Genomic DNA, 115,343 nt, shown 5'->3' with positions numbered 1-115,343 from the left:
TGAGTTTGCCGAGGGCGGCCACCGTGTCGTCGCTCACTCCGGCCGGACGTCGGTGTTGCTCGTCGGGTCCGTCGGTGGTGTCCATCCGTGCCTCCTGGTGCCGGTCGTGCCGCGGGGTCCGGTTCCCGCCGTCCGCCGCGCCCGACTCGATCCCCTCGGACACCCGGCGGACGCCGCCCGGTACTGCCGGAACCGTCCGAGCGGCCGAGGTCGCGGCCCCGCCGGTTGGCTACATTCGTTCCCCATGCGCGTGCCGTCGAACCGGGTCGTCTCCCCCACCGCCGTCGACTGGGCACGATCCAGCCTGGTCACTCTCGCCAACGCCGTGGGTCTCGACGGGCTCGCCGCAGCCACCGCCCGGCCGGGGTTGCTCGCCGCCGTTGACCAGCACGCCGCCGCGGTGCGCGACAGTCTGCACGGGGACCGGCGGCCGTTGACCGCCGCCGCCCTCGCCGGCTACGCCGACGGCATGTGCGCCGCCGCCGAGGAACACGGCTGGCAGCCGGCCGACGCCCCGATCGACTGGGCGCAGGCGGACTGGGTGATGGTGCGCCTGCTCGCCGTCTGCGCGCTGACGGCCGCGCTGGACACGCCGGCCCCGCAGCCGCCACCGCTGTGACGTGCGGACGGGTGCCCGCCATCCGGCGGACACCCGTCTCAACGCGACCGGCCGACCGTCACGGACGGAACTGCTGGGTCTCGTCGCCGGCGTTGCCGGACTGGTAGGTGCCCCGGCTGCCGGCCATCGAGGACTCCGATCCCCGCGAGGCCGGCTGGGCGGCGCCGCTCCGGTCGGCCATCTGCCGCTGCATGTCGCCACGCCCGGCCTCGGCGCCCTGCCGCTGCTCACGGATCGCCCGCGACTCCTCGGCCGCCCGGTTGAGCCAGCCCTCCCAACGGTTCTGCATCGGCCGCACCAGACCGCCACCGACACCGACGATCAGGATGCCGGCCACCGTGGCGAGCACCGCGATCAACACGGGCTGGGTGACGGTGGTGGCGATGCCCACCTGGTTGAGCGCCGCGATGACACCCAGGGCGATGATGAAGATCGCCGTCACGTCGGCCAGGAAACGGCCGTACGACAGCCCGCCGAGCGCCCCGGTGACGAGGTCCCGCACCGCGTTGGCGATCGCGGCGGCCACCACCACGATGACGATCGCGACGAACGCCCGGGGCAGCCAGGCCACCACGCCCGCGATCAGATCACTGATCGCGTTCGGCCCCCAGACGCCGAAGGCGAACTGAAGGGTGAACAGCAGCACCGCGTAGTACGCGAGCCTCGCCAGGATGTCGCTGGCGTCGTACCGCGTCCGCTCCAGTGCCCGCTTGATACCGCCCCGTTCGACCGCCCGGTCGAACCCCACCCGTTCCAGAGCCGCGTCCACGATCTTGAGCACGGCTCTGGCGATGAGCCATCCGACCACGAGGATCGCGATGAACGCGATGGCCCGGGGCACGAACAGCAGCACCGACCTCCACATGTCGGCCACGGCGTCACCGATGTCGACCTGCCTGGCCGCGAGGGTTTCCGGCATGATGTCCCTCCTGTCGCATGGTTGCCCGGCGCGCTTACCCCTTCCCCCGGCCAGCACGCCGTTCCGATCGCTCCCTTTTTCTGGACAGACCGCACCGAAGCGGCTCTGACCTGCACTGACGTCCCGGTCCGGCGCGCCCGGCCGATGATCGGGAACACGGGTCGAGCGGGCGGACTAGGCTGCGTTCATGCCAGGAACGGTCGGGCGAGTACCCACGCCAGCAGGCCCGCTGCCGGGCCCGGGGGTGCCGGGCACGGCGGCCGTCGCCGGCCACCCCCGGTGGGGTGACACCGCGCTCGGCCCGTACGAGTCCTGGGACTCCGCCGTCCGCGCGACGGTCGAGGTGGTGCTCGCCTCCCCGGCTCCGATGGCTCTGCACCTCGGCGCGGAACTGCTGCTGTTGTACAACGACGCGTACGCCGGCCTGATCGGCGACCGACATCCGGACGCCATGGGGCGGCCCCCCGCCGAGGTCTTCGCCGAGGTCTGGCAGCGCCCCGGTGTCGGTGACGTCGTCGAGCAGACCTACCGCACCGGGGTTCCCGTCCTGGACCGGGAGATCCCGCTCCCGCTGCATTCCGCCTCCGTCGCACTCGACCAGCCCGTCTACACCCGCGCGTGTTCGCCCGTGCGGGACAGCCACGGCCGGGTCGTCGGCGTGCTGTCCGTGGTCGCCGAGACCAGCCCGGCGACCCGGCAGCTGCAGGGCCTGAGCGATTTCGCCGCCGCCCTCTCCGGCACGCTCACCCTGGACGACGTGGCCCGGGTCGCACTGCGTCACGCGATCACCTCGTTCGACGCCGACCGGGTCTCCTTCGCGGTCGACGACGGCGGTGGCGGCACCGGATGGCGGATGGTCCGGCGGGTCCGGGGCGAGTTGGTGGACGAGGCGGACGAACGGCTGCCCCCACTGTGGCGACGCGGTCCCGCCGGCTGGTCGGCACCGGTGGTGGTAAGTGCCCGCACCGGCCAGGCCAGCTTCGTCGCCGACGGCCAGCCGCTGCACGAGATCGCGGCCGACCGCCACGACCAGAAGATCCGCGCCCTCGCGGCGGTACCGCTGCGGGCGTCGGTGGTTCGGGGGGCGCTGACGGTCGGCTACCGCTCGCCGCACCCGTGGTCGGCCGCGGAGCGGGCCCTGCTGGCGGCATCGGCCGAGTTGGTCGGGCAGGCCACCGAGCGGGCCCGCCGCTTCGAGACCCAGCACGGCACCGCCCAGCTGCTGCAACGGAGCATGCTGCCGGAGAACCTGCCGGTCCTGCCCCACCTACGGATCGCCGCGCGCTACGACCCGGGAGTGGACGGCAACGCCGCGGGCGGTGACTTCTACGACGCATTCGTGCTGCCCACCGGCGACCTGGGTGTGGTCCTCGGGGACGTCGCGGGCCACGACGTGCAGGCCGCCGCCCGGATGGGGCAGGTGCGCGCCGCGCTGCGGGCGCTGGCGCTCAACGATCCACGCCCGGACGAGGTGCTCGCCGGGCTCGACCGGCTGGTGGGCAGCCTGGGTGCCGAGGCCGGCACGTACGAGCTGTTCGTCACCGTGACGTTCGGCGTCATCGACGTCGGCCGCAAGGAGCTGACCCTGGCCAGTGCCGGTCATCCCGCGCCGCTGGTGCGTCGCTGTTCGCCGACGGGTGAGCCGGGGGCCGAGTACGTCGACGTGCCCTCGGGTGCTCCCTTGGGGGTCGGTTACCGGGCAGCGACGCGTACCGTCGCGTTCGTGCCCGGTGACACGCTGCTGCTGTTCAGCGACGGTGTGGTGGAACGACGCCGGCACGGCCTGTCGGACGGCCTGGCCCGCCTGGCGGAGTCGGTGGCCGGTGCGCCAAGTGGCGACCCGCGGGCGTTGTGCGCGGTGGCCTCCGCGGCCGTGCCCGGCGCGACCGAGGACGACGTGGCCGTGCTCGCCGTCGAGTACGCGGTGCGGCCGAGCCGGTCGGCGCGGATGGAGGTCCCCGCCGAGCCGACCGCACCGAGCCGGGTGCGGCACTGGATGACCGCCCAGCTGACCGAGTGGGAGGTCGCGGAGTCGGTGATCGGCGCGGCTGTGCTGTGCACCAGCGAGCTGACCACCAACGCGCTGCTGCACGCCGGCACGGCGGCCCGGGTGGAGGTCGACCTCAGCCCCGAGCGGCTGCTCGTCTCGGTGGCCGACTCGGGCTCCCGGGGCACGGTGACCCGGGCCCGCACGGAGACCCTGAGCAGCCGGGGGCGCGGATTGGGGCTGATCGAGGAGTTGAGCGACGCCTGGGGCACCGATCCCACCGTCCGCGGCTCGACGGTCTGGTTCGAGATCCTGCTCCCACCCGCCTGACCGCCGGACCAAGGGCGTCGGCACCTCGTCAGCCCGGGGAAGAATTCCGGATTACCGGAACGTCGGCCGGGGCACGTTGTGCGCCACTGTCCGCGTGCCGCGGGCGTGGCGAGAGGCGGTCCGGTGGAGACGATCGACGTTGCGTTCGCGGTGTTCGGTGTGGCGGCACTGCTCGCCGGCATCCTGCCGCGATTGCTGGAGCGGCGACCGCTGTCCATGCCGCTGGCCTTCCTCGGTCTGGGGATGCTGATCTACCTGCTGCCCACCGATCTGCCCGTGCCGGATCCCCTGACCCATCGGGACCTCGCCACCCATCTCACCGAGATCTGCGTGATCGTCGCGCTGATGGGCGCCGGGCTGAAGATCGACCGACCGTTGAGCTGGGCGCGTTGGTCGTCGACGTGGCGGCTGCTGGCCGTGGCCATGCCGCTGTGCATCGCCGCCGTCGCCCTGCTCGGCTGGTGGTGGGCGGGTCTGGTGCCGGCCAGCGCGTTGCTGCTGGCCGCGGCGCTCGCGCCGACCGACCCGGTGCTCGCCAGTGACGTCCAGGTCGGCGAGCCCAACGCTGATGAGGATGCCGAGGACGAGGTTCGGTTCGCGCTCACCTCGGAGGCCGGGCTGAACGACGGTCTGGCGTTCCCGTTCGTCTACGCGGCCATCGCGATCGCCGGCAGTGGCCTCGCCCCCGGCGACTGGCTGGCCCGTTGGATCACCGTCGACCTGCTCTACAAGATCGCGGTCGGGCTGGTCGGCGGGCTCCTGATCGGGTGGCTGCTCGGCAAGCTCTTCTTCCGGGCGCCCAGCGAGCTGCGGCTGGCCCGGCACGCCGAGGGGTTCCTGGCGCTGGCCGCCACCTTCCTGGCGTACGGGCTGGTGGAGGTGGCCGGCGGCTACGGCTTCCTGGCGGTCTTCGTGGCTGCCCGCGCGATCCGGGCGGCGGAGCGCAACCACAAGTACCACGCGGTGCTGCACGACTTCGCCGAGCAGGTGGAACGGCTGCTCACCGTGCTGATGTTGCTGCTGCTGGGCGGCGCGGTGATCAGCGGGCTGCTGGCCGCGTTGACCTGGCCCGCCGCACTTGTCGGCCTGGCCCTGGTGTTCCTGGTCCGACCGCTCGCCGGTTGGCTGGCGCTGCGCGGCGCCCCCGGACGGCCCGCGGAGCACCTGGTGATCGCGGCCTTCGGCATCCGGGGCATCGGCTCGTTCTACTACCTGGCGTACGCCACCACGAAGGCGGACTTCCCGCAGGCGGAGCTGGTCTGGGCCACCGTCGCCCTGGTGGTGATCGTCTCGGTGGTGGTGCACGGCATCGCGGCGACGCCAGTCATGCGGATGCTCGACACGTCGGGCGAGCGCACCGCAACAGCCTCTCCGCCGGAGCCCTCCCCCGCCGTCGCCGCCTGAGCTGTCCGCCGGACGGCGCGCGCAGGCGGCGCGTCAGGCCAGTCGGCGGGCCAGGGCGCGGCCGAGGTCGCGGCCGGAGCGCCAGGCGGTCTGCACCCGGGGCTTGCCGAAGGCGTCCCCGGCCAGCCCGATGCCGTCGTCGTCGAGGTGGAAGCCGGTGTCCGGGGCACCACCGGCGGCCGGCTTGGCGTAGGTCCACCGGTGCACGTGCACGTGCTCGGCGCGGTCGGGCAGGGCGAGCAGGTCGCGTACGGCCGCCTCGACCTGCGGCGCGGCTGCGGTGGGTTGGGCCAGGTGCCCGGCGGCGAATCCCTCGGTGGTGTGTGCGACCAGGACCGCGGAACCGTCACCGCGCCGGTCGCCGTCGTCGCAGACCAGACTGAGCAGTGGATGGTCGTTGACGAACGCGCCCCGGAAGTCGGTCCACCGCCGGTGCGGGAACCGCAGCATCGCCGCCAGGGTCGGCGACCACCGCTGCCGGGCCACGGTCTCGGTCGCCGCGACGAGTGCCGGATCGAGCAGCAGCGCGGCCTGCGGTCCGGGCATCGCCAGCACCACCGCCGCGCAGTCGGCGCCGTCCACCGTCGGTCCCGGCCCGACCCCGAGCACCAGCCGGTTCACCACCACGGGCAGGTCCCGGGCGAGATGTTCGACGAGCGAGCGCAGTCCGCGCGGTGCCGCCCACCGCATCGGCCCGGGAGCATCGCGCCGGCCACCACCGTCGTACGCCACGAAGGTGTCGGTCCACTCGCGGGCCAGGCCGGCCGCCTGCCAGCCGCGTACCACTGCGGCGAACTCGGGGTCGCTGACGGTGAAGTAGGCGGCACCGAGATCGGCGGGGCGGCCGTCGAAGCGCCGGCTGGCCATTCGACCGCCGGCCACCCGTCCTCGTTCCCGGATCTGCACCGGTACGCCGGCGTCGCGCAGTTCCCGGGCACAGGCCACACCGGCGATGCCGGCACCGATCACCACCACGCCCGACGGCTCAGCATGCATCCCATGATCGTAGGGCGGTCGTCGGTCGCGGTTCGACGCCCGTCGAAACGATAGTCGGTCGGTTTGTTCCGGAAACTCTTCACAAGCCGGCAATAGGCCCGTACCTTGTCGGACATGTGGGAGCGCTTCCACGCACTTTCTTCGATGGGTACGAGGAGCAGACCATGAGAAATCGAAGCACGTTCGCTCTGGTCGGCGTCGTGGCGACGGCACTGACCGTGGCCGGCAGCGTCGGCGTGGGCGCGCTGCGCCCCGCGCCCGCCGCGGCCGCCGACTCCGCCTTCTACGTCGACCCGCAGACCAGCGCCGCCCGCTGGGTGGCGGCCAACCCGAACGACTCGAAGGCCGCCGTGATCCGGGACCGGATCGCCAGCGTCCCGCAGCCGCGCTGGTACACCACCACCAACACCTCGACGGTACGCGCCGAGGTGGACTCCTTCGTCGGTGCCGCAGCCGCCACCGGCAAGATCCCGATCCTGGTGGTCTACAACATCCCCAACCGCGACTGCAGCAACCACAGCGCGGGTGGCGCCCCGAACCACACCGCCTACCGGCAGTGGGTGGACCAGGTCGCCGCCGGTCTCGGCGGGCGCCCGGCCAGCATCATCCTGGAGCCCGACGTGCTCCCCATCATGACCAGTTGCATGAACGAGAGCCAGCAGGCCGAGGTGCGGGCCTCGATGGCGTACGCCGGCAAGGCGCTCAAGCGGGGCTCGTCGGCGGCGAAGGTCTACTACGACATCGGCCACGGTGGCTGGCTGTCCGCCAGTGAGGCCGCGGCCCGGGTGAACGCCGCCGACATCGCCAACAGCGCCGACGGCATCTCGGTGAACGTGTCGAACTACCGCCGCACCGCCGACGAGGTCTCGTACGCCAAGCAGATCATCGCGGCCACCGGCAACTCCCGACTGAAGGCGGTCGTCGACACCAGCCGCAACGGCAACGGTCCGGCCGGCTCCGAGTGGTGCGACCCGCCGGGGCGGGCGATCGGCACCCCGAGCACCACCAACACCGGTGACTCCGCCATCGACGCGTTCCTCTGGGTGAAGCTGCCGGGCGAGGCCGACGGCTGCATCGCGGCAGCTGGTCAGTTCGTGCCGCAGCGGGCGTACGACCTGGCCATCGCCGCCGGTCCGGTACCGACCACGGCCCCGCCGACCACGACCCCCCCGACCAGCACGCCGCCCACCAGCACGCCGCCCACCAGCACGCCGCCGACCACCAACCCGCCCGCCGGTGGCTGCTCGGTGACGTTCACCCCGAACACGTGGACCGGTGGCTTCACCGCCGAGATCCGGGTGACCAACCGCGGCGCGGCGCTCAACGGCTGGAACCTGACGTTCAACGTCGCCTCCGGGGTACGGCTGAGCAACGGCTGGAACGGTGACTGGAGCCAGTCCGGCAACCAGATCACGGTCCGCAACGCCCCCTGGAACGGCAGCCTGCCCAGCGGCGGCACGCTCAGCGTCGGTTTCCAGGGCACGTACACCGGTAGCAGCCTGGCCACGCCGAGCGGTTACACGCTGAACGGCGCCGCCTGCGCCTGATCGCCCGACCCGTCCCGTCCCGTGGGCCCTCGGCCGCCGCCGCACCGGCGGTGCCGGGGGCCCACCCCCGTCTCCCCTCGGAGCTGTTCCGCCCGGTGGCGCCAGCCCGCGAGCCGGCCGCCGCCGGGGCGTTACCCCCGCGCCGACGTGGGGTAGGCGACCGGGTGACGAAGGAGGAGACCATGACCACACAGTCGAACCCCTCGGCCTGGCAGCCGGGCGTGACCGGCGGCGGCACCCTCCCGTCGGGCCCGGGCGGCCGTCCCGCCGCACCCGCTGGCGACGGCCACGGGCCACCTACCGGCCCGCCGACCGTGACGATCGGCGCGTTCGAGGACTATCCGACCGCCCAGCGGGTGGTGGACCACCTCGCCGACAACCGGTTCCCGGTGGAACGCACCGCCATCGTCGGCACCGACCTGACCCTGGTGGAGACCGTGCTGGGCCGGCTGACCACCGCCCGCGCGGGGCTTGTCGGTGCGGGTACGGGCGCCTGGTTCGGTCTGTTCATCGGCCTGCTGTTCGGCATCTTCACCGTCGGGAACTGGGTGGCGGTGATCCTCGCCGGCCTCGTCATCGGTGCGATCTGGGGTGCCGTCTTCGGTGCCGTCGCACACGCGATGACGGGCGGGCAGCGCGACTTCACCTCCGCCAGTTCACTGCGGGCCAACCGGTACGCGGTCACCGTGGAGGCCGACGTGGCCGACCAGGCGCGTCAGCTGCTGGCCCGGCTGCACCTGGGTGGATGGGCACCGCAGACGTCGACCTGACCGGTAACCGCTGACCGGGCCGTCCCGCCGTGGGTGGGGCCGCCCGGTCAGTCGGTGGCGAGGCGGGCGTGCAGGTGCCCGTCGGACACGTGGCCCCGCCCGACACACTCCTTCAAAGCTTCAACATCACCTCTTGGCACTCCCACCTGTACCCGCAACCACCACGATGGCGGCTTCTTGTTCAAATTTTTAATAAGTGCTATCTTGGCGGCGTGACCGAGAGCCTGGACCGCGACCGCCTGACCGCCTGGCGGACGTACATCGAGGCCAGCCAGCGGTTGTTCACCCGACTTGAGGACGACCTGCGCACCGCCAGCGGGCTCAGCTTCGCCGACTACCACGTGCTGGTGCTGCTCTCCGAGGTGCCCGGGCAACGGCTGCGGATGGGCGAGCTGGCCGACCGCCTGGTCTTCTCGCCCAGCCGGCTGACCTATCAGGTCTCCTCCATGCAACGACGGGGCCTGGTCGCCCGTCAGCCCTGTCCGCAGGACGGGCGGGGCAGCGAGGCGGTGCTGACCGCCGCCGGGCTGCTGGCGCTGCGGGAGGCCGCACCGCACCACCTGCGCTCCGTGCGTACCCACCTGATGGACGATCTCGACGACGCCGAGGTCGCCTTCCTGACCAGGATCTTCACCCGGCTCGGCCGACGACTGCGTGCGGTCGACGGCAGCGATGCCACCCTCGCCACCACCCCCGGCGACAACTGAAGGAGCCCCGATGCCCGCCATCACCGTCGACAACGTCCTCGTCCTGCCCCGGCTGCCCCGGCTCGACGAGTCCACCGCGTTCCGGCCGGTTCGCCGGCTCACCACCGCGCCCAGCGGCTTCGAGGGCGAGGGTTTCCCGGTGCGCAAGGCCTTCGCCGGGGTGCCGATGAGCGAGCTGGACCCGTTCATCATGCTGGACCAGATGGGCGAGGTGGACTACGCGCCCGGCGAGCCGAAGGGCACCTCCTGGCACCCGCACCGGGGCTTCGAGACCGTCACCTACATCATCGACGGCATCTTCGACCACCAGGACAGCCACGGCGGCGGCGGCACGATCACCAACGGCGACACCCAGTGGATGACCGCTGGCAGCGGCCTGCTGCACATCGAGGCCCCGCCGGAGCACCTGGTCGTCAGCGGTGGCCTGTTCCACGGCACCCAGCTGTGGGTCAACCTGCCCAGTGCGGCCAAGATGAGCCCGCCGAAGTACCAGGACATCCGGGGCAACGAGGCCGCGCTGCTCACCACCGGAGACGGTGGGGCGCTGATCCGGGTGATCGCCGGTGAGATCGCCGGCCACAAGGGGCCCGGCTCCACGTACACCCCGATCACCGTCGCCCACGTGACGGTCGAGCCGGGGGCGCAGGTGGATCTGCCCTGGCGGCCGGACTTCAACGCGCTGGTGTACGTGCTCGGCGGTCGCGGCACGGTCGGCGCCAACGGGCGCGGCGTACGCACCGGTCAGCTGGCCGTGCACGGGCCGGGTGACGCGCTGCGGTTCAAGGCCAACGCCCGCCAGGACAGCCGCAACCAGACCCTGGACCTCTACATCATGGGCGGCCAGCCCATCCGGGAGCCGGTGGCGCACTACGGGCCGTTCGTGATGAACACCCGCGACGAGCTGATCCAGGCGTTCGAGGACTTCCAGGCCGGGCGGCTCGGCGTCGTTCCGGCACAGCGGCTGGCGCACACCGAGGGGCAGGGCGAGCGCCCCTGAGCGACCACTGGACGCAGGGCGGCTCCGGTTTCCGGGGCCGCCCGTCCGGCTCAGGAGACGGCGAAGATGCCGGCCAGGCCGAGCAGGACCATCACCAGTACGGTCAACAGCGCCCCCCGCTCGCCCTCCACCGCCTGCTCACGGTGCTCGGTCGCGGAGTTCGTCGGCTCGCCGGACATGCTTCGACTCCTCACTGCTCGGATCGGGGGTCGGACGCCATCAGCCAGCAGCCCACCAGCGTGCGATCCCGACGACGGGTTCGTATGGTGAGGACGTGAACGACCTCTCCGAGGGCGGGAGCGTGCCGCTGCAGGACTGGTTCCTCACCGCACCGGAACGCGCCAACCCGGTCTCTGAGTTACCCGTCTGGACCAGTGGAAACCTCGCCGAGCCGCTAATTCACGGTGCCGCGTACTTCGACCGGCTGGTCGCCGAGGTCGACGGGCTGGGCGCCGGCGACCACCTGTTCTTCGCCGACTGGCGGGGCGACCCGGACCAGCGCCTCCGCCCGGACGGGCCGACGATCTCCCAGCTGTTCGCCCGCGCCGCCCAGCGCGGTGTGGTGGTCAAGGGACTGATCTGGCGGTCGCACCTCGACGTGCTGTCCTACAGCCACCAGGAGAACCGCAACCTCAGCGAGGCGATCTCGGCCGCCGGCGGCGAGGTGCTGCTCGACCAGCGGGTCCGGCGAGGCGGATCACACCACCAGAAGCTGGTGGTGCTGCGCCGCCCGGCCGCCCCCGACAGGGACATCGCCTTCGTCGGCGGCATCGACCTGTGCCACAGCCGCCGCGACGACGACGCGCACCACGGTGACCCGCAGGCGGTACGGATGGCCGCCGCGTACGGTGACCACCCGCCCTGGCACGACGTGCAGCTCGCGCTGCGCGGGCCGGTGGTGGGCGCGCTGGACACCACGTTCCGCGAGCGGTGGACCGACCCGATGCCACTGGACTCGGAGAACCCCCTGGCCTATCTGCGCGACCGGCTCCGCGGGGCGGACCTCACCGCCGGGCCGCTGCCGGACCAACCCGCCGATCCGCCGGCCTGCGGACCGCACCACGTCCAGGTGTTGCGCACCTATCCCGCGGTCCGGCCCCGGTACGCGTTCGCCCCGGACGGCGAACGCACGGTGGCCCGCGGCTACACCAAGGCGGTACGCCGCGCCCGTCGGCTGATCTACCTGGAGGACCAGTACCTCTGGTCCACCGAGGTGGCCGAGCTCTTCGCCACGGCGCTGCGCGACAATCCGGAGCTGCACCTGGTCGCGGTGGTACCACGCCATCCCGACGTGGACGGGCGGCTGGCCCTGCCACCGAACACGGTCGGTCGAGAGCAGGCGCTGGCCCTGTGCGAGCAGGCCGCGGCGGGGCGGGTGCACGTCTTCGACGTGGAGAACCACGCCGGCACCCCGGTCTACGTGCACGCCAAGGTGTGCGTGGTCGACGACGTGTGGGCCTGCGTCGGCAGCGACAACTTCAACCGGCGGTCCTGGACGCACGACAGCGAACTGTCCTGCGCGGTGCTTGACGACACTGCGGACGAGCGTTCCCCGCACGATCCGGCGGGTCAGGGTGACCGGGCCCGGCGGTTCGCCCGGGAGCTGCGGCTACGCCTGCTCCGCGAGCATCTGGACCGCGATCCGGCCGGCGGCGACGACGACGCCGACCTGACCGACCCGGACGACGCGGTCACCGCGATCACCACCGCCGCCGAGGCGTTACAGCGCTGGTACGACGGCGGCCAGGTGGGACCCCGCCCACCCGGCCGGCTCCGACCGCACCGTGCCCGGCGGCTGCCCTGGTGGACCCGGGCCTGGGCGCTGCCCGCGTACCGCCTGGTCTACGACCCCGACGGCAGGCCGCTGCGGGCCCGCCGGTCGGGCACCTGGTAGCTCGGCGCCACCTCACCGAGGACCGTCAGCCCACCCGGGTACGCGAACGAGGAGCGCGGCGAGTAGTAGCCCCAGGCGATGGTGAGCGGGTTCTCCGGGCGCAACGCGTACACCGGGTGGTCCGGGTCGAGAAACTCGACCGACTCGATCTCGAACGCCGTGGACGGTTCGGCGACCACCGGATAGATGCTGCTGACCAGTTGACCGTGCAACTCGGTCAGGTAGCGGTGGTGGCCGTTGTGCATGGTGTGTCCGGTGTCACCGACGCGCACCTGGGCTCGGATCACCGGCACGCCCTCGATGTCCGTCCCGGTGGCGATCGTGTCGCCCTGCTCGGTGATGGTGGTGCGACCGGGCACGGCCGGGGCGCCCCGGGCCAGCGCGTAGTTGCGCACCCGCTCGCTGGAGGTGACGTAGTGGGTCCACCAACCACCGGGGGTGATTCCGTCCGGGGCGTCCATCCCGACGAGCGTGACACCGAGGTAGGTGAGCGAGTAGGAACCGAAGCCGGAGGTCTGGCTCTCGTCGTCCACCACGTACTGGTTCATGAAGACCTCACGGTCCGGGTGGGGCCGCAGCCCTGCGGGGACCAGCGCCGCCACCGCGTCCGGGTCCGCCGGCAGCCAACTGAAGTACAGCGTGCGGCTGTTCACGACGAGGTGGGGAACGGCAGGATCGAGCACGGCACCTCCGGATCAGGGATGTACCCCGCGACGCTAAGCCCAGTCCCGTTGACGGGACAACGACGGATTGGTGACACTCCGCTTGCCATCCGAGCCGAGCATCGTCCGTTCGGCGGCCTGACCTGATCGTCCGGCCCGACGGCGGGGTGCGCATGGACATCCGCGACTGGCCCGATCGGGCGACTGGACATCACAGGCGCGCCCGCCCCTGCCTGCTCGACAAACCCCCTGTGGGAGTTTTCGCGGCTTTCATGCCCAGAATTCACTTAAGTACATCGTCCTTTCGGCTAGATTTCCAGGAGACGATCGGGCTAAGGTGACTCCCGAACGTACTAACAGCACTAACCAAAGCGTCACGTCTATATCCGCGGACGAGGTGCAGGGAGGACCACCATGACCGCGTCAACGATCACCGAATCGGCGACCACCCCGGCAACCCCGACCCCGAAGCTCGACCCGCGGGCGCTCACCGACAGCGCCGCCGAGCTGCTGAACGCCATGGCCGCGCTGCCGGCCGGACACCCCTCCCGAGCCGCGCTGCGCGACCGGGCGATCGAGGCCTGGTTGCCGCTGGCCAACCACCTCGCCCACCGCTACAGCGGTCGCGGCGAGCCCACCGACGATCTCGCGCAGACCGCCGCCGTCGGCCTCATCAAGGCCATCGACAAGTTCGACCCCTCCCGCGGCGTCGACTTCGCCGGCTACGCGATCCCCACCATCATCGGCGAGCTGAAGCGGCACTTCCGCGACCGGACGTGGGACATCCGGGTGCCCCGCCGCCTGCAGGAACTGCGGCTGGCCATCTCGGACGCCAACAGCTCCCTGTTGCAGTCCCTGGGCCGTTCCCCGACGGTGGCCGACATCGCCGCCCACCTCAAGCTCACCGAGGAAGAGGTGCTGGAGGGCCTGGAGGGTGCCCGCGCGTACAACGCGGTGTCGCTGTCCACGCCGACCGGTGACGGCGATCGCGCGACCGAGCTGGGCGACATGCTCGGCGGTGAGGACAGCGAGTTCGAGCTGGCCGAGCTGCGGGTGGCGCTGGGCCCGGCGCTGGCCACGCTCGACGAGCGCGAGCAGAAGATCCTGACGCTGCGGTTCTACGGCAACCTGACCCAGTCGCAGATCGCGGAGCAGATCGGCGTGTCGCAGATGCACGTGTCCCGGCTGCTGGCCCGGGCCCTGACGAAGCTGCGGGGGCAGCTCGACGGCACGTACTAGGAGGGGGTGGCGATGGTGGCCGGGTCCGTCGGACCCGGCCACCATCGTGTTCGCGCCACCTCAGCCGGCGACGGGCTCCCGCCACATCGGCCAGAACGGCGTGCCGTCGGGCAGCCGGAACGGCTCGGCGACCCGATAGCCGTGCCGCGCGTACAGGTCGCGGCTGGTCTCGCTGCTCGCCTCCAGGTACGCCGGCATGCCGTTGGCGTCCAGCCAGGCGTGATGGTGGCGTAGCAGGGCAGTGCCGACGCCCTGGCCCTGCCGGTCCGGACGCACGGCGAGCAGCGCCAGGTGGTGATGATCGGCGTGCGGATGGTTGGCCGCGAACAGCTCGTCCAGGTGCACGAAGTTCGGGGTCCACTCCCCGCACGCCAGGGCCAGCCGGGCGTCGTAGTCCTCCGGCGGCGGCAGTGGTTCACCGACCGACGGCAACCAGACGGCCACCCCGGCGCGATCCTCGGTGCCGAACACCAGTCCGTGCCGAGTGGCGTGCTCGACGATGATCTCGAAGCTGCCGGCCAGCACCGACTCCCGCTTGGCCTCGTCCGGCACCAGCCAGCGGGGCTGGTCCAGCACCATGAACGCCTCGGCTATCCGGGCGGCGACCCAGCGGGTGTCGTCCGCGCCGAGTTGCCCGATCTCCGGCCGGCTCATCGCCGCACCTCCGCCGCCGGCGCCGGCTCGGTGACCGACGGGGGAACCACCACAGCCGCCGCGCTCTCCGCGCCCAGGCCGATCCGGGCGTAGGTGTCGGGGCGCCGCCGCCGCAGCGACAGGCCCCACAACCCGCCCAGCAGCGCCGCCACCGGGTAGGCCGCCGGAATCGCCCAGCGCAGCGGCGAGTCCGGCTCGACCCCGAGCAGGTTGGCGAAGTTCTGCACCGCCAGCACGATGATCGCGACAAGTGCGATCGCGGCGAGGCCGGGCGCGACCAACCGCCGCCACAGCGTCTCCTGCTCACCGCTGCGGGCAAAGTACGCGATGATCGCTACCGCGGTGGTCGCGATCAGCAACAGCACGCCGAATCCGCCGCTGGTGCCCAGCCAGAAGAACAGCTGCAGGACCGGGTCCCAGCCGTTCACCGCGTACAGGATGATCACCAGCAGGCCCAGCACGCTCTGCGCGAGCGAGGCGGCCCGGGGCGCCCCGGTGCTCGGCGAGGTGCGCCCGAACACCGCCGGCAGCACCCGCTCCCGGCCCAGCGCGAAGGCGTAGCGCGCGGTGGTGTTGTGGAACGAGATCATGGCGGCCAGCACCGAGGTCAGGAAGAGTGCCTGCCCGATGGTCAGGACCGTGTCGCCCAGGTGTGCCCCGGCCAGGTTGAAGATCAGCTCGACGCTCTGGGTGCCCGCCTCCTCGACGATCCGGTCCGGCCCCACCGCCACCGTCATGCTCCACGAGGACAGCGCGTAGACCACCGCGATGATCGCCACGGACAGGTAGGTGGCCATCGGCACCGTACGCTTCGGGTCCTTGCTCTCCTCGCTGAAGACCACCGCCGCCTCGAAGCCGACGAAACCGAGGATCGCCAGCACCAGCACCGCGCCCAGCCCGGGCACGAAGAAGTTCTCCGGCGAGAACGCGGCGAAGCTCACGCTGCCACCGGCCGGGTTGCCCAGCTGGCCGAGGTCGAACACCACGATGATGGCGATCTCGGCGCAGAGCAGCGCCGCCAGCACCATGCCGTTGATGTCCACCCGGAGCAGGCCGAGCATCGCCACCAGCGCCCACGCCACCAGCGCCACGATCCACCACTGTGGCGTGATCCCGAACAGCCGGTCCAGCACCGGTGCCGCCGCCGCGCCGATGGTGCCGTAGAGCCCGACCTGGAGGGCGTTGTAGGCGATCAGCGCCACCCACGCCGTACCCACACCGGCCGGGCGGCCCAGCCCCCGGGCCACGTACGCGTAGAAGGCCCCGGCGTTGGCCATCCGCCGAGCCATCGCCACGTAGCCGACGGAGAAGACGGCGAGCACCACGGCCACCGCCAGGAAGGCCAGCGGAATACCGAGCACGCCGATGACCCCGTAGCCGGTGGTGACCACGCCGGCGACCACGGTCAGCGGAGCCGCCGCGGAGAGGACGAAGAAGATCACTGAGGGGACGCCGAGCCGGCCACGGGCCAGCGCCTCGGAGACGTTGCTCGGTCGTTCGGTTGTCGCTGTCGAGGACATGTACCGCTCCGGTCTGGGGGGAAGGGGTTTACCGGGTCAGGGGGCGCCGCGCAGCACCGCCGCACCAACGGCTGCCTCGGTGTGCGCCACGAGTTCCTTCAGCGGGTCCGGCAGAGCCGGGATGATCAGGTTGAGTCGGTGGTGTGCGCGCGGACCTGCGCTCCACAGCACCTCCCGGGTCAGGCCGGCCGCGGCGACCAGCCCGAGCAGCGTCGCGTCGGGGACGCTGGGCGGCTCGGCGCGCTCCAGCAGCGCCCGCAGCCGGGTCGCCGGCCAGGCCACGACGTTGAGGTCGATCGGCTGGTAGGTGACGGTGCTCCGGAGCAGTCGCCGGCTCTCCTGCCGGCGCAGCACGCCGGCCCGGGACAGCCGCTCCCCCACCGAGGTGACCGAGTTCTGGGCGAGAAAACTGAGCCAGGTACGCACCGACTGGTGCTGCGCCTCGCCGACCAGCTGGTCCAGCACGGTGTGCGCCAACGCGTCGGCCGGCGGCCGGCGGTCGATCACGCCGACCTGGCCGGCGACGACAGTGATGTGTCCATAGAGGATCAGCTCGCCGAGGAGCCCCCCGGCCAGACCGAGACCGGTCGCCGCCGGGTGCAGCTTCGCCTTGCCCCGGGTGTCGTTGTGCGCGATCAGAAAGAACTCGTCGGCGGTGAGCACACGTCCTCCCGAGCCGGCCGTCCACAGTGATCGCTAACCGGGAAAGGATGCACCGAGCGCAACTGCAACGCAACTCCCGTTTTCGGCAGTTGCACTCCGTGGTGAAGCGACCTGCGCCTTTTCCCGTGACAGACTCGGAGGGTGACCGCGAGCCCCACCGTTCGACGCCGCCGTATCGCCCGGGAACTGCGCCAGTTGCGGGAACGCGCCGGCATGACCCTGGACGTCGCCGCTCGACAACTGGACATGTCCAAGAGCAACCTGTCGCGCATCGAGAACGCGCAGATCGGCATCAAGCCCCGCGATGTACGGGCCGCGCTCGCGCTGTACGAGGTCACCGGCAGCGACGCCGAGGCACTCATCGAGATCGCCCGGGGTGCCCAGCAGCGCGGCTGGTGGCAGCACTACAGCGACGTACTCCCGGAATGGTTCGAGTTCTACGTCGGACTGGAGGCCGAGGCCGCCACCCTGCGCACGTACGAGGCCGAGGCGGTGCCCGGCCTGTTGCAGACCGAGGCGTACGCCCGCGAGGTGTACCGGCTGACCGCCGGCGAGGAGGATCTCGATCGCAAGGTGGCCGCCCGGCTACGCCGGCAGGATGTGCTGCGCGGCGACGATCCGGTGGAGCTGTCGGTGGTGCTGAACGAGGCGGTACTGCTACGCCCTGTCAGCGATCGCACCGTCATGGCGGGCCAGACGACCCACCTGGAGACCCTCGCCCAACTACCCAACGTAACCCTCCAGGTACTTCCCTTCGAGGCCGGTGGACATCCGGCGATGAACTCGCCGTACGTGCTCCTCACGTTCGCCGACGCGGCCGACGCGGCCGTTGTCTACCTGGAAAATCTCTCCACGGGACTGGCACTGGAGGAGGCCGCGCAGGTGCGCTCGTATAGCCTTGTGCACGAGAGGCTGTGCAGTCTGGCACTCGATCCAGCGGCGTCCCTGATCCGCCTGAAGGAAGCTTCTCGTTACTTTACGTGACCGCTGCATCGCGGTCACTGTCGGTATCGACGAAGGGATCGCGATGACCGCGCTCGACCTGTCCCGGGCGGAGTGGCGCACCAGCACGCGCAGTGTGGGCAACGGCAACTGCGTCGAGGTGGCCACCGTCGACGGTGCAGTCGCGGTCCGGGACAGCAAGGACCGGCACGGCCCGGTGCTGACCTTCCCGCCGTCGGCCTGGCACGCCTTCGTCGCCAGCGTCCACACTGGCTGACCCACCCACCGCCCGCCGGGCCCACCCCTCACCCGCCGGGCCCCAGCCACGCTGTCCGCCCGGCCCACGGCCACCCCGCGTCGACCCACGCCGCGCCATGCCGACCGCGCCGCCCTGCTCCGCACCGCGCCCGCAGCAGCCGGCTTCATGCCCGGGTGGAACAGCTAGGCCGGGTCCGTCCAACCGTCACCCTTTGTCACCGAAGCACTGCATCCCCCGGGTCACCGTCCGCAATCGCTCCCCCCACCCACCCATGTCCCACCTCAGTCCCTTTGCTCTGCTTCAACCGACGCAACCCCCTAACGACCTGCCATGAAGTCGGGACCCGGCCGACCAGCCAGCGGGCTGATCATCACGGAAAGTAAACGTTGCGTGGGTTGAAGCAGAGCAAAGGGGCGAAGCAGGTTAGGTGGGGCCCGGGAAAGCAGCTACGGAGTGTGACGGGCACGCGTAGCTCGACGGGCGCAGACGCGAGCACCCCGGGCAGTCGAGGTATCGGCGCGGGCGACGCCGGGACTGCCCGGGAGAGCCTGAGGGGGGCGGTGCGAGACTGGGCCGTGCTCTCCGACGTGCCCATCGACCTGCCGGTCCGGCCGGTGTTGCCGGCGTTGGTGGCGGCGCTGGGCTCGGCCGGCAGCGCGGTCCTGGTCGCCCCGCCGGGCACCGGCAAGACCACTCTCGCCCCACTCGCCGTCGCCGACGCGGTGGCCGGGCGGGTGATCGTCGCTCAGCCCCGCCGGGTGGCCGCCCGGGCCGCCGCCCGGCGGATGGCGGCCCTGCTCGGCGAGCCGGTCGGCGGGCGGGTCGGTTACGCGGTTCGGGGTGAGCGCCGGGCCGGACCGCGTACCCGGATCGAGGTCGTCACCACCGGTCTGCTGGTCCGCCGGTTGCACCACGACCCGGAGCTGGCCGGCGTCGACGCGGTGCTGCTCGACGAGATCCACGAGCGCCAGCTCGACGCCGACCTGGCGCTCGCCTTCAGCGTCGAGTCCCGGGCGACCCTGCGGCCGGAGCTGTGGCTGCTGGCCATGTCGGCGACTCCGGAGGCGGACCGCTTCGCCGCGCTGCTCGGCGCCACGCTGCCGGCGCCGGTGGTACGGGCGTCGTCGGCGCTGCATCCGGTGCGCCGCATCTGGACGCCACCGCCCCGACCCGTGCCACCGCCCGGTGCCGGCCCGGTGGACCGGGTACTGCTCGACCACGTCGCGGCCACCGTCCGGCGGGCCCTGCGCGAGCAGGAGGGCGACCTGCTGGTCTTCCTGCCCGGCGTGGGTGAGATCGCCGCGGTCGCCGGCCGGCTGGCCGGCCTGGGCGGCAGCGTCGACGTGCTCCGGTTGCACGGCCGGCAGAGCGGGGCCGACCAGGACGCCGCGCTGCGGGTGGGAGACCGGCGACGGGTGGTGCTGGCCACCGCGTTGGCGGAGAGCAGTCTCACTGTGCCCGGCGTACGGACGGTGGTGGACGCGGGCCTGTCCCGGGTGGCCCGGTTGGACCTGGCCCGAGGGCTGGGCGCGCTGGTCACCGTGCCGGTCTCCCGGGCGGCGGCGACCCAGCGGGCCGGCCGGGCCGGGCGGGAGGCACCGGGACAGGTGTACCGCTGCTGGTCGCCGGGAGTGCACGAGCGGTTGCCCGGACAGCCGGAACCGGAGATCGCCACCGCCGACCTGACCGGCTTCGCCCTCGAACTGGCCGCCTGGGGCGCCCCCGGCGGGACCGGGCTCGCGCTGCCGGACCCGCCTCCGGCGGCGGCGATGACGGTGGCTCACGAGACGCTCACCGACCTCGGTGCGATCGACGCGAACGGCCGGATCACCGAGCGGGGCCGGGCCGTCGTCGCCGTCGGAGCGCATCCCCGACTGGCCCGGGCGCTGCTCGACGGGGCCGACCGGGTCGGCGCCGACCGCGCCGCGCAGGTGGTGGCACTGCTCGCCGAACCCACCGTGACCGGCTCCGGCGACGATCTCGGCGCCGCCTGGCGTCGGTTGCGCGCCGGCAGCGACCCGGCCGCCACCGCCCGCTGGCGCGCGGAGGTGCGCCGGCTGCGCGCCGCGGCGGAACAGGCGCGCGACGGCCGCGTTGGCCCCGACGGCCAAGGGGAACGCGAGCCGACGAGCGGCGGGCAGTCGGACGCCGCACCGGCGAAGAAGGCGAACGACGCACGGACGGACGACAGGCGGGCGACGGGCGAGCGGACCGGCGACGGCCGGGTGGGCGGCGAGCGGACGGCGTGGTTGCCCGACGAGCTTGCCGCCGGGCTGCTGGTCGGGTTGGCGTACCCGGAGCGGTTGGCCCGGGCACGGCGGCCGGGCGGTTCGGCGTACCTGATGAGTGGCGGGACCGCGGCGGAGCTGGCGCCCGGGTCTGAGTTGGCGGGCGTCGACTGGTTGGCCGTCGCGGTGGCCGACCGCGTTCCCGGCGCACCGTCCGCTCGGGTCCGCCTGGCCGCCGTCCTCGACGAGGGGACCGCCCGCGCGGCGGCCGGCTCGCTGCTGCGCAGCGAACGGGAGGTCGGCTGGTCGGGCGGGGACGTGGTGGCCAGGGAGGTGCTCAGACTGGGTGCCATCGAGCTGGTCGACCGTCCCCTGCCCCGGCCCGAGCCGGACGAGATCGCCGCTGCGCTGCTGACCGGGCTGCGCGACACCGGGCTCGACCTGCTGACCTGGACGTCGGCGGCCAGGGCGCTGCGTGAGCGGCTGACGTTCTGCCGGTACGCACTCGGCGACGACTGGCCCGACGTCTCCGACGAGGCGTTGCTGGCCGGTGCGCCGCACTGGCTCGGACCGGAGCTGGCGGGTGCTCGACGCCGGGCCGACCTGGCCCGCGTCGACGTGCTCGGTGCGCTACGCCGGCTGCTGCCCTGGCCGTTGGCCGGACGCCTGGACGAGCTGGCGCCGGAACGGATCACCGTGCCGAGCGGTTCCCGGATTCGGGTCGACTACGCCGACCCGGCCGCGCCGGTGCTCGCGGTCCGGCTCCAGGAAACCTTCGGTTGGGCCGAGGCACCCCGGATCGGTGGTGGGCGGGTGCCGGTGCTGCTGCACCTGCTCTCCCCCGCCGGCCGGCCGGCGGCGGTCACCGCCGACCTGGCCTCGTTCTGGCGCTCCGGCTACCGGCAGGTCCGCGCCGAGCTGCGCGGACGCTACCCGCGCCACCCCTGGCCGGAGGACCCGACCACGGCCACGCCGACCCGGCGGGCCGGACGGCGCGGCTGAGTGCTCACGGCTCGTCGACCACGTCGGCGATGACGACGGTGATGTTGTCCGGTCCGCCGGCCTGCAACGCCAGGTCGACGAGGCTGCGTGCGCAGGCCTCCCGGTCCCGCTGGCCGGCCAGCACCTCGGCCAGGGTGTCGGCCCGTACGACGTTTGACAGCCCATCGCTGCACAGCAGCCAGCGGTCACCGGCCCGGGGCACCATCGTCGCGTACGTCGGCGACACCTCGTCGCCCTGCAACGCCTGGGTCACCACGGCTCGACGGGGATGGCTGCCGGCCTGGTCCGGAGTGATCAGGCCCTGGTCGACGAGCATCTGCACGAAGGTGTCGTCCCGAGTGATCTGCTTGAGCACACCGTCGCGGAACAGGTACGCCCGGGAGTCGCCCACGTGGGCCAGCGCCAGGCAGCTTCCGGTACGCGCGAACAGCAGCGCGGTAAGCGTGGTGCCCATGCCCTGCCGCTGGGGATCCTCGGCGACCGCCTGACGGATCCGCTCGGTGGCCAGCTTGATGCCGTTCTGCAATGCGGCGACCAGCACGTCCTCCGGCGTCTCCACGTCCAGCGGGCCGATCGCCCCGATGGCGATGGCGCTGGCCAGGTCCCCGGCGGCCATGCCGCCCATGCCGTCGGCGACGGCGACCAGCCAGGTACCGCAGTGCAGCGCGTCCTGGTTTCCGCTGCGGATCAGCCCACGGTCGCTCGTCCCGGCGGAACGCAGCTTCAGGGTCATGGCACGCAGCCTGCCAGGAGTAGGGCTCGGTTGTCTCTAGGAGATCAGGACCGCCCGGCGTGGCGCGGTGAATCTCACTGAAGGTGAACATGAAATCTCATCGGATGCGATCGATTGACATGTCCTGCGCGTCCTGGAAACATGCCCGATACCTGGGAGCGCTCCCAGCTCACACCCCCACTTCGCCTGTTCCGTCCCGCTCGTCGGAAGGACTCCCCCGTGACGCCATCCCGACGTCGCCTTGCGGTACTCGCCGCGGCGACCGCCGTGGTGCTGGTCGGCGTTAGCGCCGGCACCGCTTTCGCCGATCCACCCGCTGACGCACCCGAACAGATCCGCAACGGCGACTTCAGCGACGGCTCGTCGCCCTGGTTCTCCTACGGCACCAACACGCTCGGCGTGGTCGACGGCCAACTCTGCGCCACCGTGGCCGCTGGCCTGGCCAACCCCTGGGACGCCGGCATCGGCCACGACGCGCTGCCGCTGATCGCCGGCGCCGAGTACACCCTCGGCTTCGACGTCACCTCCACCCCCGGTGGCCCGGTGGCCGCCGTGCTGCAACTCGGCAGCGAGCCCTACACCGGCTACTACTCGGTCACCGCCGCCGCGACCCCGACCCAGCAGCGCGTCGAGCGCACCTTCGTCGCCCCGACCGACGACAGCCGCGCCCAGCTGATCTTCCAGATCGGCGGCAGCGCCGAGGCGCGGACCGTCTGCCTGGACAACGTCTCGCTGCGCGGCGGCAACCCGCCCGAGCCGTACGTGCCGGACACCGGCCCCCGGGTCCGGGTGAACCAGGTCGGTTACCTGCCCGGCGGGCCGAAGCACGCCACAGTGGTCACCGAGGCCACCGAGGCGCTGCCCTGGGAGCTGCACTCCGCCTCCGGAGCCGTGCTGGCCAGCGGCACCACCACGCCGCGCGGGGTCGACGAGGCGTCGGCGCAGAACGTGCACTCGGTGGACTTCTCGTCGTACCGCACCCCGGGACAGGGGCTGACGCTGGCCGTGGACGGCGAGGTAAGCCACCCGTTCGACATCTCCGGCACGCTCTACGACCAGTTGCGCTCGGACGCCCTGCAGTTCTTCTACATCCAGCGCAGCGGCATCGAGATCGACGGTGATCTGGTCGGCGAGGAGTACGCCCGCCCCGCCGGTCACCTCGGCGTCGCACCGAACCAGGGCGACACCGACGTGCCCTGCGTCGCCGACTCCTGCGACTACCGGCTCGACGTACGCGGCGGCTGGTACGACGCGGGCGACCACGGCAAGTACGTGGTCAACGGCGGCATCGCCACCTACCAGCTGCTCAGCGCCTTCGAGCGGACCAAGAACGCCGCCACCGCCGGCTTCGGCGCCGACCTCGGCGACGGGACGCTGCGGCTGCCCGAGCGGGACAACGGAGTGCCGGACATCCTCGACGAGGCGCGCTGGGAGCTGGAGTTCCTGCTGCGCATGCAGGTGCCGGCCGGCGAGCCGCTGGCCGGGATGGCCCATCACAAGATCCACGACCGGAACTGGACCGGCCTGCCGATGCAGCCCGAGGACGACCCGGAGCCGCGTGAGCTGCACCCGCCGTCCACCGCCGCCACGCTGAACCTGGCCGCCGTCGCCGCCCAGTGCGCCCGGCTGTTCGCCCCGTACGACAAGGAGTTCGCGCAGCGCTGCGGCAGTGCGGCGAAGACCGCGTACGCGGCGGCCAAGGCGAACCCGGCCCGGTACGCCCCCGCCACCGGCAACGGCGGTGGCCCGTACGACGACACGAACGTCACCGACGAGTTCTACTGGGCGGCCGCCGAGCTGTACCTGACCACCGGCGAGGGCACCTACCGGACCGATCTGACCGCTTCGCCGCACCACACCGGTGACGTCTTCGACCCCCGTGGCTTCGGCTGGCAGAGCGTGGCCGCGCTGGGCCGCCTCGACCTGGCCACCGTGCCGAACGGGCTGCCGGCCGCCGAGCGGACCCGGATCCGCGAGTCGGTCGTCACCGCCGCGGACAGCTACCTGGCCGAGATCCGCCGGCAGGCGTACGGGCTGCCCATGCCGGGCGACCCGAACAGCTACTTCTGGGGCGGCAACGGCGCCATCATCAACAACGCGGTCGTGCTGGCCACCGCGTTCGACCTGACCGGAGCGGCGAAGTACCGCGACGGCGCGGTGCAGACGATGGACTACATCCTCGGCCGCAACGCGCTGAACATCTCGTACGTGACCGGGTGGGGCGAGCACGCGGCGGAGAACCAGCACAGCCGGATCTTCGGCTTCCAGCTCGACCCGAGCATGCCGAAGCCGCCGGCCGGTTCGATCGCCGGTGGTCCGAACGCCGCGCTCCAGGACCCGTTCGTGGAGCAGTTGCTGGAGGGCTGCGCGCCGATGTTCTGCTACGTCGACGACATCGCCTCGTACTCCACCAACGAGGTGGCGATCAACTGGAACTCGGCGCTGGCCTGGATCTCCTCGTTCCTGGCGGACCAGGGTGACTCCGCCGCGGTGCCCGCGCCCACCTGCACGGTGTCGTACACCAACTACGGCTCGTGGCAGGGCGGCACCGGCTTCACCGCCCAGCTGAACATCCGCAACACCGGCACCGCCGCGGTGAACGGCTGGACCGCCCGGTTCGCCTTCACCGGCGACGCCAAGGTGCGCGAGGCGTGGATGGCCAAGGTGACCCAGTCCGGTGCCACGGTGACCGCGAAGAGCGAGTCGTACAACTCGCGGATCAACCCGGGTGCGTCGGTGATGTTCGGATTCAACGCCACCACCGGCGGCGGCGCCAACCCGTCGCCCAACCTGGTCACGGTCAACGGCGCGCCCTGCACCGTGTCCTGATCCCCGGGTGGGGTGCCGTCGGCGACCGGCGCCCCACCCGGCCCCCACCCAGTCCGCGGGTCAGGGGCGGAGTTTGGGCAGGACCTGGTCGCCGAAGGTGTCCAGGAAGGGGCGTTGGTCCTGGCCTACGTGGTGGAGGGCGATCTGGTCGAAGCCGAGCGCCACGTACTCCTCCAGCCAGCCGACGTGCCGGCCCAGGTCGGCGGAGATGTTGACCACCTCGGCGAGCCGGGTCATCGGCACCTCGGCGGAGACCGCGTCGAAGTGCTCCGGGGTGGTCAGGTCCCAGCAGACCGGCGGGGCGAAGACGTTGCTGCGCCACTGGTCGTACGCGATCGCCTCGGCCTCGGCCTGCGCCGGTGCCCAGCTCAGGTGCACCTGGAGGTGCACCGGTCCACGACCTCCGGCCTCGCGGTAGGCGTCGATCATGCGACGCAGGTGGTCGGTCGGCGCGTTGACCGTGATCAGGCCGTCCGCCCATTCTGCGCACCAGCGCGCGGTGGCCACGCTCACCGCGGCGCCGACAAGTGCCGGCGGCTGCTCCGGGCGGCTCCAGAGCTTCGCCCGGTCGACCCGGACCAGACCGTCGTGGCTGACCTCCTCGCCGGCCAGCAGGGCACGGATGACGTCCACGCACTCGCGTAGCCGGGCGTTGCGTACGTCCTTGGCGGGCCATGCGTCGCCGGTGACGTGCTCGTTGGCGGCCTCACCGGAACCCAGGGCCGCCCAGAACCGCCCCGGGTACATGGCGGCGAGCGTGCCGATCGCCTGCGCGATGATCGCCGGGTGGTAGCGCTGCCCGGGCGCGTTGACCACGCCGAACGACAGGCCGGTGGCCTGCAACGCCGACCCGAGCCAGGACCAGGCGAATCCGGAGTGGCCCTGGCGCTCGCTCCAGGGTGCGAAGTGGTCGGAGCACATGGCGGCGTCGAAGCCGACCTGCTCGGCGTGGACCACCGCCGCCAGCAGCTCACGCGGGTGGATCTGCTCGTGGGAAGCGTGAAACGCGATCGCCGTCATGCCGCGCTTCACTACCCAGCCGGAGCCAGGTGTAAGCAGCGGCTACTCGGAGTGGGCCCCGGCACCGGCAGTGGCGGCGCCCTCCCCCACCCAGACCGTCTTGACGTTGCAGAACTCGTGCATCCCCTGGGCGGAGAGTTCCCGGCCGTAGCCGGAGTTCTTCACCCCGCCGAAGGGCAGCTCGGGGTACGACGTCGTCATCCCGTTGATGAAGACGGCCCCGGCCTCCAGGTCGGTGGCGAACCGCTGCTGCTCCTGCGGGTCGCGGGTCCACGCGTTCGAGCCGAGCCCGAAGCTGGTGCCGTTGGCCAACTCGATCGCCTCGTCGTACGACGCGGCCCGGTACAACCCGGCCACCGGACCGAAGACCTCCTCCGCCCACATCCGCATGCCCGGGTTCAGGTCCGTCACCACCGTCGGCGGGTAGAACCAGCCCGCTCCGGCCGGCTTCTCCCCGCCGCAGAGCACGGTGGCTCCCTTGTCGACGGCGTCGCGGACCTGCGCGTCGACCTCGTCGCGGCCCCGCTCGGAGGCCAGCGGACCGACGTCGGTGTCGCCGTCCATCGGGTCACCCACCCGCAGCGCCGACATGCGGTGTGCGAACGCCTCGGCGAAGGCGTCGTAGACGTCGGTGTGCACGATGAAGCGCTTGGCCGCGATGCAGGACTGGCCGTTGTTCTGGCAGCGGGCGGTGGTGGCGACCTGTGCGGCCAGTTCCACGTCGGCCGACGGCATCACCACGAACGGGTCGCTGCCACCCAGCTCCAGCACCGTCTTCTTCAGCTCCCGGCCGGCGATCTGCGCGATCGACCGGCCGGCGACCTCACTGCCGGTAAGCGTGGCGGCGCGTACCCGGGGATCGCTCAGGATCCGGTCCACCGCCTCGGAGCCGACCAGCAGGGTGGTGAACGCGCCCTCGGGGAAGCCGGCCCGGCGGAACAGGTCCTCCAGCAGCAGCGCGGTCTGCGGCACGTTGGAGGCGTGCTTGAGCAGGCCGGTGTTGCCGGCCATCAGGGCCGGCGCGGCGAAGCGCATCACCTGCCAGAGCGGGAAGTTCCACGGCATCACCGCCAGCACCGGCCCGATCGGCTGGTAACGGACGAACGCCCGGGTCGCCGAGACCGCCTCGGCGTCGGCCGGCTCGTCGGCAAGGAACCCGGCGGCGTGCTCGGCGTAGAAGCGGCAGGCGGTGGCGCACTTGGTGACCTCCGCCTTGGCGGCGGCGAGCGTCTTGCCCATCTCGGTGGTCATCAGCCGGGCGATCTCGTCCCGCTCCGCCTCCAGCAGGGCGGCCGCCGCGTTCAGCCACCGCCCGCGCTGCTCGATCGTGGTCCCGCGCAGCTGCCGGTACGCCAGGTCGGTCCGTTCGATCGCGCCGTCGATCTGCTCGTCGGACATCGCCTCGTACGTCTTGAGCACCTGGCCGTTCACCGGATTGGTGGTGGCGATGGTCATCAGGACTTCTCCCGTCACTCGAAGAGCGAGTGCCGCGCGCCGGGCTCCTCGCGACGGCGGGCGGCGCGACGACGCTGGATGATGACCAGGTCGACGACGGCAACCACCGCGAAGACGGCGCAGACGACACCCAACCAGGCCACGTCGGCACGAAACGCCAACACCGCGAAAACGGTCATGGTGACGAGCCCGAAGCTGGCCAGCGCCAGCCGCAGGTTCAGCGCACTGTACGCGTGACCGACCGTGCCACGGGCACGCCGGGGCTGTGATCTCGTCATCGTCTCCACCTACCCGACGCCGCCAGAGCTAACCGTCGCCCGCTCCCTTTCGCCGGGTGAGGTCACCGGCGTGCCGTGCGTTGCGTTACACAAGCCCGGTGTGACCCGGCCGATCCGGGCATCGGCGGGGACCATGGAACCATGACCGTGAGCCATGCCGAGCCGGTGACCGTCGCCGTCGCCCGCCGCGCCGACCCCGCCCGCACCGAGGAGATGGTGGCGTGGATGCGGGCCGGCACGGCGCTGGCCGAGGCGTTTCCGGGTTTCCTCGGCGCCGGCTGGGTGCGCCGCGCCCCCGGATCGGGCGACTGGCACATGCTCTACCGGTTCGCCGACCCGGACACGCTGCGCCGCTGGGAGGAATCGCCGCAGCGCCACTGGTGGCTGTCGTCGGCCCAGGGCATCGTCGAGCACACCCACGTCGAGCGGCGGACCGGCATCGAGGGCTGGTTCGATCCGCCGCGCACGGCGGCCGTCGAGCCGCTGGACGCGGAACCGACCGGGTCGCCGTCGCCCCCGCGCTGGAAGCAGGCGGTGACGATCTGGTTGGCGTTCTTCCCGCTCAGTCTGACCGCCACGCTGCTGACCGGCCAGTTCCTGCCGGGGCTGCCGACCGCGGCGCGGGTGCTGGTGATGACGCTGACCCTGACCCCGCTGATGACCTACCTGGTCCTACCCCGGATCACCCGGGCGCTGCACTGGTGGCTGCACGGCCGGGAAGCGCCCTGGCGTGGGCAGCGGACGCCCCGGGCGCCGCACCTTTAGCACGGCCGTCGAAGACATGACAGGGCACTGCCGCATCCCCGACAGCGCGTGACCAACCGACCTCACCCGCGTAGAGTCACCGTGCCGTCGCTCTGCGCTGTGAGGCTAGGGAATTCATGCCTGGACGCTGGACAACCGCCGCCGTCTGCCTGCTCGCACTCGTCGCGTTGGCCTGCGAGGGGGGCGGGGACGCGGCACCGCGACCCTCGGGCGGCACGGCTCAGCCCGGTTCCCCCCGCGTCGTCGCCGCCCTCGGTGACTCGATCACCACCGGCTTCGGGTCCTGCCTGGTCCTCACGTCGTGTCAGCGCAACTCCTGGTCGACGGGGGACGGGCTGCGGGTGGACAGCCACTACCGTCGGCTGCTCGACCGGAACCCGGGCCTGCGCGGGAAGGCGCACAACCATGCCCGGGCGGGGGCCCGTGCGGCCGCGCTGGCCGGTCAGGCGGAGGCGGCGGTACGCGACCGCGCCGACTACGTCACGGTGCTGGTCGGGGCCAACGACGCCTGCCGCGCCACGATCGACGCGATGACCCCGGTAGCCGACTTCCGGGCCGAGATCAACCGGGGGTTGCGGGTACTGCGCGAGGGGCGACCGAAGGCCCGGGTCCTGGTCGTCAGCATCCCTGACCTGTACCGGCTCTGGGAGGTCGGGCACGACGAGCCCCGGGCGGTACGCGCCTGGCGGCGGGGCGTGTGCCCGGCGCTGCTGGCCGAGGCGACCTCGACCGCGCCGGCCGACCGGAGCCGCCGCGCCGCGTTCCGGGAACGGATCGAGGCGTACAACAGTCAGTTGAAGGCCGCGTGCCGCGCCTACGGTTCCCGGTGCCGCTACGACGGCGGCGCCGCGCACCGGGTCCGCTTCGACCTGGATCTGGTCAACCGGCTCGACTACTTCCACCCCAACACCGCCGGTCAGTCCCGCCTCGCCGACGTGACCTGGCGCTCCGCCGGCTACGCCGACTGATCGCCCGCCTGGTCGGGACGCCGTGGCGACGGAATCCGAGGGCCGCCGTGCTGCCGGTAGAGCGCCCGGGAACGCTCGGCCAACTTCTTGGTGGCCGAGGAGTTCGCCCAGGTACCGAGAATGATCGCCGCTCCGGGGACCACCTTGGCGAAGAGCCGCTTCGCCGCGCGTACCCCGGCCATCTGGGCGAGCCGGACCCCGAGGTGCAGCATCACCCGGCCGAGCGGCGCCTGCCCGCCACCGCCGAACAGCGCGCCGGCCCGCTCGCGTCCGGCCGCCACGCCCAGCGCCACCCGGGCGCTCGCGGCGACCTTGTGCACCTTCTGCAGCAGCAGCAGGTCGGTGGCGCGGTCGGAATGTGTCGGGTCGGCACCGTACGCGGCAGCGACGTGCAGGACCATGCGGGACTGGGTCCAGGCCAGCACGCCGACGTCGATCACCGCACCGGGCAGTCCGGCCGCACCGGAGACGGCACCGGAGAGCCGGGCCTGGTTGACGAACCGACGTACCGCCTGATCCGCCAGGGCGTCGGCGCTGGTTCCGGGCTGCGCGGCCCGGGCCCGCTGGGCCCACTGGGCGGCCTCCGGGCCGAGCCGGCGCACCGCCTCGAGCGCGAGGTGCTCGGGAGCGTACTGCGGATCCTGGCGCATCCGGTCCCACAACGTGGCCGGCGGGGCCTCGACGACCCGGCCGCCCGGCGGGGGCGGGGCGGGGGTGACGGGTTGGCCGTCGGCGGACACGGGGTCGCTCATCACCTCTCCTTTCGGTGGCGCCCATCCATGTGTACCCCGCAGGGGCAACGGGGTACCGTCGGCCGATCGCACCGCGACACCGGGCCGGGCGGACCGGCGCGGCAGGAATGCACGAGGATGGCAGGTACGTTCTGGCGATCGGGGCGCCGGCAATCCGGTGGCCCGTTACGCACTTGCAGGGAGGCCGCACCGGTGCTCGACCCACACGAGCTCTACGAACTCACCGACGATCTGCCCGACCTCGGTCAGCCGGTCCTGATTCAGGCGCTCACCGGTTTCGTCGACGCCGGTAACGCCAGCCGGCTCGCCCGCGAGCAGCTGCTCACCTCGCTGGAGTCCCGCCCGATCGCCCGGTTCGACCTGGACCAGCTCTTCGACTACCGCTCCCGCCGACCGGTGATGACCTTCGTCGAGGACCACTGGGAGAGCTACGACGACCCGGAGTTGCAGCTACACCTGCTCCACGACGACGACGAGACCCCCTTCCTGCTGCTCACCGGGCCGGAGCCAGATCTTCAGTGGGAGCGGTTCACCGCCGCCGTCGTCGGGCTCTCCGCCCGGCTGGACGTCCGGCTCACCGTCGGGCTCAACGCGATCCCGATGGCGGTGCCGCACACCCGGCCGACCGGCGTGACCGCGCACGCCACCCGGCGTGACCTGATCGCCGGCTACGAACCGTGGCTGCAACGGGTGCAGGTGCCCGGCAGCGTCGGCCACCTGTTGGAGTTCCGCCTCGGCGAGGCGGGCCGCGACGCGCTGGGTTTCGCCGCGCACGTGCCGCACTACGTGGCGCAGGCCGAGTACCCGGCCGCCGCCGAGGTGCTGCTGGCGTCGGTGTCCCGCAGCACCGGGCTGCTGCTGCCCCGCGACGGGCTGCGCTCGGCCGCCGAGGTGGTGCAGGTGGAGATCGACCGCCAGGTCGCGCAGAGCGACGAGGCCACCACCCTGGTCCAGGCTCTCGAGGAGCAGTACGACGCATTCGCCCGGGGTCGGGGGGAGAAGAACCTGCTCGCCACGGAGAACGGCCCCCTGCCCACGGCCGAGGAACTCGGCGCCGAGCTGGAGCGGTTCCTCGCCGAACAGACCCGCCCGAACAACGACACCCCCTGAGGAGCACCCTCTCGACGGCTCGTGGGCCGGAAGGGGCGCCGCCGACTCGGCACCGGCGCGCCGGCACGTGGCGGGGCAGCGCGCCGGCCGCGCGGGCCGGGGCCGGATGGGGCAGGCTGGCATCATGCGCTTGGCGACGTGGAACGTGAATTCGGTGAAGGCCCGGCTGCCCCGGCTGCTCGACTGGCTGGCCGGCACCGGGCCGGACGTGGTCTGCCTCCAGGAGACCAAGTGCCCGGACGGCGCCTTCCCGGCCACCGAGGTGGGCGAGCTGGGATACACGGTGGCCAGCCACAGCGACGGCCGGTGGAACGGGGTCGCGATCCTGTCCCGGGTCGGTCTGGCCGACGTCACCGTGGGGTTTCCCGACGAGCCGGGCTTCCCGGAACCGGAGGCCCGCGCGATCTCGGCCACCTGCGGCGGGCTGCGGGTCTGGTCGGTGTACGTGCCGAACGGCCGCACGCCCGACGACCCGCACTACGCGTACAAGTTGGCCTGGTTGGCGGCGCTGCGGGACGCCCTGGACACCGAGTTGACGAACCGGGCGCCGCTGGCGGTCTGCGGTGACTTCAACGTGGCACCCACCGACGCCGACGTGTGGGATCCGGCGCTGTTCGTCACCTCCACCCACGTCACCCCGCCCGAGCGGGCCGCCCTGGCGGCGCTGCGCGATCTCGGTCTCACCGACGTGGTGCCCACCCCGATGAAGGGCCCCCACCCGTTCACCTACTGGGACTACCGGGCCGGCATGTTCCACCAGAACAAGGGCATGCGCATCGACCTGGTGTACGCCTCGGCCCCGCTGGCCCGCGCCGTCCGGTCGGCGTACGTCGACCGGGAGGCACGCAAGGGCAAGGGCCCCTCCGACCACGCCCCCATCGTCGTCGACGCCGACCTCACCCCCACCATCGAGTCCTTCTGACCGCCAGCCTTGGCCTACTCGCACACCCACCCCGCCCCAAGATCCGTGCAACTTCGGGGATAGTGCGGTCTCAACGCCGCCCCAGGCAGCACTATCCGGGAAGTTGCACGGGCCCATGAGCACGAGCGGGGACGGTCGGTCGAGTTCGTAGGGTGGTTAGGGTGGGGGCATGGCAGTTGTGAAGATCAACGCGATCGACGTACCGCCCGGTGGCGGCGAGGAGTTGGAGAAGCGGTTCGCCGCCCGGGCCCGCGCGGTGGAGAACTCGCCCGGTTTCCTCGGCTTCGAACTGCTGCGCCCGGTGGCCGGCGACAACCGCTACTTCGTCTACACCCGCTGGGAGACCGAACAGGCCTACCAGGACTGGGCCGCCGGCCCCGCGCGAGCCGCCCACGCCACCCCGCCCGGGGCGGAACAGCGGCCCCCCGTCGCCTCCGGCGCCACCCTCCTGGAGTTCGAGGTCGTCCAGCAGGTTCCCTGACGGATCTTCACCGCTTCTGGAACGTCACCGCCGCGATCTCGGCCGTGATGCCGATCGCCCAGTCGAGCTGAGGGCATTCCGTACGCCCACGGCAATCCAGGCACCCACCTGCCTGGAACGGCTCGGCGACCGCGCGGGTCCAATGGGTCTCCAGGATCCGATTCGCCTCGAACAGCCGACGCACGGCGAATCCTCGTCAGGATCATCGAGCGGCACGACGACGACCTCCGCTGTGGTCACGACGGTGCCCGCCCAAGGGGGCAGAGTCCCTGCGTCGTGCTCCCCCTGGGCGGTTGGTCAGGTACCTCGGGAGTGCTGAAGTCCAGAAGCACTGACCACTGTCTCACTGTATCTACTGTCTCAGTGTAGTCAAGTTCTCACTGTCTTCACTTAGCCGGTTGGGCGGCTTGCCTCGATCACGTTTTGGCTGGAAGCATGATCTCGCTGAAGTCCAGGAGTGCCGATCATGCCAACCAGACCACCGCACTATCTGCGGGTAGCCGACGACATCGAAGCGAAGATCACGTCAGGCGAGTACGCGCCGGGCCAACAACTTCCCTCGGTGTCGGAGATCGGTGAGATCTACCGGGTCGCCCGCTCAACGGCGTACCGGGCCGTCAAGGAACTGCACGCCCGTGACCTGGTCTACGGGCAACAAGGCCAGGGCGTGTTCGTCGCCGGCGCTGAGCAGTAGCGGCGGGTACGTCAGGCGGGGCGGGTGGTGGTGAGGGTGGCGAAGGCGATGACGTTGTCGGCGTAGCCGGTGCCGCCGCCGAGCCACTCGCCGCCGCAGGTGATCAGCCGCAGGCCGGGCGGGCCTTCGTTGCCGTAGACCCGGTCGGCCGGCAGCCGCTCCTTCGGGAAGTGTTCCACCGAGTTCACCGTGAAAACGGCCACCGAGTCGTCCTCCCGGGCCACCTCGACGGTGTCCCCCACCTTCAGCTTGCCCAGGTGGTAGAAGACCGACGGGCCGCTCTTGGTGTCCACGTGCCCGACGATGACCGCCGGACCCGGGTCTCCCGGCACCGGCCCACGGTCGTACCACCCGGTTTCCTCGTGCCGGCTCAGCGGCGGCACGGCGATCGAGCCGTCCGGTGCCTCGCCGACCGGTTTCACCGGCGCCGAGACGTCGATCGACGGGATGGACAGGCTCACCGGCCGCGCGGCGGTACGCCCGGCGGGTACCGTCGACGCGCCGCTGGAGCCGCGTTCACCGCCGGTGGCCGTCCAGTCCAGCGGTCCCCCGACGGTGTGCCCGAGCCCGGCGCCGGTGGCGAACACGCCGGCCAGCACGAGCACCACCGCGAGCGGCAGGGACCACGGGCTGCGCCCGGGACGCGCCGGGCGGCCGGTTCGCCCGGCATTCCTCGGTGCCCGACGCCGGTCGGTGAACGGTGCCGCGGCCCGGGCCCGACGGGAGCCCGTGTCCGGCACCGCCGCCCACCCGTGCGGGCGCGGCGTGGCGCCGGAGCCGGTCGCACGGCCACCGCGACCCGACGCGGAACCAGAGCCCGCCGCACCGTCGCCTGGACGCGACGTGGGACCGGAGCCGGCTGGGCGGTCGCCGGGACGCGGGGGCGAGCTGTCCGGCGGTACGAACAGGTCGGGTCGATAGGTAGGACGGGGCGGGCTACCGACGGGGCGGGTCGACCGACCGTAGCCGGTTCGCGGCCCGGCGGCCGGGCCGGACGCACCGGCCGAGCCGGAGGGGCGGGGTGCGCGGGCGGTGGTCATGACGGGCTCACCGTCGGCTGCCGCGACGGCGGGTGGCGGTGACCCAGAGGACCATGCCGGTGACGGTCAGCGCCAGACCGCCAGGGAGCAGCAGATTGGCGGTGATGTTGCCGGCACCACCGCCGAACCCGGTCGCCGGCCCTCGGCTGGGCTTCAGCTGGCGTACCACCTGGATCATGGTGGACGCGGTCTCTCCGCCCCGGCACTCCAGCTTGACCCGGTAGTTGCCGGGCAGCACCCGCTCCTTGACCATGGCCGTGCCGGTCAGCAGCCCGCGCTGCGGCTGCACGGCGACCCGGCCGAACGCGTCCGAGACGACGATGGCCCCCACCGAGTTGTCGTGGCAGCTGGCGCGGAGCCCGACCAGATGGCCCGGCTCCACCATGCTCGGCGAGACCTCCACGAACACGGTCGGGCCGGGCTGCGGCGCGCCCTCGGGCGCACCGGGTTGCCCACCGCCGGGTTGCCCGGCGACGACCGGCACGACAGCGGCCCGCGCGGGTGCCGCCGGGTGCGCCGAGTCGATGCCGGTCGGCACGGCCGGCGACAACAGTGTCGCCACAGCCGGCACGGGCCGAATCGGTGCGGCCACCCCGACGGGCGCCGACGGGGGCGCCGCCACCGCCGGCACGGGCGTCAGCAGCGGGATGGCCAGCGCGATCGCGAGCAGTGGCGCGAGGGCCGCGACGGTGCGCAACGGAGCGGTGGACGATGCCGGACGAGTGCGGATCGCTGCTGACACGCTGCCCCCTCCCGGTGCGCCGGGGCGGTCGCCGGGCACCGCCGGACACCCGGTCCTGCCGTCTTCCGATGATGGTCTCACCACCGGGCGTACCTCACATCCGGGCCGGCGCGTGTTCGCGTAGGCTCGGGGCGTTGTGACCTCCACCGACCCGACTCCCGCCGACGCCGTGCCGCATCCGGTACGGGCGATCCGCACCTACCACCCGCGTCGCGGCCGGATGAGCGGCCGGCAGGTGGCGGCGTTGGAACAGCACTGGCTGCGGTACGGGCTGCGCGTCGCCGACGCCGACCCGTTCGACCCCGTCGGCCTGTTCGGCCGCCGGGCCCCGCTGGTGGTCGAGATCGGTTCCGGCATGGGCGACACGACCGCCGAAATGGCCGCCGCCGACCCGGATCGAGATTATCTGGCGGTCGAGGTGCACACCCCGGGAATTGCGAACCTGCTGGATCTGATTCACCTCCGTGACCTGGGCAATGTCCGGATCGTCGAGGGCGACGCGACGGAGTTGCTCGATCTGCTGCCGCCCGCCTCGCTGGACGCGGTACACGTCTTCTTCCCGGACCCGTGGCCGAAGTCCCGCCACCACAAGCGGCGGCTGATCCAGCCGACGCACGTCGCCCGGTTGCGTTCCCGGTTGGTTCTTGGCGGCACGCTGCACTGCGCCACCGACTGGGCGGAGTACGCCGAGTCCATGCGGGCGACCCTGGACGCCGACCCGGGCCTGGTCAACGCGTACGACGGCTTCGCTCCCCGGCCCGCGTACCGGCCGGTGACCCGGTTCGAGCGACGGGCGCTACGCGCCGGCCGCCCGGTCGCCGACCTGATCTACCGCCGCCGCTGAGAGGGCGCGACACCGGCGGGCCGGCGTCCCGAGCTGTCTCCGGTCGGTGCCCGCGCCCGGCCCCTCCCGGTTGGCGTCCCGGTGCGTGATCCAGGCACCATGGACCGGCCATGACACTCACCGCCGCGCTGCCCAAGACCGCCGACCCCGACACCCTCTACGACGCGTTCGCCAGTTGGGCGTCCGAGCGCGGCCTGGACCTCTATCCCCACCAGGAGGAGGCGGTCATCGAGATCGTCTCCGGGGCCAACCTGATCATGAATACGCCGACCGGCTCGGGCAAGAGCCTGGTCGCCATCGCCGCGCACTTCGCCGCGCTTGCCGACAGCCGGACGACCTTCTACACCGCGCCGATCAAGGCGCTGGTGTCGGAGAAGTTCTTCGCGCTGTGTGAGGTCTTCGGCGCGGAGAACGTCGGCATGCTCACCGGCGACGCCAGCGTCAACGCCGACGCCCCGATCATCTGCTGCACCGCGGAGATCCTGGCCAACCTGGCGCTACGCGAGGGCAGCCGAGCCGACGTCGGCCAGGTGATCATGGACGAGTTCCACTTCTACGCCGAACCGGACCGGGGCTGGGCCTGGCAGGTGCCGTTGATCGAGCTGCCGCAGGCGCAGTTCATCCTGATGTCGGCCACGCTCGGCGACACCACCCGGTTCGTCGACGACCTGACCCGGCGTACCGGCCGGGCGACCGCCGTCGTCCGCACGGCCGAGCGGCCGGTCCCGCTGCTCTTCTCGTACGCGATGACGCCGCTGCACGAAACCCTTGAGGAACTGCTGGAGACCAAGCAGGCCCCGGTGTACGTGGTGCACTTCACCCAGGCCGCCGCCCTGGAACGCGCCCAGGCGCTGATGAGCGTAAACGTCTGCACCCGGGCCGAGAAGGACATGATCGCGGCGGCGATCGGCGGGTTCCGGTTCACCTCCGGCTTCGGCAAGACCCTGTCCCGGCTGGTCCGGCACGGCATCGGGGTGCACCACGCCGGGATGCTGCCCAAGTACCGCCGGCTGGTGGAGACCCTGGCCCAGGCCGGGCTGCTCAAGGTCATCTGCGGTACCGACACCCTCGGCGTCGGCATCAACGTGCCGATCCGCACGGTGCTGTTCACCGGCCTGTCCAAGTACGACGGGGTGCGCACCCGGCTGCTCAAGGCCCGCGAGTTCCACCAGATCGCCGGCCGGGCCGGACGGGCCGGCTTCGACACCATCGGTCGGGTCGTCGTGCAGGCACCCGAACACGTCATCGACAACGAGAAGGCGCTCGCCAAGGCCGGCGACGACCCGAAGAAGCGACGCAAGGTGGTACGCAAGAAGCCGCCGGAGGGCTCCATCGGCTGGGGCGAGCCCACCTTCGACCGCCTGGTGGCGGCCGAACCGGAACCGCTCACCTCCAGCTTCCAGGTCAGCCACTCGATGCTGCTCAACGTCATCGGCCGCCCCGGCGACGCGTTCGCGGCAATGCGGCACCTGCTCACCGACAATCACGAGGACGCCGCCGCCCAGCGCCGGCACATCCGCCGGGCCATCGCCATCTACCGGGCGTTGCGGGCCGGCGGCGTGGTCGAGGAACTGCCCGAGCCGGACGAGACCGGGCGGCGGGTGCGGCTCACCGTCGACCTGCAACTCGACTTCGCCCTCAACCAGCCGCTGTCGCCCCTCGCGCTGGCCACCATCGAGCTGCTGGACGGCGAGTCCCCGTCGTACGCCCTGGATGTGCTGTCGGTGATCGAGTCGATCCTCGACGACCCGCGTCAGGTGCTCTCCGCCCAGCAGTTCAAGGCCCGTGGCGAGGCGGTCGCCGCGATGAAGGCCGAGGGCATCGAGTACGAGGCCCGGCTCGAACTGCTCGACGAGGTGACCTGGCCCAAGCCCCTCGCGGAGCTGCTGGAGAACGCCTACGAGATGTACCGGCAGGGGCACCCCTGGGTGGCCGACCACCAGCTCTCTCCCAAGTCCGTGGTGCGGGACATGTACGAGCGGGCGATGACCTTCACCGAGTACGTGCAGTTCTACGGGCTGTCCCGCTCCGAGGGCCTGGTGCTGCGCTATCTCGCCGACGCGTACAAGACGCTGCGGCAGACGGTGCCCGAGGAGGCCAAGACCGAGGAACTCGTCGACCTGATCGAGTGGCTCGGCGAGCTGGTCCGCCAGGTCGACTCCAGTCTCATCGACGAGTGGGAGCGGCTGCGCAACCCGACCGACCTGCCCGAGGTGGCCGCCGCGCTGGACGACCGGCCGGCGGCGGTGACCCGTAACCCGCGGGCGTTCCGGGTGCTGGTGCGCAACGCCCTGTTCCGGCGGGTCGAGCTGGCGGCGCTACGGCAGTGGGACGCGCTGGGCGAGCTGGACGCCGACTCCGGGTGGCACGCCGACGCCTGGGCCGACGCGCTGGAGCCCTACTTCGAGTCGTACGACGGGATCGGCACCGGCCCGGACGCCCGCGGCCCGGCGCTGCTGATGATCGAGCAGGGTCGGGAGCGCTGGACGGTGCGGCAGATCCTGGACGACCCGGAGGGCGACCACGACTGGGGCATCAGCGCCGAGGTGGACCTGGCCGCCTCCGACGAGGCAGGCGCCGCCGTCGTGCGGATCACCGACGTCGGCCAGCTCTGACCGGCTCGCGGGGCAACCGCCCCGCCGGCCACAGTACCGACGGCCGCAGCGGTCGGCTGGGCCAGCGGGCCGGCGGACAGCGGCCGGGGTCAACTCGTCCGACGCTGCGGGGGTGGAACCGGAACTGGTCCCACCCCCGCAGCGTCAACGAATGCGGTCAGTCGCCGGGCGTCTGGAACGCCACCCGACGGCGCCGGAACATGACGAACAGCACCCCGCCGAGCGCGAGCACGGCGGCACCGACACCGGCGAGGGCAGCGGCCGGGGCGCCGGTCACCGGCAGGCCCCCACCGGCTTCACCGTCGCCACCACCGGAACCGCCGTCGCCGGTGTCGATGACGATGCGGGCGGTGTTGTTCTCCGGGTTGGACTCGGTGATCGACCTGCCACCGTCGACCACGATCGTGCCGTCGGTACCCGGCGTCGACTTGATCTTGATCCGAACGGTGGCCTCGATCCGGCCGTAGCCGGACGCGACGCTCGGGAACTCGCTCTCGAAGTTGCAGCGCAGCTTCTCCGACTCGGGCAGCGTCCCGCCCTGACCGCCCTCGGTGTGGCACCACTCGGCGGGCAGCAGCACCGTGCCGCTCGGCGCGGTGATCGACACGCCGGGGCCGCTGCCGTCCGACGGGCCGTTGTTGACGACCTCGTAGGTGAGGTCGACGGTCTGGCCGACCTTGCCCTTGACGGCGGGGGCGGTGACGGCAACGTCGAGGTGGTTCTCCTTGCTCCAGAGCCGGAAGTCCGCGTAGTTGTCCGACTCGTCGAGCTCGCGTTCCACGACGGCCTGCCGGGCGGCACCAGCACGCGCGGCCTTGTCGTGCAGGGCGCGGACGGCATCGGCGAAGGACGGGCCGCTGCCCTTGCTGCTGGCGACCTTCTTCGCCGCCCGCGCCTCACCGGCCAGGGCGACGCTGAACGCGCCGTAGCGCTCGGAGGGGCCGGGCAGGTTACGACCGAAGGTCAGGTTGAACAGCGATTCCCCGGTCTCGTCGTCGAACAGCAGCAGGCCCTCGCCCGGCTCCAGGGTCAGTGGCACCACGCAGGTGACCGCGCTCGGCCCGTACACGTACGGCAGCCCGATGTCGTTCGGGTAGTAGTCCGTGTAGGTGCAGCCGTCGTAGCGCTCGACGAACGTGGTGCCGCCGGGCAGGTTGATGTCGATCGTGAAGTCGGTGGCGGGGCTGTCGCCCTCGTTGAGCACACCGGTGTACAGCGGGGCGATGTCCCCGGCGCCGAGCCGACTCGACTTGTCGTTGACGTCCTGGGCGGCGGCCACCAGATCGGGCCCGGAGCCGACGACCGTCACCGGGAACGTCGTGGTGTTGTCGTCGGGGTTGGCGTCGTCCTCCGCGCCCGCGATCGTCACGGTGACCGAGCCAGCGTCGCCCGGCGTGGCGCCCTGGCGGCTGGTCAGCGTGAGCGGGCGGATGGTGCTGACCTGGCCGACGTTGAGCGCGCCGACGGCGCAGGTGACGTTGTCGCCATCGATTTCGCAGGTGTCCCGCAGCCGGTCCGGCACGGTCGCGGCGACTCTGTCGGAGAGGTCGCCCAGGTCGAAGGTGACGGTCACTCCGGTCGCGTCGCCCGTACCGTGGTTGTAGACGTACATGCCGATGGTGGTGCCGAGATCGTTGATCTCGGCGACCGGCTCGCGGGTGAACTCGACGAAGAGGTCGGGCTGGGTTTCCGCGGCGTGCGCGGTGCTGGCGGGGGCGAAGAGCGCGGTCGTCGCCAGCACTGCCGCGCCGACGGCGAGGCGGGACCAACGGGCCGTGAGGGATGTCATGTGTGCTCCGGAGAAGGACGATGGAGCCAAGGACTCTAGTTGAAGATCAGCTAGCGCGTTGTCCCTTGCCACGGGCGGTTCGGTCACAGGCCGGAGCCGCCCCTGCGGCGGCCCGGAAAATCCGGTCGCCGATCCACCCGGTTGGCCCCTTATCTGCCCTGGGCGATGTCAGGGTCGTCGATTAGAATGTATGTACTAATCGAGTTCCTGACCTGGGAGGATGCTCGTGACCGCGCCCATCTCCGCCCCTCTCACGCCGTACGCCACCCTCCTCGGTTTCACCCGGTACGTCGACCGCACCGGCCCGACCAAGGCCAGCTTCGTCGGCGGCCTGCGCCGGCAGCGGGCCAGCCGCTCCGGGTTCAACCCGCACGGCCAGTTCGTCAAGGCCCTCAAGGCCGACATCGCCTTCCACACCGGCGGCACCCACCTGGCGCAGGTGGTCGACGTGGTCAAGCCCCGCTGGCGCCCGCTCTACCAGTCGCTCGTGCCCGGCGCGACGGCCTGGCTGCACTCCCTCGGCGAGCCCGCGGAGGTCGACCTGGCCCAGACCCGCGACGCGCTGGCCATGCTCGGCGACCTGCCCATCAAGATCAACCCACACTTCGGCATCCGGTACGCCGACGGCCGCGTCGAGGCGGTACGCCTGCACTTCGACGAGCACCCGCCCAGCGAGGAGGCGACGCTTGCCGCACTGCACCTGACCGCCCGCCACATGGACGCCGTCCTTCCCCACGCCGAGCCGGTCCTGGTCGACGTGCGCCGGGGCAGCACCCACCGGATGCCCGACAACGCCCGGACCGACGAAATCGAAAGCTGGCTCGCCGGCGAAGCCGCCGCCTTCCGCGCCATCTGGTCCGCCGCCGCCTGACCCCGTCGTAGGCCTCGGCGGTGAGGGTGGTGCGCGAGGCCGGGGTCAGGTGCGCGCACGGGCGCGGGGATTGCACGGACACGGGGGGGGTGCGCGAGGCCCGCAATGCAGGCGGGGCAGGCGGCGGCGCGGGGAGCGCACGGGCGCGGGAGCGCACGGACACGGGGGGGGGTGCGCGAGGCCCGCAATGCAGGCGGGGCAGGCGGCGGCGCGGGGAGCGCACGGGCGCGGGAGCGCACGGACACGGGGGCGTGCGCGAGGCCCGCAATGCAGGCGGGGCAGGCGGCGGCGCGGCGGCGCGGCGGCGGCGAGGGTTATCCACAGGGGTGTCGGTGGGGGCTCATGGTCGTCCATGGTGGATGCCATGGCGATTTCCGCTCGGCGTCCCCCGCAACTGCGCGGGCGTGTCTTCCGTGGTTCCCGCGCCGTGGCGCGAGGGCTGCTGACCCGAGGCGAGCTGCGCAGCAGAGCGTGGCGGCCGATCTTCCGGGACGTGTACGCCGACGCCCAGCTCACGGTCTCGCACCGCACCCGGTGCGTGGCCGCGGCGAGGTGGGTCATGCCACCGGGTGCGGTGATCGCCGGACGAAGCGCCGCCGCACTGTTCGGTGCCGGGTTCATCGGGGACGCCGAACCGCTCGACATCCTCGTGCCCACCGGGCTTCGCTTCGGGCCGGTCGCCGGTCTCGTGGTGCACACGGGCGAGGTCGCCGAGGCCGATGTGCAGTCGCATGCCGGCATGCCGGTCACCACACCGCTGCGGACCTGCTGGGATCTGGCTCAATGGCTCGGCGTCGAGGAGGCCGTGGTCATGGTGGACCGGCTCCTCGGCCAACGACTTGTGCGCGCCGACCAGCTGCGGGAGATGGCGGACCGCCGTCGCGGCACCCGGGGCTGGAGACGCATGCTTCGGGTGGCCCAGTTGGCCGACCCGGGCGCGGAGTCGGCTCAGGAGTCGCGGCTACGGGTGCGGATCGTGTTGGCCGGTCTTCCCCGGCCGATCACCCAGTTCGTGGTGGAGCGCGACGGCAGGTTCATCGCCCGGGTCGACCTCGCCTGGCCGGAACTCAAGATCGCGGTCGAGTACGACGGGCTCTGGCACGACGACCCGCAGCAACTCCACCGCGACCGGCGCCGCCTCAACCGCCTGCTCGGCGAGGACTGGATCGTGCTGCACGTGACCGCCCAACGCCTCCGCGACGACTTCGACGGCTTCCTCACCGAACTCCGCCAAGCCCTCCACACCCGCACCCGCTGACCCCCGCCCACCCGAACGCGCCACAAGCACAGACGGCAACTTCGGGGAAACTGCAGCCTCAGCTCGGGTCGAGGGGACAGTTTCCCCGAAGTTGCACACGCCGTGGATCAACGGTGACGAGCCGGGCAGGGCAGGGCAGGTCAGTGGGGGGTGCAGGGGGTCAGGGTGGTGACGGGCACGACCTTCGGGTCCTCAAGGGGGCCGACGATGACGCGTAAGGCCGGAAAGCGGTCGGCCAGGAGTTGGCGGCAGGGGTCGCAGGGAGTGACCAGGGAACGGCCGCGGTCGCCTACGGTGACGATTGTCTCCAGTTCTGCCACACCCTGGGTGGCGGCGGTGCCGAGCGCGACCGTCTCGGGGCAGGCTCCTCCCGTGGCGTGCACCACGTTGACCGCGGAGATCACCCGACCGTCGGCGGTACGGGCCGCCGTGGCCAGGGTGTGCGTGGCGCTGCGGCAACGCAGCTTCGCCACCGCGCTGGCTGCCTGCACCAGCGCCCGATCGGTGTCCCGCATCATCATCGGCGTCCCCGTGTCCCGCTCCCAGCCCGGCGCCCAACGATAGACCTCCCCATCGACCGTGGCACGCGCTGCGCGACATCGTCCGCAGGCGTACGCGCCTACCGTTCTGCTTCAACCCACGCATCAACTACCGGCCGCAGCCGTTGCGCCCGGTGAAGCAGAGCAAGCCGGGTGAAGCAGAGCAAGCCGGGTGAAGCAGAGCAAGCCGGGTGAAGCAGCGCGAGACCCGGTAGAGCGAGGCTGGGTGCAGCAGAGGAAGGGAGGCGCCAGGGTCAGCCGACCCGAGCACGCCGCGCACGGCCCGGGTAACCAGGAGGCGGACCGGCAGCCGGCTGCCTATCCTTGGCCACGACATGCAGAATCCAGCCTCACCCGCCGCGACCGATCCCGTCCGCGAGTTGCAGCGTCGCCTGTCCCCGCTGATGTTCCGCGACCAGCGTCACCTGCGCCGTCGGCTCGACGGGCTGCGGAAGCTACGCGACCCGCAGCGCCGCGAGTCGGTGCTGGCGGAGATCGTCGCCGAGATGGTTGCGGCGGAGGGCCGGCTGGAGCGGCGGAAGGCCGCGGTGCCGACGGTCACCTACCCGGCCAGTTTGCCGGTCAGCGAACGCAAGGACGACATCGCCACCGCCATCCGCGACCACCAGGTGGTGATCGTGGCGGGCGAGACCGGCTCGGGGAAGACCACCCAGCTGCCGAAGATCTGCCTGGAGCTGGGGCGCGGGGTGCACGGCCTGATCGGCCACACCCAGCCCCGGCGGCTGGCCGCGCGTACGGTGGCCGACCGGATCGCCGAGGAGTTGGGGACCGAACTCGGTGACGTGGTCGGCTACAAGGTGCGCTTCACCGATCAGGTGGGCGAGAACAGCCTGGTCAAGCTGATGACCGACGGCATCCTGCTGGCCGAGTTGCAGACCGACCGGATGCTGCGCCAGTACGACACGTTGATCATCGACGAGGCGCACGAGCGCAGCCTCAACATCGACTTCATTCTCGGGTACCTCAGGCAGCTGCTGCCGCGCCGGCCCGACCTCAAGGTGATCATCACCTCGGCGACAATCGAGACCGACCGGTTCGCGCGGCACTTCGCCGGGCCGCCGACCGCCGAGCATCCCGACGGCGAGCCGGCACCGGTGGTGGAGGTCTCGGGCCGGACCTATCCGGTCGAGGTGCGCTACCGGCCACTTGTCGAGGTCGCCGAAGGCGACGAGGAGGACGCCGACGAGGAGAACGTCCGCGACCAGATCCAGGCCATCGGTGACGCCGTCGAGGAGCTGGCCGCCGAGGGACCGGGCGACATCCTGGTCTTCCTCAGCGGTGAGCGGGAGATCCGGGACACCGCCGAGGCGCTGGGCAAGCTGGTGCAGAACAAGCGGTCGCTGCTCGGCACCGAGATCCTGCCCCTGTACGCCCGGCTCAGCGTCGCCGAGCAGCACCGGGTCTTCGCCCCGCACGGCGGACGCCGGGTGGTGCTGGCCACGAACGTCGCGGAGACCTCCCTGACCGTGCCCGGCATCAAGTACGTGGTCGATCCGGGCACGGCCAGGATCTCCCGCTACTCGCAGCGGCTGAAGGTGCAGCGGCTGCCCATCGAACCGATCTCCCAGGCCAGCGCCAACCAGCGCAAGGGCCGCTGCGGGCGTACCTCGGACGGTATCTGCGTCCGGCTCTACGACGAGCAGGACTTCGGCTCCCGTCCCGAGTTCACCGACCCGGAGATCCTGCGGACCAACCTGGCCTCGGTCATCCTCCAGATGACAGCCATCGGGCTGGGCGACATCGCCGCCTTCCCGTTCATCGACCCACCGGACCGCCGCAACATCACCGACGGCGTGAACCTGCTGCACGAGCTGGGCGCGATCGACCCGACCGAGACCGAGCCGACCCGACGGCTCACGTCCCTCGGCCGGCGGCTGGCCCAGTTGCCGGTCGACCCCCGGCTGGCCCGGATGGTCCTGGAGGGCGAACGCAACGGCTGCGCCACCGAGGTGATGGTGATCGCCGCGGCCCTGTCGATCCAGGATCCGCGTGAGCGGCCGGCGGAGAAGCAGGCCCAGGCCGACCAGGCACACGCCCGGTTCGCCGACAAGGAGTCCGACTTCGTCGCGTACCTCAACCTGTGGCGGTACCTGCGGGAACAGCAGCGGGCGCTCTCCTCAAGCGCGTTCCGCCGGATGTGTCGGGCCGAGTACCTCAACTACCTGCGGGTCCGGGAGTGGCAGGACATCGTCAGCCAGTTGCGGCAGGTGCTGCGTACCCCTGACGACAGGAACCGGGGACGGGGCCGGCGGGGCGGCGCGGACGACGCGCCCGACGGCGGTGGGCGACGCCAGGGCGGGGCGGACCTGCCGGAGGAGATCGACACACCGAAGGTGCACCAGTCGCTGCTGCCCGGCCTGCTGTCGCACGTCGGCCTCAAGGACGCCCAGAAGCACGAGTACCTGGGCGCGCGTGGGGCGAAGTTCGCCCTGTTCCCGGGCTCGGCGCTGTTCCGCAAGCCGCCCCGCTGGGTGATGGCCGCCGAGCTGGTGGAGACCTCCCGGCTCTGGGGGCGGGTGAACGGGCGGATCGAGCCGGAGTGGGTCGAGCCGCTCGCCCAGCACCTGGTCAAGCGCAGCTACAGCGAGCCGCACTGGGAGAAGAAGCAGGCGGCGGTGATGGCGTACGAGAAGGTCACCCTCTTCGGCGTCCCGCTGGTCACCTCCCGGAAGGTGAACTTCGGTCGGATCGACCCGACGTTGAGCCGGGAACTGTTCATCCGGCACGCGCTGGTCGAGGGCGACTGGTCCACCCACCACCAGTTCTGGCGGGACAACCAGCGGCTGCTGACCGAGATCGAGGAGTTGGAGAACCGGGCCCGACGGCGCGACATCCTGGTCGACGACGAGACGATCTTCCAGTTCTACGACGAGCGGATCCCGGCCGACGTGGTCTCCGGGCGGCACTTCGACAGCTGGTGGAAGACGACCCGCCGGGAGCGGCCGGACCTGCTCACCTTCACCCGGGAGCTGCTTGTCAACGCGGGTCGGGGCGGGCTGGACGAGGCCGACTACCCCGACGAGTGGCGGGCCGAGGGAGTGGCGCTGCCGCTGACGTACACGTTCGACCCGGGTACGGCGACCGACGGCGTGACGGTGGACATCCCGCTGCCGTTGCTCAACCAGGTGCCCGCCGAGAGCTTCGACTGGCAGGTGCCGGGGCTGCGTGAGGAACTCGTCGTGGCGCTGATCCGGTCGCTGCCGAAGCCGGTACGGCGCAACTTCGTGCCGGTGCCCGACTACGCCCGCGCCGCGCTGGCCGCGATCACCCCCGGCGAGGAGCCGCTGCTGGACGCGCTGACCCGACAGCTGCGGCGGATGACCGGGGTGACCGTGCCGAGGGACGCCTGGGACCTGGGCAGGCTGCCGCCGCACCTGCGGGTCACCTTCCGGGTGCTCGGCGACGACGACAAACCGGTCGCCGAGGGCAAGGACCTGCCGGCCCTGCAACGCCAACTCAAGGCGGAGGTACGCCAGGTGGTGGCCGCCGCCGCGCCGGAGGTGGCCCGGACCGGGCTGACCGGCTGGGTGATCGGTACGCTGCCGCGCACCATCGAGCAGGTACGGGCCGGGTACGCGGTGACCGCCTATCCGGCGCTCGTGGACGAGGGCGCCACCGTCGGCGTGAAGGTGTTCGACTCACCGGGCGAGCAGGAGGCCGCGCACTGGGCCGGCACCCGTCGGCTGCTGCGGCTGACCGTGCCGTCCCCGGCGAAGTTCCTTCAGGGTCGGTTGACCAACGAGGCGAAGCTGGCGTTGTCCCGCAACCCGCACGGCGGGGTGCAGGCGTTGATCGAGGACGCGGCCGGCGCGGCGATCGACAAGCTGATCGCCGACGCGGGCGGGCCGGCCTGGGACGAGGCGGGTTTCGTCGCGTTGCGCGAGCGGGTCCGGGCCGAGTTGGTGGACACGGTGCTGGCGGTGATGGACCGGGTCCGGGCGGTGCTCGCCAGCGCGTACGCGGTGCAGCAGCGCCTGGGCGCGACCAGGAACCTGGCCGTGGTGGCCGCCCTGGCCGACATCCGCAACCAGCTCACCGGCCTCGTGCACGCCGGCTTCATCACCGAGGCCGGGTACGCGCGGCTGCCCGACCTGCTGCGCTACCTGACCGCGATCGAGCGTCGACTGGACCGGCTGCCCGGCAACCCCGCGCGGGACAAACAGCAGCAGGACCGCGTCACGGTGGTGCAACGCGAGTACGACGACCTACTGGCCGCGCTACCCCCGGCCCGACGCTCGTCGGAGCAGGTCCGCCAGATCCGCTGGATGATCGAGGAACTACGGGTAAGCATCTTCGCCCAAGCCCTCGGCACCCCCCACCCCGTCTCCGAACAACGCATCTACCGCGCCATGGACACCGCCGAAACCCTCTGACACCCCGCCCCGCCTGCCCCTCGGCCCCGCCCGCCCCCGCGATCTTGCAGTTTTGGTCGCCAATTAATCCCTTTTGACATGCTTTGCCCCGACGAAAAGTGCAAGATCGCCGAGCAGGGGTTAGGGCAGGGGTTCGACGCCGGGTGGGAGTTGGGCGGTGGCGGTGGCGGTGTGGACGTAGTCGAGCAGGATGCGGCGTAGTTCGCGGCCGGCGTGGGTGGGCACGGCGTCGCGGCGGCGGGCCACGGCGATGGTGCGGCGTACGCCGGGTGGGGCTAGCCGGGTGACCCGGATGCCGGTTCGGCGGGCCACCACCATGCCGGGTACCACGGCGATGCCCAGCCCGGCCTCGACGAAGCTGAGCACCGCGTCCATCTCCCCGCCGTCCACCGACAGGGTCGGGTCGAAACCGGCGTCCCGGCACGCCTGGAGGGTGGCGTCGCGCAGGTCGTAGCCCTCGCGGAACATCACCATCGGCTGGTCGCGCAGGTCGGTGATGCGCAGGTCGGCACCGGGCGTGGCGGTGGGCACCGGGTCGACCGAGGCGACCACCAGGCTCTCGGTGAGGATCGGGTCGGCCCGCAGCCCGGGGTCGGCGCCCTGGGCGGGCATGATGATCAGCGCTAGGTCGAGGTCGCCCCGGAGCAGGTCACGGACCAGGTCCTGCGAGCCGCCCTCCTCCATCCGTAGGTCGACGGTGGGGTGGGCGTCGCGGAACCGGCGCAGCACCGGCGGGGCGAGCGAGGTGGCGAGGCTGGGGGTGGCGCCGAGGCGTACCCGGCCGCGCCGCAGGCCGACAAGTTCCTGCACCTCCCGGGTGGCGGTCTCGACGTCGGCAAGGATCCGCTTGGCCAACGGCAGCAGCACCTCGCCCGCCGCGGTGAGAGTTATGTTGCCCCTTACCCGCTCGAACAGGGGTGCGCCGAGGGTGTCCTCCAGGGCGTGAATTTGCTTACTCAACGAGGGCTGGGTGATGCCCACGATGTCGGCCGCCTGGGTGAAATGTCGTACTTCGGCCACCGCGACGAAGTACCTCAGCTGATGGAGCTGCATCTAGATAGCTTATGGCTATCAAGACTAGGGTGTCGATGCATTGGACGACTGATGGAAGTCCTCCTAGCGTCGGTCGAGTGGTAGTCACGACGAGAACCCGGTCGCCCATCCGATCCAATGTCGGCCTCAAGGCCGTCATGGCGGTGACGGGCATCCTGCTGGTGCTGTTCCTCATCGCCCACATGCTGGGCAACCTGAAAATCTTCTCGGGCGCGACCTCGTTCGACCACTACGCGCACTGGCTGCGCGAGATCGGCGTCCCGCTGCTGCCCAGCGCCGGGTTCCTGTGGATCCAGCGGGTCGGCCTGCTGGCGGCGGTGCTGCTGCACATCTGGGCCGCCACGGTGCTGGCGTTGCGCGCCCGCGCCGCCCGCCCGGTGCGCTACGCCCACCGCAAGAAGGTCCGCGGCAGTTACGCGGCCCGCACCATGCGCTGGGGCGGCGTGATCATCCTGCTCTTCGTGATCTACCACATCCTCGACCTCACCACCGGCACGCTGAACCCGGTCGGCGACCCGTCCCGGCCGTACGCCAACGTGGTCGCCGACTTCGCGCCGGAGCGCTGGTACGTCACCGCCTTCTACACCCTGGCGATCGTCGCGCTCGGCTTCCACCTGCGGCACGGCGTGTTCAGCGCACTGCGCAGCCTGGGCCAGCAGACCCCGCGCGGCGAGCAGCGGGCCCGTGCGGTGGCGCTGGTCTTCGCCGTCGTGCTCTGCGCCGGCTACCTCGTGGTCCCGTTCGCCGTACTCACCGGATTGGTGTCCTGACCATGGATCTGTTCACCGAGGGCGACCCGATCGCCGACACCAGGGCCCCCGACGGGCCGATCGAGACCCGCTGGGAACGCCGCCGCTTCGAGGCCAAGCTGGTCAACCCGGCCAACCGCCGCAAGATGACCGTGATCGTGGTCGGCACCGGCCTGGCCGGTGGCTCCGCCGCCGCCACGCTCGCCGAGCAGGGCTACCGGGTCAGGTCGTACTGCTACCAGGACAGCCCCCGCCGGGCGCACTCGATAGCCGCGCAGGGCGGCATCAACGCCGCCAAGAACTACCGCAACGACGGCGACTCGGTGCACCGGCTCTTCTACGACACCGTCAAGGGCGGTGACTTCCGCTCCCGCGAGTCGAACGTGCACCGGCTGGCCGAGGTCTCGGTCAACATCATCGACCAGTGCGTGGCCCAGGGTGTGCCGTTCGCCCGCGAGTACGGCGGCCTGCTCGACACCCGTTCGTTCGGCGGCGCGCAGGTCCAGCGCACCTTCTACGCCCGGGGCCAGACGGGCCAGCAGTTGCTGCTCGGCGCGTACCAGGCGTTGGAGCGGCAGATCGGCCTGGGCAACGTGGAGATGAACGCCCGGCACGAGATGCTGGAGCTGATCGTCGTCGACGGCAAGGCCCGGGGCATCGTGGTCCGGGACATGGTCACCGGCGAGATCACCACCGAGTTCGCCGACGCCGTGGTGCTCGCCTCCGGCGGCTACGGCAACGTCTTCTACCTCTCCACGAACGCCAAGGGCTGCAACGTCACGGCCACCTGGCGGGCGCACCGCAAGGGCGCGTACTTCGCCAACCCCTGCTACACCCAGATCCACCCGACCTGCATCCCGGTCTCCGGCGACCACCAGTCGAAGCTGACCCTGATGAGCGAGTCGCTACGCAACGACGGCCGGGTCTGGGTGCCGAAGGCCAAGGACGACGATCGGGCCCCCCGCGACATCGCCGAGGACGAGCGCGACTACTACCTGGAGCGCATCTACCCGTCCTTCGGCAACCTGGTGCCCCGCGACATCGCCTCCCGGGCCGCGAAGAACGTCTGCGACGAGGGCCGGGGCGTGGGTCCGACGAAGCTGGGGGTCTACCTCGACTTCGCCGACGCCATTGGCCGGCTGGGCCGCAAGGCCATCGAGGCCAAGTACGGCAACCTCTTCGAGATGTACGAGCGGATCACCGGCGAGGACCCGTACGAGGTGCCGATGCGGATCTACCCCGCCGTGCACTACACGATGGGTGGCCTCTGGGTCGACTACGACCTCCAGTCGACGATCCCTGGCCTGTTCGTCATCGGTGAGGCGAACTTCTCCGACCACGGCGCGAACCGGCTCGGCGCCTCGGCGCTGATGCAGGGACTGGCCGACGGGTACTTCGTGCTGCCCAACACGGTCGCCAACTACCTCGCCGCCGGCCCGTTGGAGAAGGTCGACGCGACCCACCCGGCGGCCGTCGAGGCGCGTCGCGACGTGGAGGACCGCATCCAGCGGCTGCTGGCGGTCGACGGTGACCGCACGGTGGACTCGTTCCACCGCGAGCTGGGCCAGATCATGTGGGAGCACTGCGGCATGGAGCGCTCCGAGGCCGGGCTGCGCAAGGCCATCGACGAGATCCGCGCCCTGCGGGACCAGTTCTGGCAGCGGGTCCGGGTGCCGGGCAACGGCGAGGGGCTGAACCAGTCGCTGGAGAAGGCCGGCCGGGTCGCCGACTTCTTCGAGCTGGCCGAGCTGATGTGCATCGACGCCCTGCACCGCGAGGAGTCCTGCGGCGGCCACTTCCGGGCCGAGCACCAGACCCCGGAGGGCGAGGCGCAGCGCGACGACGACCGGTTCGCGTACGTCGCGGCCTGGGAGTTCACCGCCACGGGTGAGCCCTCGGTGCTGCACAAGGAAGACCTGAACTTCGAATACGTCCACCCCACGCAGCGGAGCTACAAGTGAACCTGACCCTGCGCATCTGGCGCCAGTCCGGCCCCCAGGACAAGGGTCGGATGGTGAAGTACCAGGTCGACGACGTCTCCCCGGACATGTCGTTCCTGGAGATGCTCGACGTGCTCAACGAGCGGCTCATCCTGGCCGGCGAGGAGCCGGTCGCCTTCGACCACGACTGCCGCGAGGGCATCTGCGGCATGTGCGGCCTCATGATCAACGGGGACGCGCACGGGCCGCAGCGCGGCACCACCGCCTGCCAGCTGCACATGCGGCAGTTCTCCGACGGCGACACCATCGACATCGAGCCGTGGCGGGCCCGCGCCTTCCCGGTCATCAAGGACCTGGTGGTCAACCGCAACGCCTTCGACACGATCATCGCCGCCGGCGGGTACGTCACCGCGCCCACCGGCAGCGCGCCGGAGGCGCACTCGGTGCCGGTGGCGAAGGCCGACGCGGACGCCGCCTTCGAGTCCGCCGCCTGCATCGGCTGCGGCGCCTGCGTGGCCGCCTGCCCGAACGGCTCCGGCATGCTCTTCACCGCCGCCAAGGTCACCCAGCTCTCGCTGCTCCCCCAGGGCCAGCCGGAGCGCTACACCCGGGTGATCGGCATGGTCGACGCGCACGACGAGGCCGGCTTCGGCGGCTGCACCAACGCCGGCGAGTGCACCGCGGTCTGCCCGAAGGGCATCCCGCTGACCACCATCGGCCGCCTCAACCGCGACTACCTGGCCGCCACCACCCGCCACGCCGACACCCCCGGCACCTGACCCGCCGCGACCGACCCACGGACGGCCGCCGTACCGATCTCCGGTACGGCGGCCGTCTCCGTTCCAGGCCCGCTTCCCGCTCCGCCGCCGGTCCGCGCCATGCGATCCGCGTTTCGGGTACGCCCGCGACCCGCCCTCGCACCACCCAAGCCGCCACTTTCCGCCCGCCAGCCACGTCCGCTGGGGCCGACACCGGATCTCCTCGTCCGGGCCGGGGCAGGGTCGGCCGACTCGTCCGGCACCCCCGGGATACTTCTCTGCGCTGCCTGTCGAGCTGATCCGTCTGCGCTATCGCAGCTATTCGCACAGCGCCGTCAGCGCTCGCCCGCGATCCAGCCACGCCCTCAGCTCGACAGGATCCACCACCCCATCCCTCCGCCGAGGTGCCCCTGCTCCACCAGGCCACCCTCACTCCGCCGAACCACCCTCGCTCCGGGCCTCACCACCCGGCCTACCGCAACCCAGGAGACGGCGGCGCTGCCGATTCAACAGGTCCGTGACGGGTAGCAGTTCAGCTAGGAAAGGCGGCGACTAGGGGGCGGCATGCGGGCATTGACCTGGCAGGGGAAGCGGGACGTGCGGGTGGAGGAGGTGCCCGACCCGAGGATCGAGGATCCGACCGACGCGATCGTACGGATCACCTCCACCGCCATCTGCGGCTCCGACCTGCACCTGTACGAAGTACTGGGGCCCTACCTCAAGCCGGGTGACATCCTCGGCCACGAGCCGATGGGCATCGTCGAGGAGGTCGGGTCCGGGGTGACCCGGCTCAAGCCCGGCGACCGGGTGGTGGTGCCGTTCAACATCGCCTGCGGGTCCTGCTGGATGTGCCAGCGACAGCTCTACGCCCAGTGCGAGACCACGCAGGTCACCGCCGAGGGCAAGGGCGCCGCACTGTTCGGCTACACCTCCCTCTACGGCGCGGTGCCCGGCGGGCAGGCCCAGTTCCTCCGGGTTCCGTTCGCCGAGTTCGGCCCGATCAAGGTGCCCGACGACGGACCGGACGAGCGGTGGCTCTACCTCTCCGACATCCTGCCGACCGCCTGGCAGGCGGTGAGGTACGCCGACACCCCGCCCGGCGGCACCCTGGCGGTCTTCGGGCTGGGGCCGGTCGGGCAGTTCTGTGCCCGGATCGGCCGCCACCTCGGCGCGGACCGGGTGATCGGCCTCGACGTGGTACCGGAGCGGCTGGCGATGGCCCGCCGGCACGGCGTGGAGGTGCTCGACATCTCCCAGCTCGACGACGTGCCCGGCACGTTGATCGACCTGGTGGACGGGCGTGGGCCGGACGCCGTGATCGACGCGGTCGGGATGGAGTCGCACGGCGCGCCGCTGGGCAAGCTCGGCCAGGCCGCCGCCGGGCTGCTGCCGGACAAGCTCGCCCAGCCGATGATCGACAAGATCGGGATCGACCGGCTGGTCGCGCTCAAGGCCGCGCTCAAGGCCGTGCGGCGCGGCGGCACCGTCTCCATCTCCGGGGTGTACGGCGGCGAGGTCGACCCGTTGCCGCTGATGGAGATGTTCGACCGGGGCATCCAGGTGCGGATGGGCCAGTGCCACGTGCGGCGCTGGACCGACGAGATCATCCCGCTGCTCACCGACGACGACCCGCTCGGCGTGGCCGACCTGCGTACCCACCGACTGCCGTTGGAGCAGGCGCCGCAGGCGTACGAGATGTTCCAGAAGAAGCAGGACGGCTGCGTGAAGGTCGTTCTCGCCCCGTGAGCCCATCGACGGGGTCACCTACGTCGATCCCTCGGCCTAGGGTGTGTCCTGGACACACCAGGGCACCGACGGGAGAGAAGAGTGACCATTCGGATGGACCGCAGGACCGCGCTCGGCCTGGGCACCGTGGCGACGGCCGGCGCCGTGTTCGGCACCGCGATGCCCGCCGCCGCTGACCCGACCGAGCAGGCGGGCACGGCTGACGAGCCGGGCAGGGACCGCGAACGGCTCGCCGCCCGCATCGCCGCGGCCTTCCAACGGGTGAGCAGCCGGGCCGGCGGCAACTGGCAGGCGTACGTCAGCCTGGCCGGTCCGGACGGGCCGCTGGTCGCCGTGGACGAGTCGGCGGACCTGCGGATCGAGGCGTACAGCGTCAACAAGATCGCCGTGGCGGTCGCGGTGCTGGACAAGGTCGACCGGGGCCTGCTCACCCTCGACCACCAGGTGGAGGTGACCGAGGCGATCGTGGTGACCGGCGGGGACGGCATCTTCAGCCTGGACGGTGCCTACCCCAGCCTGGTGACCGTCGGCCACGTGCTGGCGAACCTGCTGACCGTCTCCGACGACACCGCGGTACGGCTCTGCGGGCTGGTCTGCCCGGCCGCCGAGATCAACCAGATCCTGGTCGCGAAGGGCTTTCCGAACACGCAGGTGCAGCCGGTGGCCAACCCGAACCGCTTCTTCCTGGGCACCAGCACGCCGCGGGAGACCCACGACCTGCTGCGTGCGCTGGTCGCCGGCACGTTGCTCTCCCCCGCCTCGACCGATCGGGTGCTGCGACTGCTGCGTTCGCCGGTGGCGTTCACCGACGGGGTACGCCGCGAGATGTCCTCCGCCGAACGGGCCCGCGTCGCCACCAAGGCCGGCTGGTTCGTCGACGCGCGACACGAAGCCGGAGTGATCTTCGACACCGCCGGTGCCCCGCTTGTGACGTACGCCCTCTTCGCCGACGGGCAGGCCGGCGCGGACGACTTCGGCGCCACCCACCCCGCCGTGCAGGCACGGGCCCGGTGGGGTCGGCGGGTGATGGACCTGACCGCCGGTTTCGGTGGCACCGGCACCACCCACCGCAAGCACCCGTACCGCCCCAGCAACGGCGGCTGAACCCGGCCGGCGGCGGCTACCGTGGACCTCGGGGATCAACAGAGGGGGGACCATGCGGGCGCCGAACGAGCCGAGCGGACGTACCACCGGTCGGCGGATCACCGGGTCGGTGGCGGGCCTGGCCGCGGTCGCCGGGCTCGCCACCGCGGCCTGGGCCGCACGGAACGTGCCGGCCGCGATCGGCGGCCGGCTGGCCGGCGCCCGGGCCGAACGGGCGGCCCGGTCACCACAGTTCCGCGACGGCACCTTCCACAACCGCGCGGACACCCGCACGATGGTGCCCAGCTCGGACCGCAACCTGTTCCGGGAACTGCTCTTCGGCAAGCAGAAGCGCCGGCCGGGCGCACCCGTGCCACTGCTGCGGCCGGCCGCCGAGACCGGCATCGACCCGGCGCGCGAACTGAACGTCGTCTGGTACGGCCACGCCTCCGCCCTGATCGAGATCGAGGGTCGCCGGGTGCTGCTGGACCCGGTGTGGAGCGACAGGTGCTCCCCGTCGACGGCGGTCGGCCCGCGCCGGCTGCACCAACCGCCGGTACGCCTCGACGAACTGCCCCGCCTCGACGCGATCCTGATCTCGCACGACCACTACGACCATCTCGACATGGGCACGGTGCGGGAACTGACCGCCCGGCAGTCGGCGCCGTTCCTGGTGCCGCTCGGAGTCGGTGCCCACCTCGACCGCTGGGGCGTACCGGCGGAGCGGATCATCGAGCTGGACTGGTCGCAGACCCACCGGGTGGCCGAGCTGGAGATCACCTGCACCGCTGCCCAGCACTTCTCCGGCCGGGGCCTGCGGCGCAATGGCACCCTCTGGAGTTCCTGGGTGGTGGCCGGCCAGCAGCGCCGCGTCTACTACACCGGGGACTCCGGCTACTTCGGCGGGTACGCCGAGATCGGTGCCGCGCACGGGCCGTTCGACGTGACGCTGATGCAGATCGGCGCGTACGACCGGGCCTGGCCGGGCATCCACATGTTCCCGGAGGAGGCGGTGGCCGCCCACCTGGACCTGCGCGGTGGGCTGTTCCTGCCGGTGCACTGGGGCACGTTCAACCTCGCCCTGCACGACTGGTCCGAGCCGGTGGACCGGCTCTGGGCGGAGGCGAAGGCCCGCGACGTGCGGCTGGCCGTGCCACGCCCCGGCGAGCGGGTGGTGGTCGACGACCCGCCGCCGGTCGACGGCTGGTGGCAGGCCATCGCCTGAGCCGCCGACCCCGAGCGGGCCCGGGCCGGCCGTCTCAGAGGACGAAGGCGTCGGTCCAGAGAGCACCGGAGCGGCCGGAGAGCGCGTCAAGCATCGCCACCGCCTGGCCGTCGGTGAGCTGGGCGACGAAGTCGACGATGGCCCGGCCGCGCGCCTTGCCGAGCCGGTCCGGGGTACGCGGATGCAGTTCCGCCTCGGCCAACTCCACCAGGTCGTGCAGCCGCCGGGGCAACCGGGACTCCTCCTCCGGGTCCAGCAGCCACTCCCGCAGCGCGTCGACCAGGGTGTCGAGGAGTCGGGCCTGACCACGCTGGTGCAACGCCAGGTCGGGCCGGGCCAGCACGAACCGGTGATGGACGAACTTGAGCACCTGCACCTCGTGCCACTGCGCCGGGGCCAGCAGCACGTGCCCGGAGCGTACGGCGGGCTGCTCGACGACGGTGATCGAGTCCACGAAGCGGGTGGTCCACCGGGCGGAGAAGCGGGCCACGTACTGTTCCGCCTCGATCGAGCCGTCGAACGGCAACGCCAGCAGCCCTTCGACCAACTCCTCCCGGACGTGTTCGACGGCGGCGGCGAACGCCTCGTCGTCGGCGATCCAGCCGTCCTTGTGGTGCAGCTGGCGACGCAGCCGCTCGATCGACGAGCCGGGCCGACGGGCCGAGGTGGCCAGCGCGGAATCGGTGATCGCCCGCAGCTGGCCGACCTCACGCTGCCAGGCCATCAGCTCGGCGGCCACCGTGCCCTGCTGGAGCACCCCGACCCGGTAGAAGTCCTCCACGTCGTGGATGGCGTACGCGATGTCGTCGGCGGTGTCCATCACCGACGCCTCGACGGTCTGCTGCCAGTCGGCGATCCGGCCGGCGAACGGTGCCCGGGCCTGCCGCAGGTCGTCCAGCTCCGTGCGGTACGCCCCGAACTTCAGCGAGCCGCTGTCCGGGTCGTCCGGCGGCGGGGTCGCGCCGCGCGGCGGCGGATCCATCGTCCGGGGGTGCGGGTCGGGGTGGTCCAGCCGGGTCCACGGGTACTTCAGCATGGCCGCCCGCACCGCCGCGGTCAGGTCCAGGCCGGTGGTCGCCGCGCCCCGGATCTCGGTCGAGGTGACGATCCGGTACGACTGGGCGTTGCCCTCGAACCCGTCGGTCAGGCCGAGCCGGTGCCGGGCCAGCCGGTCCAGCACCCGCTCCCCCAGGTGCCCGAAGGGCGGGTGACCGAGGTCGTGGGCGAGCGCGGCGGCCTCCACCACGTCCGGGTCGCAGCCGCCGAGCTTCTCCACCAGGTCGCGTTGCTGGCCGTCGGCGGTGAGCCGTTCGGCGATCGCCCGGGCCACCTGGGCGACCTTGAGACTGTGGGTGAGCCGGTTGTGCACCAGCAGCCCGGACCCGCCCGGGCTGACCACCTGGGTGACGCCGCCGAGCCGGGTGAAGAACGGCGAGCCGACGATCCGGTCCCGGTCGGCCCGGAACGGGCTGGTGGCCAGGTCGCCGAGGGCCCGCGCGCTGCCGCCGAAGAGTCGGCGCGCCCGGGGGTCCGCAGGTGGTTCCATGATCGCCACGGTAGCCCGGCAGAATGCACCACGGAACCCACACCCGAAGGCGGAGCGACAACGTGACCCTCTCTGTTCATCAGCGGATCGCCGAGGAACTCGGCGTCGCCGAGCGCCAGGTACGCGCGGCCGTGGAGCTGCTCGACGGTGGTGCCACCGTGCCGTTCATCGCGCGGTACCGGAAGGAGGCCACCGGCCTGCTCGACGACACCCAGCTGCGCACCCTGGAGGAGCGCCTGCGGTACCTGCGGGAGCTGGACGAGCGGCGGGCCGCGGTACTGGAGTCGATCCGCTCCCAGGGCAAGCTCGACGAGGCCCTGGAAGCGCAGATCATGGCAGCCGACTCGAAGTCCCGCCTGGAGGACATCTACCTGCCGTACAAGCCGAAGCGGCGGACCCGGGCGCAGATCGCCCGCGAGGCCGGGCTGGAGCCGCTCGCGGACACCTTGCTCGGCGACCCGTCGGTGGAGCCGCGCTCGGCGGCGGCTTCGTACGTCGACGCCGACAAGGGGGTGGCCGACGCCGCCGCCGCGCTGGACGGGGCGCGGGCCATCCTGATCGAGCGGTTCGCCGAGGACGCCGACCTGATCGGCATGCTGCGCGAGCAGATGTGGTCGCGGGGCCGGCTGGTGTCCCGGGTACGCGAGGGACAGGAGAGCGCCGGGGCGAAGTTCGCCGACTACTTCGACTTCGCCGAGCCGTACCCGAAGCTGCCCTCGCACCGCATCCTGGCCATGTTCCGGGGCGAGAAGGAGGGCGTACTCGACCTGACCATGGACCCGGAGACCGAGGGCGACGTCGACGCGGCGGTCACCGGGCCGACCCGCTACGAGGCCGCCATCGCCGGCCGGTTCGGGGTGACCGACAAGGGGCGGCCCGCCGACAAGTGGCTGGCCGACACGGTGCGCTGGGCCTGGCGTACCCGCATCCTCATCCACCTCGGCGCGGACCTGCGGATGCGGTTGTGGCAGGCGGCCGAGGAGGAGGCCGTCCGGGTCTTCGCCACCAACCTGCGCGACCTGCTGCTGGCCGCGCCGGCCGGCGCCCGACCCACCATGGGGCTGGACCCGGGCCTGCGGACCGGCGTGAAGGTGGCCGTGGTCGACGCCACCGGCAAGGTGGTCGCCACCGACACGATCTACCCGCACGAGCCGCGCCGGCAGTGGGACGCATCGCTGCACACCCTGGCCACGCTGGCCGCCGCGCACGGGGTCGAGCTGGTCGCGATCGGCAACGGCACCGCCAGCCGGGAGACGGACAAGCTGGCCGGTGACCTGATCAAGCGGCACCCGGAGCTGAAGCTGACCAAGGTGGTGGTCTCCGAGGCCGGCGCGTCGGTCTACTCGGCCTCCGCGTACGCCGCCCAGGAACTGCCCGGGCTGGACGTGTCGCTGCGCGGCGCGGTCTCCATCGCCCGCCGGTTGCAGGACCCGCTCGCCGAGCTGGTGAAGATCGACCCACGTTCCATCGGTGTCGGGCAGTACCAGCACGACCTGTCCGAGGTGAAACTGTCCCGGTCGCTGGACGCGGTGGTGGAGGACTGCGTCAACGGCGTCGGCGTGGACGTCAACACCGCCTCCGCGCCGCTGCTGACCCGGGTCTCCGGAATCGGCGCCGGGCTGGCCGAGAACATCGTGCTGCACCGGGACGCCAACGGCCCGTTCCGCACCCGGGCCGAGCTGAAGAAGGTGGCCCGGCTCGGCCCGAAGGCGTTCGAACAGTGCGCGGGCTTCCTGCGCATCCCCGGCGGCGACGACCCGCTGGACTCCTCCAGCGTGCACCCCGAGGCGTACCCGGTGGTGCGCCGGATCCTCACCTCGACCGGCCAGGACCTGCGGTCGATCATCGGTAAGTCGGCGATCCTGCGCGGGCTGCGCGCGACCGACTTCGTCGACGACACGTTCGGCCTGCCCACCGTCACCGACATCCTCGCCGAGTTGGAGAAGCCGGGCCGCGATCCACGGCCGGAGTTCAAGACCGCGACCTTCGTCGAGGGTGTGGAGAAGATCAGCGACCTGACGCCGGGGATGGTGCTGGAGGGCGTGGTCACCAACGTGGCGGCGTTCGGTGCGTTCGTGGACGTCGGCGTGCACCAGGACGGCCTGGTGCACGTGTCGGCGATGTCCCGCACCTTCGTCAAGGACCCGCGCGACGTGGTGAAGTCCGGCGACGTGGTGAAGGTCAAGGTGCTGGACGTCGACGTGCCGCGCAAGCGCATCTCGCTGACCCTGCGCCTGGACGACGAGTCCGAGCCCGGCGCCGGACGTGGTGGCGGCCGGAACGGCGCGGCCGGGCAGGACCGCGGCGGCCAGAGCGGTCGGGGTGGCCAGGGCGGTCGGGGTCGCCAGGGCCGCGACGGGCAGGGCGGGCAGGGTGGGCAGGTGCGCCAGGGACGCGGCGCGGCGGCACCCGCCGACGGCGCGATGGCCGACGCGCTGCGCCGCGCCGGTCTGCTCTAGAGATCCTCTTTCGTCGACGGCCGTGGCCGACGGGACGCAAACCCGGTCGCGCCGGACCCGGCCGTTGGCACCAGCCGAGGCATATACCACCTCGCGCCCTTTGCTCTGCTTCAACGGACGCAACGGTTTCGACGCACCGCTGGTGCGTGGGTTGAAGCAGAGCAAAGGGCGTCAACCCACACACCGATCGGGTTCAACACATCGGACAACTTCGAGGATGCTGCTGCCTCAACCCGTCGCGAGACAGCAGCATCACTGAAGTTCGTGACGGTGCCAGGGGTAACGGGTAGGGCTGGGGAGGGCGGCCGGGTGGGCGTACCGTCGGGGCGTGGTGAGCGACGGCGGCGCGGAGTGGCGGGAGACGCGGCAGCAGGCGGTGTTGGCGCACGCGGCGGCCGCGCAGCGACGCCGGGAGGCCGAGCAGGCGGAGGCGGCGGCGCTGGTCGGCGCGTTCGTCGCCGAGGCACGGCGGCGCGGCCTGGCCACCACCCGACTTGTCGCCCGTTCCCATGACGGCCGGGCCCGCTACCGGACCGGTCTGCACGGCTGGTACATCGACCGGGCGCGCAGCCGGGCGGTCGACGTCGACGGTCGTTTTCACCTGCTGACCGTGCCGCGCTCGCTGCGCGCCCGGCTCCTCGGTGCCGACCCGCAGCCCAGCCCGCCGCCGCTGGTGGTGGGCGCGGGGGGACGTGATGGTGAGTCGATGCCGCTGCATGTCCTGCTCCGCCGGCGACTCGCTGACGGCGAGTCGTCTGCCGCCGGGCCTGCTACGCCATGAATCCGAGCAGGCCGGCGACCACGATCACGCAGGGATAGAGCGGTCCGAGATCTCCGCCCACCTGTGCAGCAGCCCGAACGCTGTCTCTCCGGGGCAGGGAATGTGGAGTTTACGGCGCGGCATTCTGCTATAACCAACAAGTCAATTAAGACAAGGTAGACATAGCGTGCCAAGCTAACGCTGAGGAGAGGCCCGTGAAGCGGCGTTTGTTCACATCAGAGTCCGTAACCGAGGGCCACCCGGACAAGATCGCCGATCAGGTTAGCGATGGCATCCTGGACGCGCTGCTGGCAGCGGATCCGCGTAGCCGGGTCGCGGTGGAGACACTGATCACCACCGGACAGGTGCATGTGGCCGGTGAGGTGTCCACGGAGGCGTACGTCGATATTCCGGCCATCGTGCGGGAGACGGTGCTGCGGATCGGGTACGACTCGTCGAAGAAGGGATTCGATGGCGCCTCGTGTGGGGTGAGTGTGTCGATCGGATCCCAGTCACCGGATATCGCGCAGGGCGTGGACAACGCCCATGAGCTGCGTACCGGCTCCTCTGGCGACGTCTTGAACGCGCAGGGTGCGGGCGATCAGGGCATGATGTTCGGGTTCGCGTGTTCGGAGACCCCAGAATTGATGCCGCTGCCGATCGCGCTGGCACACCGGCTTGCCCGGCAGCTCTCAGCAGCGCGGAGGAACGGCACCCTGTCCTATCTGCGGCCGGACGGCAAGACCCAGGTGACCGTGGAGTACGACGGACTGCGTCCGGTGAGGCTGGACACCGTGGTGATCTCCACCCAGCATGCGGCCGGCATCTCTCTGGAGTCATTGCTGACTCCAGACGTACGGGAGCATGTGATCGGCCCCGAGCTGGAGGCGTTGGACTTGGCGACCGGAGGCTACCGACTGCTGGTAAACCCCACCGGGAGGTTTGAGGTGGGTGGACCGATGGGCGACGCCGGTCTGACCGGACGAAAGATCATCGTGGACACGTACGGTGGATATGCGCGGCACGGCGGCGGCGCGTTCTCGGGCAAGGACCCGTCGAAGGTCGACCGGTCGGCCGCGTACGCGATGCGGTGGGTGGCCAAGAACGTGGTGGCCGCAGGGCTCGCGGAGCGGTGTGAGACGCAGGTGGCGTACGCCATCGGGAAGGCGCAGCCGGTGAGCCTGTTCGTGGAGACCTTCGGCACGGAGACCGTACCGGTGGACCGGATCGAGAAGGCGATTCGGGAGGTCTTCGACCTGCGGCCAGCCGCGATCATCCGCGATCTCGACCTCCTACGCCCGATCTATCAACAGACAGCCGCGTACGGTCACTTCGGTCGCGAGTTGCCCGACCTGACATGGGAGAGCACCGACCGTGCCGCCGACCTGAAGTCCGCGGCCGGAGCCTGAGAGGACGGCAAGGGCACGCCGAGCGTAGCCAGGCAGTATTCGAGCACCCTCCGGGTGGTAGCGAATAGCAGGATCTGAGAGTCCTCACGTCACTGACACCGCTTCATGCCCTCTGGACTGACGGCTGTGCCTGCGAACGATCCGGGGCGACCGCGCAGTTGACGAAAACGTTCGTCCCGAGGTGGCCACTGTCCGCGTCCGCTGGGGGATTCCTGACGAGGAACGCCATGGGTCGAAAGGGCGCTGATGGTTAGGTCAGCGCCGAATGCCAGCCCAATCGTGGTGGTGTCGGACGGTGGAGAGGATAAAGTCGACGACTCGGCGTGAGGTGTCCGGGACCTGGTAGTCAACGGGGCAGGGCACGCCGTCGGTGTTGACCTGGTCGACTGCTACGGTGATCGCCTCCAGCACGCCCTGCCGGTCCAGACCGGTCATGATGATTCCGCCGGCGTCCAACGCCTCCGGCCGCTCGATCGACTCGCGCAGCGTCACCGCCGGGAACCCGAGGATCGCCGACTCCTCGCTGATCGTGCCGCTGTCAGAGAGCGTGCATCGGGCGTCGCACTGCAATCGTACGTAGTCAAAGAGTCCGAACGGCTCGTGGAACGCGATCCCCTCCAGATCGCCGGCATTGGCGGCGTGCGCCTCCAGCCGCTTGCGGGTACGCGGGTGGGTGGAGACCAGCACCGGCAGTCCCCACGTGTCGTGGACCGCGCGGAGGCAGTCCAGCAGACGACGCAGCCGGTCAGGATGGTCCACGTTTTCCTCGCGATGTGCACTCACCATGAAGTAACGACCGGGTTCTAGTTCGAGCCGATCGAGTATGGCGGATCGGTTCACATCGGCGCGGTGGTACTCGATCACTTCCCGCATGGGGGAACCGGTGTGCAGGATGCGGCGCGGGTGCAGCCCTTCGGCCAGCAGGTTTCGCCGGGCGTGTTCGGTATACACGAGGTTGAAGTCGGCGACATGGTCCACCAGGCGCCGGTTCGTCTCCTCCGGCACATTGAGGTCGAAGCAGCGGTTGCCGGCCTCCATGTGATAGACGGGAATCCGCATCCGGCGAGCCATCAGGGCGGAAATGCAGCTGTTGGTGTCCCCCAGCACCAACAGCGCGTCGGGCCGCAGCTCGGCGATCGCCTCCTCGACGCCGATCAGCACACCGCCGAGGACCCGTCCCAGCGAGGTCGTGTCGACCCGCAGAAACCGGTCTGGCGCGCGAAGCAGCAGTTCGGTGAAGAATACATCGGAGAGGGTGGGATCCCAGTTTTGTCCGGTATGGACCAACGTATGGTCGACCGTACGATCCAGCCGATCGATCACCCGGGAAAGCCGGATGATCTCGGGTCTGGTGCCGACGACGGTCATCACCCGGGTCATCCACGCCCTCCCGCCATCATCACCGCCGCCATCGAGGTGGATTCGCCCACCGGCTCGACATACGTGTCGGGCTGGGACGGGTCGAAGAGGTCGTTGGCCCAGAAGAGGGTCAGCAGCTCGTCGGAGCCGATGTTGACGATGTTGTGCACCCACATGGCCGGCATGTCAACGACGACCGGCGCGTCGCCGCTCACCGGAAACCGGATCACCTCGTCATGCCCGACCCGGCGGAGGTTTATCACGGCCGTGCCGCGCAGCACGACGAACCGCTCCACCTTGGCCAAATGGAAGTGTTCCCCTCGGGCCACACCGGGATAGCTGGTCGAGCAGAAGGTCTGCCCGGCCCCACCATGCGTCTTGACCACCTCGACCAGACCGCCACGCTGGTCGCTGCGCCGCGTCAGGGGCATCGGATAGTGCGCCGGGAAGCAGTGCGACCGGTAGGTGTTGAAGATCCGTACCTGGTGCCGGTCGCTCAGCGTCGGGATCTCCCCAGTCCGATACGTCGTAGCGAAGTAGCTGAGTAGTTCGGCAACGCTCCGCACTGTGACTCGGAGGGCTGGCATGGTGACATCCCACGGCCCCCCCGCCGGAGCGCCGATCAGCCGGGCGGCAGCATCGGTCACGTGCACCAGGTCGAGCTCGCGATCCTCGCGGACGTCCGGTTCGCCGCCTTCGGCAAGGAGCCGGCAGAAGGTCGCGACGACCGAGTTGTAGAAGGGACGACCGTGCTCGCCGTACAGATTGGGAAGGCGCACATCGATGAAGGCGCTGCCGACCTCCCTGGCGGTGGCGAGCGTGGCAGCAGCAGTCGACTTCGAGTCTCCGTACGCCGTGCCGTTTCCCGCCTGCGTCGAGTTGGCGAACACCACCGTTTTCGGCGGTGCCGGGCATCGCCGGAGACCGCGGACCAGGGCGGCCGACGGTTCCACGTTGCCGGCCGCCACCTCGGTGGGGTCGCCGCGGTTGACCCCCGCCAGGTGCAGCACCCGGTCCACGCCGGCCAGCCTGGCTGCGACGACCTCCGGCTGTGTCAGGTCCGTTCGGGTCAACACCACCGGCTCCGGCCACCCCAGAGCGCGGACCAGTACCCGTACGTGCCAGCCGAGAAAGCCACCGGCACCGGTCAGGGCGAGCCTCATGACGCCGGAGCCAGTTCGCTTGCCGCCAACTCGGCACGAACCTCGGGCAGGGTGAGCAGCAACTCCATGATCTGCGGCACGTCAAGCTGCGTCGCGTTGGCGGAGTTGAAGTCATCGCCGTCAGCGGTGGCCAGATCGCCCTCGGAGACGTAGAGGGCGTAGTTGAGATCGCGATCGTCGACCGGCACCCGGAAGAAGTCGCCTAGGTCCTCCGCCCGGGTCAGTTCCTCCCGACTCGCCAGCGTCTCGTGCAGCTTCTCCCCGTGGCGTACCCCAATCAGGTCGAGCTTGGTCGGCACGTCAAAAAGCTGGCAGAGCGCGGCGGCGAGGTCCCCGACGGTGCAGGCGCTGGCCTTGCGGACAAAGAGATCGCCTGGACGCGCGTGCAGGAAGGCGTGCTCGACGAGTTCGACCGACTCCTCCAGTGACATCAGGAATCGGGTCATCGACGGGTTGGTCACCGTCGGGGCACGCCCCACCTTGATCTGCTCGATGAAGAGCGGGATGACCGAACCTCGTGAGTACATGACGTTGCCGTACCGGACACTGGAGATCGTGGTCCGGCTCTCCGGGTTGTTGCGCGAATGCGCTTGGGCCAGCTTCTCCATCAAGGCCTTCGTCATGCCCATCGCGTTGACCGGATAGACGGCCTTGTCGGTGCCGAGCATGACCACTGAGCTCACCCCGTTGCGCTCGGCAGCTTCGATCACGTTCCCGCTGCCCAGGATGTTGGTGCGGACCGCCTCCAGCGGGAAGAACTCACAGGAGGGGACCTGCTTGAGCGCGGCGGCGTGAAAGACGAAGTCCACATCGCGGGTGGCCCGCTGCACCGCGTCGTAGTCGCGCACGTCACCGACGTAGTAGCGGACCCGTTCGTCGCCGAGCATGCGCCGCATCGCATCCTGCTTGGCCTCGTCTCGGCTGAGCACCCGGACCTCGCCGACGTCGCGGTCGAGCAGCCGGCGGACCATTTTCTGGCCGAACGAGCCGGTGCCGCCGGTAATGAGGACCCGCTTTCCAGTGGGCAAGAAGTTCACGCAGCTCCCCGTTCCATCGATGGGACGCGGGCCGGTCGCGCCCAAACCTTCTGGGTGGTCGGTAGGTCAACGACCGGAAAGCGGACTGGACACGTGAAATGCCCACCTATAGGCGATCTGGTGCTCTCGGTTCGTCCGCACGGGTGGTCGGGACACGAACACCAGCCAGCCCGCATCGCGCCTGGTCCTCCCTAGTTATACGAAGGGAGTACCCGCGAATCACCGAACCCTCTGTGGAATCAGGGCTGGCCTGTTACAACCATCCCAGACCTCTTTGATCTGGAAAGGTGTTGTTAGTGAGCTGCTGTCGCTTTTTACTCGCCCGGAGATGTCCGCGGTACGGGATCGCGTCGATATGACCACTACCCTTGCCAGTGGGGTCGTGACCGCGCTTGCCGTCGGTCTTCTCCTACAGCCGCTGGTTCTCCGCGCCATGACGGCAGCCTCGGTCATCGACACGCCCTGCGAGCGCTCGTCACACACCATTCCGGTCCCGCGTGGCGGAGGGGTGGCCGTCGTTCTTGCTGCCACCGCCGCGCTCCTGCTGGACGACCGAACTCGCATACTCGCGCTGCCGCTGCTGTTGTTTGCGGCGATCGGCCTGGTGGAGGATCTTCGTGGCGTCGCGGTACGCGTCCGGCTGGTCCTTCAGTTGCTCGCCGGCCTGCTCACCGGCCTGGTACTGCTGGACGACGACCAGCCACTCACCGCCCGAGCGGTTGCCCTGCTCGTCGTCGCGGTATGGCTCACCGCCTATTCCAACGCATTCAACTTCATGGACGGGGTCAACGGCATCTCTGCCACCCAGGCGATCCTGGCCGGATGGGTCTACGTCGCACTCGGCCTGATGTGGGATCTGCCGGTGTTGACCTCCGGCGGCGCGATCGTTGCCGCCGCCGCCACGACATTCCTGCCATGGAACGCCGGACGAGCGAAGATCTTCCTCGGTGACGTCGGGGCGTACTCACTTGGCGGGATCCTCGGCACCTTCGCGGTGTACGGGCTGTTGAGCGGCGTACCCGCGGAGGCGGCTCTGGCGCCACTCGCCCTTTATCTGGCCGACACCGGATGGACCCTGGCACGCCGGATACGACGGGGCGAGCCCTGGTATCGCGCCCATCGCAGTCACGTCTATCAGCGGCTGACCGACGTCGGCTGGTCCCACCAGCGGGTCACCACGGCGACGGCGTTCGTCGGCGCTGCGGCGGCCAGCTGTTTCGTCGCCGCGGCGGTAGGCGGGTCGCTCGTCCGGGTAGCGCTCGACGTGGTCGGCCTCGCCATATTGGCCGGCTATCTCTCCACCCCGTCGCGGCTCACGTCCCGACCGACCCGGCCGCAGCCGGCAGACAGGAGCGTTCATGCCTGACCTTTCCATGTGGCGTAAGGTCCATCCGCTTACCCCCGAGTCAGGACCGGCGGACGTCGTTGCCGTGCTCGGAAGCAGTGGCTTCGTCGGCCGAGCCGTGGTCTCCGAGCTGCGTTCCCGCGGCATCGGCGTCCGACCGATCCGGACGCCCCGGTTGCAGTGGCCGCATGGCCAGAGTCTTGAGACAGTATCCGTGCCGAGGTACGTCCACCGTGAGGTGACCGAGGACCTTGCCTCCCGGCTTGAGGGCGTCCAGGTAGTAATCAATGCGGCCGGGCTGCCGGACGGTTGTGCGCCGGCGAGCTTGGCCCTGTATGGGGCGAACGCCTTACTGCCAACGATCGTCGCCAGATCCTGCGCGTTGGCCGGCGTCGAGCGGTTCGTCCACGCAAGCTCCGCGGCAGTTCAGGGCACGATGGCGCTCGACGAGACGAGCCGCACCGCCGAATTCTCGCCGTACTCACGATCGAAGGCACTCGGCGAACGCCTACTGCTTCGCGAGGACATGGTAGAGACCACCATCTACCGCGCGACTTGGGTTCATGACGTGGACCGGCCCAACACGCGCGGCCTCATCCGGCTCGCGCAGTCTCCAGTGAGTTTCGTCGCCGGCAACGGTTGCGCCCCAACCCCCCAGGTACTCATCGATGACGTCGCCGACGCGATCGCACACCTCGCGCTCGCTCCGGGGCCGGTTCCGCCGATCGTTCTCCAGCCGCCCAATGGCATGACGACAGGGCTGCTACTGCGACTGCTCGGCGGGCGCGAGCCCCGGCGCGTGCCGCGGCTCGCGGCTGGCGCCGGCACCCGCTGCCTCACCGTCTACGGAAGAATCAGTCGTGGCGCGAACGCCCATGTGCGGCGCATCGAGATGGTCCTGTTCGGCAAGGAACAGGTGCCAGGCTGGCTGGCCGACCAGGGGCTGGCGCCCAAACTGCGCCCGGAGGCATGGGAGCGACTCGCCGCCCGAATACCCGGCCGGAGCCAGCAATCGCAAGCAGCCAGTCTTCCTGACGTGAATGGAGTTCGACTTCATCCGAGGTGCTCTACAGATTCTGAAATACGGCATTAAATGGCTTACAACGGGACTACGATCGCAACCATGACCAAAAAATCAGTGATGGCACGGGTTCGGGCGCGGATACCGGGTGTTCCGCGCTCCTCCAAGGAGCTGTTGGCATCACTCGCCGTCCTGTCTTCCCTGCGGTCACAGGGATGGCACCGATCTCTGAGCAGCGGGGCGCCCGTCAGCGCGGGTGGAAGTCCCCGCCCGTGGCTGACCTACCCGGCAATGGAGTGGCTCGAACGCGTACTCACGCCGAGCGTCCGTGTGTTCGAGTACGGTGCCGGTTCATCCACGTCCTGGTTCACGCAGACCGGCCGGGTCGCGGAGATTACCGCAGTCGAGCATGACCCGGGATGGTTCGCACAGCTCCCCCAGCCGCCGAGCGGCAGGATCTTGTACATTCCGTGCCAGGGAACCTGGTGGGAGGCGGATGAGGCCGCGCCGTACGTGCGTGCCATCGCGGACGGGGCTCCCTGGGACGTGATCGTTGTCGACGGCATGGGTCGCACCACATGTGCCCGGGCAGCCACCAACTATCTGTCCCCCTCTGGCTTGCTGGTCCTCGACGACACGGACAGCGCCGAGTCCGTAGCGGCGCAGGCGGCGCTGACGAGCCAAGGCCTCGGTCGACTGGACTTCTGGGGATTCAAACCCGGGATCGGCTCGCTACGCTGCACCTCGGTGTTCAGCCGGGACTTCAACTCCTGGCTCGTCACCGCCGACTACGCGGAAGCGGCAGACTCCCGGTGAGGCGGGCGGATTGTCGTTGCCCGAGGCCGTCGCCGTGCGGTAGGTCGCTCCGGCGAACAAGCATCGTGTGACCGATTTTGTACACGAGGGCCGCGTGGGATCGGTCCGCCATCGAACCGCGCGACTCGTGGCGTGGGACCACATCAGTTCGGAGTGATGTGGATGGTACGCAGCTCCCACGCGGCGTCGGAGCATCGCGCAAGAGAAAGACGCCACAGTGACGTCGAGTCGCAGTCACGAACGGGCCGACGCGAGGCGCGGCAGGCAGGTGATCACCGAATGCGTCTGATGCCGGGCTTTGACGGTCGCGGCAGGGCCGCCGAGCCTTCCGTCGGAAATCTTCAAGCGGCGACGCACGAGACGGTCACGCGCTCAGGGCGCTCGCGTCAGCTGGCTTGGGGGGTCGTCACGATGGCCCTTAGCCGTGGGATCGCTGTTCTGGTTCCCGTGGTCCTGATTCCCGTGATGCTGCCGCACCTCGGCGCCGAGTTGTACGGGTTGTGGGCGACGACCGTGGCTCTGACCGCCATGGCCGCGTTCGCTGACCTCGGGCTCGGCAACGGCCTCATGACCAAACTCGGACGGTGCCACGCCGAGGATCTGGTAGATCAAGCCAAGCGCTACATTGCGAGCGCCTACACTGCCCTGGCAGTGGTTGCGCTGATCACCTGCGCAAGCTTGTGGGCCATGTCCGACGTGATCCCCTGGTCCCGCCTCTTCAATGCGAACGGCACGGTGACCGCCTCGGATGCGACGGCGATCGCCCTGGTGTGTTTGGTCGGCTTCGCAGTAAGCCTGCCTTTCACTCTGATCGTACGAGTCCAGTACGCCTATCAGCGAACAGTGCAGAGCAATCTGTGGCAGTGTGGCGCGAACCTGTCACCCCTCCCGCTCGTCCTCACCGCTGTGCACACCGGTATGTCGCCGGCCGCTGTTGTCGCCGCCGCCGCCGCAGGCCCACTGATTATCACGATCGCCAACAACGTTTGGTATTTCACCAAACAGAGACCCGATCTGAGACCACAGCTGAAATATGTCGAGCGAGACGCCATCCGGGCCTTGTTCAAGCTGAGCACCCTATTCCTTGCGTTGACTATCGTCATGGCCCTGGCCAACAGCTCCGAACCGTTTGTCGTGGCGCATGCGCTCGATCTGCGCGCGGTCACGGACTACTCCGTTGCTGCGCGGCTTTTGGCAGTGTTAGGTTCGATCGTGTCGGTATTGAATCTTCCCTTATGGCCGACAAGCGCGGATGCCCTGGCACAGGGCCACGGACTCTGGGTCAGACGGACCACCCGACGGATGATCGCCGTGTCGCTGGTCGCCGTCGTAACTCTCTCCGCGGTACTGGTGCCTGCAGGCGAAGTCGTGCTGCAAAGGTGGGTCGACGGAGCGGTCTCCGCGGACCCCATGCTCCTCGTAGGATTTGCGCTCTGGTTCCTGGTTCTCGGAGCGACATCGCCGTGGCTAACCGTGCAACTCGCAGCGGGCGTTGTTCGGCCGCAACTGCTCGGCTGGTCGGCATATCTTCTCGTCTCCGTTCCCGCCAAATACGTCGGCGCCGCACTCTTCGGCGTTGTAGCGATACCCTACATAGGAGCGGCGGCATTCTTGGCGACCGTCCTTCCGGCTGCCCTTCACGGCTATCGGCGCGTGTTGTCGACATGTGGCGACACACGCCGTCGCAGCCTCTCGGACATGGCCATCACCACCAAATTCGAGCACGATCAGAACAGGCAGGCCACTGATGTTTGATACACCGTCGCAATTGCCCAGTGAGCAAGGAGCGACGATGGCAGTCACCCGGGGCGGCCCGGATGGCTCAGCCGAAGTGGATCATCGACGCACCGGCGAATGCCAGCCCGATCACGATCCGATCGAAAAATGTCGAGTGCCGGGATGGATCGCCTATGTCACGGCCAACAGCTTCCCGTGGGGAGAGGCGGGCTCGCGACGAGTGAACGGCATGGCCCGGTCCCTGGCCGTGTACGGACACAAGGTCGTCGTGGTCAGCGGACGAAACCCAACAGGCGACGTTTCCACGTTGACTGATGTGGAGGGCCCAGGATCCGTATCGCATCTGGGCCTAGGCGATTCCTTCGGTGACCGTGCGCCGGGTCTTCGGGCCTGGCTGGGCCGGGGAAGGAATGTCATCGAGTGGCTCGACGCTCAACCCACCAGGCCATCGCACGTCGTCGTTTACGGCGGCGGCGCCCAGTATGCCGCACGACTACACAGGTGGTGCGTGGGCAATCGGGTGCCGCTGGTTGCCGACGTGGCGGACTGGCCGGACCGGAGACATGTGCGGGGCGGCGTGGTCGGACCCGGCAACCTGACAGTCAAGGCAGCGCTGCGCCACTACTACCCCCAATTCGACGGCGTCATCGTCATCAGCTCGTTTCTGCAGCAGTTCTACAGCGAGCGGGGCTGCCAGGTATTGCGTGTCCCACCCACGCTCGATGCAGTCAACGCACGCCGAGACGATCCGCCCGAGCGCTCCGGGGCCGCCCTGTCGCTCGTGTATTTCGGCACTCCAGCGAAGAAGGATCTGGTTGCCACCATGATCCGTGCGGTCGAGCAGGTGGTCCGTCATGGCGGGGACGTCGAGTTGCGGGTACTCGGACCGTCTCTGGCAGAGGTACAGGATCTGCTTGGCGGCATGGCGCCGCCCTCCGCTGTCCGGGTAATGGGTCGGCTCCCTCAATGGGATGTGGCGTGGATGCTGGCACGAGCGGACTTCAGCATCATTGTGCGCCGGCCAACGCGCTTGGCGCACGCAGGGTTCCCGACCAAGTTCTGCGAGAGCGTGGCGGCTGGTACTCCGGTCATCGCCAACCTCACCACGGACCTGGGTGGGTACCTGACCGATGGCGTCGAAGGCATTGTTTGCGCCGATCACTCGGTGGGTGCTGTGGAGCACGCCCTGTGGCGCGCGCTCCGGCTTCATCCAGACGAGCGACGGGCCATGCGTCAAGCAGCACGCAAGCGCGCCCTCGAATCGTTTGACTATCGGAACTACGGGGCAGAGCTTGGCAGGTTCTTGCGCCAGCTCCGACGAACGGCTGGCCAACGTGGCTGACGCCACCACGAACCCGACGAGACGAAACGGTAGGACAACCACGAATGATGCTGGCATTTAGCCTTGTGGTTTTCGTCCCGCTCGCCGTGTGTGCGCGGCTACTCGCAGGCAGTTTGCTGCGACCGGTCGCAGCGTTTCCGGCGTTCTGGTTGGCGGCCGTCGTTGTGCCTGTGATGTACTTCGGTGACGAGTGGGGAATAACCCGCCATGCGCTGTCGTACCTGGCGCTGGGCACTGCCCTATTCAGCATCGGAGCATTCATCTCCAGCGGTCGACAGCGAGCTACGGCAGCTGTGAACATCGATCAGCCTGGACGTAAGTTCGTCGTCCGAGGCTCGGCACTGGCCGCGACCGCCATCGCCGGGATAGTCGCTGGCGTGGCAGCCAGTCTTTACGAGATGAAACGCAGTGACGTATCGCCTGAATCGCTGCTGTCGATTGACGGCATCTTCAACATGGGTAATACCATTGCGCTCGATCGTTACGCCCGACTCGCGGTTGAAAGCGGCCTGACCTCGGCCTCCTCCGCGCCGTCGTCGGTACTGCTCGGGATCGTGTACATCGGCGCTGTCGTGTCGCCGTTCCTGCTCCTGACGCAACTGCGATTCCGGCGCTGGCTGATTGCGGGCCAGCTGCTTTCGATGCTGCTTTACACCACCGTTACCACCTCGCGCGGGCCACTACACTTCGGGGTTTGCCTCGCCGGCAGTGCGTACGTGGCGGTGTACGTGTTACGGAAAGGCGACGTGCCGAGGATCGGCATCCGACGGCTAATGGCATTAATTGGGGCCGTCGGCGTCGTCGCCGTCATCTACATGGGCGTCGCCGTGATCCGAACAGGTGACGTTGACTCGTCCACCGGTCTGACCATTCAGGGAAAGCTCACTGCGTACACCCTTGGACACGTACCGGCGTTCTCTCAATGGCTGGAGATATATGATTCATCGGCTGAACCGGAGCGCGAGCCGGGCTGGGGCACGGCCTCGATAGCCGGTGTGGGGATTCTGACCGGACAAGATCGCTATGCGCTCCGCGGCTACGATGAATACGTTCAATTGAATGAGCGAGGTACGACGACAAACGTCAGCACGATGTACCGCGGCCTGATCGTCGACTTCGGATATCCGGGCGCCCTCGGCGTGATCTTCCTCTTTGGCCTCGCCACCGGCGCCGCTTACCAGCAAGCGGCACGACGCGGTTCGGGCGCCGCCGCGGCCACGCTGGCCTGTTGTTACACGACAATCTTGTGGTCGTACGGAATGAGCACACTGACCTGGACAAACACCACGGTGGCCATGGCAGCGGGAATCGCCATCGTGGGCTGGGCAGTGCGTCCGCGATCGGCGATGAAACGTCTCGGTCCTACAGCGTCAGCAAGCGGCATCACGTCGGCACCGGCGACGGTACTGGTCAACACCCGATGACGACGTGATCAGGCGGTTGCACCAGACCCTGTCGGGCATTTCGCCACGGCCCTGGCAGGAAGAATGTAGCAGTGATGGAGGGGAATAGAGAGATGAGTGACGAGGTGCATTTCGTCGCCGTCAACTACCGCGGTTCGTCGGCTTTGCCCACCTACCTACGATCGTTGCACGCGCAGGACACCACCTCCTGGCGCATGACCGTCGTCGACAACAGCGAAGACGGCCGAGAAGCCGAGACCCTAGCCGCCATGGCGCGCGACAGCGACAGGGTGGAGATCGTCCGCGCACCAGGAAATCTTGGATACTTCGGCGCCGCCCACTGGCTGGCCACAAACCTCGAAAAGGTCCCGACAACGTGGACAGTGATCTCGAACATGGACATCGAGATCGCCACTCGGACGTTTGTCCATGATCTGCTGAGTCTCGACGCCAGCGCGCCGGTGGTGGCCCCCTCAGTCGTTGGCATGCCCGGCGGTCGAGCACAGAATCCATATCTTCTCTCAAGGCCAAGCGAGCAAGCTATGCGGCGACGTAGATACATGTTCTCAAACCCGATCATCGGCCAGGCGTCCTGCCTCGCGGGCGCCGCCAAGTCCCATCTCCGCAAACACCACGCAGCACGATTCGAGGCTCACCGCAGAGCGATATATGCGCCACACGGGTCATTCATGCCGCTGCACCGGAGCTTCTTCGAGAAGGGTGGCGGTCTGGCCCATCCCGTCTTTCTCTTCAATGAAGAGATCACCATCGGGGAGCAATGCCACCGACTCGGCCTCACGGTAATGTTCGAGCCATCACTGAAGGTGATCCACTGGGAGCACCAGTCCACCCGCCTGCTTCGTAGCTGGCGGATCTTGGGCGCGCAGAGCGAAGCAGCAGAGTACGGTTACCGGCTGATCGCGGGTAAGCCGCTGTGATGAACTTTCCTGCGACCGGAGGATCAGCCCAGGCTTGCGGTGAACGATCGACAAGCATGGTACTCGGGCAGCAGCCGTGATTCGCGCGCCTGGGCCAAGCTCGGGGCAGCCGCGTCCCGGTCTGACAGCAGCGGCGTCTCCGTTGGCCATTCGATAGCCAGTTCCCGGTCGAGCGGGTGCACGGCGTGCTCGGCTGCCGGATTGTAGGTCGTGGAGCAGAGGTAGCTGAGGGTTGCGTCGTCGGTCAGCGCGCAGAAGCCGTGTCCCAGGCCTTCGCCGAGGTAGACCGCACGCCGGTCAACGTCGTCGAGGCGGATCGCCTCCCACTGCCCGAAGGTCGGCGAGCCCACCCGGATGTCCACGATCATGTCGATGACCGCTCCCCGCACACAGGTCACGTACTTGGCCTGGCCCGGCGGCACATCAGCGAAATGGATACCGCGGACCACGCCCCGTGCGGAGACGGAAAGGTTGCCCTGGGCGAACCGGAGCGGGTGCCCCAGTGCGGCGGCGAGCCGGTCGACGCGGTAACACTCCATGAACAAGCCACGCGGATCGCTGTGCTGCTGTGGCGTGACTTCCCATGCCTCGCCGATGCTCAGCGGACGGATCTTCATCGGCGACCCGCACCCTGCTTCTCGGCGAGCAGGCCGAGCAGGTACGTGCCGTATCCGCTTTTGACCAGCGGCTCGGCCAATTTACGCAACTGCTCGTCGTCGATGAGGTCGGCACGCCATGCGACCTCTTCGATGCACCCGATCTTCATGCCCTGGCGCTCCTCGATGACTCGAACGAACTCGGCGGCCTGCATCATCGAGGTGAAGGTGCCGGTGTCCAGCCAGGCCGTACCGCGGTCCAGCACCGTCACAGAAAGCTCGCCCAACTCCCGGTAGATGTCGTTGACCGCGGTGATCTCCAACTCGCCCCGGTCGCTGGGAGTGAGCTTGCCGGCGATGTCGACCACGCGGTTGTCGTAGAAGTACAGCCCGGGCACCGCGTAGTGGGACTTGGGGCGGGCCGGCTTTTCCTCGATCGACAACACGCGGCCGGCTGCATCGAAGTCGACCACCCCATACGCCCCCGGGTCGGCTACCTGGTAGGCGAAGATGCGCCCGCCGACGAGCGCCGTGTAAGCGAGCTGCCGGCCGAGGTTGACCCCGTGAAAGATGTTGTCGCCGAGAATCAGCGCCACGGACTCGGCACCGATGAAGTCGGCACCGATGATGAAGGCCTGCGCTATCCCTTCCGGGCGTGGTTGCGAGGCGTATTGCAACCGCAGCCCCAACTGTTCACCATCGCCCAACAGCCGACGGAACTGGTCCTGTTCCTCGGGCGAGGTGATGATGAGGATTTCTCTCACTCCGGCCATCACCAAAGTGGAGAGTGGATAGTAGATCATCGGTTTGTCGAAGACGGGCATCAGCTGCTTGGACACCGCCCGGGTGATTGGCCACAGCCGAGTCCCAGTCCCACCAGCGAGAAGTATTCCACGCATAGCAGGAGTCTAGTGCCTAGCTGAGGCTAAAGTGGCCAGATGCCGTTAAAACCACCGAGGGTGAGGTAGGCTTCCCAACTTGTGAGGATTCTCGTCACTGGCGGCGCCGGATTCGTCGGGTCCGAGTACGTACGCATGCTGTTGAAAGCGCCAGGCAGCACCGGACCGACCGACCCACAAATCGAGCCAATCGCGATCACGGTACTCGACAAGCTGACCTATTCAGGAAACCTGCAGAACCTCGCCTCGGTGCGCGCCGACCCTCGGTTGCGTTTCGTACGGGGGGACATCTGCGACCTCGCCGTCGTCAACGAGGTCGTTCCGGGTCACGACGTAATTGTGCACTTCGCCGCCGAATCTCACGTGGACCGCTCCATCGCCGGCGCCGCCCCGTTCGTCACCACAAACGTGCACGGCACTCAGAACCTGCTCGACGCCGCGCTCCGACACGGCACCCGCCGCTTCGTGCACGTCTCGACCGACGAGGTGTACGGCTCCATTGACAAGGGCTCGTGGACCGAGGGGTGGCCGCTGGCACCGAATTCACCGTACTCGGCTTCCAAAGCCGGCTCGGATCTACTCGCGCTGGCCTACCATCGCACGCACGGCTTGGACGTGGTGGTCACCCGCTGCTCGAACAACTACGGGCCCTACCAGTTCCCGGAGAAAATCATTCCTCTATTCGTCACCAATCTGCTCCTCGGCGGCACCGTGCCGCTCTACGGCGACGGCGGCAACATCCGAGACTGGCTTCACGTACACGACCACTGCGTCGGGATCGCGTTGGTGCAGGAGAAGGGCCGCGCGGGCGAGGTCTACAACATCGGTGGCGGCACCGATTTCACCAACAAGGAACTCACTGGCCGGCTGTTGGTAGCCTGCGACGCCGGGTGGGACCGCGTCGTGCCGGTCCCGGACCGCAAGGGCCACGACCGCCGCTACGCCCTCAACATCAGCAAGATCAGGAACGAACTGGGTTACGACCCCAGCATCGATATTGAGCGTGGGCTGGCGGAGACCGTGCAGTGGTACCGGGACAATCGGGCGTGGTGGGAGCCGCTGAAGGGTGCCGCTCTATCCACCGTACCAGCATGAGCCTGCTGTCCCTCGGCACTGGCCGCCGCCCCACGTTCCCCTGCTCAGATTCCCGCCCGGCAATCTGAGAGGTTTTCCTCGCCGCGAGGCCACGCACCCGATCGGTCAAAGGCACCGGGCCGCTACCAGGGCTGCGACAACAACGCTCACCTCAGATTCGAGAGGAACGAACGTGAAGATTGTCTACCTGCACCAGTACTTCAAGACACCGGAAATGAGCGGCATTACCCGGTCCTATGAATTCGCCCGCCGGCTCGTCGACCGTGGGCATGAGGTCCACGTGATCACCAGTGACACGGAGGCGGTCCCGGGCCGCTCCGCCGTTGTCTGGCGCACGTCCGTGGAGGCAGGGGCGGTCGTGCACTGGGCCTCGGTGCCGTACCAGAACGCGATGGGTTTTCGGGACCGTGTATCGGCATTCGGACGGTTCGCCCGAGTGGCAGCGTCACGGGCCGCTGCCCTGCAACAGGATGTCGTCTTCGCTACGAGCACGCCACTGACGATCGCTATCCCAGGGATTTACTCGGCGCGACGTCGCCGCGTCCCCATGGTGCTGGAGATACGCGATGTGTGGCCGGAGGTCCCAATCGCGCTCAACGTGCTGCGCTCACCGGTTACACGGGGAGCCGCAGGCATGCTGGAAGGCTGGGCCTACCGCAGCGCCGAGCGGATCATCGCGTTGTCACCGGGGATGGCCGACAGCATCACACGACGGTTCCCAGAGATGTCCGTGACGGTCATCCCCAACGGCTGCGACCGAGCACTGTTCGCCCCGGCGGACGACGCCGGCACCGCGCTCCGGAAGGTCACGCCGTGGTTGCAACACCGGCCGCTGGTCCTCTACGCCGGTACGCTCGGCTTTGCCAACGACGTCAGCTACGTGGTGAGGATGGCGGCGGCACTGCGGGATCTCCAGCCCGAGATCCGGGTGGCAATCGTCGGCACCGGAGCCGAGGAGCAGAAGATTCGCGAACTCTCACGGACACTGGGCGTACTGGATCGAAATCTCTTCATGCTCAACCAGATACCGAAATCCGCGGTCGTGTCCATGTTCGGTGCCGCCGACCTCGCGCTTTCGGTTGTTCGAGACAATCCCTCGATGCACGCGACCTCACCGAACAAGGTCTTCGATGGCTTCGCCGCGGGACGGCCGGTAGGAATCAACCATGAGGGCTGGCTGGCCGACACGCTCCGGCGCTCTGGAGCCGGTCTGGTTCTTCCCGCCGACGATCCGGCGAAGGCCGGCCGGCTCGTCGGCGACTTCCTGGCCGACGAGCGCCGGGTCGCTGCCGCCCGCAGTGCCGCGCGACGGCTGGCCGAGACCGAGTTCGACCGGGATCTGCTGTTCAACCGCCTGGAACAGGTACTACTCGAAGCGGTTGACGGAACGCAGCAGATGCGCAGGCGGTGGTTGGCGCGTGGTCGGCATCCGCGGCTGCCAGGACCTAGCGCCGAGGACACGGTTCGGCTGGAGACTACCGGGCATGGTGCCCCCCTGAGCGGTAAGTCCGCTGGGGCGGAAGGCTCGTTTTCGCGGGCGGAGTAGGCACCGCGACCGTCTGATTGACGCATTGACATGCTTTCGAGGGACGGCAAGGCTCGCGCCAACGAACCCTTCCATCCCTAGGGGGCAGGATGAGGCGCACACCGCTGGCGATCGCCGGCGTGTTCACTCTGGTCGGTGCGCTGGTGCTTACCGCACCGGCGAGCGCACGGCCGCCGTCCGACCCGGGCGGTGGCGACGGCATGGAGGTGTATGTCGGCACGGTCGATCCCGCGCAGCTGCACCAGTTGCGAGAGGCCGGTGTCGATGTCGGGCACGGATCGACGCCCGACCGGTCCGGCAAGACGGAGATCGAGACGGTGCTCAGCCGGGCGCAGGCCGACCGGCTGGCCCGCAAGGGTGTCGATCTGGAGGTCAAGAAGGTACGCGGCAAGGACGCCTCGCGGGTGCTGCGGGAGCAGAGCGCGGCGGGGTGGCGGGCCTTCCGGTCGTACAGCGAGCCTGGCGGCATCCGCGACGAGATCACCGCGACTGCGGCCCGTTATCCGAAGCTGACCAAGGTGCAGAGCATCGGTCGGTCGGCCCAGGGCAAGCCGATTCTCGCGATCAAGGTCACCAAGAACGCGACGAAGGTCAAGGACGGCAAGCGGCCGGCGGTGCTCTACGGCGGCACCCAGCACGCCCGGGAGTGGATCACGCCGGAGATGACCCGCCGGTTGATGCACCACGTGCTGACCAGCTACGGCTCCGATCGGGAGATCACCCGGCTGGTGGACACCACCGAGCTGTGGTTCATCCCGGTGTTGAACCCGGACGGCTACGACCACACCTTCACGCCGGGCAACCGGCTGTGGCGCAAGAACCTGCGCGACAACAACGGCGACGGCCAGGTCACCGGGGCCGACGGCGTCGACCTGAACCGCAACTTCGGCTACCGGTGGGGCTACGACAACGAGGGGTCCTCGCCGGATCCGGCCAGCGACACCTACCGCGGCCCCGGTCCGAACTCTGAGCCGGAGACGAAGGCGCTCGACGGCCTGTTCAAGCGGATCGGGTTCGAGTTCTTCGTCAACTACCACTCGGCCGCCCAGTTGCTGCTGTACGGCGTCGGCTGGCAGGTGGCCACGCCGACCCCGGACGACGTGATCTACGAGGCGATGGTCGGCGACGACGCCAACCCCGCGGTGCCCGGCTACGACCCGGACATCTCCGCCGAGCTGTACACCACCAACGGCGACACGGACAGCCACGCCACCGTGCGCTACGGCACCCTGGGCTTCACCCCGGAGATGTCCACCTGCCAGGCGGCGGCCGATTCCGACCCGGACGACCAGTGGCTGCCGGAGGACTGCGTCAGCATCTTCACCTTCCCCGACGACGAGAAGCTGATCGCCGCCGAGGTGGCCAAGAACATTCCGTTCGCGCTGTCGGTGGCGAAGTCGGCCCAGCGGCCGGACGACCCGGTCTCGGTGCTCGGCCGCACCACCCCGGACTTCGTGGTGGACGCCTTCGACGTGTCGTACGGCCGGAACCAGCAGGTCGCCGCGATCACCCGGCGCTCGCTGAAGAACGTCAAGCTGAACTGGTCGATCAACGGGGGCCGGGCGAAGTCCACCCGGGTCCGCGAGTGGCGCGGCGGTGAACGCTACGGCGACACCCACGACGACTACTTCGCCGAACTGCGTGGCAAGGTCACCGGTGCCCGGCCCGGCGACCGGGTGCGGGTCTGGTTCACCGCGACCAGACCGGGCCGGGGCAAGGTCAGCAGCGAGCGCTTCACCTACCGGGTGCACGACGACATCGGCGGGGACGTGCTGGTGCTGGCGGTGGAGGACGTCACCGGCATCAGCCCTGCCCAGGACTCCACCACCGCGAAGTACGCCGACGAGATCGCCGCCTCGCTGAAGGCGGCCGGGCGCAGCAGCGACGTGTACGACTTCGACGCGATGGGGCGTACCACGCCGCACCACCTGGGCGTGCTGTCGCACTACGAGGCGGTGGTCTGGGAGACCGGTGACGACATCATCCTGCGCGAGCCGGGTCAGGTGCCGGGCACGGTGGCGAAGGCGGCGGTGGACATCGAGCTGTCCGTCCGGGACTACCTCAACGAGGGCGGCAAGCTGCTGGTCAGCGGCAAGTACGCGCTCTACGCCCAGGCGGCGAACGGTTCGTACGGCTACCTGCCGGACGCCCCGCCGGAGTGCACCGACGCGAACGACCCGACCTGCCTGCCGCTGCTCAACGACTTCCAGCAGTACTGGCTGGGGGCGTACAACTACGTCAGTGACGGCGGCACGTCGCCGGACGGGCAGCCGTACCCGGTCGTCGGCGACGCGGGCCGGTTCGCGGGGTTCACCGGCACGCTGAACGCCGACGGCTCGGCGGGCAATCAGGACCACACCGCGTCCTTCCTGACCACGTCGAGTTTCCTGCCGCCGACGCAGTTCCCGCAGTTCGCCAGCTCCGCTCCGGTGGGCTGGGGGCGGCCGGGCGGGGCACCTTTCGACCCGCGTACGGGCGAGTGGTACCTGTTCAGCGGGCAGTCCGACGAGTCGTACAAGCGGCTCACCCAAACCGTCGACCTGACCGGGGCGAGCAGCGCCGAGCTGCGCTTCTTCACCTCGTTCGACATCGAGACGAACTGGGACTTCATGTTCGTCGAGGCCCGTGCGGTCGGCACCGACGACTGGACCACGCTGCCGGACACCGGGGGCCTGACCACCCAGGAGACCGGCGACAGCTGCGCCTCCGGCTGGGTGGCTCAACTGCACCCGTTCCTCGCCCACTACCAGGGCGCGGACTGTTCACCGACCGGCAGCACCGGCCAGTGGCACGCGGCGACCGGCAGCTCCAACGGCTGGAAGGAGTTCGTGGCCGACCTGTCCGGGTACGCGGGCCAGCAGGTGGAGGTGTCCATCAGCTACGCCAGCGACTGGGCCACCCAGGGCCTCGGCCTGTTCGTCGACGACACCCGGATCGTCGTCGACGGGGCCACCGTCGCCGAGACGTCGTTCGAGACGGACCTCGGTGGCTGGACGGTGGCCGGTCCGCCGGCCGGGTCCGCCCCGGCGGCCAACGACTGGTCGCGTAGTCAGCAGGCGTTCGAGGAGGGGTCGGTGGTGGTCACCCCGGACACCGTCTACCTGGGCTTCGGGCTGGAGGGGTTGGCTCCGGCGGCCCGCGACGAACTGGTCGCCCGGTCGCTCACCCAGCTGACCGGCCGACCGCGCCGGTAGCGGCGGTCCAGGGCGCGTCGGCGGTGGGGACACCGTCGGCGCGCCTTGCCGCGTACCGGCCTGCGGGGCGCGCCGACTGTGATGAGCTGTGGGTATGGACCGCATCCGGCTCGGGCTGGTGCTGCACCCCACCCGGGACGTGTCGCCAGTGGTGGACACCATCGCCGCCTGGGCCGCGCGGCACCAGGTGGCCCTGACGGTACGCGAGCAGGACCGGCAGCGGGTGCCGGAGGCCGTCCGCCCGGTGCCGGAGGCACAGCTCACCGCCGGGTCGGACGTGCTGGTCAGCATCGGCGGGGACGGCACGATGCTGGGCGCGCTGCGGGCGGCCGTACCGGATCCGAAGCCGGTGCTCGGCGTACACCTGGGGAAGTTGGGGTTTCTGGTGGAGGTGGAGCCGCCGGAGCTACCGGCGGCGCTGGACCGGCTGCTGGCCGGTGCGTACACCGTCGAGTCGCACAGTTGCCTGGCCTGCGACGTGTGCGGCGACGACGTGGTCGCGTTCAACGACATCGCGCTGATCCGCCGCCCCGGTCAGGGTTTCGTCAGCGCGACCCTGGCGGTGGACGGGCAGCAGTACGGCTACTACCGCTGTGACGCGCTTGTGGTGAGCACCCCCAGCGGGTCGACCGCCTACAGTTACGCCGCCGGCGGGCCGCTGATCTCTCCCGCGACCCGCGCCGTGGTGGTCACCCCGAGCGCGCCGATGTCCGGTATCTCCCGGTCGGTGGTGCTCTCCCCCGAGGAACAGGTCCGCCTCGAACTGCGACCCGGTTCCGCGCCGGTCGCCGTGGAGGTGGACGGCCAGGTCATCCGGGACGGGTCGACCTCGGGCGCGGTGGACATCAGTTTCCGCCCCGACGCGGGTCTGGTGGTCCGCCTCGACCCGGCCCGCTACCAGGAACGCAGCCAGCTCAAGCTGAGCCTGCTCGACCTGCCGCTGCTGCCGGAACAGCTCCGCGAGCTGCTCCCGGAGAAGTTGCGCCGCCAACTCGGCCGCCGCGAACAGCCTCCACCGCGCTAGCCGCGACAACGCACCGTCGCGAGAGTCGTCGCATTCACCAAAAATGAATCCTTTACTGAAATTGCGCGCGGCGTTTGAGTTTCAGTATCGAACCGATCGACAACCGGCCACAGAAATGTGAAAACCCGAATTGCCTGGGCGCACATCCGATAAGGAGTTAGGGGACGTGCGTGGCCCTGACCTGCCGTAGGTCATCATCAGCCACGGACATGACAGGGAGTTTGTACATGCCGCCGGAAATTGAGCATGTCCAGCCGAAGCCGTCCAGGGCCACCGTCCGGATCAGGGCGAGCAGCCGTCGTACCACCGTCTTTCTCGTTGCCGACGCGCTCGCCTGGGTCGGAGGATTCACTGTCGCCGGTTGGGCCAGATACGAACAGATCCTCACCATCGATCAGGCTGTCAACGCGGTGATGCTCGGTGGCGCCGCCGCCATGCTGCATGTCGGGGTGAGCGCGTTGCGCCGGGTCTACTCGGGTCGGCAGCCGCTCGGCAGCGTCGAGGAGGTCCGTGGCCTCGCGGGCACCACCGCCACCACAGCCGCCGTGGTGCTGGTCGCCCTGCTGACGCTCGACGAACGCCCGATCCCCGCCAGCACACCGGTGGTGGGCGGCGCCCTGGCGCTGTTGCTGATGCTCAGTTGCCGGTTGCTGCATCGGCACCGCAGGGATCGGGCCATGCGTCCGGACGCGCGTTCGGCGACCCCGGTGCTGCTCTTCGGCCTCGGCGAGGCCGGCCAAGGGCTCGTACGCGCGATGCTCGGCGACCCGAGGGGCCGCTACCTGCCCGTCGGCGCGCTCGACGATGACCCGGACAAGCAGGACCTGCGCATCGCCGGCGTCCCGGTACTTGGTGGCCGGAGCGACATTGCCAGGGCCATCAGCCGTACCGGCGCCAGCGCGTTGATCTTCTCCGTGGCCAATGCCGACGCCACGTTGATTCGTGAGATCCGGGAGGCCACTCTCCGCACCGGCGCCGCATTCAAGATCCTTCCACCGGTACGGGATCTGGTGGACCACCGCATCACCGTCCGGGACGTACGCGATGTGCAGATCAGTGATCTGCTCGGTCGACGCCAGGTCACCGACGACCTGACCCTGGACGACAACGGACTCACCAACCGACGTGTCCTGGTCACCGGGGCCGGTGGCTCGATCGGCTCGGAACTGTGCCGGCAGATCATGCGGGCCAACCCGGGCGAACTGATGATGCTGGACCGGGACGAGTCGGCCCTGCACGGCCTCCAGATGTCGCTCACCGGTCGGGCGCTGCTGGACGGCCCCGAACTGATCCTCGCCGACCTGCGCGACGACGAGGGTGTCCGGCGCATCATGCGGCAGCGCCGTCCCGAGATCGTCTTCCACGCCGCAGCCCTGAAGCATCTGACGCTGCTGGAGCGACACCCCGGCGAGGCAATCAAGACCAACGTCTGGGGCACCCTCACCGTGCTGGACGCCTGCCGCGACGTGGCCCGGTTCGTGAACATCTCCACCGACAAGGCCGCCGATCCGATAAGCGTGCTGGGCTACTCGAAACGCATCACCGAGATGCTGACCGCGCACGCCGCGGCGACCTACCCGGGCACCTTCCTCAGCGTCCGGTTCGGCAACGTGCTCAGCAGCCGCGGCTCGGTGGTGACCGCCTTCCAACGACAGATCGAGGCCGGGCAGCCGCTGACCGTCACCCACCCCGACGTGACCCGGTATTTGATGACGGTGCAGGAAGCCGTACACCTGGTCCTCCAGGCAGCCAACATCGGCCGCGACGGCGAAGCCCTGGTGCTCGACATGGGCGAACCGGTACGCATCGACGACATCGCACGCCGGATGGTGGCACGGGCCGCCAGCGCAGTGGAGATCATCTACACCGGGCTGCGGCCCGGTGAAAAGCTGCACGAGGATCTGCTGGGCAGCGGCGAGTCCGATCATCGTCCGTTGCATCCGCTGATCTCGCACGTGCGGGTGCCGGTGCTGGACCCCCTGGAGGTCAGCGGACTGGATCCGTTCGACGATCCCGCCAAAGTCATCGACCAGCTCGCCCGACTCTGCGGCACCCTCCCCGCCACACCCAACCAGAAGGCCGGCATACCACTCGCCCGCTGACCACGACCACACCGCCAGGCCGCGACTGAACGACTCCGGTACGGCGGTCCGGCCTCTCACCGACAACCTGAGTCTGCCGGTCTCCCCTATCCATCGATATACTTCACTCAATTCGTACCCGGTGCCGGTGGCCCGTCCCAGTCAGGCTCCGACGGCCGCGACCGTCGGAGCCTGACTCGCCACACCGCACCCCGAGCAGCCTGGAAGGAAGCAGATGACCCGCGCATTCCTGCGGGCGGTGACCGTCCTCGCCGCCGCGCTTCTCGCCACCACCGTCCTGGCCAGCAGCGCCGCCGCCAGCCCGATCTACCAGCGTTTTTCCGTCCCCTCCGGAGACAACTGCACCTACGGCTACACCGAAGGCGTGCTCGAATGGCGCTCCACGGCGCCCACCAGCGCGGCACGGCTGACCGGAGTCGTCGTTGACCGGCCCAGTGCCAACGAGCCGATCACGTGCCGCGACGACCGTCGCTACACCACTGCGACCTACATCGCGTACGCGGGCGAACGCCCCGTCGACCAGGCAGCTCAGCGGGTCGACAACGGAGTGGTGAGGTTTGACTTCGTGCTCGGCTCCAACGCCTCCGTGCTGGGCATCGACCGGGTGACCATTCAGGTCTGCCGGACGTCTCTCGACGGGCCCAGCATCAGGCCGGACTACTGCGGTCGGGAACACACCTTCCGCCCCACGTCCATCGGCCCCGCCGGATCGTGACAGCGGCGTCCCGGGTGGGGTCACTCACCGTCACCACACCCGGGCACCCGCTCCGCCGCCGTGTCAGGCGTTGTCGAGGACGTCGGTGACCAGGGCCTGGGCCTCCTGCTGCACCCGGGCCAGGTGGTCGGGGCCCTGGAAGGACTCGGCGTAGATCTTGTAGACGTCCTCGGTGCCGGACGGGCGGGCGGCGAACCAGCCGCTCTCCGTCGTCACCTTCAGCCCGCCGATCGGCGCGCCATTGCCGGGGGCGGTGGTAAGCGTGGCGGTGATCGGCTCACCGGCCAGCTCGGTCGCCTTCACCTGTTCCGGGGAGAGCTTGCCGAGCACGGCCTTCTGCTCCCGGGTGGCGGGTGCGTCGATGCGGGCGTACGCGGGTGCGCCGAAGCGGGCGGCCAGGTCGGCCCAGTGCTCGCTCGGGGTACGCCCGGTGCTGCCGATGATCTCGGCGGCGAGCAGGCAGAGCAGGATGCCGTCCTTGTCGGTGGTCCAGGTGCCGCCGTCGCGGCGCAGGAAGGACGCGCCGGCGCTCTCCTCGCCGCCGAAGCCGACCGTGCCGTCCAGCAGGCCGGGTACGAACCACTTGAAGCCGACCGGCACCTCCAGCAGCGGTCGGCCGAGGTCGGCGGCCACCCGGTCGATCATCGAGGAGGAGACCAGGGTCTTGCCGACCGCCGCGTCCCGGCCCCAGTTCCCACGGGTACGGAACAGGTGGGCGATGGCGACGGCGAGGTAGTGGTTGGGGTTCATCAGCCCGGCGTCGGGGGTGACGATGCCGTGCCGGTCGGCGTCGGCGTCGTTCCCGGTGGCCACCTGGTACTCGGCGCGCCGGGCGATGAGCGAGGCCATCGCGTTCGGCGAGGAGCAGTCCATCCGGATCTTGCCGTCGCCGTCGAGGGTCATGAACCGCCAGGTCGGGTCGACCGTCGGGTTGACGACGGTCAGGTCGAGGCGGTGCCGGTCGGCGATCTCGCCCCAGTAGTCGACGCTGGCGCCGCCGAGCGGATCGGCGCCGATGCGCACCCCGGCGGCACGGACCGCGTCGAGGTCGAGCACCGCCGGCAGGTCGTCGACGTAGCGGCCCAGGAAGTCGTACGTGTCGGTGGTGTCGGCGGCGCGGGCCCGCGCGTACGGGATGCGGCGTACCTCCTTGAGCCCGGCGGCGAGGATCGCGTTCGCGCGGTCCTGGATCCACTTCGTGACGTCGGAGTCGGCCGGCCCGCCGTGGGTGGGGTTGTACTTGAAACCGCCGTCGTCGGGCGGGTTGTGCGACGGGGTGATCACGATGCCGTCGGCGAGCGCGCTGGTGCGCCCCCGGTTGTGGGTGAGGATGGCGTGCGAGACCGCCGGGGTGGGGGTATAGCCGTCCCGGCTGTCCAGCAGCACGGTGACGTCGTTGGCGGCGAGCACCTCCAGCGCGTCCACGGCCGCCGGGGTGGACAGCGCGTGGGTGTCCCGGCCGAGGAAGAGCGGCCCTTCGATGCCCTGTTCCCGGCGGTAGTCGCAGAGCGCCTGGGTGACGGCGAGGATGTGGTCGGAGTTGAAGGCGTTGCGCAGGCTCGACCCGCGGTGCCCGGAGGTGCCGAAGGAGACCTGCTGCGCCGGGTCGGCCGGGTCGGGATGCTCGGCGTAGTAGGCGGTCACCAGCCGTGGTACGTCGACCAGGTCGGCGGGCTCGGCCGGCTGCCCGGCACGCGGATGAGCACTCACGGCTGTATTGACCTTTCGTTCGCGACTGCGGGGCTCCGCTGCGCTGCACTCCTCGCGCTCACGGTTCCACCTTCTGTCCTTTGCCGATGACCACGATGCCGTTGTCGGAGACCGTGTAGCGCTGCCGGTCCCGTTCCAGGTCCACTCCGATCTCGGCGCCCTCGGGCACGTAGACGTTCTTGTCGAGGATGGCCCGGCGGACCACCGCGTGCCGGCCGATCTCGACACCTTCCATGAGTACCGAGCCGTCCACGTGGGCCCAGGAGTGGACCTTCACCTTCGGCGAGACGACCGAGTTCTCCACAAGCGATCCGGAGATCACCGCGCCGGGCGAGACCATCGAGGCGACCGCCCGGCCGACCCGCTCCCCCCACTGGTGCACGAACTTGGCCGGCGGGAACGGCGGCTGCTCGGTGTAGATCGGCCAGTCGAAGTTGTAGAGGTTGAACACCGGGTGGACGTTGATCAGATCCATGTGCGCGTCGTAGAACGAGTCGAGGGTTCCCACGTCGCGCCAGTAGCCGCGGTCCCGGTCGGTGCTGCCGGGCACCTCGTTGTCGCGGAAGTCGTAGACGTTTGCCTCGCCGCGCTCGACCAGCATCGGGATGATGCTGCCGCCCATGTCGTGCTTGCTGGTCTTGTCGTCGGCGTCGTGTTCGACCGCGTCGATCAGCGCCCGGGTGGTGAAGACGTAGTTGCCCATCGAGGCGTAGATCTCGTCGGGGGCGTCGGGCAGGCCGAGGGCGTCGGTGGGCTTCTCCCGGAAGGCCCGGATCCGTCGGCCGTCCTCGCCGACCTCGATGACGCCGAACTGGTCGGCCGTCGACAGCGGCTGCCGGATGCCGGCGACGGTCACCCCGGCACCGGAGGCGATGTGGTCCTCCACCATCTGCCGGGGGTCCATCCGGTAGATGTGGTCGGCACCGAAGACGATCACGTAGTCGGGTTGCTCGTCGTAGATCAGGTTGAAGCTCTGGTAGATCGCGTCGGCGGAGCCGGCGAACCACCAGGGGCCACGGCGCTGCTGCGCGGGCACCGGGGTGACGTAGTTGCCGAGCAGCGTCGACATCCGCCAGGTCTTGGTGATGTGCCGGTCGAGGGAGTGGGATTTGTACTGGGTCAACACGACGATCTTCAGATAGCCGGCGTTGGCCAGGTTGGAGAGGACGAAGTCGACCATGCGGTACATCCCGCCGAACGGGACGGCCGGCTTGGCCCGGTCCGTGGTCAACGGCATCAGGCGCTTGCCCTCTCCGCCGGCCAGGACGATCGCGAGCACCTTGGCAGCCATGAACAGACGCTATCCATACCGCTGCCGGTTCACCACTCGTACGGGCACAGTTCCGCGCCGGGTACGGCGCCGGATTCTGCACTAGGGTGCCGGGCATGACGGACTCCGCACGGCTGCGCGTGGACCTGCTGACCCGGGAGTACCCGCCGGAGGTCTACGGGGGCGCCGGGGTGCACGTCGAGTACCTGGCCCGGGAGCTGCGCCGGATCACCGACGTGCGGGTGCACTGCTTCGGCGCGCCGCGTACCGAGCCGGGGGTTCGGGCGTACGCCGACCCGCCGGCCCTGACCGGCGCGAACGCCGCGCTGCGCACCATGGGCGTGGATCTGGAGATGGCCGCCGGGTGTGCCGGTGCCGACGTGGTGCACAGCCACACCTGGTACGCCAACCTGGCCGGGCACACCGCGAAGCTGCTGTACGGGGTGCCGCACGTGGTGACCGCGCACAGCCTGGAGCCGCTGCGACCGTGGAAGGCCGAGCAGCTCGGCGGCGGCTACGCGCTCTCCTCGTGGTGTGAGCGCACCGCGTACGAGTCGGCGGACGCAATCGTGGCGGTCAGCGCGGGGATGCGTCGGGACGTGCTGGCCGCGTACCCGTCGGTCGATCCGGACCGGGTGCACGTGATCTACAACGGCATCGACACCGCGCAGTACGCCCCGGACCCGGGCACCGACGTGCTGGCGCGACTCGGCATCGACCCGGCCCTGCCCAGCGTGGTCTACGTCGGGCGGATCACCCGGCAGAAGGGCCTGCCGCACCTGCTGCGGGCCGCCCGGGAGCTGCCGGCGGACACCCAGCTGGTGCTGCTGGCCGGCGCGCCGGACACGCCGGAGATCGCCGCCGAGGTGGAGGGCCTGGTCGCCGAGTTGCGGGCCGGCCGGTCCGGGGTGGTCTGGGTGGCGGAGATGCTGCCCAAGTCCGAGGTGATCCAGGTGCTCACCCACGCGACGATCTTCGTCTGCCCGTCGGTGTACGAGCCGATGGGCATCGTCAACCTGGAGGCGATGGCCTGCGAGACGGCGGTGGTGGCGACCGCCACCGGCGGCATCCCCGAGGTGGTCGCCGACGGCGAGACCGGCCTGCTCGTCCCGATCGAGCAGGCCACCGACAGCACGCCCGTCGACCCGGCACGCTTCGAGGCCGACCTGGCGGCCCGGCTGAACGAACTGCTCGCCGCCCCCGAGCGGGCGGCGGCGCTCGGCCGGGCCGGCCGGCACCGCGCCGTCGAACACTTCTCCTGGGACGCGATCGCCGCCCGCACCCTCGACCTCTACCGCTCGCTGCGCGGGTAAGGAAGGAAGGGTTACTTCTCCCGTCCTTACCGCTCACCGCGCAACAGCGCCATCAGGGCGTCGGTGGGCATCTGCGCGGTGGAGGTCGCGCCGCCCCGGCCACGCATGTGCCGCACCAGGCGCGAACCCCGACTCTCGCAACTGCGCCCACCCTCGCTTCTCGACCAGCCGGATCGCTTGATCGTCACAACTTCGGGGAAACTGCTGCCTCACCAGCGCCGGAGGCAGCAACATCCCTGAAGTTGCGCGCAACCAACGACCAACCGGCGGGCTCAGGCCAGGCGGGTGCGTACGACCAGGTCGTGCAGGGCGTCCACGGCGGCCGGATCGGGCTGGTCGGGCAGCGACGTCGCGTCCCGGGCCGCTTCCATCTCGGCGCGCAGTCGCGGCACGTCGACGGCGAGTCGTTCGGCGGCCCCGGCAGGCAGCGGCCCGTGCTCGGCCTCCCGCTTTGGCGGCGCGGCCCACGCCGGCACGTCGACGGTCACCGCAGGTTCCTCTCCCGTACGGCGGTCAGCAGTCGGTCCACGGCGTCCCGGTCGGGTTGTTCCGGCAGCGTGGTGGTGGCGACCGCGTCGGCGAGTTCCGCTTGCAGGTCCTCGACCCAACCGGTGACCGACTCCCAGGGCAGCTCGCCTCGGCGCACCGCGAGCAGCCGGTCACGCAGGTGCCGTACATCCACCAGGATCTCGCCGGTGCGCAGCACGTGGACCCCGGCGATCAGCAGTCGGATCATGTGCATGGCCTGCTTGTGGTTCGTCTCGCCGGTACGTTCGCGGCGGGCCGCCACCCGGTCGAGCTGGTCCCGGGCGTAGCCGCCGTACGTCTGGGCCACCCGCCGTGACAGGAACGCCCGCCGAGCGGCCAGCAACTGTCGCCCGTCCTCGGTGATCGTCTCGACAAGCGGGGACCAGAGCACCTCCAGCACCGTCGGGTTGCTCTGCAGGGCCAGCTCGCAGAAGCGTTCGAACTCCCAGGAGAACTGCTCCGCCGCCGGCCCGTCGAGGTGGGTGGGTGGCTTCTCCAGCCGCCAGAAGGCGCGGGTCGGTGCCACGTACACGCCGCGCCGGTCGTGGTCGGAATCCGGGCCGTGCAGCCCGTACGCCCGCGAGCCGACCACGACGGCCAGCACCGTGTGCCGCTCGACCAGTTCGATCATGCCCGGCACGCTACCCGGAGAACACCACCCGCCCGCGTGCCAGACTCACGCGCCGCGCAACTTCAGGGATGATGCTGCCTCCGGCGCGGTGCGCGGACGAGGCAGCAGCATCCCCGAAAGTGCAGGGATCAGTGGACGCGGGCGACGGTCAGCCGAGCGCGAGGGGATCTCGGGCAGTAGGTTGGGGCGGTGAGCGGACGGTTCCCGATCGAAGACGTCTCCCCCGTCGTCTCCTGCGGTCGCTACCCGGCTCGTGCGGTGGTCGGCGAGGTGGTGCCGGTGTCGGCGCGCGCCTACCGCGAGGGGCACGACGCGCTCGGCTGCAACGTGGTGTGGCTCGGCCCGGACGGGGTGGCCCGCCCGTTCACCCGGATGCGTCCGGGTGAACCCGGCCAGGACCGGTGGCACGCCACCATCGTGCCGGACGCGGTGGGCGAGTGGATGTTCACCGTTGAGGCGTTCAGCGACCCCTACCTGACCTGGCACAACGCGGTCACCAAGAAGATCGCCGCCGGCCAGGGGCCGGCCGAGCTGGCCAACGACCTGGCCGAGGGCGTACGCGTGCTCAACGCTGCGACCAAACTGGTGCCGAAGGCCGAGCGGGCCCGCCTCAAGACGGCCGCGAAGGCCCTGGGTGACGCCAAGCGGCCGCTGCCGCAGCGGGTGAGCCCGGCACTGGACCTGGCCGACCTGCTCTGGGCGCATCCGGTGCGTGAGCTGGTCACCACCGGCGAGGAGTACCGCCTCTGGACCGACCGCGAGCGGGCCCTCTTCTCCGCCTGGTACGAGTTCTTTCCCCGCTCCGAGGGGGCGGTGCCGGCGACCGTGGACGCGCCGGCCCGCTCCGGCACCTTCGCCACCGCCACCGAGCGGCTGCCGGGCGTCGCGGCGATGGGTTTCGACGTGCTCTATCTGCCGCCGATCCACCCGATCGGCCGGGTCAACCGCAAGGGCCCGAACAACAGCCTGCTCGCCGGGCCGGACGACGTGGGTTCGCCGTGGGCGATCGGCGCGGCCGAGGGCGGGCACGACGCCATCCACCCCGATCTGGGTACGCCGGAGGACTTCCGGGACTTCGTCGCCGCCGCCGCCGAGGCGGGCCTGGAGGTGGCGATGGACCTGGCGTTGCAGTGCGCGCCGGACCACCCGTGGGTGACCGAGCATCCGGAGTGGTTCACCACCCGGGCCGACGGCAGCATCGCGTACGCGGAGAACCCGCCGAAGAAGTACCAGGACATCTACCCGCTGAACTTCGACAACGACCCGGAGGGCATCCGCGCCGAGGTGCTGCGGGTGGTGCGGCACTGGGTCGGCGAGGGCGTGAAGATCTTCCGGGTGGACAACCCGCACACCAAGCCCGTCGACTTCTGGCACTGGCTGATCTGGGAGGTCAAGCGGGTCGACCCGGACGTGCTCTTCCTCGCCGAGGCGTTCACCCGGCCGGCGATGATGCACGGGCTGGCCAAGGTCGGCTTCACCCAGTCGTACACGTACTTCACCTGGCGGACCTCGGCGGCGGAGATGCGGGAGTACTGCACGGAGCTGGTGGCGGCGGCCGACTACATGCGACCGAACTTCTGGCCCAACACGCCGGACATCCTGCACGCCTCGTTGCAGCACGGCGGGCCGCCGATGTTCAAGATCCGGGCGGTGCTGGCCGCGCTGCTCTCCCCGTCGTGGGGCATGTACGCCGGGTACGAGCTGTTCGAGCACGTGGCGCGCCCCGGCGCGGAGGAGTACCTCGACAACGAGAAGTACGAGCTGCGGCCCCGGGACTGGGCCGGTGCCGAGGCGCGGGGCCGCTCGCTGGCGCCGTTCATCACCACCCTGAACCGGGTACGCCGGGAGAATCCGGCCCTGCGCCGGCTGCGGAACCTGGTCTTCCACGATATCGACAACCCGGCCCTGCTGTGCTGGTCCAAGCGTGATCCGGAAACCGGGAACACGGTGCTGGTCGTCTGCTCGTTCGACTCGCACACCGTGCAGTGGGGCAACACCACCCTGGACATGCCGGCGCTCGGTCTGGACTGGCACGACCGGTTCACCGTGCACGACGAGCTGACCGGGGCCCGCTACGACTGGGGGCAGCGCAACGCGGTCCGGCTCGACCCGTACCTGCAACCCGCGCACGTGCTCACCCTGCGCCCGGTCGCCGCGGCGTCGCCGTCGACCGGGCCGGGCGCGTCCGGGCCGACCGACGCCGGGTCACCGGGTCAGGGCGGCGCCGAGCCGGTCGCCCTGACCGTCCAGAACGTGCCCGCCGACCTGTCGGGCGGCACCGCACCGACCGCTCCCGCCCAGAAGGACGACACCCGATGGACCAGCTGATCTCCGGGGAGATCCACGACCCGCACGCCGTGCTCGGCGCGCACCCGGCCGGCGGGCGTACGGTGATCCGCGCCCTGCGCCGGGGCGCGGGTGACGTCGGCGTGCTGGTCGGCGAGGAGCGGCACCCGATGAAGCGGGTGCACGACGTCGGCGTCTTCGAGGCCACCGTCCCCGGTGAGGTGCTCGACTACCGGCTCGACGTCGACGGGGTACGCCACGACGACCCGTACCGTTTCCCGCCGGCCCTCGGCGAGTTGGACCTGCACCTTATCGGTGAGGGCCGGCACGAGCGGCTGTGGGAGGCGCTCGGTGCCCGGGTACTCGACGGCGGGGTGGCGTTCGCGGTGTGGGCGCCGAACGCCCGGGGTGTGCGGCTGGTCGGCGACGTCACCGGCTGGGCACCCGACGACGGCTGGCCGATGCGGTCACTCGGCTCGACCGGCGTGTGGGAGATCTTCGTGCCCGGGGCCACCGCCGGCAGCCGGTACAAGTACCGCGTGCTGGGCGCGGACGGGTACTGGCGGGACAAGGCCGACCCGCTCGCCGCGTACGCGGAGGTGCCGCCGGCCACCGCGTCGGTGGTGCACCGGTCCACGTTCGACTGGTCCGACGCGGAGTGGATCAGCCGGCGGTCCCGGCGGCAGCCGCACCAGGAGCCGATGAGCGTGTACGAGGTGCACCTGGGCTCGTGGCGGCCCGGCCTGGGTTACCGGGAGCTGGCCGAGCAGTTGGCCGCGTACGTGGTGGAGCTGGGCTTCACCCACGTGGAGTTCCTGCCGGTGATGGAGCACCCGTTCGGCGGCTCGTGGGGCTACCAGGTGACCGGCTACTACGCCCCGACGGCCCGGTTCGGCGATCCGGACGACTTCCGGTACCTGGTGGATCGGCTGCACGCCGCCGGCATCGGGGTGATCCTGGACTGGGTGCCGGCGCACTTCCCCAAGGACGAGTGGGCCCTCGCGCGGTTCGACGGCACCCCGCTCTACGAGCATCCCGATCCGCGCCGGGGTGAGCATCCCGACTGGGGCACCTACGTCTTCGACTTCGGTCGCCGCGAGGTGCGCAACTTCCTGGTCGCCAACGCGCTCTACTGGCTCGACGAGTTCCACGTCGACGGGCTGCGGGTGGACGCGGTCGCCTCGATGCTCTACCTGGACTACTCCCGCTCCGACGGGCAGTGGACGCCGAACGTGCACGGCGGCCGGGAGAACCTGGAGGCCATCGCGTTCATGCAGGAGGTCAACGCGACGGTCTACAAGCACCACGCCGGGGTGCTGATGATCGCCGAGGAGTCCACCGCCTGGCCGGGGGTGACCCGGGCGACGAGCGACGGCGGGCTCGGCTTCGGGTTCAAGTGGAACATGGGCTGGATGCACGACACCCTGCTCTACACCTCGAAGGACCCGATCTACCGGCAGCACCACCACCATCAGCTCACCTTCTCCCTGGCGTACGCCTGGAGCGAGAACTACACGCTGCCGATCAGCCACGACGAGGTGGTGCACGGCAAGGGCTCGCTGGCGAGCAAGATGCCCGGGGACACCTGGCAGCGGCTGGCGAACGTGCGGGTGCTGCTGGCGTACATGTGGGCGCACCCGGGCAAGCAGTTGTTGTTCATGGGGTGTGAGCTGGCCGACGACCGGGAGTGGAGCGAGGAACGCGGCCTCGACTGGTACCTGCTGCACGACCCGGCACGGGCCGGCGTGCAACGCCTGGTCGGCGACCTGAACCGGGTCTACCGGGACACCCCCGCCCTGTGGGCGCAGGACACCTCCCCCGCCGGTTTCCGCTGGCTCGCCGGTGACGACGTCGCCAACAACACCGTCTCGTTCGTCCGGATCGCGCCCGACGGGGCGACAGTGGTCTGCGTGGCCAACTTCTCCGCGCTGCCGCTTGAGGACTACCGGATCGGGTTGCCGGCGGCCGGCGCCTGGGCGGAGGTGGTCAACACCGACGCCCACCACTACGGCGGCTCCGGGGTCGGCAACCTCGGCACGGTGTACGCCGAGAACGTCCCCTGGCACGGCCAACCCGCCTCGGTGGCGCTGCGCGTGCCGCCCCTGGGCGCCCTCTGGCTCCGTCCGGCGTGAACGGAGGGCACCTCACGAGATCTTGGAAAGTTTCCGTTCAGCTGACCGGAACTTTCCAAGATCTCGACCGGATGTCGCCGCGAAGTCCGATGCCAGCCGGGCAGGTTCATGTTTGGGTGACGTGACGCTTACTTGAAGTAGAACGATCCGCCGCTCCGGCACGTAGATCATCGGACGGTGAACTTCGCCCGCCCCCGCGTCCGTACTCCCGGTTCCAGGTGGACGACGAGGCGGAGGATCGATGGCGAGCAGCAGGGGTACGGCCCGGAACCGTGGCAGCGAACCCTCGCCGGGGCAGCGGAGGATCGCGGGGTTCGCGGCGGTCGGGGTGACCCTGGCGGTGGCCTTCGCGGTGGCGACCGGGACCAGTCAGGCAAGTGAGAACTGCGACGGCCTGGACGCCGCCGTGGGCAGCAACCTGGCGTTCATCGCCGACCAGTTGGTCTTCCCCGACGAGCTGTCGGAGGCCCGGATCGCCAACCGGCAGGCGGTCGTCGACCAGTTGGAGCAGCGGCGCGCGGCGGCCGGCTGCACCGGTGAGGTGGAGGTGCCCGACGCGGACCCGAACGCGGCACTCAACGGTGGCGCGGCGGAGAACTGCGCCGGCCTCGACGGCGCGGTCCGCAACAACCTCGCCTTCATCGACGGCCAGCGCCGCAACCCGGACGCGCAGTCCGAGGCGCGGATCGCCAACCGGCAGGCGGTCATCGACCTGCTCGAAGACCGGCGCACTCTGGCCGGCTGCACCGGCGAGGTCACGCTCACGCCGGGCGGCTGACGCCCGTCGCAGGGGTAGGCGACGCCGTCGCAGGGTAGGTGGGCCGGGCCGGGTGACCGGCTCCGCCCGCCTGCCCACCAGTTTCCCCGCCGGCCCGGCCCGCAGGGGCGAGGGCGCCGAACCCGAGGGCCGCCGAACCCGAGGGCCGGCTCAGACCAGGCCGGCGCCGCGCAGCAGGGTCCACAGGCCGGCGCCGTCGGGGGCGGATAGCCACTTCTGCCCCACCAGCCCCTCGGTGGGGTGGTCGTGCGGGATCGGCAGGCTACCGGCGAGCACCGCCTGGGCGGGCGACAGCCGGCGGATCGCCACCCCGGCCACGTTGTCCGGGTGGGCGGCGACGAACTCGCGGTAGATCTCCTGGTCGTGCTGGCCGTCGTCGCCGACGAGCAGCCAGCGTACGTCCGGGAACTCCTTGGCCAGCCGGGCCAGGGTGGCCCGCTTGTGTTCCCGCCCGCTGCGGAACCAGCGGTCCTGGGTCGGCCCCCAGTCGGTCAACAGCAGCGGCCCGGCGGGGTAGAGGTGCCGGGACAGGAACCGGGTCAACGTCGGAGCGACGTTCCACGCGCCGGTGGACAGGTAGAACACCGGCGCACCGGGGTGGGCGGTGACCAGCCGCTCGTAGAGCACGGCCATGCCGGGCACCGCCGCGCGGGCGTGCTCGTCGAGGACGAAGGTGTTCCACGCGGCGAGCAGCGGCCGGGGCAGCGCGGTCACCATGACCGTGTCGTCGATGTCGGAGATGATGCCGAAGCGCACCTCCGGGTCGAGGATGCGCACCGGCGCCTCGACCGGCTCGGCGTCGGGCATGCTCAGCCGCACCGAACCCCAGCCGGGTGGCAACGTCGCCTCGACCACCGTGTCGATGAAGCCGCTGCGGTCGGCCCGCGCCTCGTGCACCACCCCGCCGGTCTCGATGGTCACCGTCACGTGCTTGGCCGGCAGGGTGGTGAAGCTGCGCCAGCCCCGGACCTTCTCCAGCCGGCCCCGCTGGCGGGTGTCCGGCCGGCCCAGCAGCACCCGGCACATCACCCGCACCCAGCCGGGCCCGCCGTAGCCGGTGTACGCGATGATGTTGGTCCGCCAGCCGGTCCGCCGCAGCCGGCGTTCCACCAGGGCGTGCACGGCGTCCTCGATCCGCGCGGCCCGGTGCAGATTCGGTATGGCCAGCTGGCCTGCGGGAGTGGGTGGCACGCCAGCAACCCTGCCACAGACCAGCCACCTCGGCCACGCGAGCTGAGCCGAACCGCCACGCCCGGCCCCGCCGCCGTGACACACTCCGGTCGGGACGGCGACGGGGGCGAGGTCGTGCCACGAGCAGCGGCGGAACCAGGGCGACAGCGCGGGCGGTGGCGGCTCGACCGGCCGGCGCTCGTCGCGCTGCTGTTCGGGCTGCTCGGCGTCGGTTACCGGCTGGTCCTGGTGCTGACCACCGTGCCGGTCTCCAACAGCGACGAGGCGACCTTCGGACTGGCCGCGCTGCACATCGCGCAGGGCCGCGAGCAGCCGATCTTCCTCTACGGCCAGCGGTACATGGGCACCCTGGAGTCGTACCTGGCCGCGCCGCTGCTCGCGGTGACCGGACCGAGCTGGCCGATGCTGCGGCTGCCGGTGCTCGCGCTCTACGCGCTGTTCCTCTGGCTGATCCACCGGTTGACCCGGCGGATCGGCTCGCCGTGGTTCGCCACCGTGGTCGTCGGGCTGCTCGCCCTCGGCTCCGAGCGGGTCGTCCGAGACCAGGTGACCGCGGTCGGCGGGCGGCCGGAGGTCAAGGTGGCGGTGCTGGCGATGCTGCTGGTCGTGGTGGCGCTGGCCCGCGGCGCGGTACGGCACCGCACGCTGGCCGTGGGCGGCTTCGGGCTGCTCGCCGGGGTGGCGCTCTGGTCGGACTGGCTGATCGTGCCGTACCTGGCGGTGGCCGGGCTGGCGCTGGTGTGGACGCTGCGCCGGGAACTGTTCGGCTGGGCGGGGTTGCTGCTGGTGGTCGGCTTCGCCGTCGGGCTCGCCCCGATGATCCGGGACAACCTGGTGGCCCCACCCGGGCAGGACTCCCTGTCGGTGTTGCGGGGCATCAGCGGCGAGAACGGGCCGGTGCCGCCGTGGTCACAGCGGCTCGGCGGTGGCCTGCTGGAGGGGGTACCGCTGGCCGCCGGGCTCTGCCCGGTCGACGGCTGCGCCCGGTGGCAGGCGTGGTTCGGCCTGCTCTACCCGCTGCTGCTGGTGGTGGCGGCGACGTTCGCCGGGCTGGCGTACCGGCGGGCGAGCGGGCGTGGCGACCGGGTCGGCCCGGTCGTGCACCTCGCGCTGCTCACCGGCGCGGCGCTGACCCTGCTGGCGTACGTGCGCAGCCCGCTGGCGGCGACGGATCCGCTGGGCAACGCCCGCTACCTGTCGGTGCTGCAACTGTCGCTGCCGGCGGTGCTGTGGCCGTTGTGGGTGGCGGCGGTCGCCGCCCGACGGGGCACGGCCGGCGTGGCGGGCCGGGTGGCGGGGGTGGCCGCCACCGCCGTGCTTGGTGCCCTCGCTGCCGGCTCACTCGTGGTGACCGTGCTGTTCGCCACCACCGGCGCGGATCCCGGGCGCGTCGAGGAACGACAGGCCCGACAGTTGGCCGACACGGTGCACGCGGCTGGCCTGCGTGAGGTGTACGGCGAGTACTGGACCTGCAACCGGCTGGTCTTCAACACCGCCGAGGAGGTGATCTGCGCAGTGGTCGAGGGCAGCCTGCACCCGGGGCAGAACCGGTACCCGGCGTACTGGTGGCGGCTGGCCCGGGCACCCCGGCCCGGGTACGTGCTGGCGGCCGACGCCCCGGCGGACCGGCGGCTGCGGGAACTGCTCGGCGACCGGGCCGGCGCGGCGCTGCTCGCGGAGATCGGCGGTTTCCGGGTGTACCACCCGCCGGAGCCGCTGCGCCCCTGGCGTTAGAGTCACCCATGCTCATCCTGCTGCCGCCCTCGGAGGGCAAGGCCGAGGCCGGCTCGGGCCGCCGACTGGACCTGGACCGGCTGTCCCTGCCGGAGCTGAACCCCCGGCGGGAGGAGGTACTGTCGGCGCTCGTCGACCTCAGCGCCGGCGCGCCGGAGGCGGCGCTGACCGCGCTCGGTCTCAGCGCTGGGCAGCACGGTGAACTGCGGCGCAACGCCCGGCTGCGGCTGGCCGCCACCGCGCCCGCCGGCCGGATCTACACCGGCGTACTCTACGAGGCCCTCGACCTGGCCGGCCTGCCGGCGACGGCGCAGCGGGCGGCCGCACGTCAGGTGCTGGTCAGCTCCGGCCTGTGGGGCGCGGTGCGGCTGACCGACCGGATTCCGCCGTACCGGTGCCCGATCGGGGCCCGGCTGCCCGGGGTCGGCGCGTTGCCGGCGCTGTGGCGTCGGGACCTGGGTGCCGCGCTGACCGCGGCGGCCGGTCGCGGCCCGGTGCTGGACCTGCGTTCCGGGGCGTACGCGGCGGCCTGGACACCGCGCGGCGAGTTGGCCGAGCGCACCCTCACCGTGCGGGTGCTGCACGAGAGGGAGGTCGACGGGGTGCCGGTGCGTTCGGTGGTCAGCCACTTCAACAAGGCCACCAAGGGCCGGCTGGTGCGGGATCTGCTGCTCGCCGGTGCCCGGCCACGGTCCGCGGCCGCGCTGGTGACGACGCTGCGGGACCTGAAGTACCAGGTGTACGAGCACGCCACTGCGCCCGGTCGACCGCGTCAGGTCGACGTGCTCGTTTCAGAGCTGTAACCAGGCGCAAGATTTCCTCAAGGCTGGACCGGATCGGTACCACCGGTCGGTGTCCCGGGCCACCGTAAGAGGACCCGACGCGACGAGGAGGCCCTCCGGTGGTTGCCGAACCGATCCTGCTCGACCGGTCCCGCCCGTCGTCGGCCCTGCCGGCCTCCGGCATGCCGTCGTCGGTCCGACCCGCGTCGGCACCGCCCCCGCTGGACTGGACGACCCTGGCCGACGCCTTCGAAACGGCCTGCCTGCTGCGCTGCATGCCGCCGCCGGCGACCCCCGCGAACCGGCAGGCCGGGCAGCAACCCGTCCGGCCAACCACGATCGAATTCAACCGGGAGGAGGCGGCCCGGCGGACCCGGCAACTGCTCGATCGCCTCGACATCCCGGTGCGGCACGAGGTGGCGGTCGGTGGGCTGCGCCGCCGGTACGAGTTGCACCGGCTGCACGTCGAGCGGGACCACCGGCCGACGTACGCGGCGATCGTGGAGAACGGCTGGCGGCGCGGTCGGCGCGAACTGCTCGGCGGCCCGGTGCCGGGTGCCTCGACGGCGCGGCGGTTGTGGCGCACCCGGTTGGCCGCCGCCGCCTGGCGGGCCGCGCTGCTGGCCGGTGGTCGGCATGTCCGGCGGCACATCCTCGGGGTGCGGATCACCGACCGGGAACTCGGCGCGGTGCTGGTGCGCGGCGCCGCCCTGCTGGACGTGCCGGCGCTGCTGCGGCCGAGCACCGGCTGCTTCCTGGTCAGCGTGGCGCACGGTCGGGACCGGGACCGGATCCTGCGGTACGCGGCGGAGGAGGCGGTGCAGCGGCCGGTGGCCTGACCCGGCGGTCGTGCCACGGTCGCACCACGCTGCGCCCGCCCCGGGGTTGCGCCAATTGGGTCCGGCGGCGCACAGTGCTGCCCGTGACCCCTACCCGGTACCCCGCCCGAGCCCGGTGGCGCGGCGCCCGCGTGGCGGTGGCGCTGACCGTGCTGCTGGCTCTGCCCGGCCTCGGCGGCTGCCGCGACGACCCGGGTGAGCCGGTGGTCATCCGGATCGCCACCGGCAGCCCCACCGCCGTCTACCACGCCTTCGGCTCGTCACTGGCGGCCATCCTCAACCGGGAACTGCCGCAGGTGCGGGCGGAGGTGCTGGTCACCGCCGCCTCCGCGGAGAACGTGCAACTGCTCAACGCCGGGCAGGCCGAACTCGGCTTCACCCAGGCCGACGTGCTGCAGGCCGACCCGGGTCCGGACCCGCCGGTGGTGGCGGTGGCCCGGGTCTACGACGACCTGCTGCACCTGGTCACCACCGCCGACAGCCCGGTACGGACCCTGACCGACCTGCGCGGGCGGCGGGTCTCGGTCGGCGCGGCCGGCTCCGGGACCAAGATCACGGTGGACCGGCTGTTGACCGCCGCCGGCCTCGACAGCGCACAGGTGCGGCAGGAACAGCTCGGCCTGGACGATTCGGTGGCCGCGCTGCACGCCGGCCGGATCGACGCCTTCTTCTTCTCCGGCGGGCTGCCGGTGCGCGCGGTCGCCGAGTTCGCCCGGGAGACCCCCACCCGCATCGTCGACCTCGGCGAGTGGACGGCACCGCTGCGGCGCGGCAACCCGGAGGTGTACGTGCCCCGCGACATTCCCCGCTCGGTGTACGACGTCGATCCGGTCACCACCGTGGCCAACCCGAACTACCTGGTGGTGCGGGCCAGCCTGCCGGAGTCGCTGGTACGCGAGGTGACCCGGCTGCTGATGGAACGCCGCTCCGAACTGGCTGCGGCGCACCCGGCGGCCGGCCGGATGAGTCCTCGCTCGGCCATCGCCACCTCACCGTTGCCCCTGCACCCCGGTGCCGTCGACTACTACCGGGCCAGCAAACCCTGACCGGGCCGATCAGGCGGACCGCGCGGCCGGGGGCGCGGCGTCGCCCAGGCGGGGGAACGGTTCGGTGGAGAAGACCACTTCCACCGGCACCTCGAAGTGCCGGGCGATCCGCAGCGCCAGATGCAGGCTCGGGCTGAACTCGCCGCGTTCCAGGTAGCCGATGGTCTGGTAGTGCACGCCAAGCGCTTCGGCCAGCTGACGGCGGGAGATTCCCCGCTCCGCCCGGAGCATGGCGATGCGGTTGTGGACCAGCTCACTCATCTCGACGGTCCATCCTCAGGTCACCCGCTGCATGGCCTTCTCGCGGCGGGCCGCCACGCTCGAACCGGACTCCCGGCGGGCCATCCGGCGCAGCACCACCGGCGCCAGGACCAGCCCGGCGACCGCCCAGCCGCCGAGCACCAGCAGCGTCTCCAGGTGCCGCCACGAGTCGCCGATCTCGACGGCGGCCATCGCCTCGGGCAGCAACGCCGACCGCATGCCGAGACCGAGCCAGTAGATCGGGAAGACCTGCGCGACCGCCTGCAACCAGCCGGGCATGGCGGTGATCGGGTAGAAGATGCCGGACGTCGCGATGAGTCCCATCATCGGCAGCATGATCAGCCCCATGTTCCGGGGGTTGGACAGCAGCGAGCCGAAGACCGCACCGACCGGCATGGTCGCCACCATGCCGACAAGCATCACCCCGGCCAGGGTCAGCCAGGCCGTGGCGCTGTCGAGTGCGAGCGCGTCGAAGAGGAACAGGCCCGGCACGAGCAGCAGGACGACGCTGACCAGCGTCATCCCGGACACCAGGGTGATCTTGCTGATGAGATAACCGAACATCCCGTTCGGGGTGGCCTTGGCGCGTAGCAGGGTGCCGTCCTCCCGCTCCACGGTGAGGATCGACGCCGTGGTGACCAGTCCGCCGAACGCCACGGTCATGCCGAGCGTGCTGGGCAGGGTCTGCGCACCGAGTGAGAACTCGGTGCCCGGCACCTTGGCCCCCCGCAGGAAGAACATCACCACCAGCAGGACGACCGTCGGGAAGAGGTAACCCCAGAGGGTCTCCGCGTTGGTGAAGCTCTGCCGTAGCTCGATGCGGCCCCGGGACAGACCGGCCCGGGCGGCCACGACCATCGGGCTCATCGCGCCACCTCCTCGAACGCGCGGGTCACGCCGTCGGCGCGGCCGGACTCGTGATCGCGTACCAACGTCATGTAGGTGTCCTCCAGGCTGGCCCGGCGCACCTCCAGGTCGGCGACGTCCTCGCCGTGCTGGGCGAACAGCTCCCGGACGAAGCCGGTCGCGTCGCCGGTCGAGTGCACGAACCGTGTTCCGCCCCGGCTCCAGCGCACCTCGGCGTCGGCGGAGATGCGGCGGGACAACTCGTCGGCGGACCCGCTGGCGATGATCCGGCCGCCGGCCAGGATGAGGATCCGGTCGGCCAGCTTCTCCGCCTCGTCCAGGTCGTGGGTGGTGAGCAGGATTGTGGTGTCGTCGATGTCGGTGAGCCGGTGCACCAGGTCGTGGAACTCGCGGCGGGCGGCCGGGTCGAACCCGGCGGTCGGCTCGTCGAGGAAGAGCACCTCCGGCCGGCCGACGATGCCGATGGCCACGTCCACCCGGCGGCGTTGGCCGCCGGAGAGCTGACCGACCTTCTTGTCCGCGTGCTCGGTCAGCCCGACCACCTGGATCAGCTCGTCGACGTCCCACGGGCGGCTGGTCCGCTCGGTCGAGTAGGGCGCGTAGTAGGAGCCGAGGTGGGCCAGCAGCTCCCGCACCCGCCATCGGCCGTGGTCGCGCCAGGACTGGAGCACCACACCGAGCCGGGACCGCCACCGCTCGTCGCCGCGCGCCGGGTCGGTCCCCAGCACCTCGACCCGGCCGCCGGAACGCATCCGGAAGCCCTCCAGGATCTCGATGGTGGTGGTCTTGCCGGCACCGTTCGGGCCCAGCAGGGCCAGCACCTCGCCGCGCCGCGCGCGGAACGACACGCCGGTGAGCACATCGGTCGAGCCGTACCGCATCCGCAGGTCGTGCACGTCCAGGGTGGTGCCCCGGTCGGTCGACGACCCGGTGCTGGTCGGGGTTTCCGCCCCGGCGCTGACAACCATGGACCACCACCTCCATATGATCTGTGCGCTGAAAGATAGCACTCATACTACGGATCAGAGCAAACCTCGGCCGTCCCCGGCGGGCGAGCCCTGCTCAGGCCACTGCTGGCGCGGACGACGCCGGGTCGCTGGCTGCCAGCGGGCCGGCCGCGGGATCCGGGCCGGTGGGTTCGGCCGGCTCCGCCGGCTGCGGGAACCACAGCGCGGCGACCAGGCCACGCGGCGAGTTCGGGTGCATGGTGAGCCGGCCGTCGGAGGCGTCGACGAGCACGGCGGCGATGGTCAGCCCCAGCCCGGCACCGTCGACGTTCTGCACCTCCGGTGCCCGCCAGAACCGTTCGGTGGCCCGGCCGAGCTGGCTGCGGGTCATCCCCGGGCCGGTGTCGCGTACCTCCAGGATGGTCCCACCGTCGCGGGCCGCGACGGTCACCGTCACCTCGCCGCCCGCGCCGCTGAACTTCACCGCGTTGTCGATCAGAGCGTCGAGAGCCTGGTCGATGGCGGTCGGCACGGTACGGGCGTACACCGGGCCGGAATCGGCCGCCAGCCGCAGGGTGACCGACCGGTGGCGGGCCAGCGGCTCCCAGGCCGCGACCCGGGACTCCGCCGCGGCCGTCGCGTCGACGGTGATCCGCTGGTTCTCGCGCCGTTCGGCGCGGGCGAGGGTGAGCAACGCGTCGAGCAGCAGTGCGAGCCGGTCGGTCTCCTCCAACGCCAGCCGATGCTCGGCGCGGCCCCGCTCGTCGCTGACGCTCGGCCCCAGCTCCTCCACCCGCAGCCGCAGCGCGGTCAACGGATTGCGGAGCTGGTGGCTGGCGTGCGCGACGAACGCCCGCTGCCGGTCCATCACGTCGGAGACGACGTCGGCCATGTGGTTGAAGCTCCTCGCGAGGCGGCGCAGCTCCGGCGGCCCCAACCGGTGCTGCACCCGGGCACCGCGATCACCCTCGGCGATCTCGTGGGTGACCGCGTCCAGCTCGGTGACCGGACGCAGCACCCAGCCGGCCAGCCCGAACGCGGTGAGCACGCAGGCCAGCACGGCCAGCAGACCCAGCGCGGCGACGAGCGTCCACCAGGTGGCGACGGTACGCCGGACCCCGTCGGCCGGGGTGGCGGTGACCACCGCACCGAGCACCTCGCCGCCGTCGTTGATCGGCACCGCCACCACGATCGGCCCGTCGACCCACGGCCAGACCGAGTCGGGTCCGCTGGCCTGTTGCCCGGACAACGCGACGTCGAGTGCCTCGCCGGTGCCCGGGGCCGGTCGCCAGCTCGCCGAGGCCACCACCTCCCGCCGATCCCGGTCCACCACCGCCGCGCCGATGCCGTACAGCTCGTCGTAGCTGCCCAGCTCGTGGTCGAGCGGACCGGGTGTGCCGTCACGCAACGCCGGCCCGGCCAGCGAGGCGAAGCGGGTGGCGTCGGCGAGCCGGTCGGCCCGTACCCGGTCGGTCTCCCGGGTGGTGAGCGTCACCGCCAGCGGCGTGCCCAGCGCCACCACCACCAGCACCATCAGCAGCAGATAGCTGATCACCAGCCGCCGTCGCACCCCGGGCTCCTCACTCGCCCCGGAGCCGGTAACCGACGCCGCGGACGGTCTCCACCAGACGCGGGTCGCCGAGCTTGCCGCGCAGCGAACCGACGTGCACCTCGACGGTGTGCCGATCGGTGAAGGTGGTGCCCCAGGCGTCGAGCAGGATCCGGTCGCGGGGCACCGCGACGCCGGGTTGCCGGGCCAGGGAGAGCAGGACGTCGAACTCCTTGCGGGTCAGCGACACCGGTCGCCCGGCCACCGCGACGGTGCGGGCCGCCACGTCGATGTAGACCGGCCCGACCTCGATCAGGTTGCGCTCCGGTGCCGCGTGTGCGGCCCGCCGCAGCACCGCCTCGATGCGGGCCTGGAGTTCCACCATCGAGAAGGGCTTGACCACGTAGTCGTCCGCGCCGAGCCGCAGGCCGAGCACCCGGTCCCGCTCCTCACCACGGGCGGTCACCGCGATGATGCCGAGCTGGTTGCTGCGCCGCCGCAACTGCCGGCACAGGTCGGTGCCGTCGCCGTCGGGCAGGGTGAGGTCGAGCAGCACCAGGTCGCAGGGGGCGGCGGAGAGCGCGGCGGCGACCGTGGCGGCGTGCTCCACCTCGTAGCCGCGTCGGGTCAGGGCCGACGACAGTGCGGCAGCCACCCGTCGGTCGTCCTCGACCAGCAGGATGCGCACCCGGCCTCCCCGTTCGGTCTGCTAACCCGCACTAGATGGTGGCAGACGAGCGGCCGGGTGGACAGGCCCGGGCTCCGGGGGCGGTTCAGAGGCCGAAGGTCTCGTCGGAGGTGCCGTCGCGTACCCCGTCCACGAAGCCCTTGAATCCGGGGTCCTCATGGCTGGCCGGCACGGTGGCGACGACCTCGCCGGTGGCCTCGGTGACCGCGTCGACAAGCGGCGCGAAGTCGGTCTCGGCGTCGGCGAGGGTGTCGTCGTCGGCCTCCGCCAGATTGATCACGTGCTGGACGTCCTCCGACGGAGTGTCGGGGTCGTCGGCCCAGTCGGCACCGGCGCGGTAGCACTCGTCGTAGAGCGCGCGCTGGCTGTCGGTCCAGTCCTCGTGGTAGCTCTCCATGCCCATCCCCTCGCCGGCGGCTGCCCTTCGAGCATGCCCGTCGGGCCGGCGGACCGGGCCGGTACCGGACAAAACCGGGTCGACGACGACGTGCCCGGGACGAGGGTCTCGTCACGGCCACGTCGAGCGTGTCCGGGTCAGCGGCAGAGCCGGCCGATCTCCTCGGCGAACCGGTCCATCGGGTTGGCGTCGGCCGGGCCGAGCAGGTAGGTCTTCAGCTCCCGGCGGGCCTCGGTCATCGGGTCGTCGCCGGCCCGGGTCACCGCCACGATCTTCTCCAGTTCCCCGCAGTCGGCGGCCAGCAGGTACGCCGCCCGGGAGGTCGGGAAGGACCGCCGGAACTCGTCCTCGAGCAGCCCGGCGGGGTTGGCCACCACGTACGGCCGCTGGCTCTGCACGAAGTCGGACACCACGCTGGACACGTCGCTGACCAGCAGGTCGGTCTGGTTGAAGCAGTCGAACAGCGCGGGCACCCGCCCGGTGACGACCCGGTGCGCCGGTCCGTCCAGCGTCGTCGCGTCGACCTCCCCACCGGCGCTGCGGATGCGCTGCACGATCCGCTCGTGTGCCGCTCGGGCCCGCCCGGAACGACTGCCGGTGAGCGGATGCGGCTTGTAGATCAGCCGGACCTCCGGCCGGATCGCCAGCAACCCGGCGACGATCCGTTCGCCCATCAGCAGGACCGAGCTGTGATAGGGATCGTCGGCCAGCCAGCCCTCCCAGGTGGGCGCGTAGAGCACGGTGAAGGGACGGTCGGTGGGCCGCTGACCGAGGGCGCGCACGCCGGCCAGTTGTGGCCGGCCTATCTCCACCACGTGCTCGTCGCGCACGCCTGTCCTGGCGCGGGCGAGCCGCTCCCGGCCGGCCGGGCCGGCCACCCAGACCTCGTCGTAGACCTTGCAGAACGGGTTGACGCTGGCCGCCTTGTCGCTGTCGCCGTGCCCGACGAACACGTGGCGCACGCCGGGCTCCCGCAGCATGTGGATGTTCTCCCCGGCGTTGGCGGGATACAGCGCCACCCGCACGCTGGCCTTGCCGAGGTTCATGAAATCCGCACCGGGCGGGACGCAGACCACCGGCAGCCGCGTCTCGGCCAACTCGGCCAGAGCCTCCGGGTTGCGCAGGAACACCACCGTCCGCCGGCCCAGCGCCTCGATCGGCGCGAGCCACATGTTCGCCTGGTAGATGTCCTTGCCCGGACCGGCGAAGTACAGCGCGACCTCCGGGCGGTGGCTGTCGAGCCACCGCTGCACCGCCGACAGCCGGGGGCTGTGTCCGGTGCCCCTGCCCCGCAGCCAGGTCCACGCGACGATGCCGCCGAGCACTCCGGCCAGCCCGACGGCGATCCCGCCGGCCACGAGGAGAGGCGCCGCAGTACCGGCGACCGCCGCGGCCACCGCCGCCGGCACGAGCAGCACGTTCACCCAGGGCAGCCGGTCGCCGGCGAGAGCGGCAGCCCACCGTGGCAGTCCCGGCCCGGCGCCGAGCCGACCCAAATCGATGTTGCGCACCATCGATCCGCCGGGGTTGCGCCGGTCGATGATCCGGTGGAACGCTCCGGCGAAGACGGCGATCAGCCACACCGTGGCGGGCAGCAGGAGCAGCAGGGTGAGTTCGCCGCCGGCCGGCCGCACCTCGGCGACGGTCAGGAGCACGACCGCCACGTCGCGGCCCAACTGCCGGTAGCCGAGGCCGAGACCGGCCTTCTCCATCAGCGTCGCGGTGGCCGGTGACCATCGCTGCACCGCGAACTCGCCGAGCACGGCCGCCAAGGCGGCGACCGCGAACCCGGCGACCCAGCCGAGCGCGCCGGTGGTGAGCAGGAGCAGGTACGCCCCCACCAGCAGGGCCCCGCGCGCGGCCACACCGACGCGCCCAGTCAACGTGCCGAACACGGGACAGCTCCCTAGCGAAATCGACGGCCGGTGGCCGCTCGGCTCCAGCGCAGCTGCGACCTTAACGCGGGACATCGACGCGGTGACGTCCGGGTGCCGGTCTACTCGCGACGCAGACAGGTGACCGCGTTGGGGTGGACGGGAGGGTCGGCCGGGCGCTCGGCGAACCGGGTGTAGCCGAACCGCTCTCCGGTTCGCTGGGCGAAACGGTTCTGGCTGTAGACGCAGATCGTGCCCACGTCCAGTCGCTCCAACGCGGCCACGACGTCGTCCCGGGCGGGCCGCTCGGCGGCCGGACCGCCGTTGGCGAACCGGGTCAGCAGCAGTCGGTCCTGCGAGAACTGCGAGTTGATGTCGTACTCGACGAGGAAGAACTCGCGGGGCAGGACCACCCGCGCCTCGGTGGTCATCAGCGGAATGGTCCGCATGATGCTCGCCGGTGCGAGCACCAGACCGTCCGGCCGGTCGAGGTCGACGATGAACTGTGCGATGGCCTGCCGTTTCGTCCGGATCTTCCAGGTGGGCTCGTCGTGCACCAGCACCGCGCTGCGCTCGTCCCACATCGGCACCGCGTAGATCGCGAACGAGGTCACCATCGCCCCGGCCAGCACCACACCGACCAGCGCCCGCACGGTACGCAGGCGGGTCGGCAGCCAGACGGTGCACAACAGGCCGATCAGCACCGGTAGGGCGAGCAGCCACGACACCCGCCACAGCACGACCGAGATGCCGGTGACCGCGCTGAGCCATTCCAGGACCCCGGGTACCAGCAGCACGCTCAGCGTGAGCGCGCCGCCGGCCGCCAGCAGTCCCGGGGTGCGACGGCGGGCCAGCAGGGGCCCGCACCACAGCGCGAGGCCGCCGATCACCCCGACGATGCCGATCTCGAACGTCCGCCGGTAGGTGTGCGCGGCGTCGTAGAAGTTGACGTCCGCGGCGGCCTCGTTCGCCGAGCCGAGGATCAGCTGGGTGATCACCACCGCCCCGACCGGGTACGCCAACGCGGCCACACCGGCGGCCAGCGCCGACTTCCAACGGCCCACCAGCAGCATCATCAGGGCCGCCCCGCCCACCAGCAACGGCAGGATGATCGCGGCCGTGGTGGTGAGCCCGGTCGCGGCGATGGACAACGCGACTATCAGCACCAACCCGCGCCGGGAGCGGTCGTCGAACCATCGGGTCAGGTAGAGCCACATCAACGGCACGACCGCGGAGACGAACATGCCCTTGCCCTGGTAGAGCCGGGGCAGATGGAAGGTGCCCAGGGCGGCGTCCGGGCCGCAGACCAGGGCGAGGAAGGCGATGGCCACGGTGAAGGCGAGCACCGGGCGTCGAGGCGCCCAGCGCTGCACCAGCCGCCACAGGGCCAGCACGGCGAGCACGGCCATGATCGGCAGCAGCACGTACCAGGTCGCCGAGGCGGCCGGCAGGCCGAAGAAACGGGCGAGCGCGCCGGCCAGCACCTCGATGCTGGCGATCGGTGGCTGGGACGCCATCGCCGGCAGGACGTTCTCGCTGAACAGGAAGTCGTTGAGCGGAACGTTGTCCCGCTCCGCGACCCACACCGAACGCCCCACGTAGTAGATGTCGTCCGGGGTACTACGGGCCAGGTAGAGCGAGGCGACGGCGGCCCCGCCGGCGATCAACAGCGCGTACGCCGACTGCCAGGCCGTCGGCGCGGGTGCGGGGGGCCTGGTTGCCGGGGTGGTCCGCCACGTCCGCCAGGTCAGCAGCACCGCGCCGACGGCCGCCACGGCTCCCGCGGAGGCCGGCACCCACCAGGACAGGCCGGCGCCGGCCGGCGTGCCCGCGACCCCGGCGGCGATCGCCGCCCCGGTGCCGACCAGCAGGACCAGCGCGGTCAACCAGCGCTGCGCGACAGGCATTCGGCCGGCACGGCCCGCCTCGTGCGCGAGCGCCGGGGCATCAGCCGCCGCGCCCTCCCCCCGGGCCTCTACAGCGGCGGCCGCCCGGTCCTTTCCCCTTCCCGACGCCGGGACGGCGTCGGGGTCCGCCAGGGCGGCCTCGCGGTCCGCCGGGAGACCCTCGCGGTCGGTCGGGACGGCGTCGGGGTCCACCGCCGGTGTGTCGTCGGAGAGGGCTGTCGTGACGTCGGTCTCCCGGTGCGTCGCCGCGCCGTTCGCGCCGGAGCCGACGTCGATGTCTCCGTCCGGCATGCCTCCGTCCAGCGTGCCGGCGGCAGCGGGAGCGCCGTCGGCCGGGCCGGGCGACCGGGCGGCGCGGTGGCGTCGACGCCACCGCAGGGCGAACCGGACCAGGACGGCGAGCAGGGCCAGCGCCGGCCCGGCCACCAGCCAGATCCGCAGCGTCAGGGACGGGGCGAGCCCCAACGGCAGCGCGGCGTGGTAGAGCAGCGTCCAGAGCGCGAAGGCCAGCACGGCACCGTCGGTCAGGACGGCGGGTATCGCGGCGAAGCCCGCCCGGACACGGCCGGCCACCAGCCGCGCCCGGCTGGGGCGGGCGGGTGCGGGGACGGTCGCCTCATCGGCCGGCACCGGCTCGGCAGCGGCGACGGCGACGGTCTGGTCGGTCATCGACACGGGCGTCCTCGTCGTAGTACGGGCGGGTGCGGCTGGGCTGCGCGCTTCGTACGCGCTACGGCACTCCTGCGGCACGATCCACACCGAGAGTAGTAGTCCTGCCGGGGTCACCGAGTCGAGCCGACGCGCGGGGCGACGGCCGGTCCGATCAGCCGTACCCAGGGCGGCCGGCGCTCAACCCGGGCTCAGCCAGGGCCGGACGCCGAGCGTTGCCGTGGCACCGCGTCCTGCGCACCCAGCCCGAGGGCCACCGACTCCACCAGGGCCTCCAGGTAGCTGTCGGTGACGGGGGTACGGGCGATGGCGATCCGCCAGTACAGCGGACCGACGATCAGGTCGACCGCCGTGTCCGGGTCGGTGTCGGCGGGCAGTTCACCGCGCCGCATCCCCCGTTCGATCAGCTCACCGGCGACCTCCTGCTGCCGGGCGCGCAGCACCCGCTGGAGGGTCTCGTCGATGGTCGGGTTGCGGGCCGCCTCGGCCAGCAGGTCGGGGATGATCTGCGCGGCCAGCGGATGCCGCAGCGCGTGCGCCACCACCTGGAACAGCAGGGACAGGTCACCGCGCAGGGTGCCGGTGTCCAGCGCCGGAAGCCTACGGCCGGCGGCGGCGGCCACCACCTCCAGCACGAGATCGAGCTTGGAGTTCCAGCGGCGGTAGATCGCGGTCTTGCTGACCCCGGCGCGGCGGGCCACCGCCTCGATGGAGAGCCGGCCGTACCCGACCGCGGCGAGTTCCTGCGTGAGGGCGCGCCGGATGGCCGTGGTGATCTCCCCACGGAGCACCGCCGCACCGGCTGGTGTGCGTCTCTTCTCGGCCGTCACCTGGGACTCTTCTCGACTGTCACGAGGGACAGCGTAGCGCAACGACGCTACGGTTGCGTCCCGACGCATTTCGGACTACTGTCCAGCCAGTGACCGGGGGCGGCGCTCCTGCACTGACCACGCTAGATTCTCCCGTCGCGAGACAAAACGCCGGCACGACAGATCGGAGCGCCAATCCCCATGGCCAACCTGCTGGCCGACCCCGACTCCGGCCTCACCCCAGCCCAGCTGGCCGCCCGACACGGGCTGCGGGTGGCCGGCGAGCGGCCCTCGCTCGGCGCCTACAGCGGTCAACTGTGGCGCTACCGGCACTTCATCTCCGCGTACTCACACGCCAAGCTCACCGCCTCGTTCAGCAACGCCCGGCTCGGGCAGCTGTGGCAGGTGCTCACCCCGCTGACCAACGCGGCGGTCTATTACCTGATCTTCGGTCTGGTGCTCGAACAGGACCGGGGCATGGACAACTTCATCGCCTACCTGACCACCGGGCTGTTCATCTTCAACTTCACCCAGACCAGCGTGCACCAGGGCACCCAGGCGATCAGCGGCAACCTCGGGCTGATCCGCGCCCTGCACTTTCCCCGGGCCGCCCTGCCGCTGGCCATCACCGCCACCCAGTTCCAGCAACTGCTCGGCTCGATCGTGGTGCTGGTGGCCATCGTGACCGCCACCGGTGAGCCGATCACCCTGATGTGGCTGATGCTGATGCCGGCGGTGCTGTTGCAGACGATCTTCAACGCCGGGTTGACCATGGTGATGGCCCGGCTGGGCGCCAAGGCCACCGACCTCAAGCAGGTCATGCCGTTCGTGCTGCGGGCCTGGATGTACGGCTCCGGGGTGCTCTACAGCGTCAACCTGTTCGCCGAGAACCTGCCGGGCTGGGCGACCGCGGTGGTGCAGTTCAACCCGATGCTCGTCTACATCGAGCTGGCCCGCATCTCCCTGCTGGAGAACACCCACCTGCTCAACGACTCGCTGCCGCTGACCTGGCTGATCGCGCTCGGCTGGGCGGTGGTCGCGGGCCTCGGCGGCTACCTCTACTTCTGGCGCGGCGAACAGGAGTACGGCCGTGGTTAACCTGGAAATGTCGAATGATGTGACGGTGACCCTCCCCCGGATCCAGGAGCGGATCCCCACCGTGGTGGTGGACGACGCGCACGTCGTCTACCGGGTGCACAAGGGCTCCGCCGGAAACACCAGCCCGGTGGCCGCCGTCAAGCGGATGGTCACCCGCACCAAAGCGCCGAACGTACGGGTGGTGCACGCGGTGCGCGGGGTCACCTTCACCGCGTACCGGGGCGAGGCCATCGGGCTGATCGGCACCAACGGCTCCGGCAAGTCGACCCTGCTGCGGGCCATCGCCGGACTGCTGCCGGTGGAGCAGGGTGCGGTCTACACCCAGGGGCAGCCCTCGCTGCTCGGCGTGAACGCCGCCCTGCTCAACGACCTGCCGGGTGAACGCAACGTCACGCTCGGCTGCCTGGCCATGGGCATGTCACCGGCGGAGGTGCGGCGCAAGCTTCCGGAGATCATCGAGTTCTCCGGCATCAATCAGCGGGGTGACTTCGCCTCACTGCCGATGCGCACCTACTCCTCCGGCATGTCGGCCCGGCTGCGCTTCTCCATCGCCGCCGCGAAGCAGCACGACGTGCTGCTCATCGACGAGGCCCTCGCCACCGGAGACAAGGCGTTCCGCAAGCGCAGCGAGCAGCGGGTGCGCGAGTTGCGGGAGAGCGCCGGCACGGTGTTCCTGGTCAGCCACCAGCTCTCGTCCGTACGGGACACCTGCGAACGGACCATCTGGCTGGAGTCCGGCGAAATCCGGATGGACGGCCCGACCGCCGAGGTGCTGACGGCCTACGAGGCATTTACGAACGGCAAGTAGAGTCTGGGTGAACGAGCGGCTTCGTGGGCCGCGTTGTCCCGTTGGGGCGGCGCGGCCCGCGCGTTATGGTTCACTCCGTCGCCGTGTCGGCGGAACCTTCCGTTCATGTACTCCACCACTGTCATGCACCCCCGAGAGCGAGGACCGGCAATGACGCAGGACCAGACCACCGATCCGGGTACGACGCCGGAGGAACGGGCGCCGTGGCGACCCTCACGGACGGTGGCGGTGGTGTTGGCCGGCGGCACCGGCACCCGGCTGGGCCTGGGCATTCCCAAGCAGTTGCTCAAGATCGCCGGTAAGCCGATCATCGAGCACACGCTTTCCGTCTTCGAAGCCGCGCCCGAGATCGACGAGATCATCGTGCTGATGGCCACCGGGCACGTCGCCGAGGCGCAGAAGATCGTCGACAAGGCCGGCTTCCGCAAGGTCACCAAGGTGATCGAGGGTGGCGACACCCGCAACGCCACCACCCGCGTCGCGCTGGACGCGGTCGGCGAGGGTGACTGCAACATTCTCTTCCACGACGCGGTGCGCCCGCTGCTCAGCGGCCGGATCGTCCGGGAGTGCGTGAACGCGCTGTGGACCTACTCGGCCGTCGACGTGGCCATCCCGTCGGCCGACACGATCATCCAGGTCGACGAGAACGAGTGCATCACCGACATTCCCGTGCGGGCCACGCTGCGTCGAGGCCAGACCCCGCAGGCGTTCCGCTCCGGCACCATCCGCGAGGCGTACCGCCGGGCCGAGGGCGACCCCAACTTCGCCGCCACCGACGACTGCGGCGTGGTGCTGCGCTACCTCCCGCAGACCCCGATCAAGGTGATCGACGGCTCGGACGAGAACATCAAGGTCACCCACCCGGTCGACGTGCACCTGGCCGACAAGCTGTTCCAGCTGGCCGCCGCCAAGGTGCCCCGGCTGACCGACCACCGCGCGTACAGCGAGGAGGTCTCCGGCCGCACGATCGTCGTCTTCGGCGGCAGCTACGGCATCGGTCACGACCTCACGGAGCTGGCCCGCCGCTACGGTGCCCAGGTCTTCCCGTTCAGCCGCTCCAGCACCGGCACGCACGTCGAGCGCCCCGAGGACGTCGAGGCCGCGTTGCAGACCGCCTTCGAGGCCACCGGCCGGATCGACCACGTGGTGGTCACCGCCGGAATCCTGGAGAAGGGCGCACTTGCCGAGATGGACCAGGAGACCATCGACCGGGTGCTCCAGGTCAACTTCGTCGGCCCGGTCACCGTCGCCCGGCAGGCCCTGCCCTACCTCCAGCAGACCAAGGGCCAGCTGCTGCTCTACACCTCCAGCTCGTACACCCGGGGGCGGGCCGACTACGCGCTCTACTCGGCCACCAAGGCCGCCCTGGTCAACCTCACGCAGGCGCTGTCGGACGAGTGGGCGGAGTTCGGCGTACGGGTGAACGTCATCAACCCGGAGCGGACCGCCACTCCGATGCGGACGAAGGCCTTCGGCGCGGAGCCTGAGCACACGCTGCTCGCCGCCGAGACCGTCGCCCAGTCGTCGCTGGACGTGCTGATCTCAGATCTCACCGGTCAGGTGATCGACGTTCGCCGACCGCCGGGCGAAGCACCGGTCGCCGTCGCCGTACCCGCACAGACCGACCGGTCTGCCAGCGCCGCTCCCGTCGGCTGACCGCCCGACCCACCCGACCGCGAAGGCGACACCGAGATGCGTGGTGAGCTGGTCCGGAAGTTGGCCGCACGGGGC

The 115,343-nt window shown here is 70.7% G+C and carries 96 protein-coding genes and 2 pseudogenes (2 of these 98 cut by a window edge); 59 read left to right on the top strand and 39 right to left on the bottom strand.

Annotated elements, in window-relative coordinates; all coding sequences use genetic code 11:
* Nucleotides 1-85, bottom strand: partial view of a hypothetical protein gene (locus tag KBX00_RS07505; RefSeq protein WP_210824614.1) — the 5' portion only. Its footprint begins 362 nt before the window's first position; the window shows 85 of its 447 coding nt (coding positions 1-85); it begins with the start codon at nucleotides 83-85; its stop codon lies off the left edge, out of view.
* Nucleotides 86-244: 159 nt separating this feature from the next.
* Here KBX00_RS07505 and KBX00_RS07500 point away from each other — a divergent pair, with 159 nt between their 5' ends.
* Nucleotides 245-619, top strand: coding sequence for a DUF6401 family natural product biosynthesis protein (locus tag KBX00_RS07500; protein ID WP_210824612.1), 375 nt, complete (start codon nucleotides 245-247; stop codon nucleotides 617-619).
* Between the two features lie 58 nt (nucleotides 620-677).
* Here KBX00_RS07500 and KBX00_RS07495 read toward each other — a convergent pair whose 3' ends face one another.
* On the bottom strand, nucleotides 678-1,538 hold the full coding sequence (locus KBX00_RS07495; RefSeq protein ID WP_210824611.1) for a hypothetical protein: 861 nt from the start codon (nucleotides 1,536-1,538) through the stop codon (nucleotides 678-680).
* 187 nt (nucleotides 1,539-1,725) lie between these two features.
* Here KBX00_RS07495 and KBX00_RS07490 point away from each other — a divergent pair, with 187 nt between their 5' ends.
* Together KBX00_RS07490 and KBX00_RS07485 are read left to right on the top strand one after the other, a co-directional pair.
* Complete coding sequence (locus KBX00_RS07490) at nucleotides 1,726-3,855, top strand: SpoIIE family protein phosphatase (protein WP_210824609.1); 2,130 nt, start codon at nucleotides 1,726-1,728, stop codon at nucleotides 3,853-3,855.
* 123 nt (nucleotides 3,856-3,978) lie between these two features.
* Complete coding sequence (locus KBX00_RS07485; RefSeq protein ID WP_210824607.1) at nucleotides 3,979-5,259, top strand: sodium:proton antiporter; 1,281 nt, start codon at nucleotides 3,979-3,981, stop codon at nucleotides 5,257-5,259.
* A gap of 33 nt (nucleotides 5,260-5,292) precedes the next feature.
* Here the strand turns inward: KBX00_RS07485 and KBX00_RS07480 are convergent, their stop codons facing one another.
* Complete coding sequence (locus KBX00_RS07480; protein ID WP_210824605.1) at nucleotides 5,293-6,255, bottom strand: NAD(P)/FAD-dependent oxidoreductase; 963 nt, start codon at nucleotides 6,253-6,255, stop codon at nucleotides 5,293-5,295.
* Between the two features lie 164 nt (nucleotides 6,256-6,419).
* Between KBX00_RS07480 and KBX00_RS07475 the strand changes: the two genes are divergently transcribed.
* From KBX00_RS07475 to KBX00_RS07460, 4 genes are all read left to right on the top strand, one after another.
* Nucleotides 6,420-7,802 (top strand): glycoside hydrolase family 6 protein, encoded by a 1,383-nt coding sequence (locus KBX00_RS07475; protein WP_210824603.1) that lies wholly within the window; start codon nucleotides 6,420-6,422, stop codon nucleotides 7,800-7,802.
* A gap of 182 nt (nucleotides 7,803-7,984) precedes the next feature.
* Complete coding sequence (locus tag KBX00_RS07470) at nucleotides 7,985-8,572, top strand: general stress protein (RefSeq protein ID WP_210824601.1); 588 nt, start codon at nucleotides 7,985-7,987, stop codon at nucleotides 8,570-8,572.
* Nucleotides 8,573-8,784: 212 nt separating this feature from the next.
* The gene (locus tag KBX00_RS07465) at nucleotides 8,785-9,279 is read left to right on the top strand and encodes a MarR family winged helix-turn-helix transcriptional regulator (protein WP_210824599.1); all 495 of its coding nucleotides are present in this window, start codon (nucleotides 8,785-8,787) and stop codon (nucleotides 9,277-9,279) included.
* A gap of 10 nt (nucleotides 9,280-9,289) precedes the next feature.
* Nucleotides 9,290-10,276, top strand: coding sequence for a pirin family protein (locus tag KBX00_RS07460; RefSeq protein ID WP_210824597.1), 987 nt, complete (start codon nucleotides 9,290-9,292; stop codon nucleotides 10,274-10,276).
* Nucleotides 10,277-10,326: 50 nt separating this feature from the next.
* Here the strand turns inward: KBX00_RS07460 and KBX00_RS29150 are convergent, their stop codons facing one another.
* Nucleotides 10,327-10,455 (bottom strand): hypothetical protein, encoded by a 129-nt coding sequence (locus tag KBX00_RS29150; RefSeq protein ID WP_275409349.1) that lies wholly within the window; start codon nucleotides 10,453-10,455, stop codon nucleotides 10,327-10,329.
* A gap of 122 nt (nucleotides 10,456-10,577) precedes the next feature.
* On the opposite strand from KBX00_RS29150, the gene KBX00_RS07455 reads away from it, so the two are divergent.
* On the top strand, nucleotides 10,578-12,170 hold the full coding sequence (locus tag KBX00_RS07455) for a phospholipase D-like domain-containing protein (protein WP_210824779.1): 1,593 nt from the start codon (nucleotides 10,578-10,580) through the stop codon (nucleotides 12,168-12,170).
* Here the strand turns inward: KBX00_RS07455 and KBX00_RS07450 are convergent.
* The gene (locus KBX00_RS07450) at nucleotides 12,119-12,853 is read right to left on the bottom strand and encodes an acetoacetate decarboxylase family protein (RefSeq protein WP_210824595.1); all 735 of its coding nucleotides are present in this window, start codon (nucleotides 12,851-12,853) and stop codon (nucleotides 12,119-12,121) included. The two genes, KBX00_RS07455 and KBX00_RS07450, sit on opposite strands and share 52 nt — an antisense overlap.
* Before the next feature lie 393 nt (nucleotides 12,854-13,246).
* Between KBX00_RS07450 and KBX00_RS07445 the strand changes: the two genes are divergently transcribed.
* On the top strand, nucleotides 13,247-14,071 hold the full coding sequence (locus KBX00_RS07445; protein WP_164445279.1) for a SigB/SigF/SigG family RNA polymerase sigma factor: 825 nt from the start codon (nucleotides 13,247-13,249) through the stop codon (nucleotides 14,069-14,071).
* 60 nt (nucleotides 14,072-14,131) lie between these two features.
* On the opposite strand, the gene KBX00_RS07440 is transcribed toward KBX00_RS07445, so the two are convergent.
* From KBX00_RS07440 to KBX00_RS07430, 3 genes are read right to left on the bottom strand one after another with little or no spacing between them, the layout of a single operon-like run.
* Entirely contained in the window at nucleotides 14,132-14,725 is a 594-nt protein-coding gene (locus tag KBX00_RS07440) for an N-acetyltransferase (protein ID WP_210824593.1), read from the bottom strand.
* Complete coding sequence (locus KBX00_RS07435; protein WP_210824592.1) at nucleotides 14,722-16,245, bottom strand: APC family permease; 1,524 nt, start codon at nucleotides 16,243-16,245, stop codon at nucleotides 14,722-14,724. The genes KBX00_RS07440 and KBX00_RS07435 overlap by 4 nt, the downstream gene beginning before the upstream one ends.
* Before the next feature lie 36 nt (nucleotides 16,246-16,281).
* The gene (locus KBX00_RS07430) at nucleotides 16,282-16,908 is read right to left on the bottom strand and encodes a GPP34 family phosphoprotein (RefSeq protein ID WP_210824591.1); all 627 of its coding nucleotides are present in this window, start codon (nucleotides 16,906-16,908) and stop codon (nucleotides 16,282-16,284) included.
* A gap of 141 nt (nucleotides 16,909-17,049) precedes the next feature.
* Here KBX00_RS07430 and KBX00_RS07425 point away from each other — a divergent pair, with 141 nt between their 5' ends.
* The 4 genes and pseudogenes from KBX00_RS07425 to KBX00_RS29790 form a co-directional block, all read left to right on the top strand.
* Complete coding sequence (locus KBX00_RS07425; protein WP_210824590.1) at nucleotides 17,050-17,892, top strand: helix-turn-helix transcriptional regulator; 843 nt, start codon at nucleotides 17,050-17,052, stop codon at nucleotides 17,890-17,892.
* A gap of 43 nt (nucleotides 17,893-17,935) precedes the next feature.
* Nucleotides 17,936-18,127 carry a DUF397 domain-containing protein gene (locus KBX00_RS07420; RefSeq protein WP_210824589.1) on the top strand — a complete coding sequence of 64 codons (192 nt, stop codon included), beginning with the start codon at nucleotides 17,936-17,938 and terminating at the stop codon, nucleotides 18,125-18,127.
* Nucleotides 18,128-18,684: 557 nt separating this feature from the next.
* Nucleotides 18,685-20,220 (top strand): annotated as a pseudogene (locus KBX00_RS29795) (helicase-related protein); the annotation flags it as partial.
* Between the two features lie 138 nt (nucleotides 20,221-20,358).
* Nucleotides 20,359-21,339: pseudogene (locus KBX00_RS29790) on the top strand (ATP-dependent helicase C-terminal domain-containing protein); the annotation flags it as partial.
* A gap of 4 nt (nucleotides 21,340-21,343) precedes the next feature.
* Here the strand turns inward: KBX00_RS29790 and KBX00_RS07410 are convergent.
* Nucleotides 21,344-22,072 (bottom strand): PP2C family serine/threonine-protein phosphatase, encoded by a 729-nt coding sequence (locus KBX00_RS07410; RefSeq protein ID WP_210824588.1) that lies wholly within the window; start codon nucleotides 22,070-22,072, stop codon nucleotides 21,344-21,346.
* A gap of 219 nt (nucleotides 22,073-22,291) precedes the next feature.
* Here KBX00_RS07410 and KBX00_RS07405 point away from each other — a divergent pair, with 219 nt between their 5' ends.
* Nucleotides 22,292-24,901 (top strand): glycoside hydrolase family 9 protein, encoded by a 2,610-nt coding sequence (locus KBX00_RS07405; RefSeq protein ID WP_307868228.1) that lies wholly within the window; start codon nucleotides 22,292-22,294, stop codon nucleotides 24,899-24,901.
* 60 nt (nucleotides 24,902-24,961) lie between these two features.
* Here KBX00_RS07405 and KBX00_RS07400 read toward each other — a convergent pair whose 3' ends face one another.
* The 3 genes from KBX00_RS07400 to KBX00_RS07390 are packed head-to-tail and all read right to left on the bottom strand — an operon-like array spanning nucleotide 24,962 to nucleotide 27,654.
* Complete coding sequence (locus tag KBX00_RS07400) at nucleotides 24,962-25,921, bottom strand: TIGR03885 family FMN-dependent LLM class oxidoreductase (RefSeq protein ID WP_210824584.1); 960 nt, start codon at nucleotides 25,919-25,921, stop codon at nucleotides 24,962-24,964.
* 42 nt (nucleotides 25,922-25,963) lie between these two features.
* Complete coding sequence (locus tag KBX00_RS07395; RefSeq protein ID WP_210824582.1) at nucleotides 25,964-27,376, bottom strand: NADP-dependent succinic semialdehyde dehydrogenase; 1,413 nt, start codon at nucleotides 27,374-27,376, stop codon at nucleotides 25,964-25,966.
* A 14-nt stretch (nucleotides 27,377-27,390) separates the two neighbouring features.
* Entirely contained in the window at nucleotides 27,391-27,654 is a 264-nt protein-coding gene (locus KBX00_RS07390; RefSeq protein ID WP_164445289.1) for a DUF6343 family protein, read from the bottom strand.
* A gap of 141 nt (nucleotides 27,655-27,795) precedes the next feature.
* Between KBX00_RS07390 and KBX00_RS07385 the strand changes: the two genes are divergently transcribed.
* On the top strand, nucleotides 27,796-28,419 hold the full coding sequence (locus tag KBX00_RS07385) for an antibiotic biosynthesis monooxygenase (protein WP_210824580.1): 624 nt from the start codon (nucleotides 27,796-27,798) through the stop codon (nucleotides 28,417-28,419).
* Between the two features lie 116 nt (nucleotides 28,420-28,535).
* Nucleotides 28,536-29,387, top strand: coding sequence for a GDSL-type esterase/lipase family protein (locus tag KBX00_RS07380; protein WP_210824578.1), 852 nt, complete (start codon nucleotides 28,536-28,538; stop codon nucleotides 29,385-29,387).
* Here KBX00_RS07380 and KBX00_RS07375 read toward each other — a convergent pair.
* On the bottom strand, nucleotides 29,375-30,139 hold the full coding sequence (locus tag KBX00_RS07375) for an EcsC family protein (protein ID WP_210824576.1): 765 nt from the start codon (nucleotides 30,137-30,139) through the stop codon (nucleotides 29,375-29,377). The two genes, KBX00_RS07380 and KBX00_RS07375, sit on opposite strands and share 13 nt — an antisense overlap.
* Before the next feature lie 192 nt (nucleotides 30,140-30,331).
* Here KBX00_RS07375 and KBX00_RS07370 point away from each other — a divergent pair, with 192 nt between their 5' ends.
* The 3 genes from KBX00_RS07370 (at nucleotide 30,332) to KBX00_RS07360 (ending at nucleotide 32,652) form a co-directional block, all read left to right on the top strand.
* Nucleotides 30,332-31,249, top strand: a complete 918-nt coding sequence (locus KBX00_RS07370; protein WP_210824574.1) for a proteasome assembly chaperone family protein — start codon at nucleotides 30,332-30,334, stop codon at nucleotides 31,247-31,249.
* Nucleotides 31,250-31,373: 124 nt separating this feature from the next.
* The gene (locus tag KBX00_RS07365; protein WP_210824572.1) at nucleotides 31,374-32,171 is read left to right on the top strand and encodes an exodeoxyribonuclease III; all 798 of its coding nucleotides are present in this window, start codon (nucleotides 31,374-31,376) and stop codon (nucleotides 32,169-32,171) included.
* 169 nt (nucleotides 32,172-32,340) lie between these two features.
* Nucleotides 32,341-32,652, top strand: coding sequence for an antibiotic biosynthesis monooxygenase (locus KBX00_RS07360; RefSeq protein ID WP_210824570.1), 312 nt, complete (start codon nucleotides 32,341-32,343; stop codon nucleotides 32,650-32,652).
* A gap of 7 nt (nucleotides 32,653-32,659) precedes the next feature.
* Here KBX00_RS07360 and KBX00_RS07355 read toward each other — a convergent pair whose 3' ends face one another.
* On the bottom strand, nucleotides 32,660-32,836 hold the full coding sequence (locus KBX00_RS07355) for a hypothetical protein (RefSeq protein ID WP_210824568.1): 177 nt from the start codon (nucleotides 32,834-32,836) through the stop codon (nucleotides 32,660-32,662).
* 282 nt (nucleotides 32,837-33,118) lie between these two features.
* On the opposite strand from KBX00_RS07355, the gene KBX00_RS07350 reads away from it, so the two are divergent.
* A complete protein-coding gene (locus KBX00_RS07350) occupies nucleotides 33,119-33,346 on the top strand; it encodes a winged helix-turn-helix domain-containing protein (protein ID WP_210824566.1) in 228 nt (75 codons plus the stop codon).
* A gap of 11 nt (nucleotides 33,347-33,357) precedes the next feature.
* On the opposite strand, the gene KBX00_RS29145 is transcribed toward KBX00_RS07350, so the two are convergent.
* A complete protein-coding gene (locus KBX00_RS29145; RefSeq protein WP_374225261.1) occupies nucleotides 33,358-34,086 on the bottom strand; it encodes a class F sortase in 729 nt (242 codons plus the stop codon).
* 307 nt (nucleotides 34,087-34,393) lie between these two features.
* Nucleotides 34,394-34,978 carry a hypothetical protein gene (locus KBX00_RS07340; protein ID WP_374225265.1) on the bottom strand — a complete coding sequence of 195 codons (585 nt, stop codon included), beginning with the start codon at nucleotides 34,976-34,978 and terminating at the stop codon, nucleotides 34,394-34,396.
* 286 nt (nucleotides 34,979-35,264) lie between these two features.
* On the opposite strand from KBX00_RS07340, the gene trmB reads away from it, so the two are divergent.
* On the top strand, nucleotides 35,265-35,972 hold the full coding sequence (gene trmB / locus KBX00_RS07335; RefSeq protein WP_210824562.1) for a tRNA (guanosine(46)-N7)-methyltransferase TrmB: 708 nt from the start codon (nucleotides 35,265-35,267) through the stop codon (nucleotides 35,970-35,972).
* A gap of 110 nt (nucleotides 35,973-36,082) precedes the next feature.
* Nucleotides 36,083-38,587: an RNA helicase gene (locus tag KBX00_RS07330; RefSeq protein WP_210824560.1), complete on the top strand. Its 2,505-nt coding sequence runs from the start codon at nucleotides 36,083-36,085 to the stop codon at nucleotides 38,585-38,587.
* Nucleotides 38,588-38,744: 157 nt separating this feature from the next.
* Here the strand turns inward: KBX00_RS07330 and KBX00_RS07325 are convergent, their stop codons facing one another.
* Complete coding sequence (locus KBX00_RS07325; protein ID WP_210824558.1) at nucleotides 38,745-40,376, bottom strand: DUF11 domain-containing protein; 1,632 nt, start codon at nucleotides 40,374-40,376, stop codon at nucleotides 38,745-38,747.
* 226 nt (nucleotides 40,377-40,602) lie between these two features.
* On the opposite strand from KBX00_RS07325, the gene KBX00_RS07320 reads away from it, so the two are divergent.
* Together KBX00_RS07320 and KBX00_RS07315 are read left to right on the top strand one after the other, a co-directional pair.
* A complete protein-coding gene (locus KBX00_RS07320) occupies nucleotides 40,603-41,247 on the top strand; it encodes a hypothetical protein (RefSeq protein ID WP_210824556.1) in 645 nt (214 codons plus the stop codon).
* Between the two features lie 364 nt (nucleotides 41,248-41,611).
* Complete coding sequence (locus KBX00_RS07315; protein WP_210824554.1) at nucleotides 41,612-42,505, top strand: hypothetical protein; 894 nt, start codon at nucleotides 41,612-41,614, stop codon at nucleotides 42,503-42,505.
* Nucleotides 42,506-42,645: 140 nt separating this feature from the next.
* On the opposite strand, the gene KBX00_RS07310 is transcribed toward KBX00_RS07315, so the two are convergent.
* A complete protein-coding gene (locus tag KBX00_RS07310; RefSeq protein ID WP_210824552.1) occupies nucleotides 42,646-43,026 on the bottom strand; it encodes a cytidine deaminase in 381 nt (126 codons plus the stop codon).
* A 353-nt stretch (nucleotides 43,027-43,379) separates the two neighbouring features.
* Here KBX00_RS07310 and hrpA point away from each other — a divergent pair, with 353 nt between their 5' ends.
* Entirely contained in the window at nucleotides 43,380-47,438 is a 4,059-nt protein-coding gene (gene hrpA / locus KBX00_RS07305) for an ATP-dependent RNA helicase HrpA (RefSeq protein WP_210824550.1), read from the top strand.
* A 120-nt stretch (nucleotides 47,439-47,558) separates the two neighbouring features.
* Here the strand turns inward: hrpA and KBX00_RS07300 are convergent, their stop codons facing one another.
* Nucleotides 47,559-48,491, bottom strand: a complete 933-nt coding sequence (locus KBX00_RS07300) for a LysR family transcriptional regulator (protein WP_210824548.1) — start codon at nucleotides 48,489-48,491, stop codon at nucleotides 47,559-47,561.
* Between the two features lie 77 nt (nucleotides 48,492-48,568).
* On the opposite strand from KBX00_RS07300, the gene KBX00_RS07295 reads away from it, so the two are divergent.
* From KBX00_RS07295 to KBX00_RS07270, 6 genes are all read left to right on the top strand, one after another.
* Nucleotides 48,569-49,261, top strand: coding sequence for a succinate dehydrogenase cytochrome b subunit (locus KBX00_RS07295; protein WP_307868220.1), 693 nt, complete (start codon nucleotides 48,569-48,571; stop codon nucleotides 49,259-49,261).
* A 2-nt stretch (nucleotides 49,262-49,263) separates the two neighbouring features.
* Nucleotides 49,264-51,201 (top strand): fumarate reductase/succinate dehydrogenase flavoprotein subunit, encoded by a 1,938-nt coding sequence (locus KBX00_RS07290; protein ID WP_210824544.1) that lies wholly within the window; start codon nucleotides 49,264-49,266, stop codon nucleotides 51,199-51,201.
* Complete coding sequence (locus KBX00_RS07285) at nucleotides 51,198-51,959, top strand: succinate dehydrogenase/fumarate reductase iron-sulfur subunit (RefSeq protein WP_210824542.1); 762 nt, start codon at nucleotides 51,198-51,200, stop codon at nucleotides 51,957-51,959. The genes KBX00_RS07290 and KBX00_RS07285 overlap by 4 nt, the downstream gene beginning before the upstream one ends.
* A 543-nt stretch (nucleotides 51,960-52,502) precedes the next feature.
* Complete coding sequence (locus KBX00_RS07280) at nucleotides 52,503-53,684, top strand: zinc-dependent alcohol dehydrogenase (protein WP_210824540.1); 1,182 nt, start codon at nucleotides 52,503-52,505, stop codon at nucleotides 53,682-53,684.
* 93 nt (nucleotides 53,685-53,777) lie between these two features.
* Nucleotides 53,778-54,788 (top strand): serine hydrolase, encoded by a 1,011-nt coding sequence (locus tag KBX00_RS07275; protein ID WP_210824538.1) that lies wholly within the window; start codon nucleotides 53,778-53,780, stop codon nucleotides 54,786-54,788.
* Nucleotides 54,789-54,840: 52 nt separating this feature from the next.
* Nucleotides 54,841-55,992, top strand: coding sequence for an MBL fold metallo-hydrolase (locus KBX00_RS07270; protein ID WP_210824536.1), 1,152 nt, complete (start codon nucleotides 54,841-54,843; stop codon nucleotides 55,990-55,992).
* A 34-nt stretch (nucleotides 55,993-56,026) separates the two neighbouring features.
* On the opposite strand, the gene KBX00_RS07265 is transcribed toward KBX00_RS07270, so the two are convergent.
* On the bottom strand, nucleotides 56,027-57,538 hold the full coding sequence (locus tag KBX00_RS07265) for a deoxyguanosinetriphosphate triphosphohydrolase family protein (protein ID WP_210824534.1): 1,512 nt from the start codon (nucleotides 57,536-57,538) through the stop codon (nucleotides 56,027-56,029).
* A gap of 62 nt (nucleotides 57,539-57,600) precedes the next feature.
* On the opposite strand from KBX00_RS07265, the gene KBX00_RS07260 reads away from it, so the two are divergent.
* The 3 genes from KBX00_RS07260 to metK all read left to right on the top strand — a co-directional run bounded on the left by KBX00_RS07260 (nucleotide 57,601) and on the right by metK (nucleotide 62,166).
* Nucleotides 57,601-59,997 (top strand): Tex family protein, encoded by a 2,397-nt coding sequence (locus tag KBX00_RS07260; RefSeq protein WP_210824531.1) that lies wholly within the window; start codon nucleotides 57,601-57,603, stop codon nucleotides 59,995-59,997.
* Between the two features lie 328 nt (nucleotides 59,998-60,325).
* The gene (locus KBX00_RS07255; RefSeq protein WP_210824529.1) at nucleotides 60,326-60,778 is read left to right on the top strand and encodes a hypothetical protein; all 453 of its coding nucleotides are present in this window, start codon (nucleotides 60,326-60,328) and stop codon (nucleotides 60,776-60,778) included.
* Between the two features lie 194 nt (nucleotides 60,779-60,972).
* Nucleotides 60,973-62,166: a methionine adenosyltransferase gene (gene metK / locus KBX00_RS07250; RefSeq protein ID WP_210824527.1), complete on the top strand. Its 1,194-nt coding sequence runs from the start codon at nucleotides 60,973-60,975 to the stop codon at nucleotides 62,164-62,166.
* Between the two features lie 255 nt (nucleotides 62,167-62,421).
* On the opposite strand, the gene wecB is transcribed toward metK, so the two are convergent.
* Genes wecB through KBX00_RS07235 form a run of 3 tightly spaced genes read right to left on the bottom strand, consistent with a single transcriptional unit; the run spans nucleotide 62,422 to nucleotide 65,725 of the window.
* Complete coding sequence (gene wecB, locus KBX00_RS07245) at nucleotides 62,422-63,546, bottom strand: non-hydrolyzing UDP-N-acetylglucosamine 2-epimerase (protein WP_210824525.1); 1,125 nt, start codon at nucleotides 63,544-63,546, stop codon at nucleotides 62,422-62,424.
* Entirely contained in the window at nucleotides 63,543-64,688 is a 1,146-nt protein-coding gene (locus KBX00_RS07240) for an NAD-dependent epimerase/dehydratase family protein (protein ID WP_210824524.1), read from the bottom strand. Before KBX00_RS07240 ends, wecB begins: the two co-directional genes overlap by 4 nt.
* The gene (locus KBX00_RS07235; RefSeq protein WP_307868216.1) at nucleotides 64,685-65,725 is read right to left on the bottom strand and encodes a polysaccharide biosynthesis protein; all 1,041 of its coding nucleotides are present in this window, start codon (nucleotides 65,723-65,725) and stop codon (nucleotides 64,685-64,687) included. Before KBX00_RS07235 ends, KBX00_RS07240 begins: the two co-directional genes overlap by 4 nt.
* Nucleotides 65,726-66,233: 508 nt before the next feature.
* On the opposite strand from KBX00_RS07235, the gene KBX00_RS07230 reads away from it, so the two are divergent.
* The 7 genes from KBX00_RS07230 to KBX00_RS07200 all read left to right on the top strand — a co-directional run bounded on the left by KBX00_RS07230 (nucleotide 66,234) and on the right by KBX00_RS07200 (nucleotide 74,327).
* The gene (locus KBX00_RS07230; protein WP_210824523.1) at nucleotides 66,234-67,091 is read left to right on the top strand and encodes a hypothetical protein; all 858 of its coding nucleotides are present in this window, start codon (nucleotides 66,234-66,236) and stop codon (nucleotides 67,089-67,091) included.
* Entirely contained in the window at nucleotides 67,084-68,163 is a 1,080-nt protein-coding gene (locus KBX00_RS07225) for an NAD(P)-dependent oxidoreductase (protein ID WP_210824522.1), read from the top strand. Before KBX00_RS07230 ends, KBX00_RS07225 begins: the two co-directional genes overlap by 8 nt.
* A gap of 258 nt (nucleotides 68,164-68,421) precedes the next feature.
* On the top strand, nucleotides 68,422-68,907 hold the full coding sequence (locus KBX00_RS07220; protein ID WP_210824521.1) for a hypothetical protein: 486 nt from the start codon (nucleotides 68,422-68,424) through the stop codon (nucleotides 68,905-68,907).
* A gap of 279 nt (nucleotides 68,908-69,186) precedes the next feature.
* The gene (locus KBX00_RS07215; protein WP_210824520.1) at nucleotides 69,187-70,662 is read left to right on the top strand and encodes a lipopolysaccharide biosynthesis protein; all 1,476 of its coding nucleotides are present in this window, start codon (nucleotides 69,187-69,189) and stop codon (nucleotides 70,660-70,662) included.
* A gap of 37 nt (nucleotides 70,663-70,699) precedes the next feature.
* Entirely contained in the window at nucleotides 70,700-71,986 is a 1,287-nt protein-coding gene (locus KBX00_RS07210) for a glycosyltransferase family 4 protein (RefSeq protein ID WP_210824519.1), read from the top strand.
* Nucleotides 71,987-72,030: 44 nt separating this feature from the next.
* On the top strand, nucleotides 72,031-73,410 hold the full coding sequence (locus KBX00_RS07205; protein WP_210824517.1) for an O-antigen polymerase: 1,380 nt from the start codon (nucleotides 72,031-72,033) through the stop codon (nucleotides 73,408-73,410).
* Between the two features lie 92 nt (nucleotides 73,411-73,502).
* The gene (locus KBX00_RS07200; RefSeq protein WP_210824500.1) at nucleotides 73,503-74,327 is read left to right on the top strand and encodes a glycosyltransferase; all 825 of its coding nucleotides are present in this window, start codon (nucleotides 73,503-73,505) and stop codon (nucleotides 74,325-74,327) included.
* A gap of 23 nt (nucleotides 74,328-74,350) precedes the next feature.
* On the opposite strand, the gene KBX00_RS07195 is transcribed toward KBX00_RS07200, so the two are convergent.
* Entirely contained in the window at nucleotides 74,351-74,944 is a 594-nt protein-coding gene (locus tag KBX00_RS07195) for a dTDP-4-dehydrorhamnose 3,5-epimerase family protein (RefSeq protein WP_210824498.1), read from the bottom strand.
* The gene (rfbA, locus tag KBX00_RS07190; RefSeq protein ID WP_210824496.1) at nucleotides 74,941-75,822 is read right to left on the bottom strand and encodes a glucose-1-phosphate thymidylyltransferase RfbA; all 882 of its coding nucleotides are present in this window, start codon (nucleotides 75,820-75,822) and stop codon (nucleotides 74,941-74,943) included. Before rfbA ends, KBX00_RS07195 begins: the two co-directional genes overlap by 4 nt.
* 81 nt (nucleotides 75,823-75,903) lie before the next feature.
* On the opposite strand from rfbA, the gene rfbB reads away from it, so the two are divergent.
* The 6 genes from rfbB to KBX00_RS07160 all read left to right on the top strand — a co-directional run bounded on the left by rfbB (nucleotide 75,904) and on the right by KBX00_RS07160 (nucleotide 85,498).
* A complete protein-coding gene (rfbB, locus tag KBX00_RS07185; protein ID WP_210824494.1) occupies nucleotides 75,904-76,917 on the top strand; it encodes a dTDP-glucose 4,6-dehydratase in 1,014 nt (337 codons plus the stop codon).
* 172 nt (nucleotides 76,918-77,089) lie between these two features.
* Nucleotides 77,090-78,463, top strand: coding sequence for a glycosyltransferase family 4 protein (locus KBX00_RS07180; RefSeq protein ID WP_210824492.1), 1,374 nt, complete (start codon nucleotides 77,090-77,092; stop codon nucleotides 78,461-78,463).
* Nucleotides 78,464-78,552: 89 nt separating this feature from the next.
* Nucleotides 78,553-81,657, top strand: coding sequence for a M14 family metallopeptidase (locus KBX00_RS07175; protein ID WP_210824490.1), 3,105 nt, complete (start codon nucleotides 78,553-78,555; stop codon nucleotides 81,655-81,657).
* Nucleotides 81,658-81,751: 94 nt separating this feature from the next.
* Nucleotides 81,752-82,681 (top strand): NAD(+)/NADH kinase, encoded by a 930-nt coding sequence (locus tag KBX00_RS07170; RefSeq protein ID WP_210824488.1) that lies wholly within the window; start codon nucleotides 81,752-81,754, stop codon nucleotides 82,679-82,681.
* Nucleotides 82,682-82,908: 227 nt separating this feature from the next.
* Entirely contained in the window at nucleotides 82,909-84,783 is a 1,875-nt protein-coding gene (locus KBX00_RS07165; protein WP_210824486.1) for a nucleoside-diphosphate sugar epimerase/dehydratase, read from the top strand.
* A 214-nt stretch (nucleotides 84,784-84,997) separates the two neighbouring features.
* On the top strand, nucleotides 84,998-85,498 hold the full coding sequence (locus tag KBX00_RS07160; RefSeq protein ID WP_210824478.1) for a hypothetical protein: 501 nt from the start codon (nucleotides 84,998-85,000) through the stop codon (nucleotides 85,496-85,498).
* A 63-nt stretch (nucleotides 85,499-85,561) separates the two neighbouring features.
* On the opposite strand, the gene pgm is transcribed toward KBX00_RS07160, so the two are convergent.
* Nucleotides 85,562-87,208, bottom strand: coding sequence for a phosphoglucomutase (alpha-D-glucose-1,6-bisphosphate-dependent) (gene pgm / locus KBX00_RS07155; protein WP_210824475.1), 1,647 nt, complete (start codon nucleotides 87,206-87,208; stop codon nucleotides 85,562-85,564).
* A 58-nt stretch (nucleotides 87,209-87,266) separates the two neighbouring features.
* Nucleotides 87,267-88,499 (bottom strand): glucose-1-phosphate adenylyltransferase, encoded by a 1,233-nt coding sequence (gene glgC, locus KBX00_RS07150; protein ID WP_210824473.1) that lies wholly within the window; start codon nucleotides 88,497-88,499, stop codon nucleotides 87,267-87,269.
* 95 nt (nucleotides 88,500-88,594) lie between these two features.
* Here glgC and glgA point away from each other — a divergent pair, with 95 nt between their 5' ends.
* Nucleotides 88,595-89,791 carry a glycogen synthase gene (gene glgA / locus KBX00_RS07145; protein ID WP_301547480.1) on the top strand — a complete coding sequence of 399 codons (1,197 nt, stop codon included), beginning with the start codon at nucleotides 88,595-88,597 and terminating at the stop codon, nucleotides 89,789-89,791.
* Nucleotides 89,792-90,063: 272 nt separating this feature from the next.
* On the opposite strand, the gene KBX00_RS07140 is transcribed toward glgA, so the two are convergent.
* Both KBX00_RS07140 and KBX00_RS07135 read right to left on the bottom strand, forming a co-directional pair.
* Nucleotides 90,064-90,279 carry a hypothetical protein gene (locus KBX00_RS07140; protein WP_301547479.1) on the bottom strand — a complete coding sequence of 72 codons (216 nt, stop codon included), beginning with the start codon at nucleotides 90,277-90,279 and terminating at the stop codon, nucleotides 90,064-90,066.
* A complete protein-coding gene (locus KBX00_RS07135) occupies nucleotides 90,276-90,950 on the bottom strand; it encodes a DNA polymerase beta superfamily protein (protein ID WP_210824471.1) in 675 nt (224 codons plus the stop codon). The genes KBX00_RS07140 and KBX00_RS07135 overlap by 4 nt, the downstream gene beginning before the upstream one ends.
* A gap of 189 nt (nucleotides 90,951-91,139) precedes the next feature.
* Here KBX00_RS07135 and KBX00_RS07130 point away from each other — a divergent pair, with 189 nt between their 5' ends.
* From KBX00_RS07130 to KBX00_RS07120, 3 genes are all read left to right on the top strand, one after another.
* Nucleotides 91,140-93,278, top strand: coding sequence for an alpha-1,4-glucan--maltose-1-phosphate maltosyltransferase (locus tag KBX00_RS07130; RefSeq protein WP_210824469.1), 2,139 nt, complete (start codon nucleotides 91,140-91,142; stop codon nucleotides 93,276-93,278).
* A complete protein-coding gene (gene glgB / locus KBX00_RS07125) occupies nucleotides 93,266-95,368 on the top strand; it encodes a 1,4-alpha-glucan branching protein GlgB (protein ID WP_210824467.1) in 2,103 nt (700 codons plus the stop codon). The genes KBX00_RS07130 and glgB overlap by 13 nt, the downstream gene beginning before the upstream one ends.
* Before the next feature lie 241 nt (nucleotides 95,369-95,609).
* A complete protein-coding gene (locus tag KBX00_RS07120) occupies nucleotides 95,610-96,146 on the top strand; it encodes a hypothetical protein (RefSeq protein ID WP_210824465.1) in 537 nt (178 codons plus the stop codon).
* A 150-nt stretch (nucleotides 96,147-96,296) separates the two neighbouring features.
* Here the strand turns inward: KBX00_RS07120 and KBX00_RS07115 are convergent, their stop codons facing one another.
* Nucleotides 96,297-97,337, bottom strand: a complete 1,041-nt coding sequence (locus KBX00_RS07115) for an App1 family protein (RefSeq protein ID WP_210824463.1) — start codon at nucleotides 97,335-97,337, stop codon at nucleotides 96,297-96,299.
* 114 nt (nucleotides 97,338-97,451) lie between these two features.
* On the opposite strand from KBX00_RS07115, the gene KBX00_RS07110 reads away from it, so the two are divergent.
* From KBX00_RS07110 to KBX00_RS07095, 4 genes are all read left to right on the top strand, one after another.
* Nucleotides 97,452-99,071, top strand: a complete 1,620-nt coding sequence (locus KBX00_RS07110) for a glycosyltransferase family 39 protein (RefSeq protein ID WP_210824461.1) — start codon at nucleotides 97,452-97,454, stop codon at nucleotides 99,069-99,071.
* Between the two features lie 8 nt (nucleotides 99,072-99,079).
* Nucleotides 99,080-99,874 (top strand): peroxide stress protein YaaA, encoded by a 795-nt coding sequence (gene yaaA, locus KBX00_RS07105; protein WP_210824459.1) that lies wholly within the window; start codon nucleotides 99,080-99,082, stop codon nucleotides 99,872-99,874.
* Between the two features lie 98 nt (nucleotides 99,875-99,972).
* Nucleotides 99,973-100,692 (top strand): hypothetical protein, encoded by a 720-nt coding sequence (locus KBX00_RS07100; RefSeq protein WP_374225260.1) that lies wholly within the window; start codon nucleotides 99,973-99,975, stop codon nucleotides 100,690-100,692.
* Between the two features lie 83 nt (nucleotides 100,693-100,775).
* Nucleotides 100,776-101,738, top strand: a complete 963-nt coding sequence (locus KBX00_RS07095; RefSeq protein ID WP_374225259.1) for a TAXI family TRAP transporter solute-binding subunit — start codon at nucleotides 100,776-100,778, stop codon at nucleotides 101,736-101,738.
* 9 nt (nucleotides 101,739-101,747) lie between these two features.
* Here the strand turns inward: KBX00_RS07095 and KBX00_RS07090 are convergent, their stop codons facing one another.
* From KBX00_RS07090 to KBX00_RS07050, 9 genes are all read right to left on the bottom strand, one after another.
* On the bottom strand, nucleotides 101,748-101,999 hold the full coding sequence (locus tag KBX00_RS07090; RefSeq protein ID WP_210824455.1) for a helix-turn-helix transcriptional regulator: 252 nt from the start codon (nucleotides 101,997-101,999) through the stop codon (nucleotides 101,748-101,750).
* A gap of 15 nt (nucleotides 102,000-102,014) precedes the next feature.
* The gene (locus KBX00_RS07085) at nucleotides 102,015-102,866 is read right to left on the bottom strand and encodes an ABC transporter permease (protein WP_210824453.1); all 852 of its coding nucleotides are present in this window, start codon (nucleotides 102,864-102,866) and stop codon (nucleotides 102,015-102,017) included.
* Complete coding sequence (locus tag KBX00_RS07080; RefSeq protein WP_374225258.1) at nucleotides 102,863-103,834, bottom strand: ABC transporter ATP-binding protein; 972 nt, start codon at nucleotides 103,832-103,834, stop codon at nucleotides 102,863-102,865. Before KBX00_RS07080 ends, KBX00_RS07085 begins: the two co-directional genes overlap by 4 nt.
* 94 nt (nucleotides 103,835-103,928) lie before the next feature.
* Nucleotides 103,929-105,383, bottom strand: a complete 1,455-nt coding sequence (locus KBX00_RS07075) for a HAMP domain-containing sensor histidine kinase (RefSeq protein WP_210824450.1) — start codon at nucleotides 105,381-105,383, stop codon at nucleotides 103,929-103,931.
* Nucleotides 105,384-105,393: 10 nt separating this feature from the next.
* The gene (locus KBX00_RS07070; protein WP_210824448.1) at nucleotides 105,394-106,050 is read right to left on the bottom strand and encodes a response regulator transcription factor; all 657 of its coding nucleotides are present in this window, start codon (nucleotides 106,048-106,050) and stop codon (nucleotides 105,394-105,396) included.
* Nucleotides 106,051-106,135: 85 nt separating this feature from the next.
* Complete coding sequence (locus KBX00_RS07065) at nucleotides 106,136-106,447, bottom strand: hypothetical protein (protein WP_210824446.1); 312 nt, start codon at nucleotides 106,445-106,447, stop codon at nucleotides 106,136-106,138.
* A 137-nt stretch (nucleotides 106,448-106,584) separates the two neighbouring features.
* Entirely contained in the window at nucleotides 106,585-108,342 is a 1,758-nt protein-coding gene (locus KBX00_RS07060) for a CDP-glycerol glycerophosphotransferase family protein (protein WP_210824444.1), read from the bottom strand.
* Nucleotides 108,343-108,443: 101 nt separating this feature from the next.
* The gene (locus KBX00_RS07055; RefSeq protein ID WP_301547478.1) at nucleotides 108,444-110,897 is read right to left on the bottom strand and encodes a DUF6077 domain-containing protein; all 2,454 of its coding nucleotides are present in this window, start codon (nucleotides 110,895-110,897) and stop codon (nucleotides 108,444-108,446) included.
* Between the two features lie 191 nt (nucleotides 110,898-111,088).
* Complete coding sequence (locus KBX00_RS07050) at nucleotides 111,089-111,688, bottom strand: TetR/AcrR family transcriptional regulator (protein ID WP_210824766.1); 600 nt, start codon at nucleotides 111,686-111,688, stop codon at nucleotides 111,089-111,091.
* Between the two features lie 219 nt (nucleotides 111,689-111,907).
* Between KBX00_RS07050 and KBX00_RS07045 the strand changes: the two genes are divergently transcribed.
* The 4 genes from KBX00_RS07045 to KBX00_RS07030 form a co-directional block, all read left to right on the top strand.
* Entirely contained in the window at nucleotides 111,908-112,804 is an 897-nt protein-coding gene (locus KBX00_RS07045) for an ABC transporter permease (protein WP_210824440.1), read from the top strand.
* A gap of 7 nt (nucleotides 112,805-112,811) precedes the next feature.
* A complete protein-coding gene (locus tag KBX00_RS07040) occupies nucleotides 112,812-113,612 on the top strand; it encodes an ABC transporter ATP-binding protein (RefSeq protein ID WP_210824764.1) in 801 nt (266 codons plus the stop codon).
* Nucleotides 113,613-113,762: 150 nt separating this feature from the next.
* A complete protein-coding gene (locus KBX00_RS07035) occupies nucleotides 113,763-115,268 on the top strand; it encodes a bifunctional cytidylyltransferase/SDR family oxidoreductase (protein WP_210824438.1) in 1,506 nt (501 codons plus the stop codon).
* Between the two features lie 36 nt (nucleotides 115,269-115,304).
* Nucleotides 115,305-115,343, top strand: partial view of a CDP-glycerol glycerophosphotransferase family protein gene (locus KBX00_RS07030; RefSeq protein WP_210824436.1) — the beginning only. It continues 1,659 nt past the right edge of the window; 39 of the gene's 1,698 nt are visible here — the first part of the coding sequence; its start codon is at nucleotides 115,305-115,307; the stop codon falls past the right edge of the window.

The sequence above is a fragment of the Micromonospora sp. C95 genome, from assembly GCF_018070465.1.
Taxonomy (GTDB): domain Bacteria; phylum Actinomycetota; class Actinomycetes; order Mycobacteriales; family Micromonosporaceae; genus Micromonospora.
Note: the sequence above shows the minus strand (reverse complement) of the source record. Positions and strands in the feature narration are given on the sequence as shown.

Coding starts and splice junctions, on each gene's coding strand:
- KBX00_RS07500 (WP_210824612.1), top strand. CDS start 245: ATGCGCGTGCCGTCGAACCGGGTCGTCTCCCCCACCGCCGTCGACTGG.
- KBX00_RS07495 (WP_210824611.1), bottom strand. CDS start 1,538: ATGCCGGAAACCCTCGCGGCCAGGCAGGTCGACATCGGTGACGCCGTG.
- KBX00_RS07490 (WP_210824609.1), top strand. CDS start 1,726: ATGCCAGGAACGGTCGGGCGAGTACCCACGCCAGCAGGCCCGCTGCCG.
- KBX00_RS07480 (WP_210824605.1), bottom strand. CDS start 6,255: ATGCATGCTGAGCCGTCGGGCGTGGTGGTGATCGGTGCCGGCATCGCC.
- KBX00_RS07475 (WP_210824603.1), top strand. CDS start 6,420: ATGAGAAATCGAAGCACGTTCGCTCTGGTCGGCGTCGTGGCGACGGCA.
- KBX00_RS07470 (WP_210824601.1), top strand. CDS start 7,985: ATGACCACACAGTCGAACCCCTCGGCCTGGCAGCCGGGCGTGACCGGC.
- KBX00_RS07460 (WP_210824597.1), top strand. CDS start 9,290: ATGCCCGCCATCACCGTCGACAACGTCCTCGTCCTGCCCCGGCTGCCC.
- KBX00_RS29150 (WP_275409349.1), bottom strand. CDS start 10,455: ATGTCCGGCGAGCCGACGAACTCCGCGACCGAGCACCGTGAGCAGGCG.
- KBX00_RS07445 (WP_164445279.1), top strand. CDS start 13,247: ATGACCGCGTCAACGATCACCGAATCGGCGACCACCCCGGCAACCCCG.
- KBX00_RS07440 (WP_210824593.1), bottom strand. CDS start 14,725: ATGAGCCGGCCGGAGATCGGGCAACTCGGCGCGGACGACACCCGCTGG.
- KBX00_RS07435 (WP_210824592.1), bottom strand. CDS start 16,245: ATGTCCTCGACAGCGACAACCGAACGACCGAGCAACGTCTCCGAGGCG.
- KBX00_RS07420 (WP_210824589.1), top strand. CDS start 17,936: ATGACCGCGCTCGACCTGTCCCGGGCGGAGTGGCGCACCAGCACGCGC.
- KBX00_RS07410 (WP_210824588.1), bottom strand. CDS start 22,072: ATGACCCTGAAGCTGCGTTCCGCCGGGACGAGCGACCGTGGGCTGATC.
- KBX00_RS07400 (WP_210824584.1), bottom strand. CDS start 25,921: ATGACGGCGATCGCGTTTCACGCTTCCCACGAGCAGATCCACCCGCGT.
- KBX00_RS07395 (WP_210824582.1), bottom strand. CDS start 27,376: ATGACCATCGCCACCACCAATCCGGTGAACGGCCAGGTGCTCAAGACG.
- KBX00_RS07390 (WP_164445289.1), bottom strand. CDS start 27,654: ATGACGAGATCACAGCCCCGGCGTGCCCGTGGCACGGTCGGTCACGCG.
- KBX00_RS07385 (WP_210824580.1), top strand. CDS start 27,796: ATGACCGTGAGCCATGCCGAGCCGGTGACCGTCGCCGTCGCCCGCCGC.
- KBX00_RS07380 (WP_210824578.1), top strand. CDS start 28,536: ATGCCTGGACGCTGGACAACCGCCGCCGTCTGCCTGCTCGCACTCGTC.
- KBX00_RS07375 (WP_210824576.1), bottom strand. CDS start 30,139: ATGAGCGACCCCGTGTCCGCCGACGGCCAACCCGTCACCCCCGCCCCG.
- KBX00_RS07365 (WP_210824572.1), top strand. CDS start 31,374: ATGCGCTTGGCGACGTGGAACGTGAATTCGGTGAAGGCCCGGCTGCCC.
- KBX00_RS07360 (WP_210824570.1), top strand. CDS start 32,341: ATGGCAGTTGTGAAGATCAACGCGATCGACGTACCGCCCGGTGGCGGC.
- KBX00_RS07350 (WP_210824566.1), top strand. CDS start 33,119: ATGCCAACCAGACCACCGCACTATCTGCGGGTAGCCGACGACATCGAA.
- KBX00_RS07330 (WP_210824560.1), top strand. CDS start 36,083: ATGACACTCACCGCCGCGCTGCCCAAGACCGCCGACCCCGACACCCTC.
- KBX00_RS07325 (WP_210824558.1), bottom strand. CDS start 40,376: ATGACATCCCTCACGGCCCGTTGGTCCCGCCTCGCCGTCGGCGCGGCA.
- KBX00_RS07315 (WP_210824554.1), top strand. CDS start 41,612: ATGGCGATTTCCGCTCGGCGTCCCCCGCAACTGCGCGGGCGTGTCTTC.
- KBX00_RS07310 (WP_210824552.1), bottom strand. CDS start 43,026: ATGATGATGCGGGACACCGATCGGGCGCTGGTGCAGGCAGCCAGCGCG.
- hrpA (WP_210824550.1), top strand. CDS start 43,380: ATGCAGAATCCAGCCTCACCCGCCGCGACCGATCCCGTCCGCGAGTTG.
- KBX00_RS07300 (WP_210824548.1), bottom strand. CDS start 48,491: ATGCAGCTCCATCAGCTGAGGTACTTCGTCGCGGTGGCCGAAGTACGA.
- KBX00_RS07290 (WP_210824544.1), top strand. CDS start 49,264: ATGGATCTGTTCACCGAGGGCGACCCGATCGCCGACACCAGGGCCCCC.
- KBX00_RS07280 (WP_210824540.1), top strand. CDS start 52,503: ATGCGGGCATTGACCTGGCAGGGGAAGCGGGACGTGCGGGTGGAGGAG.
- KBX00_RS07275 (WP_210824538.1), top strand. CDS start 53,778: ATGGACCGCAGGACCGCGCTCGGCCTGGGCACCGTGGCGACGGCCGGC.
- KBX00_RS07270 (WP_210824536.1), top strand. CDS start 54,841: ATGCGGGCGCCGAACGAGCCGAGCGGACGTACCACCGGTCGGCGGATC.
- KBX00_RS07265 (WP_210824534.1), bottom strand. CDS start 57,538: ATGGAACCACCTGCGGACCCCCGGGCGCGCCGACTCTTCGGCGGCAGC.
- wecB (WP_210824525.1), bottom strand. CDS start 63,546: ATGACCCGGGTGATGACCGTCGTCGGCACCAGACCCGAGATCATCCGG.
- KBX00_RS07240 (WP_210824524.1), bottom strand. CDS start 64,688: ATGAGGCTCGCCCTGACCGGTGCCGGTGGCTTTCTCGGCTGGCACGTA.
- KBX00_RS07225 (WP_210824522.1), top strand. CDS start 67,084: ATGCCTGACCTTTCCATGTGGCGTAAGGTCCATCCGCTTACCCCCGAG.
- KBX00_RS07215 (WP_210824520.1), top strand. CDS start 69,187: ATGCGTCTGATGCCGGGCTTTGACGGTCGCGGCAGGGCCGCCGAGCCT.
- KBX00_RS07210 (WP_210824519.1), top strand. CDS start 70,700: ATGGCAGTCACCCGGGGCGGCCCGGATGGCTCAGCCGAAGTGGATCAT.
- KBX00_RS07205 (WP_210824517.1), top strand. CDS start 72,031: ATGATGCTGGCATTTAGCCTTGTGGTTTTCGTCCCGCTCGCCGTGTGT.
- KBX00_RS07200 (WP_210824500.1), top strand. CDS start 73,503: ATGAGTGACGAGGTGCATTTCGTCGCCGTCAACTACCGCGGTTCGTCG.
- KBX00_RS07195 (WP_210824498.1), bottom strand. CDS start 74,944: ATGAAGATCCGTCCGCTGAGCATCGGCGAGGCATGGGAAGTCACGCCA.
- rfbA (WP_210824496.1), bottom strand. CDS start 75,822: ATGCGTGGAATACTTCTCGCTGGTGGGACTGGGACTCGGCTGTGGCCA.
- KBX00_RS07175 (WP_210824490.1), top strand. CDS start 78,553: ATGAGGCGCACACCGCTGGCGATCGCCGGCGTGTTCACTCTGGTCGGT.
- KBX00_RS07170 (WP_210824488.1), top strand. CDS start 81,752: ATGGACCGCATCCGGCTCGGGCTGGTGCTGCACCCCACCCGGGACGTG.
- KBX00_RS07165 (WP_210824486.1), top strand. CDS start 82,909: ATGCCGCCGGAAATTGAGCATGTCCAGCCGAAGCCGTCCAGGGCCACC.
- KBX00_RS07160 (WP_210824478.1), top strand. CDS start 84,998: ATGACCCGCGCATTCCTGCGGGCGGTGACCGTCCTCGCCGCCGCGCTT.
- glgC (WP_210824473.1), bottom strand. CDS start 88,499: ATGGCTGCCAAGGTGCTCGCGATCGTCCTGGCCGGCGGAGAGGGCAAG.
- glgA (WP_301547480.1), top strand. CDS start 88,595: ATGACGGACTCCGCACGGCTGCGCGTGGACCTGCTGACCCGGGAGTAC.
- KBX00_RS07135 (WP_210824471.1), bottom strand. CDS start 90,950: ATGATCGAACTGGTCGAGCGGCACACGGTGCTGGCCGTCGTGGTCGGC.
- glgB (WP_210824467.1), top strand. CDS start 93,266: ATGGACCAGCTGATCTCCGGGGAGATCCACGACCCGCACGCCGTGCTC.
- KBX00_RS07120 (WP_210824465.1), top strand. CDS start 95,610: ATGGCGAGCAGCAGGGGTACGGCCCGGAACCGTGGCAGCGAACCCTCG.
- yaaA (WP_210824459.1), top strand. CDS start 99,080: ATGCTCATCCTGCTGCCGCCCTCGGAGGGCAAGGCCGAGGCCGGCTCG.
- KBX00_RS07090 (WP_210824455.1), bottom strand. CDS start 101,999: ATGAGTGAGCTGGTCCACAACCGCATCGCCATGCTCCGGGCGGAGCGG.
- KBX00_RS07085 (WP_210824453.1), bottom strand. CDS start 102,866: ATGAGCCCGATGGTCGTGGCCGCCCGGGCCGGTCTGTCCCGGGGCCGC.
- KBX00_RS07080 (WP_374225258.1), bottom strand. CDS start 103,834: ATGGTTGTCAGCGCCGGGGCGGAAACCCCGACCAGCACCGGGTCGTCG.
- KBX00_RS07065 (WP_210824446.1), bottom strand. CDS start 106,447: ATGGAGAGCTACCACGAGGACTGGACCGACAGCCAGCGCGCGCTCTAC.
- KBX00_RS07055 (WP_301547478.1), bottom strand. CDS start 110,897: ATGACCGACCAGACCGTCGCCGTCGCCGCTGCCGAGCCGGTGCCGGCC.
- KBX00_RS07045 (WP_210824440.1), top strand. CDS start 111,908: ATGGCCAACCTGCTGGCCGACCCCGACTCCGGCCTCACCCCAGCCCAG.
- KBX00_RS07040 (WP_210824764.1), top strand. CDS start 112,812: ATGTCGAATGATGTGACGGTGACCCTCCCCCGGATCCAGGAGCGGATC.
- KBX00_RS07035 (WP_210824438.1), top strand. CDS start 113,763: ATGACGCAGGACCAGACCACCGATCCGGGTACGACGCCGGAGGAACGG.